98 protein-coding genes and 9 pseudogenes (1 of these 107 cut by a window edge) are annotated in these 112438 nt (G+C 70.5%); 44 read left to right on the plus strand and 63 right to left on the minus strand.

The genetic code is table 11. The features are described from left to right. Positions 1 to 169, plus strand: a 169-nt coding sequence (locus ACIQ7Q_RS17645) for a transposase family protein (protein WP_403863550.1), incomplete at its 5' end; no start/stop codon positions are given. 113 nt (positions 170 to 282) lie between these two features. On the opposite strand, the gene ACIQ7Q_RS17650 is transcribed toward ACIQ7Q_RS17645, so the two are convergent. Genes ACIQ7Q_RS17650 through ACIQ7Q_RS17660 form a run of 3 tightly spaced genes read right to left on the minus strand, consistent with a single transcriptional unit; the run spans position 283 to position 5516 of the window. After that, entirely contained in the window at positions 283 to 507 is a 225-nt protein-coding gene (locus tag ACIQ7Q_RS17650) for a DUF317 domain-containing protein (protein ID WP_403862202.1), read from the minus strand. Positions 508 to 510: 3 nt separating this feature from the next. After that, positions 511 to 2886 carry a SpoIIE family protein phosphatase gene (locus ACIQ7Q_RS17655; protein ID WP_403863553.1) on the minus strand — a complete coding sequence of 792 codons (2376 nt, stop codon included), beginning with the start codon at positions 2884 to 2886 and terminating at the stop codon, positions 511 to 513. Between the two features lie 50 nt (positions 2887 to 2936). Next, the gene (locus ACIQ7Q_RS17660; protein WP_403862205.1) at positions 2937 to 5516 is read right to left on the minus strand and encodes a SpoIIE family protein phosphatase; all 2580 of its coding nucleotides are present in this window, start codon (positions 5514 to 5516) and stop codon (positions 2937 to 2939) included. Between the two features lie 451 nt (positions 5517 to 5967). Between ACIQ7Q_RS17660 and ACIQ7Q_RS17665 the strand changes: the two genes are divergently transcribed. After that, positions 5968 to 6603 carry a TetR/AcrR family transcriptional regulator gene (locus ACIQ7Q_RS17665; RefSeq protein WP_403862208.1) on the plus strand — a complete coding sequence of 212 codons (636 nt, stop codon included), beginning with the start codon at positions 5968 to 5970 and terminating at the stop codon, positions 6601 to 6603. A gap of 464 nt (positions 6604 to 7067) precedes the next feature. Beyond that, a complete protein-coding gene (locus ACIQ7Q_RS17670) occupies positions 7068 to 9221 on the plus strand; it encodes a SpoIIE family protein phosphatase (RefSeq protein WP_403862211.1) in 2154 nt (717 codons plus the stop codon). A gap of 221 nt (positions 9222 to 9442) precedes the next feature. Here the strand turns inward: ACIQ7Q_RS17670 and ACIQ7Q_RS17675 are convergent, their stop codons facing one another. Further along, complete coding sequence (locus tag ACIQ7Q_RS17675) at positions 9443 to 9862, minus strand: hypothetical protein (protein WP_403862214.1); 420 nt, start codon at positions 9860 to 9862, stop codon at positions 9443 to 9445. Between the two features lie 552 nt (positions 9863 to 10414). Here ACIQ7Q_RS17675 and ACIQ7Q_RS17680 point away from each other — a divergent pair. The 4 genes from ACIQ7Q_RS17680 to ACIQ7Q_RS17695 are packed head-to-tail and all read left to right on the plus strand — an operon-like array spanning position 10415 to position 14370. Then, positions 10415 to 10633 carry a ferredoxin gene (locus ACIQ7Q_RS17680; protein WP_352218551.1) on the plus strand — a complete coding sequence of 73 codons (219 nt, stop codon included), beginning with the start codon at positions 10415 to 10417 and terminating at the stop codon, positions 10631 to 10633. After that, complete coding sequence (locus tag ACIQ7Q_RS17685) at positions 10630 to 12030, plus strand: NAD(P)/FAD-dependent oxidoreductase (protein WP_403862217.1); 1401 nt, start codon at positions 10630 to 10632, stop codon at positions 12028 to 12030. Before ACIQ7Q_RS17680 ends, ACIQ7Q_RS17685 begins: the two co-directional genes overlap by 4 nt. Positions 12031 to 12085: 55 nt before the next feature. Beyond that, complete coding sequence (locus tag ACIQ7Q_RS17690; protein WP_403862220.1) at positions 12086 to 13309, plus strand: cytochrome P450; 1224 nt, start codon at positions 12086 to 12088, stop codon at positions 13307 to 13309. Between the two features lie 23 nt (positions 13310 to 13332). Next, on the plus strand, positions 13333 to 14370 hold the full coding sequence (locus ACIQ7Q_RS17695; RefSeq protein ID WP_403862223.1) for an NAD(P)-dependent alcohol dehydrogenase: 1038 nt from the start codon (positions 13333 to 13335) through the stop codon (positions 14368 to 14370). 86 nt (positions 14371 to 14456) lie between these two features. On the opposite strand, the pseudogene ACIQ7Q_RS17700 reads toward ACIQ7Q_RS17695, so the two are convergent. The 4 genes and pseudogenes from ACIQ7Q_RS17700 to ACIQ7Q_RS17715 all read right to left on the minus strand — a co-directional run. Continuing rightward, positions 14457 to 14693 (minus strand): annotated as a pseudogene (locus ACIQ7Q_RS17700) (FAD-dependent oxidoreductase); the annotation flags it as partial. Further along, positions 14683 to 14890 (minus strand): annotated as a pseudogene (locus tag ACIQ7Q_RS17705) (ferredoxin). The pseudogenes ACIQ7Q_RS17705 and ACIQ7Q_RS17700, both read right to left, overlap by 11 nt. Positions 14891 to 15014: 124 nt before the next feature. Beyond that, the gene (locus tag ACIQ7Q_RS17710) at positions 15015 to 16838 is read right to left on the minus strand and encodes a glycoside hydrolase family 15 protein (RefSeq protein WP_403862226.1); all 1824 of its coding nucleotides are present in this window, start codon (positions 16836 to 16838) and stop codon (positions 15015 to 15017) included. A 58-nt stretch (positions 16839 to 16896) separates the two neighbouring features. After that, on the minus strand, positions 16897 to 17031 hold the full coding sequence (locus ACIQ7Q_RS17715; protein ID WP_403862229.1) for a hypothetical protein: 135 nt from the start codon (positions 17029 to 17031) through the stop codon (positions 16897 to 16899). 479 nt (positions 17032 to 17510) lie between these two features. On the opposite strand from ACIQ7Q_RS17715, the pseudogene ACIQ7Q_RS17720 reads away from it, so the two are divergent. Together ACIQ7Q_RS17720 and ACIQ7Q_RS17725 are read left to right on the plus strand one after the other, a co-directional pair. Continuing rightward, positions 17511 to 18287 (plus strand): annotated as a pseudogene (locus ACIQ7Q_RS17720) (ISKra4 family transposase); the annotation flags it as partial. A gap of 130 nt (positions 18288 to 18417) precedes the next feature. After that, entirely contained in the window at positions 18418 to 18777 is a 360-nt protein-coding gene (locus ACIQ7Q_RS17725) for a nuclear transport factor 2 family protein (RefSeq protein WP_403862232.1), read from the plus strand. Positions 18778 to 19241: 464 nt separating this feature from the next. Here the strand turns inward: ACIQ7Q_RS17725 and ACIQ7Q_RS17730 are convergent. Both ACIQ7Q_RS17730 and ACIQ7Q_RS17735 read right to left on the minus strand, forming a co-directional pair. Further along, positions 19242 to 19427 (minus strand): annotated as a pseudogene (locus ACIQ7Q_RS17730) (transposase); the annotation flags it as partial. A gap of 141 nt (positions 19428 to 19568) precedes the next feature. Further along, positions 19569 to 19820: pseudogene (locus ACIQ7Q_RS17735) on the minus strand (DUF4158 domain-containing protein); the annotation flags it as partial. Between ACIQ7Q_RS17735 and ACIQ7Q_RS17740 the strand changes: the two are divergent. From ACIQ7Q_RS17740 to ACIQ7Q_RS17755, 4 genes and pseudogenes are all read left to right on the plus strand, one after another. Continuing rightward, positions 19796 to 20053, plus strand: a pseudogene (locus tag ACIQ7Q_RS17740) (CbrC family protein); the annotation flags it as partial. The pseudogenes ACIQ7Q_RS17735 and ACIQ7Q_RS17740 sit on opposite strands and share 25 nt — an antisense overlap. A 461-nt stretch (positions 20054 to 20514) precedes the next feature. Further along, positions 20515 to 21045: a hypothetical protein gene (locus tag ACIQ7Q_RS17745; RefSeq protein ID WP_403862234.1), complete on the plus strand. Its 531-nt coding sequence runs from the start codon at positions 20515 to 20517 to the stop codon at positions 21043 to 21045. 379 nt (positions 21046 to 21424) lie between these two features. Further along, the gene (locus tag ACIQ7Q_RS17750) at positions 21425 to 21814 is read left to right on the plus strand and encodes an SsgA family sporulation/cell division regulator (protein ID WP_403862237.1); all 390 of its coding nucleotides are present in this window, start codon (positions 21425 to 21427) and stop codon (positions 21812 to 21814) included. Positions 21815 to 21960: 146 nt separating this feature from the next. Next, positions 21961 to 22290 carry an NIPSNAP family protein gene (locus ACIQ7Q_RS17755; protein WP_403862240.1) on the plus strand — a complete coding sequence of 110 codons (330 nt, stop codon included), beginning with the start codon at positions 21961 to 21963 and terminating at the stop codon, positions 22288 to 22290. Positions 22291 to 22423: 133 nt separating this feature from the next. Here the strand turns inward: ACIQ7Q_RS17755 and ACIQ7Q_RS17760 are convergent. Together ACIQ7Q_RS17760 and ACIQ7Q_RS17765 are read right to left on the minus strand one after the other, a co-directional pair. Next, positions 22424 to 22666: pseudogene (locus ACIQ7Q_RS17760) on the minus strand (FUSC family protein); the annotation flags it as partial. Between the two features lie 344 nt (positions 22667 to 23010). Beyond that, positions 23011 to 23634 (minus strand): TetR/AcrR family transcriptional regulator, encoded by a 624-nt coding sequence (locus ACIQ7Q_RS17765; protein WP_403862243.1) that lies wholly within the window; start codon positions 23632 to 23634, stop codon positions 23011 to 23013. Positions 23635 to 23884: 250 nt separating this feature from the next. Between ACIQ7Q_RS17765 and ACIQ7Q_RS17770 the strand changes: the two genes are divergently transcribed. Continuing rightward, entirely contained in the window at positions 23885 to 27121 is a 3237-nt protein-coding gene (locus ACIQ7Q_RS17770) for a cytochrome P450 (RefSeq protein WP_403862246.1), read from the plus strand. A gap of 136 nt (positions 27122 to 27257) precedes the next feature. Next, on the plus strand, positions 27258 to 28304 hold the full coding sequence (locus ACIQ7Q_RS17775) for a zinc-binding dehydrogenase (RefSeq protein WP_403862249.1): 1047 nt from the start codon (positions 27258 to 27260) through the stop codon (positions 28302 to 28304). 173 nt (positions 28305 to 28477) lie between these two features. Here the strand turns inward: ACIQ7Q_RS17775 and ACIQ7Q_RS17780 are convergent. Both ACIQ7Q_RS17780 and ACIQ7Q_RS17785 read right to left on the minus strand, forming a co-directional pair. Further along, positions 28478 to 29311, minus strand: a pseudogene (locus tag ACIQ7Q_RS17780) (helix-turn-helix transcriptional regulator); the annotation flags it as partial. Between the two features lie 47 nt (positions 29312 to 29358). Further along, the gene (locus ACIQ7Q_RS17785; protein ID WP_403862252.1) at positions 29359 to 29994 is read right to left on the minus strand and encodes a TetR/AcrR family transcriptional regulator; all 636 of its coding nucleotides are present in this window, start codon (positions 29992 to 29994) and stop codon (positions 29359 to 29361) included. A gap of 135 nt (positions 29995 to 30129) precedes the next feature. On the opposite strand from ACIQ7Q_RS17785, the gene ACIQ7Q_RS17790 reads away from it, so the two are divergent. The 6 genes from ACIQ7Q_RS17790 to ACIQ7Q_RS17815 all read left to right on the plus strand — a co-directional run bounded on the left by ACIQ7Q_RS17790 (position 30130) and on the right by ACIQ7Q_RS17815 (position 37729). After that, on the plus strand, positions 30130 to 31275 hold the full coding sequence (locus ACIQ7Q_RS17790) for a VOC family protein (protein WP_403862256.1): 1146 nt from the start codon (positions 30130 to 30132) through the stop codon (positions 31273 to 31275). After that, complete coding sequence (locus ACIQ7Q_RS17795; protein ID WP_403862259.1) at positions 31272 to 32249, plus strand: fumarylacetoacetate hydrolase family protein; 978 nt, start codon at positions 31272 to 31274, stop codon at positions 32247 to 32249. Before ACIQ7Q_RS17790 ends, ACIQ7Q_RS17795 begins: the two co-directional genes overlap by 4 nt. Beyond that, positions 32246 to 33856: a bifunctional 3-(3-hydroxy-phenyl)propionate/3-hydroxycinnamic acid hydroxylase gene (locus ACIQ7Q_RS17800; protein ID WP_403862262.1), complete on the plus strand. Its 1611-nt coding sequence runs from the start codon at positions 32246 to 32248 to the stop codon at positions 33854 to 33856. The genes ACIQ7Q_RS17795 and ACIQ7Q_RS17800 overlap by 4 nt, the downstream gene beginning before the upstream one ends. Positions 33857 to 33872: 16 nt before the next feature. Continuing rightward, positions 33873 to 35891, plus strand: a complete 2019-nt coding sequence (locus ACIQ7Q_RS17805) for an acetoacetate--CoA ligase (RefSeq protein WP_403862265.1) — start codon at positions 33873 to 33875, stop codon at positions 35889 to 35891. Between the two features lie 150 nt (positions 35892 to 36041). Then, positions 36042 to 36665, plus strand: a complete 624-nt coding sequence (locus ACIQ7Q_RS17810) for a malonic semialdehyde reductase (protein ID WP_403862268.1) — start codon at positions 36042 to 36044, stop codon at positions 36663 to 36665. A gap of 356 nt (positions 36666 to 37021) precedes the next feature. Beyond that, the gene (locus ACIQ7Q_RS17815; protein ID WP_403862271.1) at positions 37022 to 37729 is read left to right on the plus strand and encodes a hypothetical protein; all 708 of its coding nucleotides are present in this window, start codon (positions 37022 to 37024) and stop codon (positions 37727 to 37729) included. A 91-nt stretch (positions 37730 to 37820) separates the two neighbouring features. Here the strand turns inward: ACIQ7Q_RS17815 and ACIQ7Q_RS17820 are convergent, their stop codons facing one another. Together ACIQ7Q_RS17820 and ACIQ7Q_RS17825 are read right to left on the minus strand one after the other, a co-directional pair. Beyond that, a complete protein-coding gene (locus tag ACIQ7Q_RS17820; RefSeq protein ID WP_403862274.1) occupies positions 37821 to 38405 on the minus strand; it encodes a TetR/AcrR family transcriptional regulator C-terminal ligand-binding domain-containing protein in 585 nt (194 codons plus the stop codon). 409 nt (positions 38406 to 38814) lie between these two features. Then, positions 38815 to 38982, minus strand: a complete 168-nt coding sequence (locus tag ACIQ7Q_RS17825) for a hypothetical protein (protein WP_403862277.1) — start codon at positions 38980 to 38982, stop codon at positions 38815 to 38817. Between the two features lie 255 nt (positions 38983 to 39237). On the opposite strand from ACIQ7Q_RS17825, the gene ACIQ7Q_RS17830 reads away from it, so the two are divergent. Beyond that, positions 39238 to 39366, plus strand: coding sequence for a hypothetical protein (locus tag ACIQ7Q_RS17830; RefSeq protein ID WP_403862280.1), 129 nt, complete (start codon positions 39238 to 39240; stop codon positions 39364 to 39366). Between the two features lie 404 nt (positions 39367 to 39770). Here the strand turns inward: ACIQ7Q_RS17830 and ACIQ7Q_RS17835 are convergent, their stop codons facing one another. Further along, complete coding sequence (locus ACIQ7Q_RS17835) at positions 39771 to 40760, minus strand: TerC family protein (RefSeq protein WP_403862284.1); 990 nt, start codon at positions 40758 to 40760, stop codon at positions 39771 to 39773. A 183-nt stretch (positions 40761 to 40943) separates the two neighbouring features. On the opposite strand from ACIQ7Q_RS17835, the gene ACIQ7Q_RS17840 reads away from it, so the two are divergent. Next, positions 40944 to 41855 carry a slipin family protein gene (locus tag ACIQ7Q_RS17840; protein WP_403862287.1) on the plus strand — a complete coding sequence of 304 codons (912 nt, stop codon included), beginning with the start codon at positions 40944 to 40946 and terminating at the stop codon, positions 41853 to 41855. Between the two features lie 35 nt (positions 41856 to 41890). On the opposite strand, the pseudogene ACIQ7Q_RS17845 reads toward ACIQ7Q_RS17840, so the two are convergent. After that, positions 41891 to 42346 (minus strand): annotated as a pseudogene (locus ACIQ7Q_RS17845) (pyridoxamine 5'-phosphate oxidase family protein); the annotation flags it as partial. Positions 42347 to 42392: 46 nt separating this feature from the next. Beyond that, positions 42393 to 43187 (minus strand): SDR family oxidoreductase, encoded by a 795-nt coding sequence (locus ACIQ7Q_RS17850; protein WP_403862290.1) that lies wholly within the window; start codon positions 43185 to 43187, stop codon positions 42393 to 42395. 132 nt (positions 43188 to 43319) lie between these two features. Between ACIQ7Q_RS17850 and ACIQ7Q_RS17855 the strand changes: the two genes are divergently transcribed. The 5 genes from ACIQ7Q_RS17855 to ACIQ7Q_RS17875 all read left to right on the plus strand — a co-directional run bounded on the left by ACIQ7Q_RS17855 (position 43320) and on the right by ACIQ7Q_RS17875 (position 49031). After that, the gene (locus ACIQ7Q_RS17855; protein WP_403862293.1) at positions 43320 to 44951 is read left to right on the plus strand and encodes an alkaline phosphatase D family protein; all 1632 of its coding nucleotides are present in this window, start codon (positions 43320 to 43322) and stop codon (positions 44949 to 44951) included. 130 nt (positions 44952 to 45081) lie between these two features. After that, entirely contained in the window at positions 45082 to 46428 is a 1347-nt protein-coding gene (locus tag ACIQ7Q_RS17860; RefSeq protein WP_403862296.1) for a Bcr/CflA family multidrug efflux MFS transporter, read from the plus strand. Between the two features lie 35 nt (positions 46429 to 46463). After that, a complete protein-coding gene (locus tag ACIQ7Q_RS17865) occupies positions 46464 to 47459 on the plus strand; it encodes a small ribosomal subunit Rsm22 family protein (protein ID WP_403862299.1) in 996 nt (331 codons plus the stop codon). A gap of 68 nt (positions 47460 to 47527) precedes the next feature. Then, positions 47528 to 48145, plus strand: a complete 618-nt coding sequence (locus tag ACIQ7Q_RS17870; RefSeq protein ID WP_403862302.1) for a TetR/AcrR family transcriptional regulator — start codon at positions 47528 to 47530, stop codon at positions 48143 to 48145. A 127-nt stretch (positions 48146 to 48272) separates the two neighbouring features. Continuing rightward, positions 48273 to 49031, plus strand: a complete 759-nt coding sequence (locus ACIQ7Q_RS17875; RefSeq protein ID WP_403862305.1) for a bifunctional DNA primase/polymerase — start codon at positions 48273 to 48275, stop codon at positions 49029 to 49031. A 297-nt stretch (positions 49032 to 49328) separates the two neighbouring features. Here ACIQ7Q_RS17875 and ACIQ7Q_RS17880 read toward each other — a convergent pair whose 3' ends face one another. After that, entirely contained in the window at positions 49329 to 50324 is a 996-nt protein-coding gene (locus ACIQ7Q_RS17880) for a hypothetical protein (RefSeq protein ID WP_403862308.1), read from the minus strand. A 230-nt stretch (positions 50325 to 50554) separates the two neighbouring features. Between ACIQ7Q_RS17880 and ACIQ7Q_RS17885 the strand changes: the two genes are divergently transcribed. Continuing rightward, positions 50555 to 51334, plus strand: a complete 780-nt coding sequence (locus ACIQ7Q_RS17885) for a PhzF family phenazine biosynthesis protein (RefSeq protein WP_403862311.1) — start codon at positions 50555 to 50557, stop codon at positions 51332 to 51334. Here the strand turns inward: ACIQ7Q_RS17885 and ACIQ7Q_RS17890 are convergent. Both ACIQ7Q_RS17890 and map read right to left on the minus strand, forming a co-directional pair. Then, on the minus strand, positions 51324 to 51986 hold the full coding sequence (locus ACIQ7Q_RS17890) for a heme oxygenase (biliverdin-producing) (protein WP_403862314.1): 663 nt from the start codon (positions 51984 to 51986) through the stop codon (positions 51324 to 51326). The genes ACIQ7Q_RS17885 and ACIQ7Q_RS17890 overlap by 11 nt on opposite strands. Positions 51987 to 52116: 130 nt before the next feature. Continuing rightward, positions 52117 to 52974 (minus strand): type I methionyl aminopeptidase, encoded by an 858-nt coding sequence (map, locus tag ACIQ7Q_RS17895; RefSeq protein WP_403862317.1) that lies wholly within the window; start codon positions 52972 to 52974, stop codon positions 52117 to 52119. Positions 52975 to 53032: 58 nt separating this feature from the next. Here map and ACIQ7Q_RS17900 point away from each other — a divergent pair, with 58 nt between their 5' ends. Further along, the gene (locus ACIQ7Q_RS17900; protein WP_403862320.1) at positions 53033 to 53260 is read left to right on the plus strand and encodes a hypothetical protein; all 228 of its coding nucleotides are present in this window, start codon (positions 53033 to 53035) and stop codon (positions 53258 to 53260) included. Positions 53261 to 53582: 322 nt separating this feature from the next. Here the strand turns inward: ACIQ7Q_RS17900 and ACIQ7Q_RS17905 are convergent, their stop codons facing one another. Next, positions 53583 to 54854: an MFS transporter gene (locus tag ACIQ7Q_RS17905; protein ID WP_403862323.1), complete on the minus strand. Its 1272-nt coding sequence runs from the start codon at positions 54852 to 54854 to the stop codon at positions 53583 to 53585. A 43-nt stretch (positions 54855 to 54897) separates the two neighbouring features. After that, positions 54898 to 55518, minus strand: a complete 621-nt coding sequence (locus tag ACIQ7Q_RS17910) for a hypothetical protein (protein ID WP_403862326.1) — start codon at positions 55516 to 55518, stop codon at positions 54898 to 54900. A gap of 95 nt (positions 55519 to 55613) precedes the next feature. On the opposite strand from ACIQ7Q_RS17910, the gene npdG reads away from it, so the two are divergent. Both npdG and ACIQ7Q_RS17920 read left to right on the plus strand, forming a co-directional pair. Then, positions 55614 to 56333 carry an NADPH-dependent F420 reductase gene (gene npdG, locus ACIQ7Q_RS17915; RefSeq protein WP_403862329.1) on the plus strand — a complete coding sequence of 240 codons (720 nt, stop codon included), beginning with the start codon at positions 55614 to 55616 and terminating at the stop codon, positions 56331 to 56333. 73 nt (positions 56334 to 56406) lie between these two features. Next, a complete protein-coding gene (locus ACIQ7Q_RS17920; protein ID WP_403862332.1) occupies positions 56407 to 56592 on the plus strand; it encodes a hypothetical protein in 186 nt (61 codons plus the stop codon). Between the two features lie 32 nt (positions 56593 to 56624). Here ACIQ7Q_RS17920 and ACIQ7Q_RS17925 read toward each other — a convergent pair whose 3' ends face one another. The 3 genes from ACIQ7Q_RS17925 to panB all read right to left on the minus strand — a co-directional run bounded on the left by ACIQ7Q_RS17925 (position 56625) and on the right by panB (position 59080). Next, complete coding sequence (locus ACIQ7Q_RS17925; RefSeq protein WP_403862335.1) at positions 56625 to 57425, minus strand: site-2 protease family protein; 801 nt, start codon at positions 57423 to 57425, stop codon at positions 56625 to 56627. A gap of 305 nt (positions 57426 to 57730) precedes the next feature. Continuing rightward, positions 57731 to 58093: a cupin domain-containing protein gene (locus ACIQ7Q_RS17930; protein WP_403862338.1), complete on the minus strand. Its 363-nt coding sequence runs from the start codon at positions 58091 to 58093 to the stop codon at positions 57731 to 57733. A gap of 126 nt (positions 58094 to 58219) precedes the next feature. After that, on the minus strand, positions 58220 to 59080 hold the full coding sequence (panB, locus tag ACIQ7Q_RS17935; protein WP_403862341.1) for a 3-methyl-2-oxobutanoate hydroxymethyltransferase: 861 nt from the start codon (positions 59078 to 59080) through the stop codon (positions 58220 to 58222). 474 nt (positions 59081 to 59554) lie between these two features. Here panB and ACIQ7Q_RS17940 point away from each other — a divergent pair, with 474 nt between their 5' ends. Then, complete coding sequence (locus ACIQ7Q_RS17940) at positions 59555 to 60505, plus strand: endonuclease/exonuclease/phosphatase family protein (RefSeq protein ID WP_403863556.1); 951 nt, start codon at positions 59555 to 59557, stop codon at positions 60503 to 60505. 183 nt (positions 60506 to 60688) lie between these two features. After that, positions 60689 to 61924: an MFS transporter gene (locus ACIQ7Q_RS17945; RefSeq protein WP_403862344.1), complete on the plus strand. Its 1236-nt coding sequence runs from the start codon at positions 60689 to 60691 to the stop codon at positions 61922 to 61924. Here ACIQ7Q_RS17945 and ACIQ7Q_RS17950 read toward each other — a convergent pair. The 7 genes from ACIQ7Q_RS17950 to ACIQ7Q_RS17980 all read right to left on the minus strand — a co-directional run bounded on the left by ACIQ7Q_RS17950 (position 61893) and on the right by ACIQ7Q_RS17980 (position 68899). Further along, positions 61893 to 63650 (minus strand): NAD+ synthase, encoded by a 1758-nt coding sequence (locus ACIQ7Q_RS17950; protein ID WP_403862347.1) that lies wholly within the window; start codon positions 63648 to 63650, stop codon positions 61893 to 61895. The genes ACIQ7Q_RS17945 and ACIQ7Q_RS17950 overlap by 32 nt on opposite strands. 388 nt (positions 63651 to 64038) lie before the next feature. Next, a complete protein-coding gene (locus ACIQ7Q_RS17955; protein WP_403862350.1) occupies positions 64039 to 64725 on the minus strand; it encodes a DUF305 domain-containing protein in 687 nt (228 codons plus the stop codon). Positions 64726 to 64730: 5 nt separating this feature from the next. Further along, complete coding sequence (locus ACIQ7Q_RS17960) at positions 64731 to 65378, minus strand: DUF3105 domain-containing protein (RefSeq protein ID WP_403862353.1); 648 nt, start codon at positions 65376 to 65378, stop codon at positions 64731 to 64733. 67 nt (positions 65379 to 65445) lie between these two features. Then, positions 65446 to 65820, minus strand: a complete 375-nt coding sequence (locus ACIQ7Q_RS17965; protein WP_403862356.1) for a hypothetical protein — start codon at positions 65818 to 65820, stop codon at positions 65446 to 65448. Positions 65821 to 65928: 108 nt separating this feature from the next. Then, positions 65929 to 68055, minus strand: a complete 2127-nt coding sequence (locus ACIQ7Q_RS17970; RefSeq protein WP_403862358.1) for an MMPL family transporter — start codon at positions 68053 to 68055, stop codon at positions 65929 to 65931. A 200-nt stretch (positions 68056 to 68255) separates the two neighbouring features. Beyond that, entirely contained in the window at positions 68256 to 68510 is a 255-nt protein-coding gene (locus tag ACIQ7Q_RS17975; RefSeq protein WP_403862361.1) for a hypothetical protein, read from the minus strand. Then, the gene (locus ACIQ7Q_RS17980; RefSeq protein ID WP_403862364.1) at positions 68507 to 68899 is read right to left on the minus strand and encodes an ArsR/SmtB family transcription factor; all 393 of its coding nucleotides are present in this window, start codon (positions 68897 to 68899) and stop codon (positions 68507 to 68509) included. The genes ACIQ7Q_RS17975 and ACIQ7Q_RS17980 overlap by 4 nt, the downstream gene beginning before the upstream one ends. Before the next feature lie 225 nt (positions 68900 to 69124). Here ACIQ7Q_RS17980 and ACIQ7Q_RS17985 point away from each other — a divergent pair, with 225 nt between their 5' ends. Then, the gene (locus tag ACIQ7Q_RS17985) at positions 69125 to 70486 is read left to right on the plus strand and encodes a glutamine synthetase family protein (RefSeq protein WP_356633037.1); all 1362 of its coding nucleotides are present in this window, start codon (positions 69125 to 69127) and stop codon (positions 70484 to 70486) included. A gap of 313 nt (positions 70487 to 70799) precedes the next feature. Here the strand turns inward: ACIQ7Q_RS17985 and ACIQ7Q_RS17990 are convergent, their stop codons facing one another. Further along, positions 70800 to 71687, minus strand: a complete 888-nt coding sequence (locus ACIQ7Q_RS17990; protein ID WP_403862367.1) for a sigma-70 family RNA polymerase sigma factor — start codon at positions 71685 to 71687, stop codon at positions 70800 to 70802. Between the two features lie 230 nt (positions 71688 to 71917). Between ACIQ7Q_RS17990 and ACIQ7Q_RS17995 the strand changes: the two genes are divergently transcribed. Beyond that, entirely contained in the window at positions 71918 to 72145 is a 228-nt protein-coding gene (locus ACIQ7Q_RS17995; RefSeq protein ID WP_403862370.1) for an antitoxin, read from the plus strand. Positions 72146 to 72223: 78 nt separating this feature from the next. On the opposite strand, the gene ACIQ7Q_RS18000 is transcribed toward ACIQ7Q_RS17995, so the two are convergent. From ACIQ7Q_RS18000 to ACIQ7Q_RS18015, 4 genes are all read right to left on the minus strand, one after another. Next, positions 72224 to 72916: a class I SAM-dependent DNA methyltransferase gene (locus tag ACIQ7Q_RS18000; RefSeq protein WP_403862373.1), complete on the minus strand. Its 693-nt coding sequence runs from the start codon at positions 72914 to 72916 to the stop codon at positions 72224 to 72226. Between the two features lie 370 nt (positions 72917 to 73286). Continuing rightward, positions 73287 to 73718 (minus strand): VOC family protein, encoded by a 432-nt coding sequence (locus ACIQ7Q_RS18005; RefSeq protein WP_403862376.1) that lies wholly within the window; start codon positions 73716 to 73718, stop codon positions 73287 to 73289. Positions 73719 to 73760: 42 nt separating this feature from the next. Then, complete coding sequence (locus ACIQ7Q_RS18010; RefSeq protein WP_403862379.1) at positions 73761 to 74288, minus strand: pyridoxamine 5'-phosphate oxidase family protein; 528 nt, start codon at positions 74286 to 74288, stop codon at positions 73761 to 73763. 70 nt (positions 74289 to 74358) lie between these two features. Next, a complete protein-coding gene (locus tag ACIQ7Q_RS18015) occupies positions 74359 to 76497 on the minus strand; it encodes a PIG-L family deacetylase (RefSeq protein WP_403862382.1) in 2139 nt (712 codons plus the stop codon). Positions 76498 to 76829: 332 nt separating this feature from the next. Between ACIQ7Q_RS18015 and ACIQ7Q_RS18020 the strand changes: the two genes are divergently transcribed. Then, entirely contained in the window at positions 76830 to 79817 is a 2988-nt protein-coding gene (locus ACIQ7Q_RS18020) for a bifunctional [glutamine synthetase] adenylyltransferase/[glutamine synthetase]-adenylyl-L-tyrosine phosphorylase (RefSeq protein ID WP_403862385.1), read from the plus strand. Positions 79818 to 80003: 186 nt separating this feature from the next. Here ACIQ7Q_RS18020 and ACIQ7Q_RS18025 read toward each other — a convergent pair whose 3' ends face one another. From ACIQ7Q_RS18025 to ACIQ7Q_RS18065, 9 genes are all read right to left on the minus strand, one after another. Then, the gene (locus ACIQ7Q_RS18025; protein WP_403862387.1) at positions 80004 to 80903 is read right to left on the minus strand and encodes a phosphatase PAP2 family protein; all 900 of its coding nucleotides are present in this window, start codon (positions 80901 to 80903) and stop codon (positions 80004 to 80006) included. Positions 80904 to 81026: 123 nt separating this feature from the next. Next, positions 81027 to 82079, minus strand: a complete 1053-nt coding sequence (locus ACIQ7Q_RS18030; RefSeq protein WP_403862390.1) for a LacI family DNA-binding transcriptional regulator — start codon at positions 82077 to 82079, stop codon at positions 81027 to 81029. 17 nt (positions 82080 to 82096) lie between these two features. Then, the gene (locus ACIQ7Q_RS18035) at positions 82097 to 82666 is read right to left on the minus strand and encodes a GNAT family N-acetyltransferase (protein ID WP_403862393.1); all 570 of its coding nucleotides are present in this window, start codon (positions 82664 to 82666) and stop codon (positions 82097 to 82099) included. Positions 82667 to 82740: 74 nt separating this feature from the next. Further along, positions 82741 to 83463, minus strand: a complete 723-nt coding sequence (locus ACIQ7Q_RS18040) for a TetR/AcrR family transcriptional regulator (RefSeq protein WP_403862396.1) — start codon at positions 83461 to 83463, stop codon at positions 82741 to 82743. 51 nt (positions 83464 to 83514) lie between these two features. After that, on the minus strand, positions 83515 to 84594 hold the full coding sequence (locus ACIQ7Q_RS18045; protein WP_403862399.1) for a PDR/VanB family oxidoreductase: 1080 nt from the start codon (positions 84592 to 84594) through the stop codon (positions 83515 to 83517). 1 nt (position 84595) lies between these two features. Then, positions 84596 to 85480: a metal-dependent hydrolase gene (locus tag ACIQ7Q_RS18050; RefSeq protein ID WP_403862402.1), complete on the minus strand. Its 885-nt coding sequence runs from the start codon at positions 85478 to 85480 to the stop codon at positions 84596 to 84598. A gap of 91 nt (positions 85481 to 85571) precedes the next feature. Next, positions 85572 to 87581, minus strand: coding sequence for a hypothetical protein (locus ACIQ7Q_RS18055; protein WP_403862405.1), 2010 nt, complete (start codon positions 87579 to 87581; stop codon positions 85572 to 85574). A gap of 86 nt (positions 87582 to 87667) precedes the next feature. Then, a complete protein-coding gene (locus ACIQ7Q_RS18060) occupies positions 87668 to 88468 on the minus strand; it encodes a tyrosine-protein phosphatase (protein ID WP_403862408.1) in 801 nt (266 codons plus the stop codon). Between the two features lie 26 nt (positions 88469 to 88494). Further along, complete coding sequence (locus ACIQ7Q_RS18065) at positions 88495 to 91629, minus strand: alpha-N-acetylglucosaminidase (RefSeq protein ID WP_403862410.1); 3135 nt, start codon at positions 91627 to 91629, stop codon at positions 88495 to 88497. A gap of 103 nt (positions 91630 to 91732) precedes the next feature. Between ACIQ7Q_RS18065 and ACIQ7Q_RS18070 the strand changes: the two genes are divergently transcribed. Continuing rightward, complete coding sequence (locus ACIQ7Q_RS18070) at positions 91733 to 92269, plus strand: hypothetical protein (protein WP_403862413.1); 537 nt, start codon at positions 91733 to 91735, stop codon at positions 92267 to 92269. Positions 92270 to 92429: 160 nt separating this feature from the next. Here ACIQ7Q_RS18070 and ACIQ7Q_RS18075 read toward each other — a convergent pair whose 3' ends face one another. After that, a complete protein-coding gene (locus tag ACIQ7Q_RS18075; protein ID WP_403862416.1) occupies positions 92430 to 94013 on the minus strand; it encodes a DUF1996 domain-containing protein in 1584 nt (527 codons plus the stop codon). 383 nt (positions 94014 to 94396) lie between these two features. After that, complete coding sequence (locus ACIQ7Q_RS18080; protein WP_403862419.1) at positions 94397 to 95392, minus strand: NAD-dependent epimerase/dehydratase family protein; 996 nt, start codon at positions 95390 to 95392, stop codon at positions 94397 to 94399. 118 nt (positions 95393 to 95510) lie between these two features. On the opposite strand from ACIQ7Q_RS18080, the gene ACIQ7Q_RS18085 reads away from it, so the two are divergent. After that, entirely contained in the window at positions 95511 to 96113 is a 603-nt protein-coding gene (locus tag ACIQ7Q_RS18085; RefSeq protein ID WP_403862422.1) for a hypothetical protein, read from the plus strand. A gap of 47 nt (positions 96114 to 96160) precedes the next feature. Then, positions 96161 to 97603, plus strand: coding sequence for a PepSY-associated TM helix domain-containing protein (locus ACIQ7Q_RS18090; protein ID WP_403862425.1), 1443 nt, complete (start codon positions 96161 to 96163; stop codon positions 97601 to 97603). A 28-nt stretch (positions 97604 to 97631) separates the two neighbouring features. On the opposite strand, the gene ACIQ7Q_RS18095 is transcribed toward ACIQ7Q_RS18090, so the two are convergent. Then, positions 97632 to 98171 carry a winged helix-turn-helix domain-containing protein gene (locus ACIQ7Q_RS18095; protein ID WP_403862428.1) on the minus strand — a complete coding sequence of 180 codons (540 nt, stop codon included), beginning with the start codon at positions 98169 to 98171 and terminating at the stop codon, positions 97632 to 97634. 397 nt (positions 98172 to 98568) lie between these two features. After that, positions 98569 to 99600 carry a glutamine synthetase gene (gene glnII / locus ACIQ7Q_RS18100; RefSeq protein WP_403862431.1) on the minus strand — a complete coding sequence of 344 codons (1032 nt, stop codon included), beginning with the start codon at positions 99598 to 99600 and terminating at the stop codon, positions 98569 to 98571. Positions 99601 to 99844: 244 nt separating this feature from the next. Here glnII and ACIQ7Q_RS18105 point away from each other — a divergent pair, with 244 nt between their 5' ends. Then, the gene (locus ACIQ7Q_RS18105; RefSeq protein ID WP_403862434.1) at positions 99845 to 100768 is read left to right on the plus strand and encodes a Gfo/Idh/MocA family protein; all 924 of its coding nucleotides are present in this window, start codon (positions 99845 to 99847) and stop codon (positions 100766 to 100768) included. Between the two features lie 220 nt (positions 100769 to 100988). Here the strand turns inward: ACIQ7Q_RS18105 and ACIQ7Q_RS18110 are convergent, their stop codons facing one another. Continuing rightward, positions 100989 to 101690 carry a hypothetical protein gene (locus ACIQ7Q_RS18110; RefSeq protein ID WP_403862437.1) on the minus strand — a complete coding sequence of 234 codons (702 nt, stop codon included), beginning with the start codon at positions 101688 to 101690 and terminating at the stop codon, positions 100989 to 100991. A 444-nt stretch (positions 101691 to 102134) separates the two neighbouring features. Further along, positions 102135 to 102497 (minus strand): arsenate reductase family protein, encoded by a 363-nt coding sequence (locus tag ACIQ7Q_RS18115; RefSeq protein ID WP_403862440.1) that lies wholly within the window; start codon positions 102495 to 102497, stop codon positions 102135 to 102137. A 122-nt stretch (positions 102498 to 102619) separates the two neighbouring features. Here ACIQ7Q_RS18115 and ACIQ7Q_RS18120 point away from each other — a divergent pair, with 122 nt between their 5' ends. Continuing rightward, positions 102620 to 102886 (plus strand): hypothetical protein, encoded by a 267-nt coding sequence (locus ACIQ7Q_RS18120; protein WP_403862443.1) that lies wholly within the window; start codon positions 102620 to 102622, stop codon positions 102884 to 102886. A gap of 7 nt (positions 102887 to 102893) precedes the next feature. Here the strand turns inward: ACIQ7Q_RS18120 and ACIQ7Q_RS18125 are convergent, their stop codons facing one another. The 5 genes from ACIQ7Q_RS18125 to glnA form a co-directional block, all read right to left on the minus strand. Continuing rightward, on the minus strand, positions 102894 to 103757 hold the full coding sequence (locus tag ACIQ7Q_RS18125) for an MOSC domain-containing protein (protein WP_403862445.1): 864 nt from the start codon (positions 103755 to 103757) through the stop codon (positions 102894 to 102896). A 41-nt stretch (positions 103758 to 103798) separates the two neighbouring features. Further along, complete coding sequence (locus ACIQ7Q_RS18130) at positions 103799 to 104392, minus strand: GNAT family N-acetyltransferase (RefSeq protein ID WP_403862448.1); 594 nt, start codon at positions 104390 to 104392, stop codon at positions 103799 to 103801. A gap of 47 nt (positions 104393 to 104439) precedes the next feature. Beyond that, positions 104440 to 104544, minus strand: a complete 105-nt coding sequence (locus tag ACIQ7Q_RS18135) for a hypothetical protein (protein WP_403862450.1) — start codon at positions 104542 to 104544, stop codon at positions 104440 to 104442. Positions 104545 to 104610: 66 nt separating this feature from the next. After that, positions 104611 to 105264, minus strand: coding sequence for a hypothetical protein (locus tag ACIQ7Q_RS18140; RefSeq protein WP_403862453.1), 654 nt, complete (start codon positions 105262 to 105264; stop codon positions 104611 to 104613). A gap of 458 nt (positions 105265 to 105722) precedes the next feature. Further along, entirely contained in the window at positions 105723 to 107132 is a 1410-nt protein-coding gene (gene glnA, locus ACIQ7Q_RS18145; RefSeq protein ID WP_403862455.1) for a type I glutamate--ammonia ligase, read from the minus strand. A 207-nt stretch (positions 107133 to 107339) separates the two neighbouring features. On the opposite strand from glnA, the gene ACIQ7Q_RS18150 reads away from it, so the two are divergent. Then, entirely contained in the window at positions 107340 to 107807 is a 468-nt protein-coding gene (locus ACIQ7Q_RS18150; protein ID WP_403862458.1) for an RDD family protein, read from the plus strand. Between the two features lie 109 nt (positions 107808 to 107916). Here ACIQ7Q_RS18150 and ACIQ7Q_RS18155 read toward each other — a convergent pair whose 3' ends face one another. The 4 genes from ACIQ7Q_RS18155 to lipB all read right to left on the minus strand — a co-directional run bounded on the left by ACIQ7Q_RS18155 (position 107917) and on the right by lipB (position 111059). Then, positions 107917 to 108624, minus strand: a complete 708-nt coding sequence (locus ACIQ7Q_RS18155; RefSeq protein ID WP_403862461.1) for a DUF4191 domain-containing protein — start codon at positions 108622 to 108624, stop codon at positions 107917 to 107919. Positions 108625 to 108643: 19 nt separating this feature from the next. Continuing rightward, on the minus strand, positions 108644 to 108853 hold the full coding sequence (locus ACIQ7Q_RS18160) for a hypothetical protein (protein WP_403862464.1): 210 nt from the start codon (positions 108851 to 108853) through the stop codon (positions 108644 to 108646). A gap of 236 nt (positions 108854 to 109089) precedes the next feature. After that, on the minus strand, positions 109090 to 110064 hold the full coding sequence (gene lipA, locus ACIQ7Q_RS18165) for a lipoyl synthase (protein WP_403862466.1): 975 nt from the start codon (positions 110062 to 110064) through the stop codon (positions 109090 to 109092). Positions 110065 to 110186: 122 nt separating this feature from the next. Continuing rightward, positions 110187 to 111059, minus strand: coding sequence for a lipoyl(octanoyl) transferase LipB (gene lipB / locus ACIQ7Q_RS18170; RefSeq protein WP_403862469.1), 873 nt, complete (start codon positions 111057 to 111059; stop codon positions 110187 to 110189). Positions 111060 to 111300: 241 nt separating this feature from the next. Here lipB and ACIQ7Q_RS18175 point away from each other — a divergent pair, with 241 nt between their 5' ends. Next, positions 111301 to 112438: the 5' portion of a regulator gene (locus ACIQ7Q_RS18175; protein WP_403862472.1), read on the plus strand. The gene runs 314 nt beyond the window's last position; the window shows 1138 of its 1452 coding nt (coding positions 1-1138); the start codon lies at positions 111301 to 111303; the stop codon falls past the right edge of the window.

Consider the following 112438-nt stretch of genomic DNA (forward strand, 5'->3'; position numbering starts at 1 on the left):
GCGGTGGAAGCGCCGGCACAACAGCACCCACGCCAAGATCCGCTGTCTCGGCGAGCGGGCCATGGCCACTCTGAAGGGCTGGCGCCTCCTGCGGAAGCTCCGCTGCAGCACCAGCCGCATCACCGCGATCGTCCAAGCCGTCCTCGTCCTACATCACGCGGCAGCCTGAGGTTGGAAAAGGCTCAGTGTTGTTGCCATGAGCACGCAAGAGAGCGTCTTTGAATCCTGTGGCCCCGGATGGGCGGGTGCCCGTCGCGATCGTCTCGGCGGGAGGGGCAGGGTTCATGGACGTGATGGAAGAGCGGTGCGCGGGGATCGACTTGAGGAGAGGGCGGCCAGCAGCGAACTCGGGGTGTGCGGGGACGCGGTGAGGGTCCAAGTGGGGCGGTCGGGGCTTGGGCCGGCCCAGACGGTCCAGGTGGCGAGCGTCTGCTGCAGGTGCCGGGCTTCTGATGCGCCCACCTCGTCGTCGACTACGGCACGACACACCCGCAACGAGAAGGCCACCGGTCAGGGGGGACACTCGATGAGCTGTTCGGACCAGATCGTCTTGCGGTTCTGGCCATGACGGCAGCCCCAGCGCGCGCCGAGTTGAGCGACGAGGAACAGGCCGCGTCCTCCCTCGTCGGTAGTGCGGGCACGCCTCAGGCGGGGCTGGCTGCTGCTCGAGTCGGTGACCTCGCAGACCAGAACGTCGTGGCGAATCAGACGCAGTTCCGCCGGCGCACGACCGTAGCGCATGGCGTTCGTCACCAGTTCGCTGACGATGAGTTCGGTGGTGAAGTGGAGGTCGTCCAGTCCCCACTTGGTGAGTTGGCGGGTTGTCCATTCCCGGGCCTCGGAGACGGCGGCAGAATCGGCCGGGATCTCCCAGCGAGCGGTGTCCTCCGCCGGGACGGCGCGGGTGCGGGCCAGCAGCAGGGTTGCGTCGTCGCGCGGCGCCTGCTCTGCCAGGTCGGCGAGGACAGCCCGGCCGGTTTCGTCCAGAGCGCGGTCCGGACGGCAGGACGCGGCGAGTGCATCCGTCAGGCGCCGGAGTCCTTGGTCGATGTCGTGGTCGCGCCGTTCGACCACGCCGTCGGTGCAGAGTGCGAGGACGCTGCCCGGCTCGATGTCGATCGTGGTGGTCTCGTACGGCATGTCGCCGATGGAGAGTGGTGGCCCCGGGCAGATCCCGACGGCCTCGGCGGTCCCGTCGGGCCGGACCAGGACGGGCGGCGGGTGCCCGGCACTGGCTATGGTGCAGCGTCGGGTGACCGGGTCGTAGACCGCGTACAGGCATGTGGCACCGACCACGTCGTGGTGGTCGGGTGGGGCTTCGGCCATGAGGCGCTGGACCTGGTCCGCGATCCGGGTGAGCATTTCGTCCGGTTCGAGTTCGAGGTCGGCGAGGGTCTGGATGGCGGTGCGCAGGCGGCCCATGGTGGCGGTCGCGGACATGCCGTGGCCGATCACGTCTCCGGAGACAAGGGCCAGGCGGAGAGAGGGAAGAGCGATGGCGTCGTACCAGTCGCCGCGGATTTCCGCTCCGCCGCCTGCGGGCAGGTAGAGGGCGGCGGTCTCGGCTGCCGGGGTGTCGGTCGTGGACGGAGGAAGAAGACGTTGCTGCAGCGCCACTGCCGCCCGGTGCTCGCGGGTGTAACGGCGGGCGTTGTCGATGGCGAGCGCGCCCGTCCAGGCGATCTGCGTCATGAGATCCGCCTCGTCCTCGGTGAACGGGTCGGATCGGCCGGTGCGCCAGACCGATATGGCGCCGAGCGTGAGGCCGCGGGCGTACAGCGGTGCCACCATCACCGAATGGGCATCCTCCGGGACGAGATACTCGACCAGCTGCGGGTTGCCGATCAGCGCAACGACGTCGGCACGGTCATGGGTGACTGCCTCGCCGGTCTGCAAGTTGATGGGGTGGTCCACCACGTAGGGGACGGGGTCGCCGTGCCGGATGCCAGTCGGCCACACTGCCGTGGCCGGCGCATGGGCCGCGTTGCACAGACAAACACCTCCATCGCCCAGCTGCTTCGGGGGTTCGTCCCCGTCGAACACGCACTGCGAGAGGTCGACTGCGACGAGATCCCCGAAGGCGGGTACGAGTACGTCCGCCAGATCCTGCGCGGTGCGCACGACATCCAGGTATCCTCCTACCTGCTCCGCCACCTTGCCGGCGAGATCCAGATGACGGCGAGCGCGCATATGGTCGGTGTTGTCGATGTACAGGGCCACGACCCCCGTGGGGCGTCCTCGCGCGTTCTCCAGACGGAAGGCGGACAGCGACAGCGCGTGCTGCCGCGCCGGATCGTGCCGCCAGCTCACTTCTTGGTTCCTGCGGATCACCGGGACGCCCGTCTCGAGCACCTGGCGCAGTACGGCCTCGAGGCTCTCGGCGTCTTCGGCACACAGCACGTCGCACAGCCGAGTGCCGGGCCGTACTTGACGGCCGTCGAGAGTGCCCAGCACGGCGTTCGTCTGCACAGTGGCGAGATCCGTGTCGTGCAGAGCGATCGCGATCCCGTCCTGTGAGGACAGTGCGCGCAGGAGTGCTGCGCCCTGCTCGTGGTCGGAGACGTGGTGTGCGGGTGCCGCCAGGACAAGGAACTCCGCGCAGCCTTCCACCGCAGAGGTCCGGAAGGCGACATCGATGGAGTCGCCGGACCGATGCCGCAGCCGTACCTGGCCGGATTCCGGCATCTCCGTGGACCTGTGCAGTTCGTCCGTGGGGTCGGCCACCAGTTCCTGTACGGGACGGCCGCAGACATCCTCGGCCGTGAACCCCGTCAGGTCCTTCGCTGCCCCGGTCCACCGGAGCACCGTGCCTCGATGGTCGACCACGGCGGCTGCCACGCCATCGCAGGCGTGCGACCTGTCGGGACGAGCACCGGACCCGCGCATCATTGCTTGTGGATCACGTGCCGAGTCTGCGTGATCAAGATCGTTCATGCTCATTTGCCCACTTCCTTGTAGGAGGGCGAGGTGACGGGGGACGGGCGTCCGGTCCCGACCGGCTCACCTCTGGTTGCGCTGTGCCCTGCGTGCTGCAGTGGACTGCCGGCGCTGGGGCATCCCTGAGCAACGACTGCGGAGGGCAGGTCCTGTTCGGCCCAGACGATCTTGCCGTCCCCTGCGCAGCGGGAGCCCCACCTGCGGGACAGCTGAGCGACGAGGGAGAGGCCGCGGCCGCTCTCGTCGAGGGTGCGCGGATGCTGCGGGCGTGGGTGGCTGGTGCTGGTGTCGGAAACTTCGCAGGTCAAAACCTGGTGCTGAATGAGCCGTAGGCGGATCGGCCCGCAGCCGTGGCGGATGGCGTTGGTGACGAGTTCACTGACGGTCAGCTCTACGGTGGTCATGAGATGCCCCATCCCCCATTCGCTGAGCTGACGCGCGGCCAGGTGCCGGGCGGTGCGCACGGCGGTCGGCTCGTTCGGCAGGTCCCAGGACGCGACCCGGGACGGTTGGAGTGAGATGGTTCGCGCAAGGAGCAAGGTGACGTCGTCGGAGTGTGCCTGGGCCGGCACGGTCTCCATGACTTCCGAGCACAGGTCTTCCAGGGACCGATCGGATTGTGAAAGGGCGGCGCCCAGGCGGTGCAGGCCGACGTCGATGTCGTCGTCGCGGGACTCGACCAGGCCGTCGGTGTAGAACGCGAGCACACTTCCCTCGGGGAGTTCCAGTCCCACGGACTCGAAGGCGGACAGACCGAGGCCGAGGCCGAGTGGGGCTCCGGCGGGCAGGTCGGGGAAGGTGACCTGGCTCTGCGGGTCGATGATCGCGGGCGGGGGGTGCCCGGCCCGCGCCATCGTGCACTGCCGGGTGATCGGGTTATAGACGGCGTACAGACAGGTCGCGCTCACCACCGCGGGGTCCTCGTCGGAATCGTCGGCGTCTTCGTCGTTCATCCGCCGGACGGTGTCGTCGAGGTGCGTCAGCAGTTCGTCGGGAGGCAGTTCCAGGTTTGCGAGCGTGCGCACGGCGGTGCGCAGTCTGCCCATGGTCGCCGCGGCGTTGATGCCGTGTCCGACCACATCGCCGACGACGAGGCCCACCCGGGCGCCGGACAGCTCGATCACGTCGAACCAGTCACCCCCCACGCCGTGGTCCATGTCGGCCGGCACATAGCGCGAGGCCACCTCGACGGCGGCGCCGCCTCGCACACGGTGGGGAAGCAGGTCGCGTTGGAGCGTGAGGGCGGCGGTGCGTTCGCGCGCGTACCGCAGGGCGTTCTCCAGGCTGAGCGCGGCCCGGGTGACGAGCTCCTCGGCGAGGAGCAGGTCGTCCTCCTGGAACGGCGTCTGTTCCACGGACCGGCCGAACAGCGCAAGTCCCAGCACGCTGCGCCGCGCACGGATGGGTACGACCATCAGGGAGTGGATGCCGCTGTCACGGACCTTCTGCGCCCGCACCGGATCGTTCTCGACCCAGGGGCCGGCATGGGTGTCCAGCCCGGGTTCCAGGTAGGACCTGCCCGTGCGCAGTGCGGCGCTGAACGGCGAGTCCGGGTGGGCGCGGACCGCCTCTTCGCGCACCCACGGCAACTCGAGGACACCCAGGTCGACGGAGGCCAGACCGGCCCGGCGCATCAGCGGCGGGCGGCCGCTTGCCGTGCCGATCCGTGCCGAGGGTTCCACGCCGAACGGAACCGACTCCACCAGGTCGACGAGGGCGTGGTCGGCGAGCAGGGGCACGGTGAGGTCGGCCAGTTCCTGCGCGGTCCGCATGACGTCGAGGGTGCTGCCGATGCGCGTGCTGGCTTCGCTGAGGATGGCAAGGCGCTCACGCGCCCGCCGGTTGCCGGTGACATCCACGGTCATGGAGCACACGCCCAGTGGTGTGCCGTCCGCGCCCTGGAGGCAGAAGAACGAGGCCGAGAACGCATGCTCACGGCGCCGGTCCGACAGCGGCCACGCCCGGTACTCGTGCACCATGGTGCTGCCGCTCTCCAGCACTTGCAGCATCACCACCTCGAGCGCTTCGGCCTCGACGGCGGGCAGCCAGTCCTTCAGGCCGCGTCCGAAGCGTCGGCCACGAGGGACGCCGTCTTGGCGTTCCTTGGCGTCATTCACCCAGGTACAGCGCAGCTGAGGGTCATAAACGGCGATGCCGATCGGTGCGTGGGCGAGGAGCGACTCCCGTACCGGTCCGTTGACCGCCCCCGAGGACAGGGAACCAATGTCGGTCACGGACACCAGCCACCGGGTGTCGGCGTCCTGCCCCCACAGCAACGAGACCCGCAGCGTCATGGTGAGCGTGCGGCCGTCGCGGTGGCGGACCGTCATGGTGCCGGACCAGCCACCCTGGGCATGGCACTGCTCGGCGACTGCTCTAGCCCTCAGGGCGTCCTCGGAGGGCGGCAACACGTGTGCGGCGGAGCGGCCCACCACCTCCCCGGCCGAGTACCCGACAAGCTGCTGAGCGGCCTGTGTCCACCCGACCACCGTCCCCTCCGCATCGATCACGGCTATCGCCGCGTCGGGTGTCTCGCTGTGGTTCACCGGCTCAGCGAGTGCCGTTTCTTCGGTATTCATAGCGGTTCATCCCTTCCGGTGCGTAGGTGCGCGGAGTGTTGGCCTTGTGTGGTGCGCCGATCCGCAGGACGGCAGATGCAGCCTGGGCCCACGGCGGCCGACAGGATCGGGGTCTGGTGGTAGCCGTGGTGGCGAGCGCGGTGACGGACCAGGGCCCGAGGGGTGCTCTTTGCTAGGTCAGCCGTCCCGTGCGTCCTATGCAGCACCCGCTGCGTTCGGACTATTCCGTCAAACGTGATGAAAGCATCACCAAGCGGCCCGAAGAAGTCAAGTTCACCAATATTGATCGATTGATCAGAGCGATTCGCGCGAGTCCGGCGTCAGGGCTGGATCCAGCCCCAGCCCTCCCTGGTTGCGGGGCCTAGATGACGGCAGGTGCTGAACGAGTGGACAATTACGACATTTAGTGCGATGATTAAATTATCAGAACTGCTAGGATTGTTCATGGTGCATGCCGATGTCAGCCTCACTCAGGAATCGATACGAACGCCGTCGTGCCGAGACCCGGCAGGCACTCGTCCGCGCCGCGCGGCAGATCCTGGCCGAGTCCGGCGACACCGGCGCCAGCATCCACGCCATCGCCGAGCGCGCGGACGTGGGCTTCGGCTCCTTCTACAACCACTTCACGTCCAAGCCGGACCTGTTCGACGCGGCCGTGGACGATGCAATGGAGGAGTACGCACGAGCCATCGACGAACATCTGCGCGGCCTCGACGATCCCGCGGAGCGCGTCGCTGGGGGCGTGCGGCTCAGCGCACGCGTAGCCGAGTCGCACCCGGAGATCATGCGGATCCTGTGCCACAGCGAGCTCCGCCGCATATGCGCCGGCCGCGGACTGGCTCCGCGCGCGAAGCGCGACGTGGAGCAGGGCATCGCCTCGGGCCGCTTTTCCGTAGCCGACCCGGTCATCGCCCTGACCACGCTGAACGGCAGCCTGCTGGCGCTCCTGGAGCTGCGGTCGAACAAGCCCGAGGTCGACAGCAATCGAGCCGCAGGCGCAATGGCCGAGATGCTCCTGCACATGCTCGGCCTCTCCCCCGATGAGGCCCGCGATGTCGCCCGGCGTTCCCTTCCCGTTGCGGAGTGAAGAGAGAGCTGTGGCGCGGCGCGGGGCGGAGTCCGAGGCTGCATGGGATGGCGTGGATGGCGGATGCGCTGGACGGGCAGGTGGTGGGGCCGCGGAGCATGGCGTTCTGCCGGTGGGGGCGGGGGGTCTGGGACACGCGGCCGAGCAGCCGTGTTTCGGCTGGTTGCGGCCCGTGGCTCGCGGGCTGCGGCTTTGCTTTCGTCGTCCTGCTTTCAGGCCGGCCTTGCTCTTCAGGACTCCGCCGACCCAGAACTGCCACGCCGCCGGCTGGCCCACCGCCCTGCTCTCCGGCACGGTGGGCAGGCAGCAGTGGCGTGTCATGACCCCACCTGAGCGTCGCCCACGCCGAGGCGGGCATCTGCCGATCGTCGGCGGCTTCGCAGCGGGCCTGCGTGGCCCCGCCTATCCTGCAGAGAGGCGTACCGTGCAGAGAAGCGCACGACTCCGCGAAGCGAGCGCAGCAGATGGTCAATGGCGAGGACCTGCAACCCGCCGCCGTCCAGGAGCTGCTGGATCAGATAGTGGCCCGGACGGTGGCCGCTACGGGTGCGCACGCGGGAGCGATCTTCCTGCTCGAGCCCGGCGGCGAAGTCCTGGTCCTGGACGCGAGCCTCGGGATGCCCACGGGGTTCGTCAGCCTGCTGCGACGCATACGGGTGGCTGCCGTAACCGAGGGCCCGCTTGCGGAAGCGATACTCGAGCGGCATCTGGTGTGGGTCGGTTCCGGCGAAGAAGTCGCCGGCCGATATCCCCACCTGGCCCTGACCTTTCCCTTCCTGGGCGCCGTCGCGGCGACCCCGATCGTGGCAGGTTCCCGCGTGTGGGGCGCCATGCTGCTGCTGTTCTCTCAGAAATCGCCCGCCTCGGACGCGCGCGCACGGGGCCGGTTCACCACCGCGGCCCGCTGCATTGCCGTGCTCCTGCAGGACGCCGCCGAGGCCGGGCACCGCGTGCAGCCCGGACTCACGGCACGTCTGCTGCCGCCGACGCCCGCGCATCCCACGTCACCGGCGCCCCCTCAGGCCGCAGCGGACTTCATAGCCGCTCTTCCCGAAGGGGCGTGCCGGCTCGACGTGCGCGGACGGATCACCTTCGCCGACCACACGGCGGCCGACCTGCTGGGCGTGAGCATCCCGCACCTGCTGGGTGCCCGCGTGTGGAAAGCCGTACCGTGGCTGGCTCCCGCTCCTTACCGACTGCGGTACCAGGTCGCCCTCGCGAGCCAGCTCCCGACGTCCTACACGGTGAAGCAGCCCCGTACCGGCAGAGAACTGCTCCTTCAGCTCTACCCGGACCGCACCGGTGTGAGCCTGCGCATCTCCGTTCCTGCCGGCGCTGCCCACAGCCGGGACGAACTGCCCCTCGGTACCGGTGCGGCGCCCGGCCCCGCCGACCTGGGCGCCCACTACCACATCATGCAGCTCTCCGGCGGCCTGGCCGCGGCAGCGTCCGTCGACGAGGTCGTGGAGCAGGTGGCCGGTCACCTTCTGGTCGCCCTGCACGCGCACGGCTTCGCATTGCTGGTCGCGGAGGCCGGCCGGGTGCGGGTCGTCGGCCACCACGGCGTCAGCCCGGAACTGGTCGACCTTTTCGACCACGCCCCCCTCACCTCCGACCTCCCGCTCCCCGGGCTGACCACCAGCGCACCGTCCTGGGGGCTGACCCAGGGAGTGCCGTCCTTCTTCGCCGACCCGGACGAGCTGCGTGCGGCGTATCCCGAGAGCGCCTCCATCGACGACGGTATGAGCGCATGGGCATGGCTGCCCCTGATGGCCTCCGGACAGTACTTCGGAGTCTGCGTGGTCGGCTACCAACAGCCCCGCTCCTTCTCGTTGCAGGAGCGTGCCACCCTCACCGCCATCAGTGCCCTGATCTCCCAGGCACTGGACCGCGCCCGGCAGTACGACGCCAACCACCAGCTGGCGGAAGGCCTCCAGGCCGGCCTGCTGCCCCGTACGCTGCCCGCGATGCACGGCCTGGACGTGGCCGCCCGCTATCTTCCCGCCAGCCACGGCATCGAGGTGGGCGGCGACTTCTACGACCTTATCCGCCTGTCGGACACCGAGGCCGCCGCCGTCATCGCAGACGTGCAGGGCCACGGTGTCGGCGCCGCCTGCCTGATGGGCGAGTTGCGCACCGCGGTCCACGCCTACGCCGTCGCCGGCGCCACCTCAGGCGAAGTCCTCGCCCGTACCAACCACTTGTTCAACGAACTCGACCCCGGCCTGCTCGCCAGCTGCCTGTACGCGCACATCGATCCCGTCCACCACAGCGCCCAGCTGGCCACTGCGGGTCACTGCCCGTCCCTGCTGCGCCACCCCGACCTGCACACCGACATCCTGGCGGCACCGCCAGGACCTCTGCTTGGCGTCGACCCCGCCGCGCAGTACCCCACCGCCGACATCCCTCTGTCTCCCGGGACACTCCTGCTCCTCTACACCGACGGACTCATCGAAACCCCCGGCACCGATCACGAAACCGCCCTCACCGACCTCGCGGCCGTCCTCTCCAAAGCCACCGGGCCACTGGACGACATCGTCGACACACTCCTTGCCCACGCCCAGCCATCAGGCGACCGTGCCGACGACACCGCCCTCCTGCTGCTGAAGGTCTATTGAGGCGTGCGCCGTCGCTGCCGCGACGGCCAGAAGGAGCGCTATGTCGCGCGTTGGTGCTCCCTGAAGCACCAACGGCGAGAGCGGGGAGGCGGTCTCCGCCACGCGCCCCGACGCGTACACGCGCGGCGTGGAGCGCCGAGTGCCGATCGGCAGGGCGGACAGCGGACGGGCAGGCGGACATCGCCGGAGGGCGACAGCCGGACCCGTGCCTTTGCAGGGGATCAGGCGCGGTTGAGCCCGTGGTCGGGGCCGAGAACGGCGACTGCCTTCTTGAACTCTTCGCAGACATCGTCGAGACGATCCCCTTCTGCGGGGTCGACTGCTGCACCGATCGCCGCTATCGGACTGCCGTCGGATGCCAACAGAGGCGTGGCCACGGCAAACGCGTCCGCGAACGTGACTCCGCGGTTGAAGGCGAGTCGGCGGGAGCGGACTCGGGGAGCTCGGCGAAGGATTGCCGAACCTCTTCCGCCTGCTCCGCACCGGCCGGCTCCAGGAGCCGGTACATCCCCTCGTCCGGGACGTTGGCGAGCAGCCGCATGGTCGGTGTAGACGAAGGCGTCCTCGACGCACACCCCGAGCAGGACGGTGCAGCCGAGGATCTTGCTCAACTCGGCCAGGATCTGGTGATCGAGAGACAACGCGGTGGGCTTGTTCGCGCGCGCGGCGAGGATGAACGTCGGCAGACCAAGAAGGGTGCTGCCAGAGTGAGTTGGCGAGGCCGCTGCCGCTGTCGGAGAGCCCGCCGGTGGCATGCGGGCCGCCGTTTCCGTCGGCCTGCGCCATGGTCACTGCACCGGCACCGCGAACGCCGCCCGCTGTGGGCTGGAGTATTCCGCACGGCGCATATTTTCTTTGGCTGCGGGTTTGCGACCATGAAATATGGAGCGAATAATCCCTCTTGTGGGGGATTGTCTAGGTGCACCTTGATCTTGATGCCGACGCCATCGGATGTTGACCGCGACCTCCGGGGCGTGACGCCCACCGGCTGTAAGCGTCCTGCGAAAGAACCGCCGGGGCGAACAAGATCGGACACGCGGGCGCTCAGCCGGGTGGCTCGGCTGAGAAACGGGTGGGCCGTGCAGCCGGGTTTACCTGGCCGAAGGGGTCTGATGGGCCTGATGGCTGCGGTGGAGACGAATGACCGCGCCGATGGTCGCTGTGGGCCGGAGACAGGACGGAAGGAGTCCGCCATGCGGATCGTCGTGGACCTGAATCGATGCCAGGGATACGCACAGTGCGTGTTTCTGGCGCACGAGGTCTTCAGACTGAGTGGTGACGAGACGCTCACCTACGAGCCGAACCCGGATGACGAGCAGCGCCTGCAGGTTCAGCGGGCCGCTGCCGCCTGCCCGGTGCAAGCGATCGTGATCGACCGCCTGGAAGGCGCGGAGCGGAGCGTGACGCCATGACCGTGTCTGCAATCGTCGCGGAGGTGGTGCGCAACTTCAGGACCCACGGCCGGATCGCCATCGTCGGCGCCTCCCTGGCGGGACTGCGGGCCGCTGAAGCCTTGCGTGAGGAAGGCTTCAGCGGGCCTCTGACCATCATTGGGGACGAGCCGCATGAGCCCTACGACCGTCCCCCACTGTCCAAGCAGGTACTCAAAGGGTGGGTGCCGGCCGACCACACCAAGCTGCCCCGCTTGCGAGAAGTGGATGCGCAGTGGCGGCTGGGGGTGGCAGCTACCGGGCTGGACCGGGCAACCAAGCAGGTACGCCTGGAGGACGGCGAGCAGGTCCCGTACGACCGGGTGCTGATCGCCACGGGCACCCGCGCGCGCCAGTGGCCCAACCCGGCCGAAGCCGCCCTGGAGGGTGTGTACACGCTGCGCTCGTGTGATGATGCCGCGCGACTGCAACAGGCGCTGGCCGCGGGGCCGTCACGGGTCCTGATCATCGGTGGTGGGTTCATCGGCTCGGAGATGGCCTCTGTCTGCCGGGAACTCGATCTCCCGGTGACCGTCGCCGAGCGGGGCCCGGCGCCGCTGGTCGGCGCGCTCGGCGGGGTGATCGGGGAGATCGCGGCGGGGATGCAGCGCGACCATGGCGTGGACCTGCGTTGTGGGCTGGGCGTGTCGTCGCTGGAGGGTGACGCCGACGGGCACGTGCGGCGTGCCCGGTTCTCGGACGGGACCACCGTTGAGGCCGACGTGGTGGTGGCCTCGCTGGGGTCGATCCGCAATGTGGAGTGGCTGGAGGGCTCCGGGCTGGCGGCCGGTTTCTGGGGCGTCGGCTGCGACGCGGGCGGCCGGGCCTTCGATATCAACGGCGTGGTGACCGACAGTGTCTATGTGGCGGGGGATGTGGCGCGCTCACCCCACGTGCTGTACGAGTATCAGTTCCTCGCGATGGAGCACTGGGACAACGCCGTCCTCGGCGCCCAGGCCGCGGCGCACAACATGGTGAACGTCGAGCCCCTCTACCGCCCGCACTTGTTGCTGCCCGGCTTCTGGTCCGGCCAGTTCGGTGTCAATATCAAGTCCGTCGGCGTGCCGTCCTTCGGCGACGAGATCGTCTTCACGCAAGGATCGGTCGAGGAGCGCCGCTTCGCCGCCGCCTACGGCCGCCGGGGCCGCATCGTCGGCGCCGTCACCTTCGATCACGGCAAGTGGCTGGAGTACTACGGGCGGCTGATCGAGGAATCGGGTCCGTTCCCGCCCCCGCCACCGGGCTGGGACCGGCCCGACGACACCAAGCCGATACCCGCCCAGTTCCCGGAGCTGGGCGTCCCGACGGCGATACCCGAAGTCGTCCTGACCGGCCACGATCCGAGCGAGCGCAAAGCCCTGTTCCGGCCCCGACGCTGAAGCCCTCGCGACGAAGCGACCCACCGGACCCGCACCCAGGAAGAAGGGCACCATCATGGCCGAGGAAACGCCCTGGCAGCAGTCCCTCCGCTACGCCAACCGCGCCAACCCGTATCCCTTCTACGAAGAGCTGCGCAAGACCCCGGTGGCGCGTCAGCCGGACGGCTCGTATGTCGTCAGCACCTATCGGGAGGTCGTCCAGTTGCTGCACGACCTGCGCGTCACCTCGGATCCGAGGAAACGCCCCGAGCAGTACCAGCTCTTCAACCCCTTCGAGGGATCGATCATCAACGTGGACCCGCCCCAGCACGATGTGGACCGCCGCCGGATGATGCGGCACTTCGGCCCGCCCGAGTGCCCCCACATGATCGCTGACTTCGAGCCCGAGATCCGCCGCCTCACCGCCGAGCTGCTGGACCAGATGAAGGGCAAGGCCCGGATCGACCTCGTCGACGACTTCGCCTTCCCGCTGCCCGTGACCGTGATCTGCAAGGTCCTGGGCATACCGCTGGAAGCCATACCGCGTTTCCACGACTGGATCGAGACCGCCCTGGACGGGATCGATTTCGGCCCGGAGGCGAACGACCCGGAACAGCAGCGCCGGGCGCAGGGCGTCCCCGGTGCGGTTAAGGAGATCCGGCAGTTCCTGGCCGACCTGCTTCACCAGTACACCGAGCAGCCCGGCCCGGGCATGTACTCGGCGATGGTCAACGACGACAGCCCCGAGGGGCGCTTGCCCCAGGATGTGATCATCAGCGATGCCCTGCTGCTGCTCTTCGCCGGGCACGAGACCTCGGTCAACCTGATCGCCCACAGCGTTCTCACCATGCTGCGCCACCCCCACGTCTACGAGCAGCTGCGCCACCAGCCGGAGCTGCTCGTGCCCGGGATCGAGGAGTTCCTGCGCCTGGAGTCGTCGGTCCAGCTCTGGCACACCCGGGCAGCGCTCGAGGACATCGACATCGCCGGCACCACCATTCCGAAGGGCGCGCCCATCTTCATCGCCTACGGCTCGGCGAACCGCGACCCCGAACGATTCGAGAACCCCGACGAGCCACACATCGAACGCCCCGACAACCAGCACGTCGGCTTCAGCCAGAGCATCCACTACTGCTTCGGCGCGCCGCTCGCGCGGCTCGAGGTCGAGATCGCGCTCGGCGAGTTCCTCCGCCGTGTGGAGAACCCGCGGCTCGTCGAGGATCCGCCGCCGTATCGCCGCAGCCAGATCTTCCGCGGCCCACGCCACCTCCTGCTCGACATCGACGGAATCCGGGACTGACCAGCTCGCGCAAAGGAATCGCCATGAGAGCTTTTCAACTGGTCGAGTGGCAACAACCACCCGAGCTGCGCGAGGTGCCGGTGCCCGAGCCCGGGGCGGGGCAGGTCCTGGTGAAGGTCGCGGGCGCCGGTGCCTGCCACTCCGATCTGCACATCATGCAGGCACCCGCACCTGGAGACGACACGAGGCTGCCCTTCACGCTCGGCCATGAGAATGCGGGGTGGGTGGAGACGTTGGGACCGGGCGCCACCGGCTTTGCGCCCGGAGACCCGGTGATCGTCTACGGTCCCTGGGGCTGCGGACTGTGCGCCAACTGCCGGGAGGGCCGGGAGAACTACTGCCAGAAGACCGCCGGTCTGGGCGGGGGCCTGGCCGGCAACGACGGCGGAATGGCCGAGTACCTGCTGGTCCCGGCGTCGCGATTCCTGATCCCGCTGGGCAGCCTCGATCCCCGCGAGGCGGCCCCGCTCAGCGACGCGGGGCTGACCAGCTATCACGCCGTCAAGCGGTCGCTGCATCTGCTGGGGCCGGGCTCGACCGCAGTGGTGATCGGGGCGGGTGGTCTGGGCCAGATGGCCATCCAGATTCTGCGAGCGCTCAGTGCGGCGACCACCGTCGTCGCCGTGGACACCGACGCCGGCAAGCTGGAGACCGCCAAGCGCATTGGTGCTGACGAGGCGCTGCTTTCGGGCGATCAGGCGGTCACGCGCATCAAGGACATGACGGGGCAGCAGGGCGCTCAGCTCGTGCTGGACATGGTCGGCGTGGACCCGACTCTGCGGATGGCCGCTCAGGTGGCCCGGGTGCTCGGCCACCTGACCATCGTCGGTCTCGGCGGCGGGGCTCTCCCCGTCGACTTCTCGAGCCCCCAGCACGAATGCTCGGTCGCTTCCCCGTACTGGGGCTTCATCCCCGAACTCATCGAAGTGATCACCCTCGCCCAGCAGCAAAAGATCAAGATGCTGGTCGAGCACTTCCCCCTGGAACGCGCCGGCGAGGCCTACCAGCTCCTGCACGACGGCAAGATCCAAGGACGCGCCGTCATCACCCCCCACGCGTGAGTACCCAGAGAGGTTGCCCACGAGCACGATCAGTGCGTTGTTCCCAGCCGCCAGCCGCCAGCCGCCAGCCGCCAGCCGCCAGCCGCCAGCCGCCAGTCGGCGTCCGGGTCCTGGCGCATCGGCCGCTCTGTGAGTGTCCGCCGTCGCCTGGCCGAGCAGCACCTGCTTGGACAGCGGCGGCCGGTCATAGGGCGGTGGGGCTCGTCTTCGACCACGGTCAGTGAGCTGGTGAAGCACTCTTCACGCAGCGCCTCCGCGGCGCTCAACCCGGCCGGCGACGCGCCGACGACAACGATACGGCCGTCCTCGAGATCACCGGGCACCGCCGCTCACCTCCTCACCGAGGTGGACCGCCTGCACGGGGCACGCCGCCGCGGCCTGGGGCACGCGCTCCACCCGGTCGTCGGGGACGGTCGTGGCGTACAGCGACCCCTCCTCCCCGTGCAATCGGCACCTCCGGCGCGAGGAACACGAACTGGGCGTAGCCCTGGCAGCGAGTGAGGTCCACAAGGGCCCCCATCCCCACCACTCCCTCCGTTGTCTCACCCCCCTCATTTCCATCATGGGGGCAGACCTGGACGCCTGCGCGGCCACGGCTGCAAGGACGGAGGCCGGGTGCGGCTTCCTCCACGGGAGGGCGGCGGTCAGCCCAGGGCGCGGTCGAGGTTGAAGGCAGCGCTGATGAGGGCGAGGTGGGTGAACGCCTGCGGAAAATTGCCCAGTTGCTCGCCGGTGTGGCTGATCTCCTCGGCGTAGAGGCCGAGGTGGTTGGCGTAGGTGAGCATCTTCTCGAAGGCCAGGCGGGCTTCGTCCAGGCGTCCGGCGCGGGTGAGCGCCTCGACGTACCAGAAGGAGCAGATGGAGAAGGTGCCTTCGTCGCCTTCGAGGCCGTCCGGGCTGGCCGCTGGGTCGTAGCGCCAGACCAGGGAGTCGGAGACCAGTTCGTTGCCGAGGGCATCGAGGGTGGACAGCCACACGGGGTCGCGGGGTGCGATGAACCTGGTCAGCGGCATCATCAACACCGCCGCGTCCAGCACGTCGCCGCCCTCGTATTGGACGAAGGCCTGGCGGGCGGGCGACCAGCCCTTGTCCATGATCCGCCAATAGATCGTGTCCCGCACCGGGCCCCAGCGGGCGAGATTGGCGGGCAGGCCGCGGTGCACGGCGATGCGGGTGGCGCGGTCGATGGCCACCCAGCACATGAGCCGGGAGTAGAGGAACTTCTTGCGCCCGCCGCGGGTCTCCCACACGCCCTCGTCCGGCTGGTCCCAGTGCTCGCAGACCCAGTCCACCAGGACGCACACCTCGCGCCAGTGGCCGCTCGTCAGGGGCTGACACCACATGTCGTAGAGGTACACGGAGTCGATCAGGGCGCCGTAGATGTCGAGCTGCAGTTGGGTGGCGGCGTCGTTGCCGATCCGCACGGGCGCCGAGCCCCGGTAGCCCTCCAGGTGGGGCAGCTCGCATTCGGGCAGCTCGGAGCGTCCATCGATGCCGTACATGATCTGCAGCGGCCCGGACGCTCCGTTTTCACGCTGGTCGATGTGCTGGGTGAGGAAGTCCACGAAGGCCTCGGCCTCGTGGTAGAAGCCGAGCCTGAGCAGCGCGTAGAGGGCGAATGCGGAGTCGCGCACCCACACGTAGCGGTAGTCCCAGTTGCGGCCGCCGCCGATCTGCTCGGGCAGGCTGGTGGTGGGGGCTGCCACGATCGCGCCGGTGGGCACGTAGGTGAGCAGCTTGAGGGTGAGGGCGGAGCGGTGCACCATCTCCCGCCATCGGCCGCGGTAGCAGGACTGCTGCAGCCAGCGCCGCCAGAAGGCGACCGTGGAGGTGAACGCCAGGTCGGCCTCGGCGAGCGGGCAGATGCGCGGTGGAGTCTCGCCGCTGACCCGGTCGAGGGCGAAGACCGTCATCTGCCCCTGAGAGAGTTCGAACTCCGTCCACACGTCCTTCTCATCGCACTTCAGGGGCACCGTGGCGGTCAGTGTCAGTGACAGTGCCTCGGAGGCGAACAGGGCAGCATGCTCCAGCATGCGCACGGTGTGCGAGTGGGCGCCGTAGCCGAACCGGGGGGCCACCCGGGCCCGGAACGGGATCGTTCCGCGGACGCACACCACCCGCCGGATCAGCCTGTGGCGGTAGGCTTCGCCGGCGTCCTCCACAGGCATGAAGTCCTGGATCTCTCCCAGCCCGTCCTCGGTGAAGAACCGGGTGATCAGCACATTGGTGTCCGGGAAGTAGAACTGTTTGGTGTCGGCCGGCACGGTGGGGGACAACTCGAACGCCCCGCCCCGGGTGGCGTCCAGGATGGCCGCGAACACGCTTGGGGAGTCGAAGGAGGGGCAGCAGTACCAGTCGATGGTCCCGTTGGTACCCACCAGGGCCGCTGTGCGCAGATCCCCGATCAAGCCGTGCTCAGCGATCGGCAGGTACGGGGCTGACGTGTGCTGTGTATCTGCTCCGGACATCGCAGCAGCCTCCCTTTTGATCCTGCCTCTACTGTGGTCCTTCCCGATCGCAGGGGCATCAGGGCGGCCCGGCGGCGGCCTCGAGCAGCCGGACAAGCGGTGGTCTGCCCTCCGACGAGGTGCCGATGTGCCTGGGCAGGTGACTGACCAGGCACGTGGCGTCGCCGCACACCGCCGTTTTGAGGGCTTTCATCGCTGCACCAGCGCTTTACGGGTTTCTGCCACGACTTCCTCCTGAGGAAGCCTGAGCTGAGGGGATGACCGTCGTGTCGGGGCTCTCGGAGATCCGGCGGAGAGCCTGATGCCCAATCGCTCGGATGACCGGACAGACAGGGGAGTCGCGCAGGCATCGCGCGTCGGGGGCTTTAGCGTGATGGGGGGCTTCAGGGAGTTTTCCGGCCGGGAACTCGCGCTTCCGTAGGCGCGCGTCGGGCGGCGAAAGTCCTGACGGTCACCCGCGCAACACGTCGACGTTCCTGGCGACCGTTATGACGGCGCAACGCTGCTGCTTCACTCGTCCGCAAGCGGCGGATCCCCGCCGAGTCCGGCGACGCCAGCGCCAGCATTCGGACCATCGCGGACCTCGCCGACCTTGGCTTCGGCTGCTTCTACAGCCACTTTACCTGCAAGCCGGGCCCGTTCGACAGGCCAGGTCGGAGGCCGCGCCGATGGCCCTGCAGCCGCGAGATGCCGCTGGTGGTCCAGGTGGACGGCAAGGGCGTGGTCATGCGCCCGGAGGCTCTGCGCGAGGCCACCCGCCGGGCCGCCGCGAAAGCGGCCGGTGGTGGCCATCGCGGCCGGCTCGCGCCGGGCGAGAAACCGAACCGGAAGCGGATGGCGACCGTGGCCTGCGTCTTCGACACTCGTCCCGCCCCCAGGCGCCCGCACGATGTGATCCACCCGCCCGGCGGCCGAAGCGGCGAACGTCCCGCCCGCCCGGGGCCGAGGGCGGAGAACAAGTGGTGCACCGCCTCGATGGTCCGCCCGCCCGAGCAGGTCATCGCCGGCGCCTTCGACCAGGCCGAGGCGAAGCACCAGCGGCCGTGGGTCGTCCTGGTCGACGGTGCCCGTCACCAGCTCGACCTGATCGCAACCGAGGCTGGCCGACGTGGCGTCACGGTCCATGTCCTGCTGGACTTCGTGCACGTGGCCGAGTACGTCTGGGCCGCCGCCCACGCCTTCCACAAACCCGGTACCACCGAGGCCGAGGCATGGGCGGCCGACCATCTGACCGCGATCCTGGCAGGCCATGTCGCCCGGGTCGCCGCCGAGATGAGCGCCCAGGCGGAGCGGGAACACCTGTCGGCCGCCCGTCGCGAAGCCGTCGACGCCTGCGAGCGCTACCTGACCGGGCACCTCGACCAGCTCGACGTTTCCATACGTCGTATGTTACCAATGAGCGGCGCCTCCATGCGGTGTATGGAAAGGCTGATCGCCAACCTTCGAGACAGCCGAGATCGCCGCCGAATTGAGCTTCGACGCCTCCGCCGCTTGGTACGCGCCCGGGGAGGCTCACGCGTCCCCTCCGCCCCACCGAGTTCGACTTGTATCGAGAGCTCCCTCGCATAGGGTTTGAGCTATGTCTATCGACGCGGCAGCCGCAGCGGTGGCGAACTACGTCGCCGCTTGGGACGCGCCCAACGACGACGAGCGGCGGACGCTGCTCGAACGCGCGTGGACGGATGACGGTGTGTACTGCGACCCGACCGCGGTCGTCGAGGGCCGCGAGGCGCTCGTAGCCCACATCGGCGGTTTCCACGGCGTACGCGTCGTCACCACCAGCGGCGTCGACGCGTACGACGGCTATCTACGCTTCGCCTGGCAAATGCTTGACGCAGACGGCGCGGTCACGCTCGAGGGCATCGACTTCGGCGAGCTCGCCCCCGACGGGCGGCTGAAGCGCATCGTGGGGTTCTTCGGACCGCTTCCAGCGCCGTAATCACGCGTCGTCTTCGTCGGCGCCAGCGTCTGCGGCTCGTCCGTCGCATCGACGCCTCACTGCGACGGACGCGAGGTCACGGTGCTGGAGCGCGATCCGGTGCCGGTCCCGGATTCACCTGCCAACGTACGGCAGCGGTGGGACGGTTGACAACGAGGCTCGGAACCAGGTTGCCGGGTACAGCCAAGCGCCCTTCCTCGCGCCGATATGTGGGATCGACCAGGACCCGAGTAGGACGGTCGCGTCCCGTACCGTGGTGTAGGAGCTGACCGGACGGATCCGGGCCGCCAAGACGGTTCAGCACCCTGGCGCTCATGCTCGTCGGACCTTCGTACTCGCCTGAGGTCGGCCACGCGCGGCCGACTGACGGCGAGATGGCCGTCCTGGACGGCACCTGCTACCGGCTGCGCGTCGACGGAACCGCCTCGGTCGCCTCACCGGATGAGCCCACCCTGCGCCGCCGGCATCCCGACACCGAGGCGGGCGGCGTGCTCGACGAGGTGCTGGCGGTAGCCGCCGTCTACCCAGACTTTACGGATCGAGGGGTGGGCAGCCGCGACCTGGTCGATCAGGTGGGTGCCGGCGACGGAGTCCTGCACGCTCGCGGCTGTGACCAGCACCGCGAGCAGCAGGCCGAGGGTGTCGGTGACTCCGCTTGCGGCCAGCGTCGTGCCGTCGCTCTCGCGCTCCTCCAGCAGCCGCAGCAGACCCGCCCGCTCCGGCGCGCTCATCCGCTCGTGGATACCCGCGCAGATCGAGGCGTTCACGTCCTTACGGACGGTCGAGGCCACCGCGTCGAAGGTGGAGAACGCCGGCAGCTCCAGCCCGGCCTCCACCACCTTCTCCAGCGCGATGTTGATCAGGTCCGCCGGCCTGTTCTTCGACGCGGCCTCCTTGCGGATCGACGCCTCGGCGATCCGCCGGGCCCTGCCCTGGTCGTAGGCCACGCCAACCCGCTGCCGTACCAGGCCCCGGTGGTTCTTCATGGTCTTCGCCGCCCGGTACCCGCCGCACCCCCGGCTTCCACGCCTGGCAGGATCCACACTGGCTCGTCCACTGCAACGACGCTGCCGCCTTCATCGGCGAGGCCGGATACACCGACCTGGCCGCCCACCCCGAGGCGCTCGACCAGCTTCGAGCAGAGCTTCGGCTGAGCGGCTGGCACGACGCATCCCAGCTCGAGAACTTCCTGACCCACCTCGGGCACGGCGCAAGCGCCATGCTCTTCCGCTGCACCAGCTGCGGCACCCACCTCGCCTACGCCGACGCCTCATAGCCGCGGCCCAGCCCGGCACGCGCCTTTCCCTTCAAAGGATCCGCACCCAACTCTCATGGACGGCCCCCCATTTGCTCGCCGGTGTGGCTGATCTTCTCCATGGGGAGCCCGAGATGACCGGCGTGCGTGAGTATCTCCTCGAAGTGCAGGCCTACTTCGTCCGGGTGTCCGGCTTGAAGACCGACCAGTGGAGGTCTCGCTGTGTCCGGCGGCAGGGTGCTTGGTGATGCTGTGGCTGTTCTCGGCGAGGGCGGCGGCGGGCGGTTCAGCGGAAGCACGTCGACGAAGCGCCGGCGCGGACCCCTGACGAGGTGCCCTCGACTTTTCCGTACGACGTATGGTACTACTGACAAGGCGATTCCATACAGCGTATGGAAAAGCTTGTCCGACAACGCCGGGCGCATCACATCGCCTGTGCAAGCAGCCGTTGGTGCAGATCGCACCAACCGGAAGGAAAGATCATGCAGAAGCTCACGAAGCGCATCGCTATCGCTGCTTCCTCCGTGGTGGTCGCTGGTGTCGCCGTTCTCGGTGCCGGGGGCACGGCTTCGGCCGCGACTCCTGCGTCCGCGCACGACCAGCGCCCGGTCGTCAGCGTCAAGGCCGGTGACTACCGCTGGGACCACGGTGTCGGCTACCTGCTCGAGCAGGGTTACTGCTGGGACGCAGTCCGTGGCTGGCACCAGGACGACCGCGCCACCGAATCGGCCCTGCGCGACCGCGACGGTCGCTGCTACCGCTCGGACGGCGAAGGACGTGGCTGGACGTCCGACAGCTCGTACCGACACGACTGGGACCGCTACGAGCACGACGGCCAGAACTGGCACCACCACGACCGGGACCGCTACGAGCACGACGGTCAGAACCGGCACCACCACGACCGGGACCGCTACGAGCACGACGGCCAGAACCGGCACCACCACGACCGGGACCGCTACGAGCACGACGGCCAGAACCGGCACCACCACGACCAGGACCACGCCGGCCTGTGAGACAGACACCGCTTGTGCCCGTCCGCCCAGACCGTGCGCCACGCCTCGCCGTGATACCTGCCGACGGCGGTCGGCGACCGCTGGTCCAGGCATCAACGGTCGCTGACCGCCACCCAGGCGGTCGGCTGAGTGGAGGGCCTGTCCCCTCACACATGCCTGCGGACACCGCCATGGGTGGCAGGCTCGCGTCGCTCCACTGCCGCGACGCCACGAATCGAGCAGTCCGCCGATGCCGTCCGGCGCCCGGCCCTTCTGTAACGCCTCTCCCCTCGTTGCCTCTTCGCCACCGGCCCAGGGCGGTCCGGTGGCGGAGCGCAGCTGGGACAGCGGCGCCTTGGAGTGAAAGTCGATGGAATCTTTGAGAGTCGTGGTGCAGGGGGTGGCCGTGCAGCTTGTCGTCTCGCGGGACTACTCCCTGCCCATGTATGTGCGACTGCGGTACGAGCCCACTGATCCCTATGTCGTCCGTGCCTGCTTTTTCACCGACAGTGACGAGCCGGTGGAATGGGTCCTGGGACGCGATCTTCTGGTTGATGGCCTGAGTCGTTCCGCTGGCAACGGGGACATCCGGATCTGGCGGGCCGCCGGCCGTGGTGACCGCGCGATGTACATCGCCCTCGGGTCTTCCGGGGGCACCGCCTTGCTCGAGGTTTCCGCGCAGGACGTCAAGACCTTCCTGGAGAACACGCAGGCTCTGGTGCCACAGGGCACCGAGTCCGGACACATCGACTGGGGCGCCGAAATGGCGAACCTGTTTGCGGACAGCTGAGAGAAGCCGCCCAGCTGTCCTGCGGGACGGACCCGTTGCACCCACACCTTCGTCCGCTTTCGCCGGACGGAGGGTCCGGAAACGGCCTCCACCACGTCACGCCCCGACCACTGACATCCATACCCAGAGGAAAGGAACGAGTTTTCATGTCCCAGTACCAGCTTCGTGTCTACACACTGTCCAGCCCTGAGGCGCTCGTCGCCTACGAGAACATCTGGTCCCAGCACATTCCCGGTATGGCCAAGCACCGGATCACCACACACGGCGTCTGGACGGTGCCCGCGGCCCCCGGGAGTGAGGCACCCCAGCTGTACGCCCTCGTTTCCTACAGGGACGCCGACGACGTGCAGGAGCGGCTGGAGGCGTACCTGTCCAGCCCCGAATTCCGCGCCGACATGGAGGGCTTCGGCATCGGCCAGATCGTCGACGTCGCCGAGACCGTGCTGACACCCACCGCCGACTCACCCTTGCGGTGACAGGTACCGTGCCGCTCGACGTGAGACTGCTCGACGTGAGAATGAAGAGCAATCTTCCATGCCCGACTGGCAGCTTCGGGCGGGCAGCCGGAACGAACTGAGGCATCAGCAAAGACTTCTGGACGATGCAGACCTGGCCGAGCCAGTAGCCGCGGCTGATCGCCGCCGCGGTGGCGACCTGGAAGAACAGGACAGCCAGTACGAGGGCGAGTGATCCGGTGCGGGTGACCGGCAGCCGAGCGGCGAGCAGTGTGAGGCCGACGAAGTTGCCGAAGACTCGATTGACAGTGCGTCGCCAGGTGAGCGCCAGGTCAGACTGGAAGATCGAGGCGGCGGCGACCACGGCCCGGTACGGGCGGCCGACGCCCAATGCCATGGAGGCTCAGCCGGCCAGGGTGCAGCCGGCCGTGACCCGAGCGCTGAGGAGCAGCAGGCGGGAACAACCGGGTCGTAGGACGCTCAGCAGGCGGACGTGACACCCATTCATAATCCAACCGCCAGACGCTGCGGTCCTGGCGGTTATCTCGAGCACGACACCGGTCCGCTGCCTTGGGCCACAGCTCGGTCGCCCGGCCCAGCCGCAGCACACCACGCAGCTGCGGCGGCAGCGCCGAGACGGTCTTTCCGGCGTGATGGGTACTTCCTCATGCGCCGCGGCCCCGGCTCGCCCGACCGCGGGCCTGCTTCAGGCCGCGGCCGCAACGCCGTGGGACCAGGGACTCAATGACCGGCGCCCTGGCCGTCACGGCCCGCGGGGTGCCGGCCTTCCAGGCCCGTGATGAGCGTGTCCAGCACCAGGCGGAAGACGTGGTCCTCATCGGGGCCGTTCCTGTGCCCGTCTTCGTCGGCGGTGGGCACGGTGGGGGGCTTGAGGTTCGCCCACTGGTGGAGCGCGCCGCTGAGTTCGGCATTGAGGACACCGGTGATGACGGCGCAGATGATCGCGGCGGTCTCCGGGATCTCCAGGAGCGGCACTCCCGCGGCGCCCAGCGTCGCGGTGAGCCCTGTCAGGAACGGGTCCTCACGCTGGATGAAGTCCGACTGGTGGCTGAACGAGTAGGTCATGAGCTTGGGGTGGCGGTGCGCCAGTGTCCGGAAATCCGTGGCGAGCAGGCGGATGCGCTCCTGCCAGGGGGCGTTCTCGAGTGTCACGGTGCGGAACTGGGCGCCGACCATTCTCGCCACGCCCCGCAGCACGGCCTCTTTGTTCGGTACGTGGTGGTACAGCGACATCGGGTTCGCGTCCAGTGCGGTCGCGAGTTTGCGCATGGTGAGCGCGTCGACGCCGTCCGCGTCGATGAGCCGCAGGGCGGCGGCGTAGATGCCGGCCTCGGTCAGAGGCACGTCTCTCTTCCTGGTTCCCCGCGGGGGACGTCTCAGCTTTTCCATACCCAGTATGGTAGCAGTTCCGTACGCTGTACGGAAATGACGTCGAGCACGGCGGTCACGCGCGACCCGGGTTGCGTGGACTTTCCATACGACGTATGTTACTACTACTTCCATACGACGTATGTTTCTGCGGAACAGTGCAGCACATGCGCCGCGGTATCACCGGCGCCCTGCCCGCCACCTTCTACTCGAAGGAGTAAGCCCCATGACCACACACCCCGAGACCGACCCCCGCATCGTCCGGTCCGCGAACGGGATCCCGCTCCTGGAGCCCACGCCGCCGATCCCCGACACCAACCCGGTCGCGTTCTTCAGCGAGCTGTCCAAGCAGTTCCCCGAGGGCATCTTCAGCCTGGACCTCGGTGGTCAGAAGAACGTCTTCGTCTACGACCCGGACCTGGTCACCGAGGTATGCGACGAGACCCGTTTCGGCAAGCCGATCCTGGCGCCGCTGTCCCATGTCCGGGACTACACCGGCACCGGCCTGTTCACGGCCCATGAGGAGGATGACGGCGAGCTGTGGGGCATGGCGCACCGGATCCTGATGCCGGCGTTCAGTCAGCGGGCGATGAAGGGCTACTTCGGGCAGATGCTGGAGGTGGCCGAGAACCTGGTGGGCAAGTGGGAGCGCAGCGAGGGCCGGCCGGTCAATATCACCGATGACTACACCCGGCTGACCCTGGACACCATCGCCCTGTCGGGGTTCGGTTACCGGTTCGACTCGTTCGCCAAGGAGGAGTTGCACCCCTTCCTGAACGCGCTGCTGGAGGCGCTGACGGAGTCGATGCGGCGTACGGGTGAGCTGCCGGAGATGACCGCGGCGCGCGCGGACGACGACCGGAGGTACCGCGCGAACATCCAGGTGATGCGCGACCTGGTCGAGAGTGTGATCAAGGAGCGCCGTCAGGGCAGGAAGAGTGACGGCGACCTTCTGGGTCTGATGCTCGAGGCCACCGACCCGGAGACGGGTAAGCCGCTGGACGACGACAACGTCCGTGACCAGGTGGTGACGTTCCTGATCGCCGGTCACGAGACGACCAGTGGTCTGCTGTCGTTCGCGACGTACTCGCTGATGCGTAACCCGCACGTGCTGGCGCAGGCGTACGCGGAGATCGACCGGGTGATGCCGGGCGACACGGTGCCGGATTACGACACGATCATGAAGCTGGACGTGATCCCGCGGATCCTGGAGGAGACCCTGCGCCTGTGGGCCCCGATCCCGCAGATCATGAAGGCGCCGCTTGAGGACGCCGTCATCGGCGGTAAGTACGTGCTGGAGCGGGGCACGCAGACGAACCTGCTGATGGGCCCGCTGCACAGCCACCCCAAGGCGTGGGACCGGCCGGAGGAGTTCGACATCGACCGGTGGCTGCCGGAGAACCGCGCCCAGCACCACCAGCACGCCTACAAGCCGTTCGGCAACGGCCGGCGTGCCTGCATCGGACGGCAGTTCGCGCTCACCGAGGCCAAGCTGGCCCTGGCGATGGTGCTGCAGAAGTTCAAGTTCGCCGACACCACCGACTACAAGATGGACGTCAAGGAGGCGCTGACGCGCAAGCCCGGCGACTTCAAGCTGAACGTGCGAACCCGGCAGGAGCACGAGCGGACCGTCTTCAGCGTCGCGGACCTGCAGACGGATGACACGCAGCAGGCCGCCGCGGTCAGCGGTGTGGGCGTGAACCTCACCGTCGCCTACGGCTCCAGCCTGGGCTCGTGCGAGGACCTGGCCCGCACCATCGCCGACCGCAGTGAGCGCTCCGGCTTCGGCACCACGCTGATGAGCCTGGACGAGCTGGGCGAGAACCTGCCCACCGAGAACCTGCCCACCGAGGGCCTGCTCGTCGTCGTGGCCGCCAGCTACAACGGCAAGGCGCCCGACAACGCCCAGCGCTTCGACGAGCTGCTCGCCGCCGGACTGCCCGAAGGCTCCCTGAAGAACGTGCGGTTCGCGCTGCTGGGCGCGGGCAACACCCAGTGGGTGGCCACCTACCAGGCCTTCCCCAAGCGGATCGAGGAAGGCCTGCTGGCCGCCGGCGCCACGCCGGTCGTCGAGCGCGGTATCGCGGATGCCGCGGGTGACTTCGACGGCATGGCCAGTCGCTGGCTGGGCACCCTGTGGGCCACCCTGGCCGAGGAGTACGCCGCCGACACCTCCGAGGCGAGCGGCCCGCGCTACCAGGTTCAGCTGCTCACCGAGGCCGACGTGCGTCCCGCGATCGTCTCCGAGCAGGCATACCCCCTGACGGTGGTGGCCAACGAGGAGCTCGTGGCCGACGCGACCGGCCTGTGGGACTTCCAGATCGAGCCGCCGCGCCCGTCCGCGAAGTCCATCACCGTCGAACTCCCGGAGGGTGTCACCTACGACACCGGCAACCACCTGGCCGTCTTCGCCAAGAACGAGGCGCAGCTGGTTGACCGCGCACTCGCCCGCCTGGACGTGGAGCGTGACCAGGTACTGCGACTGGACCTGCCCGCGGGCGGCCGCAGCCATCTGCCGGTCGGTGTGGCCGTCACCGCCGGCCTCCTGCTCACGGAGTTCGTGGAGCTGCAGGACGTGGCCACCCGTTCCCAGATCCAGACCCTGTCCGAGCACACCGAGTGCCCGTGGACCCGGCCGCAGCTGCAGGCGTACACGGCCGAGACGGACGAGGCCGAGGAGCGCTACCAGAGCGAGATCCTGGGCAAGCGGGTCTCGGTGCTGGGCCTGTTGGAGCGCTTCCCCGCGGTCGAGCTGCCGCTGGCGGTGTTCCTGGAGATGACGGGCCCGATCCGTCCCCGCTTCTACTCCATCTCCTCCGCCCCGCTGGCCAACCCGCGTCACGTGCGCCTGACCGTCGGCCTGCTGGAAGGCCCGGCCCTGTCCGGCGACGGCCAGTACCGCGGCACCTGCTCCTCCTACATCGCCGGTCTCGAGCCCGGCGACGTGTTCTTCGGCTACGTGCGGGTGCCCTCCCCGACCTTCGCCCCGCCCGCGGACCCCGCCACGCCGCTGATCCTCGTCGGCCCCGGCACCGGCATCGCGCCGCTGCGCGGCTTCCTGGAGGAGCGCGCCTGGCAGCACGCAGGCGGCACCCAGGTCGGCCTGTCGCAGGTGTTCGTCGGCTGCCGCCACCCCGAGCACGACTACTTCTACCGCCAGGAGATGCAGGACTGGGAGCAGGCTGGCATCGCCCAGGTCCACACCGCCTACTCCGCGGTGACCGGCCACCCGGCCCGGTTCGTGCAGAACACCCTTGCCAACACCGCCGACACGGTGTGGCAGGCCATCGAAGACGGCGCGTACATCTACGTCTGCGGTGACGGCCGCCGCATGGCACCCGCCGTGCGCGAAGCCCTCGCCGCGATCTACCGCGAGAAGACCGGCGCGGACGACGAGACCGCCCATCAGTGGCTCGCCCAGCTGGAAGCCGACGAGCGCTACCAGCAGGACGTCTTCGCCTGACCCCCCGAACGCCGGGAGGCGTGCGGCGCCACCTGCCGCCCCGCGCGCCTCCCGGCCCCAAGCCCCACTTCCACGGCATCACACGGCACCCATCGCCCGAACGGCGAGGCGTGCCGCTCAAAGAAAGAAGCTCACCATGGACACGATGCTTGCCGGACGCTTCCACGTGGACAGCAAGAAGTTCCTCGTGGAGGAGGTGCCCGTCCCCGTGCCCGGCCCGGGCGAGGTCCTCATCGAGGTCAAGGCCGCCGGTGTCTGCCTGTCCGACGTCCACCTGATCGACGGAACCCTTCCCCCTCTTTTCCTCGAGTCCGACGTGGTGACCGTCGGCCACGAGGTCTCCGGTGTGATCCACACCCTGGGCCCCGGCCTCAAGCGGGACCTGGCCGTCGGCACCCGCGTGGCCCTGGAGGCCGGCAAAGCGTGCGGTCACTGCGACGGCTGCGTGCGCCACCGCCCCTGCACCCAGGTGCGCACCGCCGGCATCGACTACAACGGCGGCTGGGCCCAGTACATGGTCACCCCCGAGGAGACCGTTGTCCCCATCCCTGACAGCCTGCCCTTCGACCAGGCCGCGATCATCCCCGACGCGGTCTCCACCCCCTACGCCGCCGTCGTGGCCACCGCGGGTGTCCGTCCCGCCCAGTCCGTGGGTGTGTGGGGTGTGGGCGGAGTGGGCGCACACAACGTGCGCGTCGCCCGCCTGGTCGGTGCCGCGCCGATCATCGCCATCGACCCGCTGCCCAGCGCCCGCGAGCGCGCCCTGAGCTTCGGGGCCGACCTCGCTCTTGACCCGGCCGCCCCCGACTTCGCCGACCAGGTACGCGCGGCCACCGCCGGACGCGGCCTGGACTTCGCCTTCGACTGCGCCGGCGTTCCCGCCGTCCGCGAGCAGGCCGCCGCGGCGCTCGGCCTGGGCGGCAGCCTCATCCTGGTCGGCATCACGCCCAGGCCGCTCACTATCACCGAGGGCCTGACCTTCAACTACATGCAGAAGCAGGTGCGCGGTCACTACGGCGGCACCCCCGAGGGTGTCTACGAGCTGGTGCAGCTGGCCGCCCGCGGCCGCCTCGACCTGGCCCCCTCCATCACCGACCACATCCCGCTGGCCGGCGCGGCCGACGCGGTCCACCGCCTGGAGAACAAGATCGGCGACCCGATCCGTCTCATCCTCGTCCCCTGACATCCGTTCAGTAGGACATCAAAGCCACCTCGGGCAGGGGTGAGTGGGCGCCGGTGCTTGAGGGAGCACCGGCGCCCACGGTCGTTCGCCCCCGCCTCGGCGAAGCCGGGCCCGGCACCCGGCGGTCCGCTCGGCTCACAGCCAGCCGCGGCGGACCGCCTGCGCGCCGCCTGGAATCGGCTCGTTGCCCCGAGGCAGGTGGTCAGGTCGGTGATCCTGCGGCGCAGGGTGCGTTCGCTGAGGCCGAGCTGGCGGGCTATGGTCTCGTCCTTCAGCCCGGTGTGGAGCAGGTGGAGCAGAGCACGGTCGGCCTCGCTGAGGTCGGGATGGTCCTCCGTCTCCCGGGCCTCGCTGCCGAAAACGGGAGTGGCCTGCTGCCAGATCGCCTCGAAGAGGTCGACGAGGGCGTCGCACAGTGGTGACCGGTGCACGAGGGCGGCAGTACTGCGCAGGCCGTCGGCGCCGGCGGTGAGCGGAACAAGGGCATCTCGGCGGTCGAAGACCAGCAGCTTCAGCGGCACATGGGGCAGCACCCGGGCCTGTTCCCCGAGGTGTTGGAGCAGTTCCGCGCGCTCGGGGATGGCCAGTACCTGGCTGGAGTAGATCGCCCGTGCCCGCACGCCACGGGCCAGCAGCTCCTCTTCGGACTGCAACGCGCCGGCGTCAGGCGTGAGGTAGGGCGGGGTGTCGAAGCACAGGACCTCGTGTTCGGCGCCCGCCATCAGCTCGGTCAGCCAGGCGGTGATCGCGGCCGGTCCCTCGACGATCTCGACCAGTCGGTTCGGATCGGCGCCCAGCTTGCGTTCGTTGAACTCGGCACCGTAGGCGTCCAGTGAGGCCGCCGCGCGCTCCAGCTCCAGACGACGCGCGCGGATCAGGGCGGCCAGGCCGATGCGAGGGTCCACGGGGGGCATAGCGGGTGGGCCGTCCCGCCGAGGGGTGTCGACGCGGCCCTGGCGGCCATGAAGCAGCCGACAGCGGGAAGCACGCGGGGGCCCGGAGTCCATGGCCGTCTGGCCGTTCGGACGCCGGGCCCCTGTATGCCGTGCAGTGGTCAGTCGAGATCGGGCAGTGGGCGCCGGGTGACCTCGTGGGCCTCGTCCGGGGGGACGCCGAGCATGCGCAGGACCATTTCGGCGAGGTCGGAGGCGGCCTCGTCGCCGTCGAGGTCGGTCGGGGCCAGCCGCAGCGCCACGAGGGAGATCAGGGCGCCTCCCACGGCGGACAGGGCGGTGGTCGCGTTGGGGCAGCTGAAGCGGCCCGAGGCGATACCGATCTCGAGGTCGCGCAGGGCGCGCGGGGACAGGCCGCGGTCGGAGTGGACGTGGGCCAGACCGCGGTCGCGCAGGATCCGCATGAGCTCGGGGTGGGAGTCGACCATCCGGGCGGTGAGCCGGAAGCCCGCGGCGACGAGCTCGGCGGGGTCCTCGATGCCCTGTACGCGCTCGTCGATGACCTGGCCGAACTCCTCCAGCGCGTCCGTCACCGCCGCGTCGAACAGTTCCGTCTTGGACTCGAAGTGATTGTAGAAGGAGCCGAAACCGACATCCGCGCGCTCGGCGATGGCCTGGATGCTGGCGCTGGTGTCCCCGGTCTCCGCGAGGATCTGCCGGGCCGCACGGATGAGTGCCTGACGGGTTTCGGCGCGGCGCCGCTCGAAGCGGTTCTTGGGCGGGGCTGGCGTCGGCATACGCCGAGTGTACAGCTTCCCGATGATCACCGCATTACTGATGATTCTCTCAACTTTATGGCCTCCTTCTATTGACGATGGGTATCTGCAAAGCTGATAATTTCCTCATTACGGCAATGTTGCTTGGAGGACACCATGTCCCGCACCCCCGTTAACACGGCCGACCTGGCGACGCCCCACCAGGATCTCCACAGCGAGCTGGGCGCCCTGCGGGGCGAGCACCCCGGACGCGCGCGCAACCCCGTCATCAAGGCGGCCGACCTGGCATGGCTGGAATTCGAGAAGCCCGACCTGGACCGGGCCGAGGTGTTCGCACGTGACTTCGGATTCGCGGTCGCCGCCCGCACCGAGGGCGAACTGTGGCTGCGCGGTACGTTCGCGGGCTCACCGTGCATGGTCATCCGGCGTGGCCAGGCGTCCCGCTTCATCGGGCCTGCGTTCCGCGCGGCCGAACGGGCCGATCTCGACCGGCTCGCCCGCGCCACCGGCAGTTCTGTCCGGGACATCGACGTGCCCGGCGGCGGACAGTCGGTCACCCTGCTCGACCCCTCCGGCTTCCCCGTCCGGGTCGTGCACTGCGCCGAGCAGCTGCCCCCGCTGCCCGACCAGCAGCCGCTGCTCCTCAACACCGGCGGCGAACACCGCCGTACGAACGCCACCCAGCGAGCGCCCCGCGAGCCGTCACGTATCCAGCGGCTCGGGCACGTGGTGCTGGAGACCCGCGTGTTCCAGCGGACCCTGAACTGGTACCTGGACACCCTCGGCATGATCGTCAGCGACTTCCTGTTCCTGGACGGGCAGCGCGGGCGCGGGCCGACCATGGCGTTCATCCGCTGCGACCAGGGCGGCGCGGCCGTGGACCACCACACTCTCGCCCTGCATCTGGGGCCCGGAACCGGCTACGTCCACTCCGCCTACCAGGTCACCGACCTCGACGCGATCGCCGCCGGCGGCGAGTACCTCGCCGAGCGCGGCTACCGGCGCAGCTGGGGGATCGGCCGGCACGTCCAGGGCAGCCAGCTGTTCGACTACTGGCGCGACCCCGACCATTTCATGCTGGAGCACTTCGCCGACGGCGACCTGTTCTCCTGCGACCTCGAACCCGGATGGGCGCCGATGTCGGCGAGCGGCCTGTCGCAGTGGGGCCCGCCGGTCACCCGCGACTTCCTGGGCGCCAACCCGTCCCCCGCCAAGCTCCGCGAGGTCATGACGGCCCTGCGCGGCGACAACGAACTCGACCCCGCACGCCTGCTGGGCCTGATGAAAGCGATGAGCTCATGAGCACGAATGTTCTGCGCACCACCGAGGGCTGGTGGGTCGTCCTTCCCCAAGCTCTCGACTCCGCTCGAGCAGGGGAGACCCCAACCGAGCGCGCCGTCCGTATCGACACCAAGGCGGTCACCACCGCCGAGCTGCTCGCCGACCGTGCTGCGGTCCACGCGGCCGCCGCCTCCGACGAGAGCGGCACGCCCGTCGCCGACCTGGTGGCTCTGCCTCCGGTCACCGCCCCCTGCCGGGTGGTCGCCCAGATGGTCAACTACCGAAGCCACGCCCGTGACTCGGGCTTCCGTGGCGAGATCCCGCCCACCTTCTTCCGCAAGGCGTCCGGCTCGGTCAGCGGCCCGCACGACACGATCGTCCGCCCCGCGCACGTGAAGTTCCTCGACTACGAGGTGGAACTCGGCCTTGTCATAGGTGCCCCCTTGCCGGTGGGCACCGTCGTCGAGGAGCGCGACCTGTCGCGTTACGTCGCCGGGCTGGTCCTCACCAACGACGTCAGCGCGCGCGACGTCCAGCTGACCAAGACCCAGTTCTACGAGAGCAAGTCCTACCCGACCTTCACGCCGACGGGGCCCTACCTGGCCCTGCTGGACCCCGAGGACTTCGACCACCTGACCGACCTGCGGCTCAAGCTGTCGGTCGACGGCGCACCGCGCCAGGACCGCACGCTGGCCGACATGATCGTACGGCCCGCGCAGGCGCTGACCCTGCTCGCCCGTTTCCAGACCCTCGCCCCGGGGGACCTGCTGCTGACCGGCACTCCGGGGGGCACCGCCCTGAAGGCCCCGTCCAAGGTGGTCGAGAAGATCGGCGCGCTGCTGCCGCCCGCGACCAAGTGGAAGGCGTTCTTCAAGCGCCAGGCCAAGAATCCGCTCTACCTGCGCGACGGTGAGGTCATCACCGCCACCATCGCCACCCCCGACGGGCGGATCGACCTCGGCGAGCAGCGCACCCCCGTGACGGACGCCAAGTGAACACCTCACGCAGGACACCGGTGGTGATCATCGGCGCGGGACCGGTGGGGGTCACGGCCGCCCTGCTGCTCGCCCGGCAGGGCGTGCGCACCCTCGTCCTCGAACGCCACCAGGACCTTTACCCCCTGCCGCGCGCCGTCGTCGTGGACGACGAGGTCCGCCGGATCCTGCAGAGCGTCGGTGTCCACGAGGAGTTCGCCGCCCTCGCCCGCCCGGCGCGCGGGCTGCGGCTGCTGGACGCCCGGCGCCGCATGATCGCCGAGTTCGCGCGGTCCCTGCACGGACACCACGGCTTCCCGCAGACCAGCATGTTCGACCAGCCCGAGCTGGAACGCCTGCTGCGCGAGGCCCTGGCGCGCCGCCCGGAGTGCGAGCTGCGGGGCGGGGTGGAGGTCGTGTCCGTCACCCAGGACACCGACAGACCACATGGTTCGACGGCTCCGGTCCAGGTCACCTTCCGCCGCGACGGCAGCGAGGAGGAGGAACACGTGTGGGCCGATGCCGTCCTCGGCTGCGACGGCGCGGGCGGCATGACCCGCGACGCCATCGGCGCCGCATGGGAGGACCTGCACTTTGAGGAGAGCTGGCGAGTCATCGACGTGCGCACCAGCCGCCGGGTGCGTACCTGGGAGGGCGCCGAGCAGATCTGCTGTCCCACCCGGCCGGCCACCTTCATGCGGGTCGGCGAGGACCGCTACCGCTGGGAGTTCCGGGTCCCCGAGAGCGAGCAACTGGACGGGCCGGAGGGGCGGGAGCGCCTGCGTGAACTGGTCGCCCCCTGGGTGGACCTGCCGTCCGACGCCCCGTGGGACGACTTCGAGGTGCTCCGGCAGGCGCAGTACACCTTCCGTGCCCGCCTCGCCGACCGATGGCGCCGGGGACGCGTCTTCCTGCTGGGAGACGCCGCCCACCTCACCCCGCCCTTCGTCGGGCAGGGGCTGTGCGCGGGCCTGCGTGACGCCTACAACCTCACCTGGAAACTCGCCCGCGTCCTCCAGGAGGGCAGGGATGAACGGTTGCTGGACACCTACGAGCAGGAACGCAAGCCGCACGCACGCCGTGTGATCCGCGTCGCGGTCGCCGTCGGCTGGGCCATGACCGGCGGACAGGACGGGGCCGCGGCGCTCCGCCGGGCCGTCGTGGGCGCGGCCTGCCGTGTCCCGGGCGTGACCGCGGCGGTGAGCCGAGACCTCAGCCCCGCCCTGGCCACCGGTCCTCTGGTGCGCCGCCGCCGCGGGCTGACCGGCCGCCTGCTGGCCGGCACCTTCTGCCCGCAGCCCTGGGTGCATCACGACGGCGATCGGACGCGACTCGACGACGTCCTCGGGGACTCGTTCGCCGTCCTGACGGCTGTGCCGCCCACCGCGCGGATGACGGCCGTGGCCACGGCCCTGGGCGCGTCCACGGTTCACCTCGACGACCTGGGCGACGACGGCACCCTGGCCGCCTGGCTGGCACGCGGCCGGGCGGACGCCGTCCTGCTGCGCCCCGACCGCGTCGTGATGGACACGGTCCGCGCCGGCACCGGCGACTTCACCGAGACCGCCGCCTGGGCACCGCTGCTGCACACGGCCCGCCGCCCCGCCGATGCCCGGCCCGTCCTCTGACGAGGAGCACCACACCATGACCACCCCGCACCCCACGCCGTATCCGAAACCGTTCCTCCCGCCCGACCCGAAGGCGGCCGCCGCCAGCCGCATCGCGGACTTCGCCCGATGGGCCGCTGAGCACCGGGGCGCCGAAGGCATCAAGGACCCCACCGACTACGACGCCCTGCACCGCTGGTCGGTCACCGACCTGGAGGGGTTCTGGGCCGCGGTGTGGGAGTACTTCGACATCGATGCGACCACTCCGTACGAGCGGGTACTGGCCGAGGAGACCATGCCCGGCACCCGCTGGTTCCCCGGCGCCACCCTCAACTACGCCCACCACGCGCTGCGCAACCTGCACCCGGACGCTCCCGCGATCACCGCACTGAACGAGACCGGAGCCGACTACGAGATCACGGGCCGGCAGCTGCGCGCCCAGGTCGCCTCCGTCGCAGCCACCCTGCGCGACCTGGGCGTAGGACAGGGCGACCGGGTGGTGGGCTACCTGCCCAACACCCCCCACGCCATCATCGCCTTCCTCGCCACCGCCAGCCTGGGCGCGGTGTGGTCGGTGTGCGGCCAGGACTACGCACCCAAGGCCGCCGCCGACCGCTTCGCCCAGCTCGAACCCACGATTCTGATCACCGCGGACGGCTACCTTTTCAACGGCGCCACGCACGACCGCCGGGCCGCCTCGCTCGACCTGGCCCGCGCCCTGCCCACGCTGGAGGCCACGGTTCTCGTGGACCATGTGGGCCTCGCCTGGCCCGAGGGCTGGCACGCGGGGCTGAGGATTCCCTGGGAGGACGCGGCCACCCGCGTCGAGTCCCTCACCATCACACCGGTGCCGTTCGACCACCCGCTGTGGGTCGTGTTCTCCTCCGGCACCACCGGCGTGCCCAAGGGCATTGTCCACGGACACGGTGGCGTCCTGCTGGAGCACCTGAAGATCCTGGGCCTGCACTGTGACCTGGGCGTCGGGGACCGCCTGCTCTGGTACACCACCTCTCACTGGATGATGTGGAACCTGGTCGTCTCCACCCTGCTGACCGGCGCCACCACGTGCACTTATGACGGCAGCCCCGCGCCGCATGCGCGCCCGGACGTCCTGTGGGAGCTGGCGGCCCGCCACAAGGTCACCTTCTTCGGCACCAGCCCCCAGTACCTGCTGGCCATGGACAAGCTGGGCATCGAACCCTCCGTGCACGACCTGTCGGCCATCCGCGTCGTCGGCTGCACCGGCTCCGCCCTGCCCGCCTCCGCCTACCCCTGGGTTCGCGACCATGTGGGGCCCGGCGTCCAGCTGGCCTCCACCAGCGGTGGCACGGACGTCGTCTCCGGCTTCGCCGGCAGCGCCCCCACAACCCCGGTGTGGGCGGGGGAGCTGTCCGCCCCCAACCTCGGCGTGGCGCTGGCTGCCTACGACGCGGAGGGCCGCCCGGTCCGCGACCAGGTTGGCGAACTCGTCGTCACCCGGCCCATGCCCTCGATGCCGCTCTACTTCTGGAACGACCCCGACGGCGCCCGCTACCGCGACTCCTACTTCGGCGCCTACCCGGGCGTGTGGCGGCACGGCGACTGGATCACGCTCACCTCGCACGGCTCGGTGATCGTCCACGGCCGCTCCGACGCCACCCTCAACCGCAACGGCGTGCGCCTGGGCAGTGCCGACATCCACGATGTCGTCGAGCGCCTCCCCGAGATCACCGAGGCCCTCGTCATCGGCGCGGAGGAACCCGGCGGCGGCTACTGGATGCCGCTCTTCGTGGTCCTCGCCGATGGGGTCGGCCTGCACGATTCCCTGCGCGAGAAGATCCGCGACGCGATCCGCGCCGGCGCCTCACCCCGCCACGTCCCCGACGAGATCATCGCCGTACCGGCCATCCCGCACACGAAAACCGGCAAGAAGCTCGAGGTTCCCGTCAAGCGCCTGCTCCAGGGTGCTCCCGCCGAGCAGGTCCTCACCCCCGCGGCCGTCGACAACCCCGACCTGATCGCCTACTTCGCCCGCCTGGGCGCGGAGCGGAACAAGCGGTCAGCAGACCACACATGACGTCGGCCAGGGGCCACAGGCCCACGTGACAGCACCGGGTCCTTGTGCCCCGCCCGGCTCCGCAAACCCCGTCCCCACCCCGTGGTGCCGGGGCGGAGGCCCCGCCCCGGCACCACACCATCCGCACAACCGAAGCAAGAGAGAGAAACCATGAGCACGACCGACCGCGAACCGCAGACCCTCGACGTCCTTGACGACGCCGGGCGAAAGGTGCTGTTCACCGAGGCCCGCACCGCGAACACCTTCGCCGCAACGACCGTTGACGACGACGAACTCGCCATGATCTGGGAACTCGCCCGCTGGTCGCCGAGCGCCGCCAACGGTCAGCCTCTGCGTGTGCTCTTCGTGCGCACCCGCGAGGGCAAGGAGCGACTGGTCCGCCATCTCGACGAGGGCAACAGGGCCAAGACGCTCAGTGCGCCCGCCGTGGCGATCCTGGCGTACGACGTCGACTTCCACGAGCAGATGCCGACCGTCTTCCCGGCCCGCGGCGACATGCTGCGAGCGGCGTTCGCCGACCAGACCGAGACGCGCGAGAGCCTCGCGGCCTACAACTCGGCACTGCAGACCGGGGTCTTCCTGCTCGCGGTGCGCGCAGCAGGGCTCGCGGCCGGCCCCATGGCGGGCTTCGACAGGGCCGGCGTGGACGAGGAGTTCTTCGCCGGTACCAGCTGGCGCTCGCATCTGGTGGTCAACCTCGGTCACCCCGGCGCCGACCCGTGGTTCCCGCGGCTGCCCCGCGTGCCCGTCGAGGACGCCGTCGCCTGGGCCTGACGGCACCGCCGTCGCCTGGTCGCGCAGGGTCCCAAGCCGGATCACCCGAGACTCGGCGTAGAAGTGAGAGGTGCCATGCGTGGGCGCCGGTGCTCTCCTGAGTACCGGCGCTCATTTCCAGAGATCGCCGACATACGTATATGGCCCGCCGACTCACGACGTTCCTCCAGGCAACAGAGGCGGTGGTGCCCAGAGGTGCCGAGCCGGTCACACCGATGTGGATGAACTTGCCGGCGCACTTCCTTGCCGAAGGATGAAGGCGGCCCAGCCGCTGCTCGCCGCGAGGCAGGTCGCCCCATGCCTCGCGTCACCGAGTCCTGTTAGCGCGCCCACACTGAGGGTGGCACACTGAAGCTATGGCTCCGCTTATGGTCGCCGCGGATCAGAATGCGATCTCATCATTTACAGGCGCCAGCGTTGTGTCGGTGTGCGCATTGCTCTTCACCGTCGCGTCCTTCTGGTGGCTGAATGCCAGACAAGGGTGCCTGAAGTCGTGGGAGCCTCAATCCTTTGCAGCGATTGCCCACGGTTCCATGGCACGCCTGCGGCTTCCGCTCGTACTTCACAACACCGGTCCAAAGCCGATAGTCGTGCAGGACCTCATACTGACGTTCCCTGATGAGTCGGCCTCTCATCTGCCACTCCTGTGGGTTTCCACACCGTCTCGTCTTCAGTCGGGGTCGGACGATGAAGCGAAACTGCCGGCGGGATTCGTTGTGCCCGGCAGAGAAGCGCGACAACTCTTCATCGAGTTCGAAGCACCGTTTTCCGGGCTCCTCCTCCCGGAGGCCCGTGATTACCGCGTCCAGATACAAGTGAGGCTTGGCCACCGCAAGGGATGGCGCCCCCTACTGACGTTCACCTTGAGGGCCGCCAACATCATTGATCCCGATCGGTACACCGTATACAACAACGCACCTGTCGAACTGACGAAGGAAGACCAGAAAAGGGCAGACGCTGCGCTCCTGGAGCTGTTGGACGAACAAGGGGACGCTTCGGCTCCGGGCGAGAGGAACCAGCGGGACTCTTCGAACGACGATGGCAGCACCGGCACGAATCGCTAGAGGATCCGGCTCCGTGTCGTCCTCGTCGGCACCGGCGCTTCCGCACTACGCTCACTGGTAACGTATGAGCCATCCTGTCTCGCCTGCTCCGTCACGCGTACGGCATCCATGAGGCGAGCGCGTTGTCCACGCTGCGCACCACGAATTCCTCGTCCAGGGCCTGGCCGAGCAGGTAGCGCCGGAAGAACAGCGGCCCCATGATCCGGGTGAGGAGGAGCGCTGCGTGGTCGTCAGCGCCGGCGCGCAGTTCGCCGCGCTTCGCGCCGGTCCGCAACGCCGCGCGGAGCTGCTCGACGGCAGTTCCGTAGAGGAGCTGCCGCATCTCCCGCGTGCGCGGATCTCGCTCGGCCTGGTCGATCAGCGCGGCGGTGACCGAGGCCGAGAGGGACTGGTTGAACCAGTCAAGGCGTTCTGCCAGTTGGCGCACCAGCTGGTCGCGCACGGCACCTTCGCCCACGCTCAGCAGCGGCTCGGTGGAGTCGGCCAAGGCGTCCAGCAGGAGGTGCTGCTGTTGCGGCCAGTGGCGGTAGACCGTGGCCCGGCCGACACCGGAGCGTTCGGCAACCGCGGCGTGGGTGACCGCCCCGGGCCCGCCCTCCCCTAGAAGCTCGGCCGCGGCCGCCAGGGCTGCCGCGCGGGTTCGCTGCGCGCGGGGGTCCACCTTCGACGGGCTCATCCGAGACCTGTTTCCTCGCTTCTCTGCGGCGGCCGGGGGTCGACGGCGACGTCACTCGATATCTATGAGACGGCTTGCCTCACAAGGTGCTCCTGATACATACTGTCTCACAGATCAGGGGGAAAGTTCAGCGCCGGGGGCTCACCCTTTTCCCGTACGGCTACGAGGCGGCGCCGCCCTCCGCGATGGCCGTGCTGGAGCGCTGCTGTGACTGCGTGGAGCGGATCACGGGCCACTCCACGGAACACGTCCGGGGAGCCGTGTACTTCGAGGTCATCGAACAGCTCCTGAACGCCGACGGCCTCGTCGAGGCCGCCTGGCCGTACATGAAGGAGCGGACGCGGGCACGCACCCTCAGGATGCTGGACTTCTACGGCGTCCTCTGCCCGGCATCAACCAGCGGCAGGACTCACAGCCGCACGAACACCAGCGCCGTCTCGTCCGTCGCGCCGCCGGGCGACAGCAGTTCCAACGGGACCGCGTCGGCGAGGGACTCGGGGTCCGCCGCTTCGCCCGCTGCCGTCGACGCGGCACGAGCGGCAAGCCATGCGGCCGCCGCTGCGTACCTCCATCCCAAGGCAAGCGCTCATCAGTTGAAACACATTCTCGGTGTGGCAGCGCATGCGGCGCGAGCAGAAGAGTTGGCATCCGGAGAAGACCAGCGTGTCACTGCGGGGATCCTTGAATGGGCGTGTCATCACGCACCACCAGCGGTCACCGCGGAGCTCGGCCGTCTGCCCGCCGCACCTCCCGGAGGCGGGCGGGTGGGCGAGTTCATTCGCGATCTCGACGCCGCTCTCCGCGCCTGAGGGCGATCAGATACAGGCTCGGCATGCGTGAGGGTGCGCAACGCGTCCGGGAGATGACGGAGAGCGGGCTCGACTTCGACGGCGTGTTCTGCGTGACCGACTCCCTGGCCATGGGGGTGCTGCGGGGCTTGCGGGGGCGTCTCCTTACGTAGCCATCAAGGTAGCCACGGAAGCGCCCTCTCCGCATGTTTGTGCAGGTCATAGCGCTGCGGTGATTCTCCCCGGCGTACAGCCCGACTCGTCTGCCGCCTCCGCCCCGGCCCTGGCCACCCCGGCCCCGGTCGTTGCCGTGTTCAGTCGGCCTCCTGGTGCGGGTGCTGGTGCTCCGGCTTCTGCGATTGCGGCTCCGAGGTGTGCGCGGGGCAGCGGGGATTCCCGCACGGATCCGGGATCCAGACGGGAACGAAAACCCCGAGGGACTTGTGCTTCTTGATCGTCGCCGTAACGGGCTGCTTGCAGACGGGACATTTGTGTGACGCCTGCGTACCGCCCTGACGCATCACTTTGACCATTTCTTTACGATAAGTCCTTACTGGCGAGTCGGGCAGTGGTCTCTTCATTCTTCTTTGCCCTCGGGCGGTTCACCGTGGGCGGGCGTGGCTTTGCGTTCGGACCTGGCGGGTCGTCGCAGGCTCATCCCTATGGAGACGGTCAGGACCACGACGATCACCCCGAGGCTGATCGGCGACGGGATTTCGGGAATGCCGGTGCTGATCAACTTGTGCGACGCCTGAAGGATGAGTTTCACGCCGATGAAGGACAGGATGACCGCAAGGCCGTTGTTCAGGTAGCGGAACCTGTCGAGCAGCCCCGCGAGCAGGAAATACAGTGCCCGCAGGCCGAGAATGGCGAACGCGTTGCTGGTGTAGACGATGAAGGCGTCGTCGCTGACCGCGAGTACGGCCGGCACGCTGTCCACGGCGAAGATCAGGTCGGCCGCCTCGATGGCGGCGACGACCGCGAGGAGCGGTGTGGCCACGCGTTTGCCGGCCTCCTTGACGAAGAACTTCGTGCCCGCGTACTCCTCCCGCACCGGCATGGCCTTGCGCAGCAGGCGTACGGCGAAACTCCGTCCCGGATCGAATTTCTCGTCCTCCTCCTTGAGGATCTTGTAGCTGCTGTAGAAGAGGACGGCCGCGAAGGCGAACAGCACGGCGGTGAAGCGACTGACCACCGCCACCCCGAGGGTCAGGAAGATTCCGCGGAAGAGCAGCGCGCCGATGACGCCGAGGAACAGCACGCGGTGCTGATACTCCCGTGGCACTTTGAAGTACGCGAAGATCAGCGCGAAGACGAAGAGGTTGTCGACCGACAGGCTTTTCTCGAGAAGCCATGCGGTGGTGTATTCCGTTCCCGCAGTCGGGCCGAGGACAAAAAACACGACGACGGCGAAGACGAGCGCGAGACTGATCCACAGCCCGCTCCAGAGCGCCGCTTCCCTGAATCCGATGACATGGGCGCCGCGGTGGGCCAGCAGGTCCAACGCCAGCGACAGCACCACGGTCGCGGCGAAAGTTCCCCAGAGCCAGAACGGCACATCGAGCACGCTGCATCCTCACCGTGGTTCCGCGGGCTGCCTCGGGCCTTATACAGGAGTGTGCGGCATCTCGCCCCGTGGCGCGCCGGGACCGGAGTGTCGGCGGCAGAGACCCGCCTCCCGGAGGGTCAAGAGATGGCAAAAGTGGGCATACGGTCTACGGGGCGTCCATTCCAGGGGAAGGCGGCCGTCATGGTCCAGGAACTGCTGGCAACGCTGGCCCTGGCGGGCTCAGCCGCAGCCATGTACGTGATCAGCGCCGCGCGAGTGGTCAAGCAGTACGAGCGAGGGGTGGTCCTGCGCTTCGGCCGGCTGCACGGTCAGATACGCAACCCCGGCTTCACCATGGTGATCCCGGGCGTCGACCGCATGCACAAAGTGAACATGCAGATCGTGACCATGCCGGTGCCCGCGCAGGACGGCATCACCCGGGACAACGTCACGGTCCGCGTGGACGCCGTCATCTACTTCAAGGTCGTCGATCCGGCCGACGCGATCATCCGCGTCGAGGACTACCGCTTCGCCGTCTCCCAGATGGCGCAGACCTCGCTGCGCTCGATTCTCGGCAAGAGCGAGCTGGACGATCTGCTCTCCAACCGCGAGAAGCTCAACGAGGGCCTCGAGCTGATGATGGACAGTCCCGCCGTCGAGTGGGGCGTCACCATCGACCGCGTCGAGATCAAGGACGTCTCCCTGCCGGAGACGATGAAGCGGTCGATGGCCCGGCAGGCCGAGGCGGACCGTGAGCGGCGGGCCCGCGTCATCAACGCCGACGCGGAGCTGCAGGCGTCCAGGAAACTGGCGGAGGCGGCCGGTGTGATGGCCGATCAGCCCGCGGCGCTGCAACTGCGGCTGCTGCAGACCGTGGTGGCCGTCGCCGCCGAGAAGAACTCGACCCTGGTCCTGCCCTTCCCCGTCGAGTTGCTGCGCTTCCTTGAGAAGGCCACCCCGCCCCAGGTCGCACAAGCGGCACAGGCCGCACAGGAAGTCGTCCAGGCCGCCGCCCCGAAGCAGGAGAGCCCCGTGACCGCCTTCGAGGAGCCCGCACCCGAGGCCCAGGGCCCCGAGACCGTGCCTGACAAGGAGCGCCTCGCCCCTGCCTGAGGAGTTCTCCGAGAGGGTGCGGGGCGCCGGTCCCAGCCCTCGATGTCGACCGCCGTCCCGTAGAGCCGCTGCACCTTGAGGCGGATGACCACGCGGCGTTCCGCGACCTGCTGGGCCAGGAACGCCGCCGGGTCCTGCGGCCTCGCGGCCTCCGGGAGCATCGAGAGCAGTTCGCGGCCCACAGCGTCTCCCGGCTCGGCCGTGATGTCGGATGCCTCCGCCTCGCCCTCCGCGACGGCGAACGACCACACGTCGGGGCCCTGCACATGAACGGCGGCCCGGGTGTCGCGGCTCAGGTGCTTGGGCTTGACCCGGTCGGCGGTGGTGGAGAACCGCACGACGCGGGTGGCGGGGTCCCAGTGGTGGAGCATCGTCGCCAGGTGCCGGTGGCCGCTGCGTCTGTTCGTGGCGAGTGTGCCGGACTGCTGCTCGCCCAGCAGGGCGGAGAGCGCTTCGTCGGAGAGCGGGCGGGGTGCGGGCCCTAGGGCCATGATCGCCTCAACTCCCTTGGCCCCCACGGCATTCCCGCCCGCCCGCTCAGCCCCGCCCGATGAACGGCATGTTCGTCGCCAGCACCGTCGCGAACTGCACGTTCGCCTCCAGTGGCAGCTCCGCCATGTGGCGCACGGTCCGCGCCACGTCACCCGCGTCCATCACCGGCTCCTGCGCCATTTCGCCGTTCGCCTGGAGGACGCCGGCCTGCATGGCCTGCGTCATGTCCGTGGCCGCGTTGCCGATGTCGATCTGCCCGCAGGCGATCGAGTACGGCCGGCCGTCCAGCGACAGCGACTTCGTCAGGCCCGTCAGCGCGTGCTTGGTCGCGGTGTACGGCGCCGAGTCGGGGCGCGGGGTGTGGGCCGAGATCGAGCCGTTGTTGATGATCCGGCCGCCCTGCGGGGTCTGGTCCTTCATCTGGCGGAACGCCGCCTGCGCGCACAGGAAAGCGCCTGTCAGGTTGGTGTCGACCACCTTGCGCCACGCCGAGTACGGCAGGTCCTCGAAGGGGATGCCGCCGGGGCCGAACGTGCCCGCGTTGTTGAAGAGCAGATCCGCGCGGCCGTAGTGCTCGCGGACCGCCGCGAAGAGCGCGGTCACCGCTTCCGGGTCCGTCACGTCCGTCGGCACGCACAGCACGTCGGCGTCCTGACCGGTGAGCGCCGCGGTCTCCTCGAGCGTCTCACTGCGGCGTCCGGCGAGTACCACTGCCCATTTCGGGCCAACGCGCGAACCGGTGACGGTGTCCTGCCCGCTTCGCGTCAGTTCCAGTGCCACGCTCCGGCCGATGCCGGAGCCGGCACCCGTCACCACGGCAATCCTTCGTGCAGCGTTCATGGCCCGCAGCGTACGCGGAGGTGACCTCCACGGAACTCATCCGACCGCCATGCGGATGTCGTGTTCGTGACAACGCGGGTTCGTCGGCTCCGGCTCCAATGCGACTGACAACAGCCGTAAGGGGAGGGCCATATGACACCCGCGCACCGCACCCACTCGCCCGAACTCAGAGCCGCGGCGGCCCGGCGCCTCGGCCGCCGCGGCTTCTTCACCGTCACGTCCGCCGCCGCCGCGCTCGCCTTCACGGTGAACATGCCCGGCACCGCGCACGCCGCCACCGTCAACGGGCGCAAGATCACCGAGGAGCCCTTCACCCTGGGCGTCGCCTCCGGCGACCCGCAGCCCGATTCCGTCGTGCTGTGGACGCGCCTCGCGCCGAAACCGTACGAACCGGGCAGCGGCCTGCCGCAGGCCAGGGTCCAGGTCCAGTGGGAGGTCGCCCACGACGCCGCCTTCACCCGGATCGCCAAGCGCGGCGCCGTCACCGCCTTCCCCGAGTTCAACCACAGCGTCCACGTCGAGGCGGTCGGTCTCGAGGCGGACCGCGTCTACTACTACCGTTTTCGCACCGGCACGTGGATCAGTCCCACCGGCCGCACCCGCACAGCGCCCGCCCCCGGCGCCGTCCTCAGTGAGCTGAAGCTTGCCGCCGTGTCCTGTCAGGCGTATCACGACGGCTATTTCACCGCCTACAAGCACCTGGCGGGCGAGGACCTCGACGTCGTGCTCCACCTCGGCGACTACCTCTACGAGTACGCCGTGAACTCCGCCGGCGGCGCACGCAACTACAGCGACCGCGTCCTGCCCGCCCACTTCAACCGCGAGACGGTCACGCTCGAGGACTACCGGCTGCGCTACGGCCTCTACAAGTCGGACCCCGACCTGCAGGCCGCCCACGCCGCGCACCCCTTCGTCCTCACCTGGGACGACCACGAGACCGAGAACAACTACGCCGACGGGACCCCGGAGAACGGCGTACCGCCCGAGGAGTTCCTGTTGCGCAGGGCCTCCGCCTACCGCGCGTACTGGGAGAACCAACCGCTGCGCGCCCCGCAGCAGCCCAGCGGTCCGGACATGCAGCTGTACCGCCGGTTGCACTTCGGCCAGCTCGCCCAGTTCGACGTGCTCGACACCCGCCAGTACCGCTCCGACCAGGCGTACGGCGACAGGGCCCACATTCCCGGCCCCGAGTCCGAGGACCCGTCACGCACGATGACCGGCGCGCAGCAGGAACGCTGGCTGATAGACGGCTGGCGTGCCTCCACGGCCGTGTGGAACGTCGTACCGCAGCAGGTCAACTTCTCCCAGCGCAAGCTCGACCTCAACGAGGTCGCCGTGGTCAGCATGGACGCCTGGGACGGCTACCCGGCCTCCCGTGACCGGATACTGGACGGCGCCGAGTCGGCGGGCGTCCGCAATCTGATGGTCCTCACCGGGGACGTGCACGTCGCGTACGCCTACGACATCAAGCGCGACTACGAGACGCCCGGCGCCAAGGTCGTGGGCACCGAGATCGTCGCCACCTCCATCACCAGTGGCAAGGACGGCGCCGACAGGCCGGCCACCTGGGACACCTACACCCGGGCCAACCCGCACATGAAGTTCTACAACGGCCGCCGCGGTTATGTGACGATCACCCTCGGCGAGCAGCAGGCGCGCGCCGACTTCCGCACGGTCGCGGCCGTCACGACACCGGGCGCGCCCGTCTCCACGACGGCCTCGTTCGTGACCGAGGCGGGCAACCCCGGTCTCGAACAGGTGTGACCAGCGGACAGCTGTGACTCCCGCCCGGGTGGCGGTCGCCCGCCCCTCTTCACGCGTTCGCGCCGGAAAGGAGTCGATCAATTCGGAGGAGCTGAGAGCATTGGTGTGACAAGAGGATGAGGAGCTGTTGATGCCGGAGAGCGGCCAGACCACACAAGGACACATATCCGACGCCGGACCGGTATCCGACCCCTCGCCCCCTGCTGCGCCTCCTGCCCCTCCTGAGCCGTCGGCTCCGGTGGGCCCGGTGGCGGTGGGCGTCGCCGCCGCCCGCCGTGCCGGACTCGTCGTCACCCTGGTCCTCGGTGGCCTCACCGCGCTGCCGCCGCTGTCCATGGACATGTACCTCCCGGCGCTGCCCGCCGTCACCGACTCGCTGCACGCACCCGCCGCGACCGTCCAGCTCACCCTCACCGCATGCCTTGCCGGCATGGCCCTCGGACAGCTTGTCGTCGGCCCGATGAGCGACAAGTGGGGACGCCGCAGGCCGCTGCTCGTCGGCATGCTCGTGTACGTGGTCGCCACCGCGATCTGCGCCTTCGCCCCGACCGTCGACATGCTCATCGCCTTCCGCCTGCTGCAGGGCCTCGCCGGAGCGGCCGGCATCGTCATCGCCCGCGCCATGGTGCGCGACCTCTACGACGGCGTGGAGATGGCCAGGTTCTTCTCCACCCTGATGCTGATCTCCGGCGTCGCGCCCATCATCGCCCCGCTCATCGGCGGCCAAGTGCTGCGGATCACCGACTGGCGCGGCATCTTCGTCGTGCTCACCGGCGTCGGCGTGCTGCTCACGCTCGTGGTGGTGAAGTGGCTCGGCGAGACCCTGCCCGTGGAGAAACGACACAGCGGTGGAGTCGTCGAGGCGCTGCGCACCATGCGCGGACTGCTGGCGGACCGGGTCTTCACCGGCTACGTGCTCACCGGCGGGCTCGCCTTCGCCGCGCTGTTCGCGTACATCTCGGCGTCGCCCTTTGTGGTGCAGGAGATCTACGGAGCCTCGCCGCAGACCTTCAGCCTGCTCTTCGGACTGAACTCGGTCGGCCTGATCGCCGTCGGCCAGATCAACGGCAAACTGCTCGTCGGGCGGGTCAGCCTCGACAAGGCGCTCGGCCTCGGCCTGGCGGTGATCGCCCTCGCGGCGACGGCGCTGCTGCTGCTGACGTCCGGAGTCTTCGGCGAGGTGGGACTGGTCCCGGTCGCGGCGGGTCTGTTCGTACTGATGTCGGCGATGGGCCTTGCCATGCCCAACACGAACGCCCTGGCCCTGATGCGTACGCCGCACGCCGCGGGGTCGGCGTCGGCACTGATCGGCACGTCGTCGTTCCTCATCGGCGCGATCGCGTCGCCGCTCGTGGGGATCGCGGGCGAAGGGACGGCGGTGCCGATGGCCGTGGTCCAGATGGCGTGTGCGACGGGGGCGGTGGCGTGCTTCGTGCTGCTGTGCAGGCCGTGGCGCGGGAGGCCGGAGGCGGTCTGAGGCTGTGGGGGAGTGGCCCCGCGTAGACTCTCCCGGTGAACGCCGTCGCCGCCCCCGCCGCCGAAACCCTGCGCAGCGCCCTCGCCGGGCTGCTGGACGGGCTGCCGCCCACCCAGGCCGCACAGGCCGTCGAGCGGCTGATCGCCAACTACCGGGGCACCACCCCCACCGACGCCCCCGTTCTGCGGGACCGGTCGGACGTCGCCGCATACGCCGCGTACCGGATGCCGGCGACGTTCGAGGCGGTGCGGGCAGCCCTCGCGGAGCTGCGGGCCGCCGCACCGGACTGGACACCCGGCACGCACACCGACATCGGCGGCGGCACGGGCGCGGCGAGCTGGGCGGTCGCCGACGCGTGGGACGAAGAGGCGCCGAGCACGACCGTGCTGGACTGGGCCGAGCCCGCGCTCGCGCTCGGCCGGGAACTGGCCGTCGCCTCCCGCGTGCCCTCCCTCCGCGCCGCCACCTGGCAGCGTTCACGGATCAGTGCGGCGCTCCGAATCGAGAGCACCGATCTCGTGACCGTCTCCTACGTCCTCAAGGAGCTCACCCCCGGCGACCGCGCCGCGGTCGTCGCCGAGGCCGCCCGCGCCGCCCAGGCCGTTGTCGTCGTCGAGCCCGGCACCCCGGACGGTTACGAGCGCATCATCGAGGCCCGTGACGCTCTGATCGCCGCCGGACTGCGCGTCGCCGCCCCCTGCCCGCACAGCGCCGCATGCCCGATCGAGCCCGGATCCGACTGGTGCCACTTCGCCGCCCGCGTCTCCCGTTCCTCCCTGCACCGGCAGATCAAGGGCGGCTCGCTGCCGTACGAGGACGAGAAGTTCAGTTACGTCGCCGCGACCCGCTTCCCGGTGGAACCGGCCGGCGCCCGCGTGACCCGCAAGCCCCAGATCCGCAAGGGCCTGGTGCTGCTCGACCTCTGCACCGAGGGGGAAGGGCTGCGCCGGGACACGGTGACCAAGCGGCACGGGGCGCTCTACAAGGAGGCCCGCGACGCTGCGTGGGGCGACGCCTGGCCGACTGGCTGACGGACTCTCGGATCTGCCGTCGAACGGCAGGCGAGACGACGCGTCTCGTCGGGTGGTAGATTGCCGTCATGTCCGAGACGAAGGCTCCCGACTCTTCCCGGCGCAGCGAACGATCCCGCCGCGCGATCTACGACGCCGCCCTCGGCCTCGTCGGCGAGATCGGCTACGCGAAGACGACCATCGAGGGCATCGCCGCCCGCGCCGGAGTGGGCAAGCAGACCATCTACCGCTGGTGGCCCTCCAAGGGCGCCGTGCTGCTGGAGGCCTTCCTCGACATGGCGGAACAGGCGGCCGAGGCCGCCGGCCCCGACGGGTACGTGCTCCCCGACACCGGCGACCTCGAAGCCGACCTCCGCGTCGTGCTGCGCGCCACCGTCGACGAGATGAACACCCCCGTCTACGACGCCCCCGCGCGCGCGCTCGCCGCCGAGGGCGTGGTCAACGCCGAAGCCGGCGCCCAGTTCGTCGAAAGGCTTCTCGAGCCACAGCTCCAGCTGTACGTCACGCGGTTGCGCGCCGCCCAGGAGGCCGGGCAGGTGCGCGCCGGGATCGACCTGCGCATCGCCCTGGAGCTGTTCACCGGACCGCTCGCGCACCGCTGGCTGCTGCGCACTCTGCCGCTCACCCATGAGTACGCCGACAAGGTCGTGGACTACGCCGTGAACGGCCTCGCCCCGCGCGGCTGAGCCTTGCCCCCGGGCCGCCGGGAAGGCGCCGGGAGCCACCCCGGTTGGAGACTGTGGCCACCCGGGGAGCAGGATGGTGGGACCATGGGGTGTCCGCGTGGGGCGAGCGTGAGGTGTGAGGGGATAGATGGGCGACGGTATCGGCCGCTTCCGCGGCACGGAGGGCAGGCCTTCCAAGGAGCGCAGGCTGGCGCAGTGGCTGCGTCGCCGCCCCCGGGACACCGACGCGGACGACTCGCAGCGCGAGACCCTGCTCCTGGCCGCCGCCGACGCGGGACTGCCGCTCGCGCCCGCCGCCCATCCGATCGGCTACCGCTGCTCCTGTGAGCGCATCGGATGTCCGACGCCGGCCACCCACCCGATCTCCTTCGCCTGGCAGACGCAGTCCACCACGGACATGGCGCAGATCCAGCGCTGGGCGCAGGGCCAGCCGGAGGCGAACTTCATCACCGCCACGGGCATGGTCCACGACGTGCTCGACGTGCCCCTGGACGCCGGCCGCAAGGCGCTCGCCCGGCTGCTCGAGCGGGGCATCGACGTCGGCCCGGTGGCCGAGTCCGGCGAGGACCGGATGCTCTTCTTCACCGCCACCCGCGGCACGCCCGAGGACGAGGACGAGTGGTGGCCCTGCGAACTGGACTGCCACCCGGAGACGATGGACGAGCACCCCGGCCTGCGCTGGCACTGCCGCGGCAGCTATGTCCTGGTGCCCCCGGCCCGTCTCCCCGGTGACGGCGACCTGAACGTCGCCTGGCTCCGCGGCCTCGAGCATCCACTGCCGGACCCGCTGACGCTGCTGGAGACGCTGACGGACGCGTGCGCGCGGTACGCGGGCGAGAACGAGCACGTGGACCACCACGCCGCGGCCTGGCCCCTCGGCCGCTGACGCACCGCCGGGGCCGGTTACGAGCCCCGGGCCGTTGCGACCCCGGGGCTCTTACGGCCGGGGCGTTCATGTCCCCGGGGCGTTCATGTCCCCGGGACGTTCACGACGCCCGAGCGGTCATGACCCGGAGTTCACGGCCCTCGGGCTGTCGGGACCCGGGGCGTTCACGACCTCTGAGCGGTCATGCCCCGGGGCGGCCCTTGGGCTGTCGGGACCCCGGGCACGCCCCCGGAGCATTGCCACCCCCGGGCGCCTGCCGCCCCTGGGCCACTCCCCGGCGCCTGCCGCCCCGGGCGGTTACGACCCCTTCGCCGCGGTCAGCCCCGTGAGGCGGCCCAGGACCTCCACCACCGGGCCGGGCTCGCCGCCGTTGCCCCGGGGGACGATCACCGCCTGGTTGGAGACCCGCTCCTTGGTGATCGTGGACTTCACCTCGCCTGTCAGCAGCGCCTTGACGTCCGGTACGACCTTCAGCCGGACACCCTTCGCGGCCGTCTGGCGCTCGAAGTTGCGCATCGAGAAGAAGACAAGTGACCCGCCGTCCTTCGTGGCCAGGCCCAGCGGCGCGTAGTCGCCCGTGTCCAGGGGCTGGTCGATGTACTGGGTCGTCATGCCGAGCACGTTCGCGCTCTTCTTGCGGTTGTCGCGCCACACGGAGGTGTGCGGACCGGCCTTGAAGTGCTCCGGCTTGCCGTTCTGCAGGTACGAGGTGTATTCCTCGCTCAGGTTCCGCGGGGCGACCGCCGGCGCCGCGCTGTCCAGGGCGACCGGCTCCGCGTATCCGTCCTTGTCCGTCTTGAAGGCCGGTATCTGCCGGGGGGTCAGGATGTTCAGATACGCGGCCCGCCACCCCTCCTTGGCGCCGTTGCGCACGAAGACGAGCACCCACCGGTTGTCGCCCGCGCCACCGTCCCGGTCGCGGTTGGAGTCGGTGTCCGCCACGAACCAGCGCGGCCAGCCCGCCTTCTTGGGGATCGTGAACTTCGGGTCCGTCAGTTCCAGCGGCACATGGTTGGGGTTGCCGTCCGGGAAGTTGACCTGCCGGGCCTTGAGGCCGGCCTGGTTGATCGCCCCCAGGGCGCCGGTGACATGAGCCGCGTCGAGCGCGGGATCGTAGGCCTTGTCGGCCTTGTTGTAGGCGTCCGTGAACGCCGCGAGTGCTTTCGCGGCCTCGTCCTGCGTCGCCGCCGGGACGACTTCCCGCTCCCCGTGCACCGTCACGCACGCGCTCGCCGTCAGGGACAGTACCGCCGTCGCCGCGAGCCCCGTCGCCGCCCGACCCAGCCTTCTCATCGGTTGCCTTCTGCTCCTCGACCCCCATGGACCGTCCGAACCCTACCGGGGCCCGCAACAGGCCGAGCGCGGGGACCGGATACAACGCCCACACCGTGATCTCGCGGTGGCGCGGAACGGGGGTTCGTGAAGGTCGTTTCGGGCAGGCGGGCGGCGTTCCGGTGCGGCCGTCCTCGCGGTCCGCCGCCGGGAAACCGCCCGTTCCCGAGCCGGGATGCTTGAATGCCTGCGTGAACGAACTCGACGCGCTCGGCGTACACGGCGTACTCGACGTCCTGAACGTCTTCTGTGGCGGAGACGGGCGGCACGGCAACGCCCTCGGGGTCGTACGCGACCCCCGTCGCTACCCGGACCGGGAGTCCCGGCAGGCGCTCGCCGCCGAACTCGGCTACAGCGAGACGGTGTTCGTCGACGACCCGGAACGCGGCGTCGTCGAGATCTACACCCCCTCGGTGCGACTGCCCTTCGCCGGACACCCGCTCGTCGGCACTGCCTGGCTGCTGGACCTCGAGGCGGTCAATCCGCCCGCCGGGGAGGTGTGGGCGCGCCACGACGGCGAGTTCACCTGGATCACCGCCCGCGCCGAATGGGCGCCGCCGCGGCGGCTCGAGCAGTACGCGTCACCCGGGGAGGTCGACGCGCTGCCCGCGCCGCCGCCCGGGGAGGGCCTGCTGTACGCGTGGGCGTGGCAGGACGAGGCGGCGGGCCGGGTGCGGGCCAGGGCCTTCCCGCGGCGCGGCGACGGCATCGTCGAGGACGAGGCGACAGGCGCGGCGGCGCTGCTGCTGACCGACCGGCTGGGCCGCGCCCTGAACATCACCCAGGGCCAGGGGTCGCAGATTCTGACCGCCCCCGGCCCTGACGGCATCGTCGAGATCGGCGGTCGCGTACGGCTCGCGACGCCCGCTCCCGCGCTCACGGCCGCGCCCCCGGCCCCGCGGATGACTCTCCCGCGCGGCGAGCGGACCCGTCTGCCCCACGCCGTGACCGCGCCCGGCCTCACGCGCTGAGGGGGAACTCCCGCTCCAGCGCCCGCAGGATGGCGACGTTGTAGTCGAAGGCGAGCCGGCACTCCTCGACCATGCGCTGCTTCTCCAGATCGTCGGCCTCCACATGGTCCAGAAGCTCGCGGTAAGTCCGCTTGAACGCGGCCGGGTTGGGGATCTGCTCGAAGACGTAGAACCGGACGCCGTCGCCCTTGCGGTCGAAGCCCCACGTCTTCTCCGCCATGTCGCGCAGCACCTGGCCGCCGGACAGGTCGCCGAGATAACGCGTGTAGTGGTGTGCCACATACCCGGCGGGCCAGGTCCGCGCGCACTCCTTGATCCGGGCGGCATACGCGGCCGTGGCCGGCAGCGGCACACGATCCTCCGGCCGGCTGTCCGCGCCCCGAAGGTGCACGAGGTCGCGCTCCAGCTCCGCGGTGCGCATCAGCTCGGGCCTGATGAACGGACCGGCGACCGGATCGTCGCCCAGCGACCCGGCCGCGTCCTCCAGCGCCCGGTACACGAACCACAGCTCCTCGCTGTAGCGGGCGTACGCCTCGACGCCCAGCCGGCCGCCGAGCAGATGGTCCATGAAGGGCGACATCTGCACCGTGGTGTGCCGCTCGTGCGAGGCGAGACGGATCAGTGTCGAGAAGGGCGTACCGGTTGCATCCAAGGCGGGCCTCCAGAGACCGGAGAGGACGGGAGCGCTCGGTGCTGTTGCCACCACCGATCCTGCTGCTCAGGCTTGCCCAAGTCAACGCGTTCCCGACGACCTGTCGGTAAAACGGTACCCACCCGGGGGCTCAGGGCAACGTGAGAATTTCGGTCCCCGTCGCGGTCACCGCCAGTGTGTGCTCGAACTGCGCCGTGCGCTTGCCGTCCTTCGTCACGACCGTCCAGCCGTCGTCCCACATGTCGTACTCGTACGTCCCGAGCGTGAGCATCGGCTCGATGGTGAAGGTCATCCCCGGCTGGATGACGGTGGTGGCGTGCGCGGCGTCGTAATGCGGGATGATCAGTCCGGAATGGAACGACGAATTGATGCCGTGCCCGGTGAAGTCGCGGACGACCCCATAACCGAAGCGCTTGGCGTACGACTCGATGACCCGGCCGATGACGTTGACCTGGCGACCCGGCTTGACCGCCTTGATCGCACGGTTCAGCGCCTCCCGGGTGCGCTCGACCAGCAGCCGGGACTCCTCGTCGACGTCACCGCAGAAGTAGGTGGCGTTGTTGTCGCCGTGCACGCCGTTGATGTACGCGGTGACGTCCAGGTTCACGATGTCGCCGTCCCGCAGGACGGTGGAGTCGGGGATTCCATGGCAGATCACCTCGTTGATCGAGGCGCACAAGGACTTGGGGAACCCGCGGTAGCCGAGCGTCGACGGGTAGGCGCCGTGGTCGCACATGAACTCGTGCGCGACACGGTCCAGTTCGTCCGTCGTGACACCCGGGGCGATGTGTTTGGCGGCCTCCTCCATCGCCTGCGCGGCGATGCGCCCCGCGATGCGCATCCGCTCGATGGTCTCCGAGTCCTGGACCTCGGGCCCTGAGTACGGGGTCGGCGCTGGTTTCCCGACATACTCGGGGCGCCGGATATTGCCGGGAACGGAGCGGGTGGGAGAGAGCTCCCCTGGTACGAGCAGCGACTGGCCAGACATGGCAGCGAGTCTAACCAGGCCTGCTGGGGCAGCATGGCCTGAGAGGAAGGAGCCGACCATGGCCCTGTTCAAGAAGCGCACGGCGGGCAAGCCGGGCGAGTGGTACTACTGCCTGCAGCACAAGAAGGTCGAGGAGGGGCCGGAGTGCCCGGCCAAGGACCGCTTCGGGCCTTACGCGTCCCGCGAGGAGGCGACGCGGGCGATGGAGACGGCGCAGGAGCGGAATCTGGAGTGGGAGACGGACCCCCGTTGGCACGACGGGGCGCCCCGCCCCACTGACGACTAGCGCCCGGGGCCGGGGCTCTGCCCTCGCGCCGCCGGCGGGCGTGGGAGCGGCGCCGGCACCCGCCCCGCCCGGTCGGGGCGCGGCCCCGGGCCTCTGCGCCTCAAGCGCCGGCGGGGCTGATTTCGCGGAGCGTCATCCAGCCCGTCCGGGGTACCTCCCACGGCCGCCAGGCCGTAGAAGGAGTTCGAGCACACCGCGCGGAGCGCGGTACGGGTCCGGGGCTTGCCCGCCACACGGCGGAGCCGCACATCGGTGCAGAAGGAAGGGGCGGGGTGGGGGAACCAGCCCCGCGCAGCGGCCACCGGCGCTGCCCGCCCTCGCGTCACGCCGCCTCCCGCGCGGCCCGCCGCGCCACCGCGTCCTCGTCCGTTGCCGCGTCGTACGTCACCAGCTTCGGCAGCACCGCCGCCAGCACCCCCACCGACAGCACGCACGCCACACCTCCGCCCCATATCGCCGGGCGCGTCCCCGTCCAGCCCGCCATCGCGCCCGCGCGGACCTGGCCCAGTTGCGGGCCGACGCTGTACGAGAGGACCTCGATGCCCGCCAGGCGGCCCCGGAGGCCCTCGGGGATCGTCTGGTTCCAGATCGTCGAGCGGCCGAGGCCGCTCAGCATGTCTCCCGCGCCCGCGACGGCCAGGCACAGCAGCACCAGCCACACATGCGTGAACCAGCCCGCCGCCGCGACGGCCAGCCCCCAGCCCGCCGCGCCGAACACGACGAACAGGCCGTGTCGCCGTACCCGTGACGTCCAGCCGCTCGTCAGGCTCAGCAGCACCGAGCCGGCCGAACCCGCCGCGTACATCAGGCCCAGGGACCACTCGGCGTCCAGGTCGTCCGCCAGGAACGGGAAGATCGTGTTGGGGAAGGCGAACAGCATCGCGGCCAGGTCGATCGCGTACGTCCCCAGCAGCACCGGCCGTGACCACGCGTAGCGCGCGCCTTCCACGATGCCCCGCAGGGACGGCTTGTCGGCGTCGTGGGCCGGTGGCGCCGGGTCGAGGCGCAGGCACAGGAGGGCGGAGACGGCAAAACCGACGACGGTGAGCCCGTACGCGGCAGCGTGCCCGGTGTACGCGACGACGACGCCCGCCACCGCCGGGCCGGCGATCGCTCCGAGCTGCCAGCGGATGGCGTTCAGCGCGGCCGCGGCGGTGAGCTGGTCGTGCGGCACGATGCGGGCCAGCAGGGAGTCGAGGGCGGGCCGCTGGAGGCCCGCGCAGGCGGAGACGCCCGCGGCCACGCCGTACAGCGGCCACAGCATCGGCTCCGGCAGCGCCGCGTTCACCAGCAGGATCGTCGCCAGCAGACCGAGGCCCACCTCGGTGCCGAGGATCAGCCTGCGGCGGTCGACGGCGTCGGCGAGCACGCCTCCGTAGAGGCCGAAGACGACCAGCGGGACCAGTTCCACCGCGCCCATCGCGCCCACCGCGAGCGGGGAGCCGGTCAGGTCCTTGATCTGGAGCGGCAGGGCGATCATCGCCATCGAGCTCGCGAAGTAGGTGACCAGCCCCTGGACCCACAGGAGCCGGAAGCCGCGCGACGACCGCCACGGTGAGAGGTCCGGCAGGACGGCGGAGAGCTTGGAGGTCACGGAAGCCCATGCTCGAGCGGCCCCGGAGCCTCGGGCAACCGAATTACCAGCGTGCCGGTGGCGGGGACGTCAGCTGGTCCGCCAGCCGCGACAGCCGGTCCCGCAGCCGCGAGCGTCCGCGCGGTGTGGGCACGCTGTTCTCGCCCGCCGCCGCGCTCACCAGGTGCTGCACGGTGTCGATGTCGATCTCCGAGGCCCTCTCGGCATGGTCTTGACCCGGTACGGTCAGCGCCTCGTGGGCCAGCCCGTGCACCTCGGGGTCCCCGCCGTCCAGCGACAGCACCGTCGCACCCGCCCGCCGGGCGTCGTGCAGCCGCTCGAGCAGGGCCTCGCCCGGCGACTCGGGCGCCACGACCAGCAGCGTCTCCCCGCGTCCTGCCGCCTCGAGTCTGCCGAGTCCGACGGCCAGATGCGCCGGGTCGGCGGTGCGCACCCGGTGCCGTACGAGGGTCGGCGCCAGCTCGGGCTGGCCGGACCAGGTGGCCTCGTCGACGAGATGCGCGGCCAGGTGCCACGGCTCGTACGCCTCGGTCCCCACCAGCAGCAGCCCGCCGCCCCGCGGCACCACGGAAGAGCGCAGCACGCCGGCGAACCTCCGGGTCGCCGCGGGCCACTGGGTCCCGGCGAGGACTTCGCGCAGCAGCGCGACGCGTACGGCATCCATGGCGCAGCATCCTGCACCCGAGCCCGCCGGCGTGGGGCCCGGTCGGTCCCGGCTCACCCGATCGGGAGGCCCGGGTCCCGAAGTAGGGTCGCCTCATGACTACTACTGGTACTGACAGTTCAGGGAACGCGCCCAAGGCCCCGGCCAAGGACCCCTGGGAACTTCCGGACGTCTCCGGGCTGGTCGTCGGCGTTCTCGGCGGCACCGGGGACCAGGGGCGCGGCCTCGCCTACCGGCTGGCCAGGGCCGGCCAGAAGGTGATCATCGGTTCCCGTTCCGTGGAGCGCGCCGAAGCCGCGGCCGAGGAACTGGGCCTCGGCATCGAGGGCGCCGACAACGCCGAGTGCGCGCGGCGCAGCGACATCGTGATCGTGGCGGTGCCGTGGGACGGGCACGCCAAGACGCTGGAGACGCTGCAGAAGGAGCTCGTCGGCAAGCTGGTCGTCGACTGCGTCAATCCGCTGGGCTTCGACAAGAAGGGCGCGTACGCGCTCAAGCCGGAGGAGGGCAGCGCCGCGGAGCAGGCCGCCGCCCTGCTGCCCGACTCGCGGGTGACGGCGGCGTTCCACCATCTGTCGGCCGTGCTGCTCCAGGACGAGTCGATCGAGGAGATCGACACCGACGTGATGGTGCTGGGCGAGGCCCGCGCGGACACCGACATCGTGCAGGCCCTGGCCGCCCGGATCCCCGGTATGCGCGGAGTGTTCTCCGGCCGGCTGCGCAACGCGCACCAGGTGGAGTCACTGGTCGCCAACCTGATCTCGGTCAACCGCCGCTACAAGGCACACGCCGGGCTGCGCGTCACCGACGTGTAGGACGCGCCGGGGCATGAGGGACACTGGACGGGTCAGAAAGCCCCCCGGCAGGACCCGACAGGAGCCGTAACCCATGCCCCGCCTCGCTCTCTACTCCCTCGCCGTCTGCGTCCTCGCCGTGGTCGCGGCGGTGCTCTCCTTCGTGCAGGGCATGTGGTTCGGGATCGTGTGGGTGCTGCTCGGCGGGCTGTCGTCGAACATGGCCTGGTACTACCGGCGCCGGGCGAAGGCGGAGCGGGCCGCCGCCGGATCAGCCTGACGCGGGCGACGGCGGAGCGGGCCGCCGCCGGATCAGCCCGACGCGGCGCAGATGTCGGTCTGTCCGTTCCAGAACTCGAACAGGTCACGTCCGCAGAAGATGCCGAGCTCGTCCACCCCGAGCGCCCCCATGATCCCGTAGATCGCGTCGAAGAAGACGGCGTTGACCTCGGGGATGAAGAGGATCACGAAGACGATGATCAGTCCGAACGGTGCGATCGGCTCCACCTGGCGTCGCACCTTGTACGACAGCCAGGGCTCGATCACGCCGTAGCCGTCCAGGCCGGGGACCGGCAGGAAGTTCAGGATCGCGGCCGTGACCTGGAGCATCGCGAGGAACGCGAGCGCGAAACGGAAAGCGGTCGGCACGCCGTCCAGCGCGCCCAGCCAGAACGGGGCGGTGCACACGGCGGCGAACAGCACGTTCGTCAGCGGGCCCGCCGCCGAGATCATGCTGTGCTTCCAGCGGCCCGAGATGCGGTTGCGCTCGATGAAGACCGCGCCGCCCGGCAGGCCGATTCCGCCCAGGATCACGAAGACGACCGGCAGCACGATGCTCAGCAGCGCGTGCGTGTACTTCAGCGGATTCAGCGTCAAGTAGCCCTTGGCGCCGATGGAGATGTCACCGCCGTGCAGCGCGGTGCGGGCGTGCGCGTACTCGTGCAGGCAGAGCGACACGATCCACCCGGAGACGACGAAGAGGAAGACGGCGAGACCGGGGCTGGCCGCGAAGCCCGTCCACACCGCCCAGCCCGTCACCGCCATCACCGCGGCGATCCCGAGGAAGACGGGACTGATGGCGCGGTCGCTGTGGCGCCTGGCAGCGGTGGTCATGGACGCGGCTCCTGACGTGCGGCGGGGGACGTGCGGCGGGACGTGCGGGGGGTGCGGAGTAGACCGTACCGGTGACACGCGGGGAACGTCCTGGGGCCGTTCCCGGTTCCTGCTCCTGCCCCGCCCGAGCGGCGCCGACACGGGCGCCGGGGCATGAGCCGCACTGGCTGCCGTACGAGGAAGGCGGCGTGGACGCGCCTGCCGACCCCCGTCCTCAACTGGCCGCGCTGCAATACGAGTTGATCGATTCGAACCGTCGGCAACGGGCCGCCGAGGCCGAGTCGGCGGCCCGTTGTGCCGACAGGTCAGGACTTCGCGTAGTCGCCGAATCCGTACCAGTCGAGCATCACGCACGGCTGGTCGCCGACCACGTACGCGTCGTGGCCCGGCGCGATGCTGATGAACTGACCCTGTTCCACGTCGACCGTCTCGCCGTCGTCCATGGCGATGGTCATCCGGCCGCTGACGACATAACCGACATGTGCCGCCATGCAGCTGTCCGTCCCCGCGATGGGCTTGACGTGCGTCGACCATCGCCAGCCCGGTTCGAACACGGCCCGGCCGACCGGCCCCTGCTCCGTGTTCAGGAGATCGAGCTTCCCCTTCCCGTCCTTGAACGCACGGGTTTCATCAGCCGAGTCGAAGGTCCTGCTCACGATTCCGGCCATGACTTTCCGCCTCCTGGCGGTCCACTGCTGTGTTCCCGAGGCCATTTCTCACACTACGCCGCCCGCCACGCCGACAGCCCGCCGACGGGGGAAGATCGGCGGGCTGTCGTTGGTGCCGGAAGTGGCTCAGTGGAAGCTGTGCTCCTCGGCGGGGAACGCCCCGCCCGCGACGTCGTCGGCGAATGCCTTCGCCGCGTCCGTGAGGGTCTGCCGGAGGTTGGCGTACTGCTTGGTGAAGCGCGGCACCTTGCCGCCCGTCAGGCCCGCCATATCGGTCCACACGAGGACCTGCGCGTCGGTGTCGGGGCCCGCGCCGATGCCGATGGTCGGGATGTGCAGGGACCGGGTGACCTCGGCGGCGAGCTCCGCGGGCACCAGCTCCAGCACGACCGCGAAGGCGCCCGCGTCCTGGGCGGCCTTGGCGTCGCGGATCAGCCGGTGGGCGGCCTCGTCGCTGCGGCCCTGCACCCGGTAGCCCATGGTGTTCACGGACTGCGGGGTCAGGCCCAGATGCGACATCACCGGGATGCCGGCCTGTACGAGCAGCTCGGTCTGGCCGAGTGAACGCTCGCCGCCCTCCAGCTTGACCGCGCCGACGCCCGCTTCCTTGACCAGTCGGGTGGCGTTGCGCAGGGCCTGGACCGGGCCCTCCTGGTAGGCACCGAAGGGGAGGTCGCCGACGACGAGGGCGCGCTTGGTGCCTCGTACGACAGCGGCGGACAGCAGCGTCATCTCGTCCATGGTGACGGGCACGGTGGTCTCGTAGCCGAGGTGACAGTTGCCCATGGAGTCGCCCACCAGCACGACGGGGATGCCTGCCTCGTCGAAGACGGACGCGGTCATCGCGTCGTAGGCGGTGAGCATGGGCCACTTCTCGCCGCGCTCCTTGGCGGCGGCGATGTCGTGCACGGTGATACGGCGCGTCTGCTTGCCGCCGTACAGCGCCTTGCTGCTGTCGGAGGTCTTCTGGGCAGGCTGAAGCGTCATGAGTAGTCGGCTCCTTCGTCATCTCGTGGCGCCCTGACGGCGTCCCCGGATCGCCTCCATGGTGGCACTTCATGCCGCCCGGGCGAAAGAGGACCCCGTCACAACCTCCGGCCCGGCCGGGCACCGGCGCGCGGGCGTGCGTCCGCCCGGTTGCAACACGCCGGTGGTGGCGGTCCGCGGCCGAGGAACCGGCCGGTCCGCGGCGCGCCGAGTGTGCCCGTTCTGTCACAGCGTCCTCACCTGGCCCGACAGTCGGAACCCGGTGCGCCGCCCCGTCGTCATCGAGGCAGTACGGCCGTCTCAGGACGGCGGAGCTACCACCGGTCATCGCCTAGTGTCCTAAGGACGGCGGCGAGGCCGGTGTGACAGCAAGGCAGTGAGGACAGCTTTATGGCGCAGGCGTACACGGCGGAAACGGGGAACGACGCAGCGCGGACGCGGCACACCGGGTCCGGAGCCGGGAGGGCGGGGGGCCTGCTCGAGCGCCTGCGCGGTGACCGCGGCATCTGGCGGCGCGGCGTCCTCCTCGCGATCTTCGCCGTACTCATCGCCCTGCTGATGATCCTGCACGCACAGATCCCCAACCGGCTGGGCAACCTCGGCAGCCTGACAGAGACGTTCCTGCCGTGGTTCGGCGTCTTCGTCCCGATCATCGCCGTGGCGGCGGTGCTGCGGCGCTCCGCCACGGCGATGATCGCCGTACTGCTGCCGCTGATCGTCTGGCTCAACCTCTTCGGCGGGCTGCTGACCGGCAAGGCCGCGGCGGCGGACGGCGAGCTGACGGTCGCCACGCACAACGTGAACGCGGACAATCCGGACCCGGTGGGCACCGCGAAGGAGGTCGCCGCGTCCGGAGCGGACGTCCTGGCGCTGCAGGAACTGCCGGGCGGGCAGGTCGCGACATACGAGCAGGCGCTGGCCGGTACGTACCGGTACCACGCAGTCGAGGGCACGGTCGGGCTGTGGAGCAAGTACCCGTTGACCGACACCGCTCCCGTGGACATCAAGATGGGCTGGACCCGGGCCATGCGTGCCACGGTCGAGACGCCGGACGGGAGCGTCGCGGTGCACGTGGCGCACCTGCCGTCCGTGCGTGTGAAGCTCGAAGCGGGTTTCACGGCCAACCAGCGCGACGACAGTGCCGACGCCCTGGGGGAGGCGATCGCCCGGGAGCGCACCGACCGGGTCGTGCTGCTCGGCGACCTCAACGGCACGATGAACGACCGCTCGCTCAACGCGATCACGTCCCAGATGCGCTCGACGCAGGGGGCGGCGGGGGACGGTTTCGGCTTCAGCTGGCCGGCGTCGTTCCCGATGGCGCGGATCGACCAGATCCTGGTGCGGGGCGTCGAGCCGGTCTCGTCGTGGACGCTGCCGCGGACGGACAGCGATCACCTGCCGATCGCGGCGCGCGTCAAGCTGTGACGTTCCCCACCCCGTCCCTTCCCGAACCGGGGCAAGTCCCGCACCCCGTACCGCGCTTCGCGCGGTCGTCGGGGGAAGGGGCGGGGTGGGGAACCTCGGCGCAACTCGTCGTTCATCGGCGGGAACAAAACGTCTGAGAGCATTTGTTCCGAGAACGAACTTACTCGGAAAGGCTCACCCCACATGCCCTTGGCGCTACTCGCCCTCGCCGTGTCCGCCTTCGGCATCGGAACCACCGAATTCGTCATGATGGGCCTCCTGCCCAACGTCGCCGACGACCTCGGCACCTCCGTCCCGACCGCGGGCCACCTCGTCTCCGCCTACGCGATCGGCGTCGTCATCGGCGCCCCCCTGCTCACCGCCCTGGGCTCCCGTGTCCCGCGCAAGCGGATGCTGCTGCTCCTGATGGCGCTGTTCACCGTCGGCAACCTCGCCTCCGCCCTCGCTCCGGGCTTCGCGACGCTCGTTGCGGGACGGGTGCTCGCCGGGCTGCCGCACGGCGCGTTCTTCGGCGTCGGCGCCGTCGTCGCGGCGCGTCTCGTACGGGAGGACCGCCAGGCCCGCGCGGTCGCCACCATGTTCCTCGGCCTCACCGTCGCCAACATCGTCGGCGTCCCCGCAGCGACCGCGCTCGGGCAGCACCTCGGCTGGCGCGCGACGTTCCTGGTGGTCACCGGCATCGGGCTCGTCGCGATGGCCGCCCTCGCCCGACTCGTCCCCGACACCCCGCTCGACGCCCACCAGAGCGTCGGTCGCGAACTGCGGGCGCTGGGGAACAAGCAGGTGCTGCTGGGCCTGCTGACCGCCGTCTTCGGCTTCGCCGGCGTGTTCGCCGTGTACTCCTACCTCGCGTCGATGACGACCGAGGCGATCGGCCTCGGCGAGTCGTCCGTCACCCTGGTTCTCGCCCTGTTCGGCATCGGCATGACGCTCGGCGCGCTGGCCGCCGGCCCCCTCACGGACCGGGCCCTGCGGCCCACGCTCTACGGCTCGCTCGCAGCGCTCGCGCTCGTCCTGGTGGCCTTCCCGTTCACGGTCCACATCCCGTGGCTGGCCCTGACCACCGTCGCCGTCCTCGGCGCGGTCGGCTTCATGACCACCACGCCGCTGCAGATGCTGGTGATGCGCAAGGCCCAGGACGCGCCGACCCTCGCTTCCGCCTCCAACCACTCGGCCTTCAACCTCGCCAACGCCGGCGGCGCCTGGCTCGGCGGCATTGCCATCGCGGCGGGCTGGGGCTGGACGTCCCCGGCGTTCGTGGGCGCGGTCCTCGCCGTGGTGGGTCTGGCCGTCGCGGCGACGGCCGGACTGCTGGACCGGGACCGTACGGCGAAGGGGGCGGCCTCCCGCGTCGTCGCCGCGGGAAGCCCCCGTACTCCGGAGCGGGTCAGGCCGTCGTCTCGCGCCAGTGGTTCGTGATCGGCAGCCGCCGGTCCTTGCCGAACCCCTTCGCGGAGATCTTGGTGCCCGGCGGGTACTGGCGCCGCTTGTACTCCGCCGTGTCCACCATCCGCAGCGTCTTCATCACCAGCGCCTCGTCGAAGCCTGCCGCGACGATCGCGTCCTTGCCCTGGTCGCGGTCGACGTACAACTCCAGGATCCGGTCCAGCACGTCGTAGTCCGGCAGCGAGTCGGTGTCCACCTGGCCGGGCCGCAGCTCGGCGCTCGGCGGTTTGGTGATCGACGCCTCCGGGATCGGCGGAGTCTGACCGCGCTCCTCCGCGGCGCGGTTGCGCCACTGGGCGAGCCTGAAAACCGTCGTCTTGTAGACGTCCTTGATCGGACCGTACGCGCCGACCGAGTCGCCGTACAGGGTCGAATAGCCCACAGCCAGCTCGGACTTGTTGCCCGGCGCGAGCACGATGTGGCCCTCCTGGTTGGAGAGCGCCATCAGCATCGTGCCGCGCAGCCGCGACTGGAGGTTCTCCTCGGCGAGCCCGGTGAGTCCCAGCGAGCCCATGTACGCGTCGAACATCGGCTCGATCGACACGGTGCGGAAGTTGAGCCCCGTCCGGCGGGCCAGCTCGGCGGCGTCGCCCTTGGAGTGCTCTGAGCTGTACTTGGACGGCATGGAGACGCCGTACACGTTCTGCGCGCCGAGGGCGTCGCAGGCGATGGCGGCGACGAGGGCGGAGTCGATGCCGCCGGACAGGCCGATGAGGACGGACCGGAAACCGTTCTTGGCGGCGTACGCGCGCAGGCCGACGACCAGAGCCGAGTACACCTCCTCGTCGTCGTCGAGCCGGTCCGCGTAACCGCCGGTGAGCTCCGCCTCGTACTCGGGCAGCGGCTCCTTTGACAGCACCACCCGGTCGATGCGCAGCCCGTCGTCGACGACGCCGGTGGGCGCGTCGGCCGCGGCCGCGGGCAGATCCAGGTCGAGCACGACGCTGCCCTCCGCGAACTGCGGTGCACGGGCGATGACTTCGCCGTCCGCGCCGACGACGATCGAGTCGCCGTCGAAGACGAGGTCGTCCTGCCCGCCGATCATCGCGAGATACGCCGTGGTGCAGCCCGCCTCCTGGGCGCGTTTGCGCACCAGCTCGAGGCGGGTGTCGTCCTTCTCCCGCTCGTACGGGGAGGCGTTGACCGAGATCAGCAGCCCGGCCTTCGCGCTGCGGGCGGCCGGGACGCGACCGCCGTCCTGCCAGAGGTCCTCGCAGATCGCGAGCGCGACGTCGATGCCGTGGACCCGGATCACGGGCATGCTGTCGCCCGGCACGAAGTAACGGAACTCGTCGAAGACGCCGTAGTTCGGGAGGTGGTGCTTGGCGAAGGTCAGCACCACATCACCCCGGTGCAGCACGGCGGCGGCGTTGCGCGGGGCGCCGGCGGGCTGGCCGTACTTCGGCTGAGCGGTCTCCGAGCGGTCCAGATAACCGACGATCACCGGCAGTTCTCCGAACCCCTCGGTCTCGAGCCGCCCGGCGAGCGCGCGCAGCGCGGAGCGGGACGCTTCGACGAAGGACGACCGTAGGGCGAGGTCCTCCACGGGGTATCCGGTCAGCACCATCTCGGGAAACGCGACAAGGTGCGCCCCCTGCTCAGCGGCGTGCCGGGTCCAGTGCACGATCGCCTCGGCGTTGCCGGTGAGGTCGCCGACGGTCGAGTCGATCTGATTCAGAGCGAGGCGTAGTTGAGGCACGGGGTCAGTGTAATCGTCTTTCTGACGCGATGTCCTGCTGGGGGTTCGCTCTTCCCCACCCCGCCCCTTCCCGCCGTATCGATATGCGGCTCCGCCGCGTGGCGGGCAAGCCCCCGACCCCGTACCGCGCTCCGCGCGGGGCTCTCGAACTCCCCTACGGCCTGGCGGCCGTGGGAGGTGCCCCCAAACGGGCTGACTTTCGCTCCGCGAAATCCGGCCCCGCCGGCGTTTGAGGCGCGGGGCCCGGGGCGGAGCCCCGAACACCGCGCCGGAGCGCGATACGGGTACGGGCCGAGCCCGGTAGCGGGACGTGGGGCTCCCCCCACGGCCGCCGGGCCGTAGGGGGAGGGTGGGGGAAATGCCCCGCCGGGCCACGCCCCGTCGCGCGTCACGCGCGGGGCTCGGCGCCCCGTTTGTGCAGCAGGTCGACCATCAGCTCCACCTCCGACGCCTGCGCGTCGACCATGCCCTGCGCGAGGTCGCGCTCCACACCGACCGCGCACTGCTCGACGCAGCCCTTGGCCATGGCGATGCCGCCGTTGTGGTGGATGATCATCAGTTGCAGGTAGAGGATCTCGGCCTGCTTGCCGCTCAGCGTGCCCAGCCTCTTCAGGTCTGACTTGGTCGCCATGCCGGGCATCAGCGCCCCGTCGTCGGCGCCGTCGTCGGCGGCGTGCCCGGCGGAGTGTCCACCGTGCCCGGACGCACCGTCCTTGGGCCCCGCGGTCATCCACTCCATCGGCTCGGCGTCCGCGGAGATCTTCGGCAGACCCCACAGGTCCAGCCACCCCAGCATCATGCCGCGCTGGTTGGCCTGGGTATTGGCGATGTCGTACGCGAGCCTGCGCACCTCTTCGTCCTGCGTGCGGTCGCGGACGATGAACGACATCTCCACCGCCTGCTGGTGGTGGACCGACATGTCACGGGCGAAGCCGGCGTCCGCGGACGCCGTCGTCGGCGTACCGCCACCGGACCCGGGCCCCGACCCGCCCCCCGCGGAGGCCACCGTGGCGGCCCCCGCGAACAGAAGCGCGAGCACGACCGCCGTGACGGCGGCCCAGTGCGTTCGCGTCATACCCATCACTTGCCGCTCAGCCCGCCCGTGCACGCCGCACCCGGCTCGGGAGTCTGCGCGCCCTGCACATACTTGGTGAAGAACTGGCTGACCCGCGGGTCGTCGGCCGAGTCGACGGTGACCTGCTTGCCCCAGGCGCTCAGCGTGATCGGGCCCTGCTGGTCCTTGTACGGACTCATCAGCGAGTAGGGCGTCGCCTTGACCTTCTTCGCGAGCTTGTCCACGTCGGCCTTGGCGGCCTTGTCGGTGTACGTCACCCACACCGCGCCGTGCTCAAGGGAGTGGACGGCGTTGACGTCCGGGACCGGCTCGTTGTAGACGTCGCCGTTGCAGTTCATCCACACCTGGCTGTGGTCGCCGCCCACCGGCGGCTTCATCTCGTAGCTGACGGCCGTCTCGACGTGGTTGCGGCCCAGCTTCTTCGCGTCCCAGGACTTCTCTTCCTTGACCGGGGCCTTGGCCTCGGAGACGCGCTGCTCCTTCTCCTCGGACTCCTTGTTGAGCACGAAGACTCCGAAGCCGACGAGGCCGGCGACGACGAGGCCGCTGATGCCGATGGTGAGGATGCGGTTGCGGCGCTCGCGGGACTGCTCGGCGCGGCGCATCTGCTCTATCCGGGCCCGGCGGTCGTTGGTGGTGTTACGGGAAGCCATGGTGGCGTCGTCCTTCGTGAGGTCTGCGGAATGGGGTTCAGCGATGCGTGCAAGGCGTGCGGCTGTGTCACGTCCGCAGCACTTGAAGGACGTGCAGGTCCGGGGCGCGTGCGAGCACCCCGGAACGGTCCGGCCGGCCGGCGTTCGCCGGCTGATCCCCGTACGGGGGCTGGGTGCCCGCTGCCACCGGGGCGTCCAGCGGCGGCGCGGTGAGCACCGCCGGGCTCAGCACCGGCAGCATTCCGCAGCCGCCGTCGTCGTACGGGCAGCTGTAGACGGAGGCCGAGAGGGGCTGGTGCGTCGAGAAGGCCGTCTCGCCGCCGTGGTGCTGACCCGCCGGGCCGAGGCAGATGAAGAGCGCGCCGAGGAGCGTCGCCACGGCGCTCAGCAGAGCCGTGGGACGCGCGGTGCGCGAGAGGCGGTCGGTCCGCGAACCCCCCATGGCCGCAGATCGTAGTAGGCGCGTGCCCCTGTTACCGCAAACGGCCGACAAAGAGCGGCAGCGCGGGGCCCCGCCGCGACGTGGCGGGGCCCCGCGGGATCGGTTGCCTCAGACGTGCTCGGGCGCGCGGCCTGCCTGCGACGGGGGGTTCACCGCGTGTGCGGCGGGCCGCGAAGGACCTGTCCGGAACAGCCGCCCCGGCCACCAGAACCAGCGGCCCAGGTCGAGGGCGAGCGCCGGCACCAGCACCGTGCGGACCAGGAAGGTGTCGAGCAGTACGCCGATGCCGACGATGACGCCCATCTGCGCCATGGTCACCAGCGGCAGCCCCGCGAAGACCGCGAACGTCGCGGCGAGCACGACGCCCGCGCTCGTGATGACGCCGCCGGTGGTCGTCAGCCCCTCCAGCACACCGCGTACGTGGCCGAGCCGCTCCGACTCCTCCCGGACCCGGTGCATCAGGAAGATGTTGTAGTCGATGCCGAGGGCGACCAGGAAGACGAAGCCCATCAGCGGGATCGACCAGTCGACGCCGGCGAAGCCGAGGACGTGCTCGAAGAGAAGGTTCGAGGCGCCGAGCGCCGCGAAGTACGAGAGGACGACCGTGGCGAGCAGCAGGACCGGCGCGACGATGGCCCGCAGCAGCCACACCAGGACGAGCAGCACCACCAGCAGCACGACCGGCACGACGGTCCGCAGGTCGCGGTCGGCCGCCCGCTGGGTGTCCAGCGTCTGCGCGGTCGTACCGCCGACCAGGGCGTCGGCCCCCTCGACCCGGTCCACCGCGGAGCGCAGCGCGTCGACGGTGTCCTTCGCGGCGTCGCTGTCCGGGGCGTCCTCCAGGACGACGGACAGGGTCGCCAGCCGGCCGTCGGGGGTGCGCTCGCCGTCGTCGACCCGGGCGACACCGTGCACCCGGGAGACGGCGGCCTCGACGGCGTCGGTGTGCCCGGCGTTCACGACGACCGTCGCCGGGTCGGAGGCGCCCGACGGGTAGTGCGCGGAGATCCGCTCCTGGGCGACGACCGACTCGGGCTTGTCCTGGAACATCTCGGACTGGGTGAGGCCCATGTTGATGCCGAAGGCGCTGAGCGCGAGCACACCCGTGACGGCGACGGACATCAGCCACGACCAGCGGGGCCGGCGGGCGACCATCGCACCGATACGCGACCAGACGGTGACGGACCTGCGCGCCGGGGTGCCGTGCCGGGGCACGAACGGCCAGAACACCCAGCGGCCGGCGATCACCAGCAGCGCCGGCAGCACCGTGACCATCGCCAGGAAGCCGCACACCACGCCGAGCGCGCCGACCATCCCCAGGGACCGCGAGGAGTTGATGTCGGCGAGGGACAGACAGGCGAGGCCGACCGCGATGGTGCCCGCGGAGGCGAGGATCGCCGGGCCCGAGCGGTGCAGCGCGAGCTGCATCGCCGTGTGCCGGTCCTCGTGGCGGTGCAGCTCCTCGCGGTAGCGCGCGATGAGCAGCAGGGCGTAGTCGGTGCCCACACCGAAGACGAGCACCATCAGGATGCCGGCGCTCTGCGGATCGACCGGCAGGCCCGCGTACTTGGCCAGCAGGTAGGTGCTGACCTGGGTGAGGACGGCGGCGAAGCCGACGGACAGCAGCGGGAACAGCCACAGGACCGGGCTGCGGTAGGTGATCAGCAGCAGGAAGGCCACCACCAGACCGGTGGCGATCATCAACGTGGCGTCGAGCGTGTCGAAGACCGCGACCTGGTCCATCAGCGAACCGGCCGGCCCGCCGACCTCCACGTCGAGCCCGGGCGGCGCGTTGGCGCCGGCGATCCTGCGGATCTCCTCGACCTTGTCGCCGAGTCCGTCCTCCGAAGAGAGCGGTACGACGACCATCAGGGCCCTGCCGTCCTCGGACGCCAGCACGGGCGGGACCTGTTCGCCCTTGGCGGCGAACGCGGAGATGGCCGCCCGGTCCGCCTCCGCCTTGGCGCGGGCCGGCGCGCCGACCGTCCGCTCACCGCTGTAGACCGTGACGACCGGCATCAGCGCGTCCGTACGGAACTTCTCCAACTCCGTGTTGACCTGCGCGGATTCGGCGCCGTTGGGGAGGAAGGCGTTCGGTCCGGACTCCTCGACCTCGCCGAGCTTGCCGGCGAGCGGGCCGAGTGTGACGGCGAGGATCACCCAGCCGACGAGGACGAGCCACTTGGTGCGACTGCCGCCCGGCGCACCGGCCAGGCGCTTGAGCAGCGCTCTCATGAGTAATCTCCTGTGTGTGGAGTTCTGGGCGCACGAGACCCGCACCGCGGCGTGAGGCTTCGCAGACCTGTCGCGGAGTGGGTGGAAGTGCGCGGGTTGTGTGCTCCATGGATACGGCCGGGAGTTGCAGCTCCCGGCCGTATCGACCGGGCCGGTACGGGCCCTGTTCGTCCGGCCGTGTCAACCGGCCGGTACGGCCCCTATTCGATCTCGCGCATCATCTTCTCCATCGAGGCGAGCGAGATGCGGGTCTGCGTCAGCTCCTCGAGGTTGCGCCGGTGCAGCTCTGTGCTGTCCTCCAGCAACTGCGCGTATTTGACGGCGAGTTCGCGGTACGCCGCGTCACGGGCGGCCAGTGAGCGGGCCCGCCAGGTCGCGGCGATCTGCCAGACGATGACGATGCAGAGGAGGAAGAAGCCGGCGGATCCGACCGCTCCGACCGTGTTCGCGTTCACTTCGTCGTCTCCTTCGTGTTCATCGGGTCCTTCTTCTCCTTCTCCGCGTCCTTCTCCTCGTCGGGCAGAGTCCTCGCCGCCGCGGCCACGACGTCGGGCGTCAGCGTCAGACAGAAGGGCGTCAGCTCGAAGTACTTCATCGCCTTGCCGCCGTCGGACAGCTCCAGCTCTCCCACCACCAGCCCGGCGGCCTCCAGGCGCTGCAGATGCATGTGCAGCAGAGGCCGTCCGATGCCGAGTTCCCGCGCCAGCCGGCTCACGTAGTTCCGCCCGTCGAGGAGGGCTGCCACGATCCGCATCCGGTGCGGGTTGCCGAGTGCGGAGAGGATCTTGAGCAGTTGGTCGCCGGTGGGCCCGGGACCTTCCCGCGGGGCCGGGTTCTCGCTCATCGCCGTCCCCCTCGTCCGTACCTGTCGGTTCAGACTGACGCACCCTGGAGGGGGGTGTCAAAGAAAGCTGACACATGTCCGGGGGGAGTGAGGGGGGCCTCAGGGTCGTCTCGGGGTGAGCCCTGACCCACAATGGGCACAGCCGCGTGCGCAACGTCCCCGAAACCCGCGGATGGGATGCTCGACACAGCAGGTACGCGCCGTGACCGGCAAGGATGGGTGGAAATGGACAAGCAGCAGGAATTCGTGCTCCGTACGCTCGAGGAGCGCGACATTCGCTTCGTACGCCTGTGGTTCACCGATGTGCTCGGCTTCCTCAAGTCGGTCGCCGTGGCACCCGCCGAGCTGGAACAGGCTTTCGACGAGGGCATCGGCTTCGACGGGTCGGCCATCGAGGGCTTCGCCCGCGTCTACGAGTCCGACATGATCGCCAAGCCGGACCCCGGGACCTTCCAGATCCTGCCCTGGCGCGCGGAGGCCCCCGGCACGGCCCGGATGTTCTGCGACATCCTCATGCCGGACGGATCCCCGTCCTTCGCGGACCCGCGCTTCGTGCTGAAGCGCATCCTCGCCAAGACCTCGGACCTGGGCTTCACCTTCTACACCCACCCCGAGATCGAGTTCTTCCTGCTCAAGGACAAGCCCGTCGACGGCAGCCGGCCCACTCCCGCCGACAGCTCCGGCTACTTCGACCACACCCCGCAGAACGTGGGCATGGACTTCCGCCGGCAGGCCATCACGATGCTCGAGTCCATGGGCATCTCGGTCGAGTTCAGCCACCACGAGGGGGCGCCCGGCCAGCAGGAGATCGACCTGCGGTACGCGGACGCGCTCTCCACCGCCGACAACATCATGACGTTCCGCCTGGTCATGAAGCAGGTCGCGCTGGAGCAGGGCGTGCAGGCCACGTTCATGCCGAAGCCGTTCTCGGAGTACCCCGGCTCCGGCATGCACACCCACCTCTCCCTCTTCGAGGGCGACCGCAACGCCTTCTACGAGTCCGGCGCCGAGTACCAGCTCTCCAAGGTGGGCCGCTCCTTCATCGCCGGTCTGCTGGTGCACGCCGCCGAGATCTCGGCCGTCACCAACCAGTGGGTCAACTCCTACAAGCGCATTTGGGGCGGCTCGGCCCGCAGCGCCGGAGCGGGCGGCGAGGCCCCCTCGTACATCTGCTGGGGCCACAACAACCGCTCGGCCCTGATCCGCGTCCCGATGTACAAGCCCGGCAAGACCGGCTCCGCCCGCATCGAGGTCCGCTCCCTGGACTCCGGCTGCAACCCGTACCTGGCCTACGCGGTCCTGCTGGCGGCCGGCCTCAAGGGCATCGAGGAGGGCTACGAACTCCCCGCGGGCGCGGACGACGACGTCTGGGCGCTCTCCGACGCGGAACGCCGCGCGATGGGCATCGCCCCCCTGCCGCAGAACCTGGGCGAGGCGATCGACCTGATGGAACGCAGCGAGCTGGTCGCCGAGACGCTGGGCGAGCACGTCTTCGACTTCTTCCTGCGCAACAAGAAGCAGGAGTGGGAGGAGTACCGCTCCGAGGTCACGGCGTTCGAGCTGCGCAAGTCGCTGCCGGTGCTGTAGGCGCGGATCAGGCGTCGAGGGGCCCGTACAGGCCCCTCGATCGGACCTGGAGGGGGCCGGCTCGCCCTGCCCCATGGCGCGCAGGGGTGCGTGCGGTGCACCATCTGCGGGTGGCTTGAACCGCCGAAGAGGCGGTCGTGCGGCGCGCGTCGTCGCCGCCCCACCCGGAGACCCCGATGTTGACCACCATGTCGGTGAGCCGGCTCGGATGCACCGGACCCGCTCGTGCCGGTGCTCGTCGGATCACCGCGCCGCCGTGCGAGCCCTGCCGCCCGTTCTCCGGGGCAGCGGGGCTCGCGGCGGGCGTCCGTCGTCAGTTGTCGAGCACCGCGAGATCGAGGTCGCGGAGGCGGTCCGCGTCCGCGATCACGTCGATCTCGGTGATCCTGCCGTCGGCGAAGGAGAAGGCGAGCGCCAGGAACAGCCGGCCGCGCGGCGCCATCACCAGCCCGACCGCTCCGTTCACCAGCGCCGGCTGGGAGAACCTGGCCCGCTGTGCGGCGGCGCCCGCGCCCTTGGCCACCTTGTCGGAGCCCCGGACGACAAGAGGTTCGGGGGTGGGTCCCGCCGCCCGGTCGGCCCGGAGCACCACGTCCGGGTGGAGCAGGGCGACCAGCGCGTCGAAGTCCCCGCCGCGCGAGGCGGCGAGGAACGCGTCGACGACTCGGCGCTGACGGGTCAGATCGGACTCGGGAACCGCTGCGCCTCCCTTGACCCGTCGGCGGGCGCGGCTCGCGAGCTGCCTGGCCGCGGTCGGCGAGCGCTCGATCATCGGGCCGATCTCGTCGAACGGGACGGCGAACATGTCGTGCAGCACGAAGGCGAGACGCTCCGCCGGAGTGAGCGTGTCCAGTACCACCAGCAGAGCCAGCCCCACCGAGTCGGCCAGCACGGCCTCCTGCTCGGGGTCGGGCGCGTCCTCGAGGCCGGTCACATGATCGGCGGGGCGCACGTCGAGGGGCTCCTCGCGGCGGGAGCGGCGTGCGCGCAGCATGTTCAGACATACGCGGGCCACCACCGTGGTCAACCACCCGGCGGGGTTCTCGACACTGCCCGCGTCGGCCCGGTCGATGCGCAGCCAGGCTTCCTGGAGAGCGTCCTCGGCCTCGGTCGCCGAGCCCAGCATCCGGTACGCCACCGCGCGCAGCCGCGGCCGGTCCTCCTCGAATCGCCGGGTCACCCATGCCTGCTCGTCGCTCACGTCGCATTCCTCACGTCATGTGCCCCCGTTGCGGAGTCTCGTAGAAGTAGACCCCCCGCGCCCCGCTGATGTGACAGGAACGGCGGTGAGGACGGTGTGGCCGGTGAGGCGGCGCGACCGGGTACATCGAGGACAGAAACCGTCCTAGATATCCCCCGCTGGGATGCGAACCCCACCGGGTGCCCCGACCCTGGAGTGACGGGGGACCCTGCGTCGAGGAGGAAAACCCCATGTCCATGATGGACAAGCTCAAGAACATGCTCAAAGGCCACCCTGAGCAGACGGACCAGGGCATCGACAAGGCCGGCGACTACGTGGACGGCAGGACCCAGGGCAAGTACAGCCGTCACGTGGACACGGGCCAGGAAAAGATGCGGGATCAGTTCGGTGGAGGCGGTACCGGTGCCGCGGGCGGTACTCCTGGTCAGGAGCGCCGCGACGAGCCGCCGGCCCCGTAACAGCAGTCGACCCGCACGCGTGTGAAACGGCCGGTCCGGGCCGGCGGGCGCGCCCGCCGACCCGGACTGCCGTTGCGTCTACACCCGGGCCCGCTTGCGGGCCAGCAGGTACGCCTGCGGCGTCTTCTCGTCCGGCTCCGCCTCGCGCACCAGACGCGCCCGCACCTCGAACCCGGCCTCGCCGAGCTGGGCTTCCACCGTGTCCGGCTGCATCCGGTGGAAGTCCAGCGAAATGGAACGGCCGAATCCCTCGGTGTGCCGGGAGATGTCCGACCCGGCCTGGAAGGCGAGCGCCAGGTGCCCGCCCGGCCCGAGCAGCCGGTGGAACTCCGCCAACACGGCCGGAACCCTCGCCGGTGGCAGGTGGATCAGCGAGTACCAGCCGACGATCCCGCGCAACGAGCCGTCCGCGAAGCCGCCGAGTTCCGTCATCGAGCCCTCGTCGAAGCGCAGTTGAGGGTACGTCTGCCGGGCCAGCGTGACCATGACGGGGGACAGATCTACTCCTCTGACGTCCATCCCGACACTGTCGAGATACGCCGTCACCCGCCCCGGCCCCGAACCGAACTCGACCACGGGGCCTCCGCCGTCGGCCGCGACGGTTTCCGCGAACGCCGTGAGCACGGCACGGGCAAGGGGTTTGGCCTCCGGCTCGGCCTTGAAGAGCTCCGCGTACCCCTCGGCGATGGCGTCGTACGAGGAACGGGTGTCGGTGAGGAAGGCATCCTCCGACGGGCGTTCCGTCATGGCGGGCGAGTGATGGGATTCCATGCGGCAGGGATACCAGCCGCCTCTGACACTCCGTCCGACAGCGAGAGAGCGTGGTGGTTCTCAGCCCGCGTCGTCGAGCCGGGTGACGCGCGGGAGTTGGACGCGCCAGTCGCTGCGGGCCGCGTCCGGATGGGTGTGGATACGGCTGCGGAGACAGGGCCTCGAAGCGGTCCGCCGGCGCGTCCGGTCCGTTCGGCGTGCCCGAGAAGGGGCTGAGCGAGGCCGGAGGGAAGGGCCGAAAGCAGCCGTGAAGGTGGCCGCCGCCTGCCGCGCGTACGCGTGAGGTCGCCGTCCGCCGAGAACCGTTACCGCTTCACCGGCCGACGGGGCCGGGCACCTCCTGGGGCCCGGCTCCGGCGCGGCGCGGGCCTCAGCGCTCCGACAGCGGTGACGGCGCCTCCTGGACGCACCAGCTGTTGCCGTCGGGGTCCTTGAAGAACATGAACGAGTTCCACTCCTCGCCCGGGCCGTCCTCCCAGCCGGTCGCGCCCACGTGCTGGATCGGTGTCACCGGGACACCGCGCGACATGAACTCGGAGTGGGCCGTCGCGAGGTCCGTGACGCACAGCTGGAGGCCGTGGAGGGTGCCGGGGTCCATCATGGGCTGCTCCGGGTGCGCCGGCATGCCGCTCATCAGCGCGATCGAGCAGCGTGAACCGGGCGGGGTCAGCTGGACGATCCGCATGCCGGGGGCGACCTCCGAATCGAGGTCCACCTTGAAACCGCACGCTTCCGCGTAGAAGGTCTTCGAGCGGTCCACGTCCGCGACCGGGACGGTGACGACCTCGAGGGTCAGTTCCACAATGGTTCCTTTCGTCGGGTTCGACGCGCCTACCTGGCCGCGTCAGTGGTCGAAACGCCAGCGGGTCTGGCCGTACGGATCGCCCTTCGCGAAGCCGAAGGCCGTTCGCGGCGCCACCCGGAACACCACGGCCTCGCCGCCGTCGCCGACGAACACCCCGTCACCGACCTCGAACGTCCAATCGGGACCGTACTTCTCCACGTAACGCCCCGCCAGGGCGCGCAGGCTCGGCTCGTCGGTCACCTGGACCGCCTCGCCCTCGACGACCACGTCCACGCCCTCGGTCAGCGAGGGGAGCCCGGTCGTGAGGACGACTTCCCGGTTGTGGCGGAGGTTCCTCGCCTTGCGCTCCTCGGCGCCCGTGCAGAAGTGCAGGGCGCCGTCGTGCCAGACGGCGATCAGCGGCGTGACATGCGGGCGGCCGTCGGGCCGTACCGTCGTCAGCCAGAAGACCTCGGCTTCGCGCAGCTGGGCGAGCGCCTCGGACCACTCGGCCGGCGACGCCTTCGGATCGCTGTAGCGGGCGTCCAGTTCCGGCTGGGGCGCCGACAGGGGCTCGGTCGCGGACATGGCGCGTCCTCTCGATTCGCGTGACGGGTCAGCGAATGTGTAGACCGGTCCGGCGCCCCGTACTCATCGCTCAGCCGACCGGCCCCCACCGGCCGTCCGCCGAGAACCAGTACAGGCGGCCGTCCTGGCCGACGGCACCGACCCCCGCGTCCGCTCCCGCCGGCGCGCCCACGAACTGCGGCCCGGCCGACTGCCAGGGCGCCCGGTCGGCAGGCTGCCACGGCGCCCCACCCGCGGACCGGCCCGCCGTGCCCGTACCCGGCTTCGGCAGCGAGGTCCCCGGCACACCGGTTCCCGAGCGGACGGCGAGCACCGCGCTGTCCGGGCCCGAGGCACTCACCGGGCCGAAGCCCGCGGGTCCGCCGAGTTCGACGACGGGGGAGGCCAGGGGGCCGGAGAACCGGGCCGTGCGGACGTCGCCGGAGACGGGCCTGCGGAACCAGAGCCGTACGCCGTCGCCGTCCGGCTTCACGCTCAGCGCCAGGGTCGTCGGCGGCAGCCGGGTCGCCGCCGGGCCGCTGAGCGGGGCGCCGGGCGCCGCCTGCGTCCAGGACAGGACCGTCTGCGGCGTGGCGACGAACACATGCTGACGGCCGCTCGCGTCCGAGGCCACGGCCGGGTCGCCGTGCAGGTCGCGGCCGCCGCGTTCCTGCCACGCCGGGGCCCAAGAGCCGTCCGTCCGCTGGGCGCGGGAGCTGAGTGAGTGGTGGCCGTCGCGGAGGTAGACCGTGATACGGCCGGCCTTGTCGACGGTGGCCGCCGGGGCGCTGATGTCGGACACGCCGGAGGCGTCGTCGCGTTCCGGGGTGCCCAGCGACTGCCACGGGCCGAACCCGCCGTCGGGCGTGCGCTGTACGGCGGTGACGACGTCCCTGCGGTAGTCGGCCGGGCCCGCGCCCGGCGTCGTACGGGTGGCGAAGACCGCGATCCGGCCGTCGGCAAGACGGACGGACGTGACGCCGCTGTCGAGCCCCGTGCCGGCCAGCAGCCGGGGCCCCTCCCAGACGCCGCGCGCCGACCGGTGCCACACCGCGAGGCGGGTGTCGAGCACCGAGAACGCCCACGTACCACCGTCCGCGCCCGGCTGCACCCATGACGTGGACTCGCCGCGGGTGTAGCGGACGGACTCGGTCCACCCGTGGCCGCCGGGGCGTGCGGCCACCTTGCGGTCGCCGCACCCGGCCTGCTCGTCGCCGCAGTAGTTCGTGTCGTCCATCCACGCGTACGTCCGCATGGTGCGCAGCTTCGCCGCGGCCGTCTCGGGGTCGAGAGTGCGCGGCAGGCCGCTGGTGAGGTAGCCCAGATAGTTCTGCACGGAGAAGGCGGCGTGGCCGGGCACCGCCGCGTACTGCGCGAGTGCCGCCTGGGCGAAACGCGCGCCGAACATGTGGTCCTGATGGTCGGAGTGGCGGCCCGTCGCCGCGATCAGACCGGGCGTCGGGTCCTGCATCCGCACATGCGTCGGCTCGAACCGCTCCAGCAGCCCCGCCACCGTGTCGACGACCTGCCGCTTGCTGTACGCGAAGTCCCGCACGACCGGGCTGCCGGAGGCGAGCTGCGACCTCAGCCGGTCCACCCGGCCGTCCCACAGGCCGTGCAGGCTGCTGGGCCGGTCCCCGTGTATCGACCCCGCCTCGCGCAGCTGCACCCACACCAGGCTGATCCGGGGGCGGGCCACCAGGACGTCGAGCTCGGCCGTGCCGCCGCCGGCGGTGGGTATCGCGGTGCGCCGCCAGGGGCTGGTGCGGTCGCCGGTGGCCATTTCCGCGTACGCCGCACGGATGCCGTTCTGCCGGGCCTCCGCGTAGCGCTCCTTGTCGGCGGCGGGCGGGGCGACGGGCGCCATCGGGCCGGTGCGGGCGGCGTTGACACCGTCGGACTCGCCGGCCGTGAGATAGACGGAGGTGAGGGGGTTCCCGGACACGACGGACTGGCGGGTGTCCGGGTTCATGAAGAACAGGTCGTCGTCCGGGTGCGCCACGATCTGCATCACCGACGCGGCCCCCGGCCGGGCCGCCGTGGCCGGCCGCTTCCCGTGCCCGCCCGGCTCCGCCGAGGGGCGGGCCCCGGGGGCCGTCCGGGGTACGTCGGAGGCGGCGAGGTCGGCGCCGAAGAACCAGCCCATGCCGACGAGCGGGGCGATGACGAGGGCCGCCGGGGCACGGCGGGACAGCAGGGCGAAGCGGCGGCGAAGCCCGGACGAGCGCATTCGGTGGTGCTTTCGGTGTTCAGGTCGGTCAAGGTTCTGACCGGCGAGAACATGGATCACCGCTGGTCGGCCGTGAAGACGGAGATACCGAGGATGCGGTTCACGAGGGCCGAAAAGTGCGGAACATGGTGTATCTCACGTGCCGCCTACGTCACTTGTGGAGTGCGTCACCGGCCACCGGCCACCGGCCACCGGCCACCGGTCGGCACGGCCCGCGCACCGGGACGCGGCTCCGCGCGGCCCTCCGGGGCCGGTCCGCCGCCCTGCGGCTACGCTCGGGCGCACAGGGCGGCATGGGCGACATGGGCGACACGGCAGGACGGGAGACCGGGATGACGGTTCCGGGGCGCAGGAGCAGCACCTTCACCCGGCTGCTGAGGCACGGTTTCACCGATGCCTCCGCCGCCGGACGGCTCCTCGAGCTCCCCGACATGTCGTCAGTGCGCAGCGATCCCGTCCTGCTCGACGCCCTCGGCGCCACGGCCGACCCCGACCTCGCCCTGCGCGCGCTCGTACGCCTCGTCGAAGCGCACGAACAAGACGAAAAGCGTCGATTCCTGGACAATCTCGTCACGGCGAAGCCGCTGCGCGACCGGCTGCTCGGCGTCCTCGGCGCATCCGAGGCACTCGGCGACCATCTGGCCCGCCACCCTCGCGACTGGCACGCCCTCGCCACCTATGAGTCCGCCGATCTGCACCCGGGCATCGCCGAATTCGAACGCTGCCTCGCCGACGCCACGGACCCGGTCTCCCTGCGCGTCTCCTACCGCCGCTGCCTGCTGGCCATCGCGGCCCGTGACGTGTGCGGCACCACCGACGTCGCCGAGGCCGCCGCCGAACTCGCCGACCTGGCCACCGCCACCCTGCGCGCGGCCCTCCGCATGGCCTGCGCCGCCGCGCCCGACGACGCCGCCGCCTGCCGGCTCTCCGTCGTCGCCATGGGCAAGTGCGGCGGCCACGAGCTCAACTACGTCTCCGACGTCGACGTCATCTTCGTCGCCGAACCCACGAACGGCACCGAGGAGGCCAAGGCCCTCCAGGCCGCCACCCGGCTCGCGTCCCACCTGATGCGCATCTGCTCGGAGACGACCGTCGAGGGCACCATCTGGCCCGTCGACGCCAACCTGCGGCCCGAGGGACGCAACGGGCCGCTGGTGCGCACGCTCTCCAGCCACCTCGCCTACTACCAGCGCTGGGCCAAGACCTGGGAGTTCCAGGCCCTCCTCAAGGCCCGGCCCGTCGCCGGGGACGCCGCCCTCGGCGAGGCGTACATCGAAGCCGTCGCCCCGCTCGTCTGGCAGGCCGCCGAGCGCGAGAACTTCGTCGCCGACGTCCAGAAGATGCGCCGCCGCGTCGTCGACAACATCCCCGCCGCCGAGATCGAACGCGAACTCAAACTGGGCCCCGGCGGTCTGCGCGACGTCGAGTTCGCCGTCCAGTTGCTGCAACTCGTGCACGGCCGCAGCGACGCCACCCTGCACAGCGGCACCACCCTCGAAGCCCTCCAGGCCCTGGCCGCCGGCGGGTACGTCGGACGCGCCGACGCCGCCCAGCTCGACGAGGCGTACCGCTTCCTGCGCGCCATGGAACACCGCATCCAGCTCCACAAACTGCGGCGCACCCACCTCGTGCCCGAACAGGAGGCCGACCTGCGCCGCCTCGGGCGCTCCCTCGGTCTGCGCACCGATCCCGTCGCCGCACTCAACCGGGAGTGGAAGCGGCACGCCTCCGTCGTACGCCGGCTGCACGAGAAGATTTTCTACCGGCCGCTGCTCGACGCCGTCGCCCAGCTCACCCCCGGCGAGACCCGGCTCAGCCCCAAGGCGGCCGGCCAGCGCCTCGAGGCACTCGGATACGCCGACCCGACCGCCGCCCTGCGCCATCTCGAAGCCCTCGCCTCGGGGGTGAGCCGCAAGGCCGCCATCCAGCGCACCCTGCTGCCCGTCCTGCTCGGCTGGTTCGCCGACTCCGCCGACCCCGACGCCGGCCTCCTCGGCTTCCGCAAGGTGTCCGACGCGCTCGGCAAGACGCCCTGGTACCTGCGGCTCCTGCGCGACGAGGGCGCGGCCGCGGAGAACCTGGCGCGCGTGCTGTCCGCCGGACGGCTCGCGCCCGACCTGCTGCTGCGCGCCCCCGAGGCCGTCGCCATCCTCGGCGACCCCGGCGGACTGCGTCCCCGCGGCCGCGACCACCTCGAGCAGGAGATCCTCGCCGCCGTCGGCCGGGCCGACACCGCGGAGGCGGCGGTCGCCGCCACCCGAGGAGTACGCCGCCGGGAGCTGTTCCGTACCGCCGCGGCCGACCTCATCGGGTCCTACGGCACCGAGGACAACCCCGCCGAAGGCGACCCCGGCACGCTGGTCGACCGCGTCGGCGACGCCGTCACAGAACTCACCGCCGCCACCATCGCCGGCGCGCTGCGCGCCGTCGTACGCGACAAGTGGGGCGACACCCTGCCCACCCGCTTCGCCGTCATCGGCATGGGTCGCTTCGGTGGCCACGAACTCGGCTACGGATCCGACGCGGACGTCCTCTTGGTGCACGAACCGCGCGACGGCGACGACGAGCAGGAAGCGGCACGGGCGGCCGCCGCGGTCGTCGCCGAGATGCGCCGGCTGCTGCAGCTGCCCACCGCGGACCCGCCGCTGCTCATCGACGCCGACCTGCGGCCCGAAGGGCGCAACGGGCCGCTCGTGCGCACGCTCGCCTCCTACCGGGCGTACTACCACCGCTGGTCACTGGTCTGGGAGAGCCAGGCGCTGCTGCGCGCCCTGCCCATGGCGGGCGACCTGCCCCTCGCGGAGGCGTTCATCGAACTGATCGACCCGCTGCGCTACCCGCGCGAGGGACTCGGCGACGAAGCCGTGCGGGAGATCCGCCGGCTCAAGGCGCGCATGGAGTCCGAACGCCTGCCGCGCGGCGCCGATCCGACCCTGCACACCAAGCTCGGCAGGGGCGGCCTCAGCGACGTCGAATGGACGGTCCAACTGCTCCAGATGCGCCATGGCGCGACGGAGCCGGGCCTGCGCACGACCCGCACCCGCGAGGCCCTGGCGGCGGCCCGCACCGCGGGCCTCATCTCGGCCGACGACGCCCAGACCCTGGACGAGGCCTGGGTCCTGGCGACCCGCGTCCGCAACGGCGTGATGCTGGTCCGCGGCCGCGCCGGCGACACGTTCCCCTCGGAGGCGAGGGAACTCGCGGCGGTGGGGCGGTATCTGGGCTACGGCCCGGGACACGTGGGAGACATGCTGGACGACTACCGCCGGGTGACGCGACGGGCGCGGGCCGTGATGGAGTCGATCTTCTACGACGCGTAGCGGAACGTCGAGCCTCGCCGGGGTGCCTCCCACGGCCGCCGGGCCAAAGGGGGCGGTGGCGCGAGGTTCGGGGCGGAGCCCCGACGGCCGGATCCAGCCTCGTCGGGGTGCCTCCCACGGCCGCCGGGCCAAAGGGGGCGGTCGCGCTGGGTTCGGGGCGGAGCCCCGACAGGACCGGCACGATCGTCAGGTGCGGGCAGCCGGCAGGAAGCGGCGGGGATCGGCCGACGGCGCCTCGTCCACAATCCGCGGCAGCCGATGCGGCCACGCCCGGTACCACACGTACGAGACCCCGAAGCCGAACGAGAGGCAGACCATGCCGCCCACCGCGTCCAGCCAGAAGTGGTTCGCCGTGGCCACGATGACGACCAGCGTCAGTGTCGGGTAGAGCAGGCCGAGGATCTTCGCCCACGGCGCCGTCGCCACCGCGAACATGATGAGGCCGCACCACAGTGACCAGCCGATGTGCATGGAGGGCATCGCGGCGTACTGGTTCGACATGTTCTTGAAATTGCCGGAGGCCATCGAGCCCCAGGTGCCGTGGACCAGGACGGTGTCGACGAAGTTCTGTCCGGTCATCAACCGAGGCGGTGCGAGGGGGTACAGGTAGTAACCGACCAGAGCCACACCAGTAGTGGCGAAAAGGATGAGTCGGGCGGCCGCGTAGCGGCCGGGATGCGCGCGGTAGAGCCACACGAGCACACTGATCGTCACGATGAAGTGCAGCGTCGCGTAGTAGTAATTCATCGACACGATGAGCCATGTCACCGAGTTGATGGCGTGGTTGACGGAGTCCTCCACCGCTATGCCGAGTGTCTTCTCCGCCTGCCAGATCCAGTCCGCGTTGCGCAGGGCCTGGTACTTCTGCTCGGGCACGGCGTTGCGGATCAGCGAGTACGTCCAGTAACTCACGGCGATGAGCAGGATTTCGAACCAGATGCGGGGGCGGCCGGGGGTCCTCGGGGCGCGCCAACCGCGCGGCGTCTGCCCGGGGGCATGTGGAGGAGCGGCCACGACCTCGTCCTCCACCATGGGTGACGGGGTCGCCGTCCGGCCTTCCACGGTCTTCACGGTCGCTTCACCCATGGGAGAGGAGTCTGCCAGATGAATGGCACTCTCCGATCATCCCCCCGTCGGGTTCGTACCGCATGGTCTCCCCCTTACGGAGGAGGGGTTTCCCCCGGCGCGGCCAAAGGGCGGAGGGGGCGGTCAACGGGCCGCGGAGGCCGTTGAACCCCGAACCACCAGCTCCGGCAGGAAGACGAACTCGCCGTGCACGGGCGCCCTCGGGCGGTTCGGCGCGGACGCCGAGTGGCTGTCGCCTATCTCCTCCAGGAGCGCGCGTACGGTCGCCTGCCCCATGGCTGTCACCGGCTTGCGCACGGTGGTCAGCGGCGGGTCCGTGAACGCGATCAGAGGTGAGTCGTCGAAGCCCACGACGGAGATGTCGTCCGGCACTTCGAGGCCCCGGTGCCTGGCCGCCCGTATCGCGCCCAACGCCATCATGTCGCTCGCGCACACAACGGCCGTGCAGCCGCGGTCCATCAGGGTGGAGGTCGCGGCCTGGCCGCCCTCCAGGGTGTAGAGCGAGTGCTGGATCAGCTCCTGCGCGGCCTGCGGCCCGATGTCGAGCTGTTCCTGCAGGGCGAGGTGGAAGCCCTCGATCTTGCGCAGCACCGGGACGAACCGCCTGGGGCCGACGGCGAGGCCGATCCGGGTGTGCCCGAGCGAGACGAGGTGGGTGACGGCGAGGCGCACCGCGCTGCGGTCGTCCGCGGAGATGAACGGCGCGTGCACGCCGGGCGCGAAGCCGTCGACGAGGACGAAGGGGACGCCCTTGGCGCGGAGCCGGTCGTAGCGCTGCATGTCGGCCGTGGTGTCGGCGTGCAGCCCGGAGACGAAGATGATGCCGGAGACGCCCCGGTCCACCAGCATTTCTGTGAGTTCGTCCTCCGTGGACCCGCCGGGGGTCTGGGTGGCGAGCACCGGGGTGTAACCCTGCCGGGTCAGCGCCTGGCCGATGACCTGGGCGAGGGCGGGGAAGATCGGGTTGTCCAGCTCGGGTGTGATCAGCCCGACCAGCCCCGCGCTGCGCAGTCGCAGCCGTACGGGCCGTTCGTAACCGAGTACGTCCAGGGCGGCGAGCACCGTCTGGCGGGTGGTCGCGGCGACTCCGGGCTTCCCGTTGAGGACGCGGCTCACCGTCGCTTCGCTGACCCCCGCCTGGGTCGCGATGTCGGCCAGGCGTGCGGGTGCGGTCACGGATCGGACTGTACCGGTCACAAAGGCGGCTGCCCACCAGGCCGCGCTGGGGCGGCGGTTGGGGCGAGGGCCGGACGGTCGAGTGGCTTCTCCAGGAGCAGCACGCCGTAACGGCTGCCGTCGGCCGCCTCCTTGGCGGGCTCCTCGCCGACCACCCGGTAGCCGGCCGCCTCGTAGTAGGCGCGCAGCCGCGGATTGCTGCTCAGGCAGTCCAGCCGCGCCAACTGCCGCCCGTCGGCCGCGATCCGCCGCTCGCCATGGGCGAGCATCGCCCGCCCCGCGCCCGTCGGCGCGTACGCGTGAGCGGTCATGAGGCGGTGCACATAACCCGCGACCGGAGGCTGAACTCCCCACGCGGGGATGTCGTCCCACCACAGCTCGTACGCCCCGACGGCCCGCCCGCCGGCCTCCAGCAGCCATACCTCGCCCTCGGCGATCCGGCGTTCGAAGTGGCCGGCGTCCTTGTCGCCGGGCTTCCACTGGTCGATGCCGTTGCGCAGCATCCAGTGGGCGGCGCCGTTGTAGAGGGCGACCAGGGTGTCCACGTCGGCGCCGGTGGCCGGCCGGAAGTCGGAGTCGGTGATCATGGGGGCCATGATGGCGGTGGAGCGCCGGCCGCCGCACCGCCGGCCCGCTCGAAGGGGAGGCGGCCCCGGGCGTCCTACCGCAGGCGCTGCGCGGGCACCTTCGCGATCGCGGGCGCCAGAGCCATCAGTCGGCCCAGGAGATCACCGAACGGGCCCTCGACCGGCTCGTCGGCGAGGACGCGCACCAGAAGCGCGGCCATCTCCTCGTCGTAGGCGGCGCTCACCGCCGTGAGGGCCGCGAAGTCGTGCACCAGCTGCAACTCCAGCTCGGCGCGCGGAATGCGCCGTCCGTCGAGCCAGAGCAGCGCCGTCGACTCGGCGAGCGACACCCAGGAACGGACGACCAGTTCCAGGCGCGAGGACGGGCTGTCGATCTCCAGGTGCTTGAGGATCTGCTCGTAGGCCGCCTGCCGCACCTCGTCGATCATCGCGTTGGTGGTGGACGAGCCGACGGCGGGCCCGCCCCGCATCAACGCGGAGAAGCCGGGGCCGTGTTCCTCGACGAAGTCGAAGAACCGGCCCATCACCCGCAGCAGCCGGGCCCCCAGCGGCCCCTCGGGCGGCTCCTGGAAGCGCCCCGCGAGTTCGTCGGCCGCCCGCCGCAACGCCGCTTCGTACAGACTCTGCTTGCCGGGGAAGTAGTGGTACACGAGCGGGCGGGAGATCCCCGCGGCGGCCGCGATCTCGTCGATCGAGACGTCGTCGGGGGAGCGGCGGCTGAACAGTTCCAGCGCCACACCGATCAGCTGCTGCCTGCGCTCCTCGACGCCCATTCTGCGCCGCACCCCGGTCGTCATGCGTCCACCCTACCGACCGACCGGAACGCCGAGCCTTCGCGGACCTCTTGCCTAGAGGTCCAGGATCAGTCGCTCGCCCCGGCTGCGGGAGACGCAGATCAGCATCGAGTCGGCTCGTTCGGCGTCCGTCAGCACCTCGTCGCGGCGTTCGATGTCGCCCGCCAGGACACGCTGTTGGCAGGTGCCGCAGAACCCCTGCTCGCAGGAGTACGCGACGTTCGGCAGCTCCTCGCGCACAGCGGCCAGGACCGACCGGTCCACGGGGACCCGGACCACCCGGCCCGTGCGGCGGAGTTCGACCTCGAAGGAGCCGCCCGGTGAAGCGGCGCCCAGGGAAGCGGTGCCCGGCGTGAACCGTTCCGTGTGGAGGGTGCAGGAATCGGGGCGGAGCGCGGCGACCGCGTCCATCAGTGGACCGGGGCCGCAGCAGTACACCGCCGTGCCCGGCGCGGTGCCCTCCAAGTGAGCCGCCAGGTCCGGCGGGCCCGACTCGTCGTCGGCCACGACGCTCACCCTGCCGCCCTCCGCGCCCAGTTTCTCCAGCTCGTCCACGTACGGCATGGAGGCCCGCGTCCGGCCGCCGTACAGCAGACGCCAGTCAGCTCCGCGTGCGGCCAGTTCGCGAAGCATCGGCAGGATCGGTGTGATGCCGATGCCGCCGGCGACGAAGACGTACGCCTCGGCGTCGACCAGCGGGAAACGGTTGCGTGGGCCGCGGATCTCGACGCCGGCGCCGGTGCGCAGCCGCTCGTGGACCTCGCGCGAGCCGCCCCGGCCGTCCTCGACAAGCCGCGTGGCGATGGTGTACGTCCCCGTTTCCGTCGGATCGCCGCACAGGGAGTACTGGCGGACCAGACCGGACGGAAGGATGACGTCCACATGCGCGCCCGGTCGCCAGGCGGGCAGTTCGGCCGCTTCGAGGCGGAGTTGGACCACGTTCCACGCGGGCTGCGTCCGCTCGGTGACCACGGCGTGGAAGGACCGGGTGCGGGGCCGCCCGGACATCGGAGTCTCCAGCGCCGGAAGGGGCCACAGCGGGGCCCGCTCGATCCGGCGGCGTACGGCACGCCTGGCGAGCAGCGCCGCACCGGTGACGAGGACGAGCGTGCGGGCGGTGCGCACGAGCGGCATGTCAGCGGGCTCCGTTCGCGGCGGGCGAGGACGCCAGGTAGGCGAGCGCCCTCGCCGTGTCGCCCTCCTGGGAGGGGTGGTAGGAGCGGCTGAGGTATCGGGGAATCGAACGCAGCAACTCCTCCGTCGACGGGAGGGTGCCCTGCCGGCCCGCCCGGTAGAACGTGCCGAAGCCGGCCCGCCCCTTCAGCGGCGAGGGGTCGTTCTCCATGAAGAAGCGGACCCCGCGCTGCCACAGGAAGACCAGGGCTGAGAAGGCGATCGCCCAGGTGCGCACCCGGCGGCGGTAGCCGCCGTCGACATGCATGAAGAGCTCGAAGGCCACCGAGCGGTGCTCCACCTCCTCCGCGCCGTGCCAGCGCAGCAGATCGAGCATGACCGGGTCGGCGCCGCGCCGGTCGAGCTCGTCCGCGCCCAGCACCCAGTCGCCCAGGACCGCCGTGTAGTGCTCGATCGCCGCGATCATGGCGACCCGTTCCATCAGCCACCACCTGCGCGCCCTGCCGGGCGGCAGCGTCCGGTCGCCGAGCAGCTTCTCGAACAGCCAGTCCACCTGCGCCGTGTACGGCGTCGGGTCCAGGCCGAGTTCCTTGAGGTGGGGCAGCACCTCGTCGTGTGCCTGGGAGTGCGTCGCCTCCTGCCCGATGAAGCCGATGACGTCCTTGCGCAGCCGCTCGTCGCGGATGTACGGCAGTACCTGCTTGTAGACGTGGACGAACCACCGTTCGCCGGCCGGGAGCAGCAGGTGGAGCACGTTGATGGTGTGCGTGGTGAACGGGTCGCCCGGGACCCAGTGCAGGGGGGTGTCCGACCACTCGAAGGCGACCTTGCGGGCCTTGAGCGGTGTCCACTCGGACTCGACCGCGCGTGGCTGCGTATTAGACATGGCGTCAATGTACTGATGGGTACGCCGCGACGACAGAGGGCGGACAGTTCTTGCGAGAGCGGTGGTGGGGCGAGGTCCCGGCGCCGCCGGCTCAGCGCAAAGAGCTCACCCGAGTGCCGTCCGCCAGACGGCCGTTGAGCTCGGGACGGGAGCCCGCACGGGCTCGGACCGCCACCACATGGCCCGCAGCCTCCCCCTCGACCCCGCTGCCGGAGACGGTGACGGAGGTGAGCTGCCGACTGCCCGCCGCCAGCACGTACCACTGCCCGGCCTGCGACTTCCACAGCACACCCGCGAGCACCCGCGGCCGGCGCACCCCGCACGACGGCGAGTCCTGCGCCCTCGCCGCGACCGCGCCGGGCTCGCCCGGCCGTACGGCGGGTGCGTGGAACTGGGCCATCACCCTGCTTCCCGTGCCCCGCCAGGTCTCGGCGCGCGTACACACCCAGGCGGCCGTGCCGTTCGCCTCCGGCAGCCGCTGCCATGCGTACTGCCAGGAGTTGACGCTGCGTACCCCGTGTGCCCGTACGCCCGGCAGCAGGCACGCCGTACGCGCCCAGGACTCTCGCGCGGCGGTGCCCGTGACGTTCTTCGGGGCGTCGGGCGGTCCGTGGGTGAGGTGCGCGGGAATCAGTTCGCCGAGATCCGTCACCAGCCGGACCGCGCTGCCGTCGTCCAGCTCCAGCGCCTGCCATGTCCGGCACCCCTCTTCGTGCGCGGGGGTCGGCAACCGGTCGGTGAGGCCGCTCGCGTCCCGGCGCAGCGGTTGCGGCCGCCCCGCCGGGTCGAGCAGGTCCGAGGCCGCGACTCCGCGCACCCAAGGGGCGGTCAGATAGCGGACGTTGTCCGGCCGGCGCGCCGCCACGAGCGCGCCGGAGACGGCGGCGTCCGCACCGTCCGCGCGCGCGAAGTCGAGCGCCGCACCGCCCGGCGCGTCCCGCGCCCCGATCGCCTCGGCGTAACGGACCACGCGCAGCCCGTCGTACAGCAGGACGACACGCGCCCGGTCCACCGTGCCGGCGAACAGCAGGTGCGGCGGCCCCATGGGCGGCCCGGACGGTGTGCCGGGAGTCGAGGAGACCCGTACCGCGTCTCCGGGCGCGGCCCAGGCGGCGAGCGCCCGGCCCAGCAGAGCGCGGTCCCGGGCGAGCGGCCCGCGGGCCGGCCACACCGAGAAGTCCCTGCGGGTGGAGTGCTTCCACGCAGTGGGGGAGACGCGCACCAGCCTGCCCGGGTCCAGCGCCGCCTCGACAGCGGCATGACCGGCGTACGGCCCGCTTCCGGCGTTCGCACCACCGTCGCCGGGCAGCAGGAGCAGCGTCCCGCACACCGCGAGGGCCGCGGCCGCCACCAGGGCCGCCCTGGCGTGCCGGCGGCGGCGCAGCAGATCGGTGGGCCGCACCTGGAGCGAGCACGCGTCGAACTCGGGCGAGCCCAGCAGTTCCGCCGCGCGCCCCCCGTCCTTGTCCCGGGCCTCGCCGGCTTCCGCCGTCGCCGCCTCCGGGTCCGCGACCCCGGCCCTGGTCAGTGCCTCGTGCACCTGGCGTTCGGGCGTCTGCTCGAGGCCGCTCAGCACATAGGCGGCTCTGCCCGGACCGGAGAGCGCGGCCAGCCGCTGGTCCAGGGCGAGTGCGTCGGCGCCGCCGGACCGGGGGAAGACCCGCAGGCCCCACACATGCGGCAGCAGCGGCGGCAACTGGGCGCGCCGCGGCCAGGCACGGCGCCGCAGCGGCAGGGCCGCCTCCAGGGCCTGGCGCAGCACCCGGTCGCGCACGTAGGCGTAGCCGGGGTCGCAGGCGCCCTGTGGGCGGCGGGCACGGGGCACGGCCGGCGCCGGGGCAACGGCGGCCTGCTCGCCCCGGGGGAGCGAACGCTGCACGACGGCGTGCGCGGTCAGCACACGGCGCCCCTGGCCCAGCGCGGACGGCAGCACCAGATAGGCGATCCGTACGAGGTGGGGGTAGTGCTCGAGGAGCGCCGCCTGTGCCTGCCCGACCTCGACATCGACCGCTGCCGCGGTTTCGGTTCCCGGCCCGGCGGGGTCGGAGGCGGGGGAGCCTGCGGACGGGTTGGCAGGCGGGACGAGGTCGTGTGGGCGCACGTTCAGCAGAACGAGCGAATCGTCCTATGGTCACCAGGCATTGCGGCGCAGAGTGGTGGTCGTGGGACGCCGGCGGCAGGGTGTGTTCAGGCCGGTACGACGAGCCGTTCACGGATGCGCGCGAGCGCCTCGGCCGTGACACCGAGGCCCTCACGCACGTATTTCTCCATCGAGCCGTAGCGGGCGTCGACCTCGTCCAGCGCCGCCCCCAGGTAGTCCGGAAGCACCCCGATGATCGCCAGTGCCGTCTCCGGTTGTCCTCCCTGCACGGTGTATCCCTCGACGAGCGGCGCGAACGCCTCGCGCACCGCCGCGTTGACGGACATGTACTCGGCCTCGACCGTCTCGGGCGTCGCTCCGAGCAGGGTGAGCACGATCGTCGCCGCCCATCCCGTCCGGTCCTTGCCCGCAGTGCAGTGGAACAGCAGCGGGCCGAAGTCCGGGTCCGCTACCTCGTTCAGGAAGGCCCGGTAGGACGCGCGTGCCGAGTTCGTCGTCACGAACGCCCGGTAGACGGCGCCGAACATCTCCGGTCCCCGGCCGCCGCCGAGTTCCTGCTCGGCGACGGCCGGATCGGCCAGCAGCTGACGCAGCCGGGCCGCCGCCGGCATCCGGCCGGAGGCCACCAGGTCGGCCAGGACGTCCGCGAGCAGCAGCCGCCCGTCCTCGGGAACCCGGTCGGGGCGGGCCTCGCGTTCCTGACGCGTACGGAAGTCGACGACGGTACGGATGCCGAGGGCGGCGACGGCCGGGTCCGAGGCGGCGTCCATCCGGTCCAGCTGCCCGGAACGGAACAGCAGACCGCTGCGCACCGAACGGCCGCCGGGCAGTGGCGTGCCGCCGAGATCGCGGAGGTTCGCGACGGTGGTGGAAGGGATCGCGTTCATGATGCGGAATCTAGGCCGCAGCGGACTCAGTCGGCCTCTGCGACACCGCCCGTCACGGACCAGCCGCTGAACCGCACCGTGCCGCGGGCCCCGCTGCCGCCGTTCGTGGCGCTCATGAAGAGCCCGGCGTCCTGCGTCGTCGCCGCCCCCGGCACGGACACCGTGGCGACCGTCCGCCAGGTGGGGCCGCCGTCGGTGGAGCACGCGCCGGTGAACGACGCCCCCGCGCCCCGGGTGAGCCGCAGCAGTACCGGAGCCTTGAGGCTCGTGACGCGCCGGTAGGTGTCGAGGGTGCCGTCGCCGTTGGTGTCGTACGACATCACGACACCCTGACCAGGGGTGACGGCCAGATTGAGGAAGCCCGCGTCGCCGGTGGTCGCGAGCGAGTTGCGCACGACGATGCCCGCCCTCGCCCAACTGCCGGTGTTGTCCTGTGCGTCCACCCGCAGCAGTACGCTTCCGCCTTCGACGAGCGCGCCCTCGCGGTAAGCCGTGCCGAACTGCGCGGTGCCTCTCCACAGGTCGTTGCCGGCGCCGTTGATCGCCAGCCGGTCGCCGATCTGCCCGAAGACGGCCGCGTTGGACGTGAACGTACGCCACTCGGGGTCGAGGGGAGCGGCCAGGTGCACGCTGCCGCGTTGGGTGACCGCCACCCGTTCCTCCCCCCTCGGCCCGTACTGCGTGCGCAGCACGTACGGCATCGGCACGAGCGGCTCCGTCAGCGGCTCGGAGGGGGCGGTCACCCGCCACGACACCGTGCCGCTGCCGCCCGCCCGCACGCTTTCGAGGAACGGCTCGCCCTGCGGCTCGGCATCGAGGCCGGTCAGCCCGAAGTCGACCCGGCCGGTGGCCCGCAACCCGTTGACGTTGCGGAACGAGGCCCTGACCGTGCCGGTGCTGCCGGGCGTGAACGCCGCCGGCTCCACGTTCACCGTGACGAAGCCCTGGTAAGGGGCCCGGGCCAAAGTGTCGTACACGCGCCGGGCCGTTCGGTACGCGTCACCCGTCGGCCGGACCGGGTAGGCGCGGCGGTCCTTCGTCCACGCCTCCTCCGTGGGATACCAGTCGAACGACCTCGGTGGCCTGCCCTCCGCCATCGCGTCGGCCTGCTCGGTCAGGTACGCCTCCCACTGCGGGACGTGGACATCGCCCACCAGCCCCTGCCAGTCCCGGTTGGCGTAGTTGCTGAGCTGGTCGGCCGCGCCGCGGTCCGCCCACGTGGTGATCAGCGCGCGGGCGGTGCGCTCCAGTTCGACCGCCTCCGCGGGGCTGGTCGCCAGCCGCTTGGCGTCCTCGAGCCAAGGGCCCAGCAGGAACGAGCGGTGGCAGCCGGCCATCGTGTCGCTCAGCCGCATCAGCTTCAGCCACAGCGCCGTGATCGCACGGAACGTGTCCACGTCCTTGTCGAGGTGGGCGGCACGCAGTGGCAGCTGGAGCGTACGGGAGCGATTGGCCAGAGCCTGCCTGGCCAGGTCCGTCAGATCGAGGCGGTACGCGTCCGAGTCCCGCAGCGACGGCCGTACGCCCAGCAGCGCGGCGAACGCGCCGTCGAAGCCCGCCGGGTCGAAGGCCGTGGCCATCGACGCGGTCAGCGACGGGCGGCGGCAGAACAGCGAGTCGTAGGGGCGGCCGTCGGTACTGGTGAGCCGGTAGGCGGTGGCCGCCAGCGCGGCGAACGCGTCCCGTGCCGAACGGTCCTCGGCCCCGTAGCGCACGTCCGCGTACTCGGCGAACCACGCGTCCCTGTCGATCTTCTCCTCGCGCCAGGCCAGTTCGCTGAACAGCTCCAGGGCCGCCGGATCGCGCTCCGCGGCCTCCGGCATGTAGGCGGTGCCCACCAGTGCGCTGCCCGGCTTGTCTCGCCAGGCGGTGAACTTCTCCGTCCAGCGGTCGGTGTTCGCGCCGATCGTCGTACGGCCGCCGAAGTTCGGGATGGTGCCGAACGCGTACGGCGCCCCGCCCCACTCCTTCTCCCGGTCGGTGACGGTGTCCAGGTCGGACAGCCCGTCGACGATCAGCACCTTGTCCGTGTCGATGGCCTCGAGCAGCGCCGGGCGCGGGTTGGCCTGCCAGCCGAGGATCACCCAGGTCGCCGTGGGGCGCGCGGTCCGCAAGGACCTCTCCACCGCGCGGGCTGCCTCCGGCACCGGCACATCACCGGCCGTGCCGCCCTCGTGCAGCAGATCCATTTTGAAGTGGTCGACCTCGCCGAACAGTTCCCGCTGGTGCCGGTAGAACGCGGCGGCCACGTCGGCGAACGACCGCGTCCGCGGGTCCAGCCAGTCGGGGCGCCGCAGGCCGTTCCAGGTGCCCTGCCCGATGACCCGGGCGTCGCCCGGGTTGCGGGCGACGAAACCGTCGGGGACGGTGCCGAAGTAACCGGGCAGGACGGGGTGCATGCCCAACTCGCGCAGCCGGTCGGTGATCCGCCGGCCCAGGTCGGTGCGGCGCTCGATCAGGGCGGGCGAGAGCGGGCCGCCGTACTCGCTCATGTTCTGCAGCAGCCACCAGGGCTGATGGGAGGGCGCGGGCAGCCAGGTGCGGGCCTCCGTGTCCGAGTACCCGAAGTCCGTCAGCAGCCGGTGGTAGACGGCTTCCTGGCCCGGCGTCACCAGCACCTCGTTGCAGCCGTGCAGGGCGAGCACGTCGATCAGCCGCTCCCAGCGTGGCCAGTCGGCGTACGGGGCGGTGTAGCCGTCGTGCGTGTCGTTGTACGCGAACCGGTGCGGGACGGTCGCGCTGCGCTCGAGCGCGCGGCGGGTCCCGGGCAGCCGGCTGGGCAGATCCAGCTGGGAGCCGGACCACGAGATGTGGGCCAGGCAGACGTACTTGAGGTACCAGTGCACCCCGGTCAGACGCACCGCCGGGCTGGTGCCGGCGACCTCGATGCGGCCGGTGGTGCCGGTGACACGGAAACGCTCCGGGCCGGCCAGCGCCGTGAGCCGGAACTGGTCGGCGTGGTCGGGGAGCAGACGGCGCAGCGCCGCGAGGGCGGGATCGGAGGCGGGTGCGGTGTCGGGCTCCGCAGCCGGCTCGGTGGCGGGTTCGGCAGGCACCGCGGGGGCGGGCACCGCGGCCGCGGCGGTGGGTCCGGCGAGCACGGCGCCGGCTCCGACCGCTCCGGCGGCTCCCAGCAGCGTACGTCTCGACAGCTCGTTCATCGGCAGCTCCTCTGTGTTGCTGGGGCGACAACAGATGCGTGCGGAGCGCAGGTTACCCGTGGTTCGGCTACCCGAAGAGGGCGCGGAAGGGCACCATGGCCGGATGCGGACGAGTACGAATTCGAGCACATGGCGGGCGGCGCGGACGGGACTGGCAGTTGTGGTCCTCGCGCTGGCGGCGGCCTGCGGGTCAGGCGGCGACGACGACGGGCGTGTCGCGGCCGATGAGGACGCGAAGGCGCCGAAGACGGCGACCGGCACTCTGGAGGAGCTCGCGCGCCGGGCGGACTGCCGGCCGAACATCCAGACGGACGCGGACGAACTGCGCCAGGCCAACTGCAGAACGGGCGACGGCAAGTACGTCCTGGCGACCTTCGCCACCGACCGCGGTCAGCGGGAGTGGATCAATGAGGCCAACGACTACGGCGGCACTTACCTGGTCGGCCGCAAGTGGGTCGCGGTAGGCGACGAGAAGGTCGTCGCGGCCCTGCGCGACCGCCTCGGCGGCACGGTGGAGACCGGGGCGCAGCACGGCTCGGGCGGCAGTGGCGACGGCCACGGGGAGCACGACCAGGGCCACGCAGGCGACACCGGCGGCGGCACGAGCGACGAGGACCACGCAGGACACCACGAGGGCTGACACGCCCAGCAGTTACACACAGAACGTCGGGCCCGGCCGGGCCGGTCCGGAGCACCGGACCGGCCCGGAGCGGCCCTGCGCCATCGACGTCCGCAGACGACAAGGCCGGGCCTGCCTGGAAATCTCCAGGCAGGCCCGGCCTCTGCCGTTCAGGGACGGGTCACTGGCAACGACGGCCGTCGTTGATGCAGTCCACCATCTCGTCCATCAGGTTCTCGTCGAAGACGTTGATGAAGTCCCCATGGTCGGTGATCGGCTTGTGCAGCTGCTCGGGGAACGAGTCGACTGCGAAGACCGAGGGGTTCTGCCCGTCGAAAACCGGCGGCGGCACGTCGTAGACGATCCGCTGCACCAGCTGAGGGATGGCCTGGAAGCCGTTCGGGCAGCTGCCGTTCGCCTGGGCGAAAGCGACATGGGTGCGGTGGTTCGCGCTGTCGGTGTTCTGGCCGTCCCAGCAGCTCTGGAACTTGAAGCTGCGCACGACCTGGCTGCCTTCGGGGCAGATCGGGTACTTGTCCTTCAGCTGGCGGTCCTCGAATCCGGTGCAGCTCCAGGAGGCGTTGGCATTCGCGTCGCCGTTGGTGAAGGACTTCGCGTCACCGGTGATGATGCGGAGGAACTTCGGCATGGCGGTGACCTTGCTCCCCGGATTTCCGACGAACGTCAGCGTGACCTGCGCAGGTGTCTGGATCTCGCCGACGTTCTGGTCGTTGCCGCCGCCGTCGACACCGGCGTCGAACTCGTTCTGACCGTTCTGCACGCGCAGCACGGGCCAGTAGTAGGTCGACTTGTCGCCCTGGTTGTTGCAGGTGGTGTCTCCGTTCGCGAAATCGTCGTCACTGGCGAATGCGTCATTGGCCTGGTTGCCGACGTAGTCGTGCATGTGGTGCGCACCGTTGCTCACACCGGGGGCGGCGATGACATTGTCGGAATTGAACTTGCCGTTCTCGTTCACGCCGCAATTGGTGACGAAGGTGCCCCGGGAGGCGCCGCGGCGCTTTCGCGGGTTCTGGACGTTCGGCTGGACGGTCTGGATGTCGACGAAGTCGCCGGCCGCGGGGCCGTTGCCCGCTTGGCCGCCGTTGCCGTTGTTCCCGCCGTTGTCGTTGCCCTGGTCGCCGCCGTCCTGGCCGCCGTCCTGGCCCTGGTCCTGACCCTGGTCCTGACCCTGGTCCTGGCCGCCGTCGCCGTTCTGGCCGTCGTTCTGACCGTCGTTCTGGTCCCCGTTCTGGCCGTCGTTCTGGCCCTGGTCCTGACCGTCGTTCCCGCCGTTGTCGTCACCGCGCAGCGTGCACGGCGCAGTCGCCTCGAGACCCTGGGGCCGTTCGGCCGAGCGGTCGATCATGGCGACGATGCGCTGGATGATCACCAGCCGTTCGTTCTTCAGCGGTGTGAGGATCTCGTTCTGCGCATAGTTGCGGTCGCTCTGGACCCGCTCCCTGTTGTCGGCGAACCGCTGGTAGTACGTGGTGATCTGGTTGTCCAGCGTGGCGAGTTCGCGGTCGACTGCGAAACGCTGGTCGTCGGGTACTTCCTCGATGGAATTGACGACCTCCGGGCAGTCGATGGTGGAGACCGGCTGCCCGACACTCTGGGTCCGGTTGTGGCTTCGCTGGCCCCAGCCTTCGCCGGCGGATGCGTAGACATTGGCTGCGACCAGCCCACCCCCGCCCAGAATGAGGGCAGCCGAAGCAGCGATCGCCCGGTTTGCCAGCGTTGAGCGTTTTCTCGATGTGCGTCCCATGGAACTCCAATCCCGGGGGAGGGAAGTAGCGCGTCGTTCCATACGGACACCGTCGACCGGGCGTTCAGCGGTGTGCAGAAATCGTAGAAGTCTCCAGCCTCAAACCGTTTGGACCACGACGAAAACGGGCACTACCCGGCAGACTTCCGCGGCTTGCCGTCGGCGGTCCTCGGCCCTTCCTCCGCCCTTCCCCGGGGGCTCAGCCCTGCGCCGTGAGGCGGAGGTCGAGGGCGCTCCTGGGCTCCCGCAACCGGCCCACCCCGAAGCACCCCGTCCCGAAGTCCCCGACCCCCCGGCCGGTCCGGGTCCCCTGACGGATGCCACCACGCCCCCGGCTGCCACCCCGCCTCGGGGCCCCCGGGGCGGGGCGGCACCGGCGGGACTCACCCCCCGAGCAGCTTCACCTCCACCTCCGGCGCCAGCCCCACCGGCGGCCGGTCCGGGCGCTGGGGCGCCGTGCCGCCGATCGACGTGAGCCACGCCCACGTGTCCTTGACCGTGTCCATCGCCGGGCGGCACCGCAGGCCCGCCGCCAGCGCACGCCCCACCCCCGCGCGGTGCAGCGCACCATGGGCCGGGTCGCTCTGCGGGATCCAGATCGGCAGGTCCGACCACGGCGCGACGCCCGCGGCCAGGATCGCCTCCGCCGGTGTCCATGTGAGCCGCCCCGCCGAGCCCGTCACCGCCACGCACGCCTCGAGCAGTTCGCCCATGGTCGTGTGCCCCGGCTCACTGGTGAGGTTGTACGGCCCGCTGAGCCCCGCCTCCGCCGCGTCGAGCGTCCAGTCGGCGAGGTCGCGTACGTCGACGAACTGCAGAGGCGTCTCCCGAGGGCCGGGCGCCAGCACCTCGCCGCCACGCGCGATCCGCCCGAGCCACCACGGCAGCCGGCCGATGTTCTCCCACGGGCCGAGGATCAGCCCCGAGCGCACCAGCAGCGAACGGTCCTCACCGATGGCGTCCAGTACCGCCAGTTCGCCGCCGCGCTTGGCCTCGGCGTACGGCACGTCGCCCGCGCCCGGGGAGCCCTCCACGACCGGGGCGCTCTCGTCGTAGCCGGCCGCCGGCGGCCAGACGTACACCGAGCAACTCGACACGTAGACATAGCGGCCTACCCGCTGCTCGAGCAGTTGCGCCGTGTCCCGGACGGCGGACGGCGCGCCCGACCAGGTGTCGACGACGAGGTCCCATACGCCGTCCGCGAGCGTGGCCAGGCCGCCGCCGTCCTCGGCGGTGCGGTCGCCGATCCGTGTGGTGACACCGTCCGGCGCCGCGTGCCGTCCGCGGTGGAAGACCGTCACGTCCCATCCGCGGGCGAGCGCCGACTCGGCCACCGCCCGTCCCGCGAACTCCGTACCGCCCAGAATCAGTAGCTTCATGATCCCGACTCTGCCCCGCGGCCGACTGCCGGGGAAAGCGGTTCTGCTGCCGGGAGAACAACCCGTACCCGCAGTCACTCTCCCGGACCGGGACGCGGGATGGCAGCATGTGCGGACGATGACGGATGCCCGGTCGCCCCTGCGCGCCCTTCGGGCCGCGCTTTTCGCGGCGGTGGCCGTCGTCCTCGCCGCGATGGGGCATTCGTCCCTGTCTGCGTACCCTCTGCCGCCCTCCGTGCTGCTCATCGCGCTCTGCGTGACCTGGGCCGGTGGCTGGCTCGCGGCCGGCCGCCGTCGCGGTGTCCGCTCCATCGGCGCGGGGCTGCTCGCCGTGCAGGGGGCGCTGCACCTGATCTTCTCCGGCGGGCAGCCGTCCGCCGCGCACCACCACGGGCACCAGCGCGTGGACGTGTCCACCGACCTCGCCGCCGACAGCGGCATGCTCGCCGTGCACCTCGTCGCCGCCGTCGGCTGCGCGTTGTGGCTGGCCCATGGCGAAGCCGCGCTCTTCCGCCTCGCGCGCACTGCGTTCGCGGCCGCCTTCACCCCGCTGAGACCGCTGCTCACCGCCGTACGGCTGCCCGAGCCGCCCGAGTCGGCGCCCCTCCCGGCCGCCCGGCCGAGCAGCCTCCACGGTGTCGTCCTCGCGCACGTCGTCATCCGCCGCGGCCCGCCCGCGCCCGCCGTCCCCCGCGCCACGGCCTCCGGAGCCGCCATCTGACCCGGGGGCCGCCCTCCCCATGTCAGAAACGACTCCCGAGGACCGTTATGTCCATTGACGCCCCCGATCAGGGCACCGTACCGAAGGCCGAACCCGGCCCGGCCGAACCGAAGTCCACTTGGGGCGCGCTGCGCCCGCTCGTTCTCCGGCTGCACTTCTACGCAGGTCTGCTGATCGCGCCGCTGCTCCTCCTCGCCGCCGTCAGCGGCCTGCTCTACTCGCTGTCCTTCCAGGCGGAGAAGTTCGTCTACCGCCACGAACTCACCGCTCCGGTCACCGGCCCGTCCCTCCCGCTCGAGTCCCAGGTCGACGCGGCACGCAGGGCCAATCCGGACGGCACCGTCACCACCGTGTGGCCGCCGTACGAGGACGGGGCGACGACCCGCGTCCTGATGACCGACCCCGGCGTGGAGGAGGGCAAGTCCCTCGCCGTCTTCGTCGATCCGTACACCGCGGAGATACGGGGTGAGCTCCCCTCGTACGGCAGCTCCGGCGCGCTCCCGCTGCGGGCATGGCTCGACGAACTCCACCGTGACCTGCATCTGGGCGACTTCGGCCGCAACTACAGCGAGCTCGCCGCCAGCTGGCTGTGGGTCGTCGCACTGGGCGGGCTCCTGCTGTGGTTCGGACGCCGACGCCGCACCAAGCGGGCGCTGATCCTGCCCGAGCGCGGTACGACCGGGCGCCGCAGGACGCTGTCGTGGCACGGTTCTGTCGGACTGTGGGCCGTCGCCGGCCTGGTCGTGCTCTCCGCCACCGGCCTGACCTGGTCCCGATACGCGGGCGAGAACATCGGCGCGGTCCAGGACCAGTTGGGCGGCGCCACCCCCACCGTCTCCGCCGCGCTCGAGGCGGGCGCCGACGGCGGGGACGGGCACGAGGGCCATGGCGGCACCGGCCACGGAGCGGAGCACAAGGGCGCGGACGTCGGCATCGACAACGCCGTGGCCGCCGCCCGGGGCGTCGGCGTCGACGGCAGGATCGCCGTGACACTGCCGGCCGACGGCAGCGGCTACGTCGTCAAGGAGACCGACACCCAGTACCCGGTCCACCTCGACTCCGTGGCCGTCGACCCTGCCGACGGCCGCGTCATCGACGAACTGCGCTTCGACGACTACCCGTTGCTCGCCAAGCTGACCCGCTACGGCATCGACGGCCACATGGGGGTTCTCTTCGGCCTGGTCAACCAACTCGCCCTGGCCGCCCTCATGGTCGCCCTGATCCTCCTCATCGTCTGGGGCTACCGCATGTGGTGGCTGCGCAGGCCGACGAAGGAACGCAGGCTGAGCGCCGGCCGGCCCATGCCGCGCGGCGCCTGGCGCAAGGTGCCGGTCACTGCGCTGCTGCCGCTTGCCGCCGCGACGGCCCTCGTCGGCTGGTTCGTGCCGATGCTCGGCATCAGCCTGCTGATGTTCCTCGCCGTCGACATCACACTCGGAGCTGTCGCGAAGGCACGGGCCACGTCCGTTCCCCAGGGGACGGATTCCTGACGGTCTCTGACGGATTCCTGACGGATTCCTACGGGACGTACTTGTAGCCGACCCGCCGCACCGTCTTGATCGTGCGGCGGTGCTCGGCCCCCAGCTTGCGCCGCAGTCGCGCCACATGCACGTCGACGGTACGGCCGTCGCCGACGTGGCCGTAGCCCCACACCGTGGTGACGAGCTGGTCGCGGGTGTGCACCCGGTGGGGGTGCGCCACCAGATGCGCGAGCAGCTCGAACTCCAGGTACGTCAGGTCCAGTGTCCGCCCGTCGACCTCGGCGGTGCGCTGCGCCGCGTCGATCAGCACGGGGCCCTCTGCGGTGCCGGAATCCTTGACCGGCGTGAGCGGCGGCTGCCGGTCGGCCGGCACGAGCACGAGGTAGCCGACCATCGGTGGCTGCCCCGGCAGCGTGGGCAGGGTGTGCTGCGGAGCGGGCAGCCAAGTCGCCCCGGGGGGAAGGAGATCGGCGACGTCGACGGCCTCGTCACGATCCACGGCACGAAGACGGTGGCGGCCGGCGGGGGCCTGCAGGGTCGCGGTGGGGACAGTGGAGACGGATCGGGTGTTCGCCATGACAGATCAGCTCTTTCGCGCGGAAGGGAGACGGACGCAGTACGTCGTGCGCGCGGGCCGAAGACCGGGATGAGCGGCGTTAAAGGGCCGGCGCGTTCACCGCGCGGCAACACACCCGGTCGAAGTCATGGTGCTGTCGGGAAGGCCAGAACGGCTCGAGGTCGGTGCGACCCGTCGCGACGCTCCTCTGATTCCTGACCATGCCCCTATTCAAGCAGACACAACGCGCCCGCAGCAGACTCCTCTCACACGTTGATACGTGATCCGGCCAACGTTCCCGGCTCCTGGCCGCGCGTGGGCGATCCCGCCGAAGTCCCCGGCTGCTGGCCGTGCGTGGGCAGCAGGAAGGGGGCGTCCGCCTCGTCGGCGGACGCCCCCTTCACGGAGCTTCAGGCGCTCAGACCTGGCCGGCCTTCTCCAGCGCCGAGCAGCAGGTCTCCACCAGCAGGCGGGTCACCAGGTACGGGTCGACGTTGGCGTTCGGGCGGCGGTCCTCGATGTAGCCCTTGCCGTCCTTCTCGACCTGCCACGGGATGCGGACCGAGGCGCCGCGGTCGGAGACGCCGTAGCTGTATTCGTTCCACGGGGCGGTCTCGTGCAGGCCGGTCAGACGGTCGTCGATTCCCGCGCCGTAGTTCTTGACGTGGTCGAGCGGCTTCGAGCCCTCACCGAGCGACTCGCAGGCGGTGATGATCGCGTCGTAGCCCTCGCGCATCGCCTTCGTGGAGAAGTTGGTGTGCGCGCCCGCGCCGTTCCAGTCGCCCTTCACCGGCTTCGGGTCCAGCGTCGCGGAGACCTCGAAGTCCTCCGCGGTGCGGTACAGCAGCCAGCGCGCCACCCACAGCTGGTCCGCGACCTCGAGCGGGGCGAGCGGGCCGACCTGGAACTCCCACTGGCCGGGCATGACCTCGGCGTTGATGCCGGAGATGCCCAGTCCGGCCTGGAGGCAGTTCTCCAGGTGGGCCTCGACGACGTCACGCCCGAAGATCTCGTCGGCGCCGACGCCGCAGTAGTAGCCGCCCTGCGCGGCCGGGAAGCCGCCCTCGGGGAACCCCAGGGGGCGGGAGCCCTTGAAGAAGGTGTATTCCTGCTCGATGCCGAAGATCGGCTCCTGCGTGGCGAACTGCCCGTAGACCTCGGCCAGCGCGGCACGGGTGTTGGACTCGTGCGGCGTCATGTCCGTGTTGAGGACCTCGCACAGCACGAGGATGTCGTCGCCGCCGCGGATCGGGTCCGGGCAGGTGAAGACCGGATTGAGCACGCGGTCCGACGCGTGGCCCTTCGCCTGGTTGGTGCTGGACCCGTCGAAGCCCCAGATGGGCAGCTCGTCGAGGCCGGCGGCGGAGCCCGTCATGATCTTCGTCTTCGAGCGAAGTTTGGCGGTCGGCTCAGTGCCGTCGATCCAGATGTACTCAGCCTTGAAGGTCACGGGGTCTCATCCTTTGCGGGTGCAGCGGTATGCCGCGCAGCTTGGCAATACGCGATTTCCCGGCCGTTGCCCGTTTGTGAACCCCACGTTACGCAGAGAAAGGCGTGCGTCGGGAGCGGCGTGTCGGGCGTGCTTCCCGCACCGTCCCGTGCTTGTGCGGCAGCACCCGTGCTCCGCCTCGAAGAGCCGGAACGTCCCAGATGCGCGAGACCTGCCTGTTCCGCCGCCGTGCACACTGGTGCGCATGACGAAGCAGACGCAGCAGCTGCGTATCGGGCTCCTCGGTGCCGGGCCGTGGGCGGAGAGCACGCAGGCCCCGGCGCTGGCCGGTCACCCGGATGTCGTGTTCAGCGGAGTGTGGGGGCGGCGGCCCGACGCGGCCGCGACGCTCGCCGACGCCCACGGCACGGCGGCGTTCACCGGTGACGACGGCATCGATGCCCTCTTCGCCGTCAGCGACGCCGTCGCCCTCGCGCTGCCGCCGGACGTCCAGGCCCCGCTCGCGGCCCGGGCCGCGGCGGCGGGCTGTCACCTGCTGCTGGACAAGCCGGTCGCCACGGACGTGGCCGCGGCGCGGGCGGTGGCAACGGCGGCCGAGGACGCGCGCGTCGCGTCGGTGGTGTTCTGCACGCTGCGGTTCGCCGCGGACACGGCGCCATGGGTGGCCGAACAGGCCGCTGAGGACGGATGGTTCACGGCGCACGCGCAGTGGCTCGGCTCGCTGTACGCGGACGAGGGCTCGGACAGCCCGTTCGCGGCGTCGCCGTGGCGTCGGGAGAAGGGCGGCCTGTGGGACGTGGGCCCGCATGCGCTCTCGGCGCTGACCCCGGTGCTGGGCGATGTGACAACGCTGTCGGCCGGCCGCGGCCCCGCCGACACGGTGCATTTGGTGCTGCGGCACGCCTCGGGGGCGTCGAGCACCGTGACTCTGGGCCTCAGCGCGCCGGGGAAGGCGGCCGGCACGAGCCTGGTGCTGCTGGGCGAGCGGGGGAGGGCGGAGCTCCCCGACGGGTGGGGCGACCCGGTGGACTCGTTCCGCACGGCCGTGGACGCGCTGCTCGAGGCGGTACGGACGGGCAAGGCGCACGACTGCGACATCCGCTTCGGGGTCCGGCTCACGGAGATCCTGGCGGAGGCGGAGGCGCAGCTGGCCGGGGAGGTGCCGTAGGGCCGACGGGGGCCGAGACGGAGCCGGGGAGGTGCCGTAGCCGCAGGTCCGGCGGGGGGCGTTACCGGGGCCTGCGGCTACGACGGCTGGGCGGCCGCGCGGTCAGGACGGTCGTCCGCAGGCCGCCGCCGGGTGTGCGGCCCGGCGGCAGCTCCTCCTGGGACAGTGGATGGGGAGGCCTACTGCGGTACGCGTCCTTGGGTCCGGCGGCCGGATCGGATCAGCCGACGCGCTCGATGCGCGCGTTGCGGATCAGGAACTTGCCCGCCTCGCGGACCTGTTCGAAGGCGGCGTTGTTCAGCAGGGCGCAGCTGCCGGATACCGAGGTGACCTCGACCGTCGTGGACTTGTCGTTGTCGAGGTTGGTCACCTTGAGCTGGGTGCCGACGGGGAACTCGCTGCTGGACGCTGCCGGTGCGCCGCCCTCGCCGGAGAGGGTGACGGTCGAGCCGGCGCAGACGACCTCGCCGGCCGCGCCACCGCCCGCGTTGCCGGCCTCCTCGCCACCGGCTTCCTCGCCCCCGCCCTGCTCGCCTCCTGCCTGGTCCTCGCCCTGGCCGCCGCCCTGCTCTGCGCCCTCCTCTGCGGGCGGCGCCTCGGCCGGCGGCTGTTCGGCGGCCGGGGGAGCCGCCGCCTGGCCGCCGTCTCCGCCGGCCTCACAGCCGGCCGCCTCCTGCTGGACCTTGATCTGCGCGATCACCGCCTCTCGGTTGGCGATGCGTGCCGCCGACTGGGCGTCGGGATTGGCCCGTTGCCCGGCAATGAAGGTCTCGTTGTTGCGGATCGCCTGAGCGAGCCCGTCACAGGCCACCGAGGCCTGACTTGTCCCGGTCATGACAATCGCAGTACCGCCGACCATGGCCGCGGCGCCGACGAGCAGGGCGATCTTCTTCTTGCCGCTGAGGGTCTTCTTGCGTGACACGTAAGGGCTCCTGTCCCCGGCCGCGGGGGCGGCCGGATGGTTCCTTGTGCCGTTACGTACGAGTAGCCGTCGCCGCCTGCTCACCGGACGCACGGGCCACTTCCTTAACTTTCCTTAAGGTGCCGGCAGTTCACCTCGGAGGCGGCTCACCTCTGCGGCGGCCCGCTCCAGCGGCAGGTCACTCCGGCGGCAGCGCCCGGCACAGCGCGTCGAGCGCGTCCGCGGACACATGCTCGGGTGGTGTCGCGTACCCGGCGACCAGCCCGTCCCGCCCGTGCGGTGCCTCCCGTCCACCCTGTCTCCGCGTCCCGCCCGCGCAGGATGCAGGTAGGCGGCCAGTCCCTCGACCGCGAGCCCCTGTCATGCCGCGGCCTTGACAACGGCCCGCTCGTCCCCGGCGGCCGTTCGAGCACGGTATGCAGGGTTCCGCCGGAGAGCCTCCCGTCAGCCGCGCCCCATCGCGTCCCGTACCGCCTCCGCCGTACGCCCCACCACCGCGGAACCGTCGTCCGCCGTGATGATCGGACGCTGGATGAGCTTCGGGTGCCCGGCGAGAGCCGCGATCCATTTGTCGCGCGAACCGGCCTCCCGGGGCCAGTCCTTGAGTCCGAGCTCCTTCGCCACGGCCTCGCCGGTGCGGGTGATGTCCCACGGTTCGAGGCCGAGCCGTTCGAGGACGGCGCGGATCTCGTCCTCCGTCGGCACGTCCTCGAGGTAGCGGCGCACGGTGTACTCGGCGCCCTCGGCGTCGAGCAGTTCGACGGCGCTGCGGCACTTGGAACAGGCGGGGTTGATCCAGATCTCCATACGCTCCACGGTACCGCCCATGAAGCGGTCAAACGCCGTCTGGCCAGGGCCGATTGTCAGTGGCCGCCAGTAGAATGAACAGTAGTTCGGGATGGTCCCGCCACCGCGCCAGGAGGTTGCCGATGGCCGTTGCCACACTCACGACGAAGCCCCAGACCCCGCTCCAGAAGAAGCCGCTCCCGGCCGGACAGCCACGCGAGTGGTACGTGTCCCACAACCGCCGGCTGAAGGCCATGCGCCTTGCGATCGCCCTGCTCGACTCCGGCGTCTACCACCCGGCGACGGCGGACAACCGCCGGATACGGGCGACGGCGGAGCGGATCGGTGCCCACGCGCCGTCCGACACGACATGCCGGATGGTGAGGGCGCTGATCCGCTACGGCCGTTGACCGATGCTCAGGAGACGGGGCGCCGGGGGTCCGGCGCCCCGTTCTCGTACCACCGCGCCTGCACCGTGTCGCCGACCGCCAGCGTGCCGTCGCGCACCACGGCGGTCTTCGCCCCGAAGCTGACCTTGTTGTCGTATGCGGGCTCCCGCCGGTAGGTGGCGAGCGTCCGCACCGGCTCGGGACCGGCACGGCGCCCCGTGCGCTGGTCCACCAGCGGCACCGCGCACCGCATCGCCCGTACGGAGTGGGCGAGTTGCACACCGCCGAGCTCCAACCGCCGCATCCGGTCCTCGTCGTGGGGCTCGGCGCAGCCGTCCAGGACGATGTTGGCGCGGAAGCGGTCCATCGGCACCGGTTCTCTTCCCGCGGCCTCGATCCGGGCGTTCAGTCGGTCCAGCGAGGCCTGCGAGACCACGAGCACGGCATGTGCGTCCGCGTACGCGACCTTCCCCGGCGTCTCGCCCCAGCCGTCCCGGTCGAAGCCGTCCGGCACCCGCACCAGCCGCAGCTTCTCACCGAGTGCGTCGGACAGCCACTCGGCCGCGGTGTCCCCCTGGTCCACCGCGTGGCCGACCGGCTTGTCGAACAGGCTCACCGGCCGCCGTTCGCCGTCCGGGTCGACGGATACAAGAAGGCTCTCCGACCCCTCCGCGCTCAGCCGCAGGGACCGCCCGCCGTCGACGATCTCGGGCCGGACCGCGGCCATGCCCGGCAGCACGCGCTGACTGCGGAAGGTGCCGTCGACGGCGTCGACGACCATGAACGTCCTGTCGTGCTCCAGCCCCATGACGCCGACCCGCGCCGCCCGCACATCGGTACCGGCGCAGCCCTTGACCGGGTAGTACGTCAGCGTCTGCACAGTGATCCCCATGCCGCCCGAGCGTACCGGCCTGCGCGGTCCCGGCCCGGCGGTCACAGCCGGGCCTCGAGCCGCGCCCTGGTGGAAGGCCACTCGTCGGCGAGGATCGAGAAGTACACGCTGTCCCGCCACGTCCCGTCCGGCCGCAGCCGGTGCCGGCGCAGCACGCCCTCGCGCCGGGCACCGAGGCGCGCTATCGCTGCCTGCGAGCGTTGGTTCATGTGGTCGGTCTTCAGCTGGACGCGCCCCATGCCCAGGTCTTCGAAGGCGTGCGTGAGCAGCATCAGCTTCGCCTCGGTGTTCACCGCGGTCCGCCAGTACGCGCGCCCGTACCAGGTCCACCCGATCTCCAGGCGCTCGTCGTGCACGCTGACGTCCAGAAACGTGGTCCATCCCACCGCGCGCCCGGACTCGCGGTGGATGACGGCGAACGGCACGTACCTGCCCTGTCCGGCCTCTGCCAGCAGCTCGCGGAGCTTGTCGCCCAGCTCCTCCTCGGTCTGCGGCGTGGGCCCACCCTGCCAGCGCCACACGTCGTCGTCCTTCCCGCCCGCGGCGAAGAGGTCGGGAAGGTGCCCTTCGGTGAGCGGCTCGAGCCGCACATGGCGGCCGGTCAGAGTCACGGGGGAGGGGGTCTTGGCAGGCATGGCCTCAACCTAGCCGGACTCTGCACTAGCCGCAATCAAATTATGTACTAGTGCATAACGGGGCAGGCGTCCGGAGTCGTCCCGAGTTCGGTCCGGAAGACGCGGGAGAGCTGCCGCTCCCCGAGGTGAGCGGCCTCGGCGAGATCCGCCACGGTGATCGGCTGTCTCGGGTTCTCGTTGACGTAACCGGATCTCCTCGATCCGGCGGGTGGTGGAGATCAGTGGGCGTGGAGCATGTAGGTGTTCTCCAACTCGTCCTGCACGACGGTGGCCTTCTTGTCGACCGTCCGCACGTGCAGGTCCTGATCGGGGGTGTGGGTGCGGAACCGCCAGCCCTTCGGGAGCTGCAGCCGGTCGCCGAGGGAGGCAAGGGCCTCCATGGTCTGGCTGTCGTCCACGGTGTGCGAGTACGCCTGCAGGACATACGTCCGGCCTTCGGCGTCGGTCAGCGCGTACGTGGGCCTGCCGGCCTTCAGGACGTACTCCGTGTCCCGGTCCACCGTGGTGGCCACGTAGTGCTTCCTGCCCTGCCCCGCGGTGACGTCGACGTCCGGCGGGATGCGGACCTCGGCCGCCCAGCGGGCCTCAAGGCCGTCGAACTTCTCGACATCGCCCCAGGCGTACGTGGTGACCTCGTCGATGGTCCAGAACCGTGGCCCGTTCAGGAACACGGCAGGGACGCCGAACTCCGCCGCCAGGGCGCCCGCATCAAGCGCGTTCCACTTGTCGAGGGGGCAGTCATTGAGGCCGTAGGTAGTGTAGACGGCCGCCTTGAGACCGCCGCGCTCATCCGGCGAGATGAGCAGGACCTCGCCGTAGCGCTCGTCGCGCATACCGCTCTGGTGCCGGGACGGCTTCGCCGGGTCGGACATGGCTCCTCCTTGTCACGGCCCCTCGCCCAGGGCTGCGGGAGCCGGGGCTGCGGGCCGGCGCCCGCCTACAGGCGGGCCCGGGGCGTGACGTGCGTCGACTTGCATCCAGGTCAGCACACCCGGGGCGTTGCCGCACGCCGTGGCCGATCTCGAACCACACCGTCTTCCCGATGCCGCCCTGCTGCGGGTACGCCCTCCATGCGTCCGCGAGCGCCGCGACGAGCGAGGTATCGGATGCCTGTGTCCTTCTGCAGATTGCTCGACAGCCTGGATCTTCGCGTCGAGCTCCGGTGTTTCAAGCCGCCCGGTTCTGATGGCTCGGTGGGTCGCGACGCGGTGCCGGCCGAGGCCTGGGCACCACTGGCGCAAACGGCCGTCGACCGCGCCCTTCCAGCGAAGGAAGAGCGCGGCCGACGGCCCACAGACGGTCCAGGTCAGCTCTCTGACCTGTGGCGTTCTTAAATGTCGAAGTAGAGCTCGAACTCGTGCGGGTGCGGACGCAGCTGGATCGGCGCGATCTCGTTCGTGCGCTTGTAGTCGATCCACGTCTCGATCAGGTCGGACGTGAAGACGCCGCCGGCCTGCAGGTACTCGTTGTCCGCCTCGAGGGCGTCGAGGACCGCCGGGAGGGAGGTCGGGACCTGCGGGACGCCCGCGTGCTCCTCGGGGGCCAGCTCGTAGAGGTCCTTGTCGATCGGCTCGGCCGGCTCGATCTTGTTCTTGACACCGTCAAGGCCCGCGAGCAGCAGCGCCGAGAAGGCGAGGTACGGGTTGGACGACGGGTCCGGGGCGCGGAACTCGACGCGCTTGGCCTTCGGGTTCGAGCCCGTGATCGGGATACGCATCGCAGCGGAGCGGTTGCGCTGCGAGTAGACCAGGTTGACCGGGGCCTCGAAGCCGGGGACCAGGCGGTGGTACGAGTTCACCGTCGGGTTGGTGAAGGCCAGCAGCGACGGAGCGTGCTTGAGGATGCCGCCGATGTAGTAGCGGGCGGTGTCCGAGAGGCCCGCGTAGCCCTGCTCGTCGTAGAAGAGGGGGGAGCCGCCCTGCCACAGGGACTGGTGGACGTGCATGCCGGAGCCGTTGTCTCCGAAGATCGGCTTCGGCATGAAGGTCGCGGTCTTGCCGTTGCGCCAGGCGACGTTCTTCACGATGTACTTGAAGAGCATCAGGTCGTCGGCCGCGGCGAGCAGCGTGTTGAACTTGTAGTTGATCTCGGCCTGGCCGGCGGTGCCGACCTCGTGGTGCTGGCGCTCGACCTGGAGGCCGTTCTTGTCCAGCTCCAGGGAGATCTCCGCGCGGAGGTCGGCGAAGTGGTCCACCGGCGGGGCCGGGAAGTAACCGCCCTTGTAGCGGACCTTGTAGCCGCGGTTGTTCTCCAGCGCGCCGGTGTTCCAGGCGCCCGCCTCGGAGTCGATGTGGTAGAACGACTCGTTCGCCGAGGTCTGGAAGCGCACGTTGTCGAAGACGTAGAACTCGGCCTCGGGACCGAAGTAGGCGGTGTCGGCGATGCCGGTGGACGCGAGGTACGCCTCGGCCTTCTTGGCCACGTTCCGCGGGTCACGGCTGTACTGCTCGCCGGTGATCGGGTCGTGGATGAAGAAGTTGATGTTGACCGTCTTGTCGCGGCGGAAGGGGTCCACACGCGCGGTGGACAGGTCCGCACGGAGCGCCATGTCGGATTCGTGGATGGCCTGGAAGCCGCGGATCGACGAGCCGTCGAAGGCAAGCTCCTCCGTCGGGTCGAACGCCGCAGCCGGGATCGTGAAGTGCTGCATCACGCCCGGGAGGTCGCAGAACCGGACATCGATGAACTTGACGTCCTCGTCCGCGATGAACTTCTTCGCGTCGTCGGCGTTCTGGAACATCCAACTCCTCCTACTCCCACCCGGGAGGGGCGGGGTTGCAGCTCGTCCGTGAGGCCAGTGCGGTGGCACACGCTGGTCTCGACCGTAGGCGGACGGGATTTCTCCAGCATGACCCATTTGTTTCGTCGAAGTTAACCGGACGGAAGTCACGGAGCCGGATCGGCCCCGGGCGCAGGAGGGTGAAACCGGGCACAGTACCGTGGACGGGTGGACAACAGGCAAGCAATCGGATCGTGGCTCTCCGGGCCCCGCGCGGCGGCCGAGGGCATGGGCGTCGACTTCGGATACCGGGGTCAGCGGCTCGGACTGCCGGAGACGGGACCGGGCTCCGTCGCCCCTCTCGGGCGGCGCTTCGTGGCGCTCTTCATCGACTGGGGACTGTGTTTCCTGATCGCATACGGACTGTTCGCGGGTGGTGACCGGCAGGCGGCCGGCAATTGGGCCCTCGGCATCTTCTTCGTGCTCAGCATGCTGACCGTGGGGACGGTCGGGTTCACCCCCGGCAAGCGCCTCCTCGGCCTGCGGGTCATCTCCGAGAACGGCGGACGCCTCGGCACCGGCTGGGTCGTCGTACGCAGCGTGCTGCTGTGCCTCGCGATCCCGGCGCTCATCTGGGACCGCGACGGCCGTGGCTTGCACGACCGCCTCGCCCGCGCCGTGCAGGTGCGGATCTGAGCGTGGGTGAGGATCTGAGCGACGGGCACTGCCCGGGACCAAGCGCATGAACGAGGCAGGCGGCCGGGACATCGTCCCGGCCGCCTGCCTCGTTCGGTCGTTCGTCGCGTCAGCGCATCTTTCCGCCGCGCGGCATCCGCATGCCCTTCGGCATCGGACCCTTCGGCAGCGGCATGTTGCTCATCAGGTCGCCCATGGCGCGCAGTCGGTCGTTGGTCGACGTCACCTGGGGGCCGGTGAGTACCCGGGGGAGCTTGAGCATCGTGGTGCGCACCTTCTTCAGCGGCACCTGGCCCTCGTCGTTGCCGACCACGATGTCGTGCACGGGGACGTCCACGACGATGCGGTTCATCTTCTTCTTCTCTGCCGCGAGCAGGGCCTTCAGCCTGTTCGGGTTGCCCTCCGCCACCAGCACGATGCCGGCCTTGCCGACCGCGCGGTGCACCACGTCCTGGTTGCGGTTCATCGCCACCGCCGGGGTCGTGGTCCAGCCGCGTCCCACGTTCTGCAGGACCGCGGCCGCCGCGCCCGGCTGGCCTTCCATCTGCCCGAAGGCCGCCCGCTCCGCGCGCCGTCCGAAGATGATCGCCATGGCCAGAAAGGCCAGCACGAACCCGAGGATGCCCAGGTATACGGGATGGCCGATCAGGAAGCCGATCCCGAGGAAGACACCGAAGGTGACGATGCCCACACCCGCGACGACAAGACCGACCTTCGGGTCGGCCTTCCGGGTCATCTTGTACGTCAGAGCGATCTGCTTCAGTCGCCCCGGGTTCGCAGCTGCGTCAGCGCTGTCTGAGTTTGCCTTCCTCGCCATACGTGGAAGTTTACGTGGCCTAAGAAGTGCGGGCAGCCACGGCCTCCAGTACGTGCTGGGCCTCGACCCGGTCCTTGGCCCTGCGGCGGTCCTCCAGGACCGCGGTCCACGCGTTGCGGCGGGCGGTGCGCTGGCCACCGGAGAGCAGGAGGGACTCGACGGCGCGCAGCGCGCCGGTGACGGACGGGATCGGGTGGGCACTGACGTGACGTACCGGCGCGGCCTGCATGGTGAAGGTTCCCCCTCGGGGTGAGCGGCGATGAGTGGGAGCTGTGCGTGAGTTCAGCGTCACTGATTGGTGTTACCAGGGCGTGACCGGGTGGTCAAACGCTGATGAAGGACAAAATCGCGGGTCGCGTACAGCCGGAAAACGCCGACGCGGCCCGTACCTCGCCCCCGACCTGCGGGGAGGGTGCGGACCGCGTCCAACTGGCCGTTACCGGCCGGTAGTTGCTGTGCTTGACTTCACACAGCCTTGGCGACCGGGGCTGCGGCGCCGGCTCCACGGGCCTCCATCGCCTGCTGGAAGAGACGGCCGGCCCGGTACGACGAACGGACCAGCGGCCCCGACATCACACCGGAGAAGCCGATCTCGTCGGCCTCCTCCTTCAGCTCCACGAACTCGTGGGGCTTCACCCAGCGCTCCACCGGGTGGTGGCGCACCGACGGGCGCAGGTACTGCGTGATGGTGATCAGTTCGCAGCCCGCGTCGTGGAGGTGCTGCAGCGCCTCGCTGACCTCCTCGCGGGTCTCGCCCATGCCGAGGATCAGGTTCGACTTCGTCACCAGCCCCGCCTCACGGGCGCGCGTGATGACCTCGAGGGAGCGCTCGTAACGGAAACCGGGACGGATCCGCTTGAAGATCCGCGGCACGGTCTCGACGTTGTGCGCGAGCACCTCGGGGCGGGAGGAGAAGACTTCGGCCAGCTGCTCGGGCACCGCGTTGAAGTCGGGGATCAGCAGCTCGACCTTGGTGTGGCCGCTCTCGCGGTCCGCCGTCATCGCGTGGATCTGGCGCACCGTCTCCGCGTACAGCCAGGCGCCGCCGTCCTCCAGGTCGTCGCGGGCGACGCCGGTGATCGTGGCGTAGTTCAGGTCCATCGTGACGACCGACTCGCCGACCCGGCGGGGCTCGTCACGGTCGAGGGCCTGCGGCTTGCCGGTGTCGATCTGGCAGAAGTCGCAGCGCCGGGTGCACTGGTCGCCGCCGATGAGGAAGGTCGCCTCGCGGTCCTCCCAGCACTCGAAGATGTTGGGACAGCCCGCCTCCTGGCAGACCGTGTGCAGACCCTCGCTCTTGACCAGTTTCTGCAGCTGGTTGTACTCGGGACCCATCTTCGCCCGGGTCTTGATCCACTCGGGCTTGCGCTCGATGGGGGTCTGGCTGTTGCGGACCTCCAGACGCAGCATCTTGCGTCCGTCGGGTGCGACTGCGGACACGACCGGCTCCCTACAGCTTCGATTCTTCGGCGAACACCAGAGTACGCCCGTTAAAAGTGCGGCATTACGTCTGGCCAACCCATGGCCAGAGGGACGCATTCCCCCGGTGCCCTCGGCAGGCGTCAGACGGAGGCTTTCTCGGCCTCCTGCGGCACGGCCTCCTGCTGCACGACCTCCTGCTGTCCGGCCTCCTGCTTCTCGGCTTCCGGCCTCTCGATCTCGCGGGGCCGCGGCTCGGCGCTCTCCAGCACCTCGCGCAGATGCCTCTCCAGAACCGGGAGCACCTCCTCGATCGTGATGTCGCGACCCAGCTCGTTCGCCAGCGAGGCGACGCCCGCGTCGCGGATGCCGCAGGGCACGATCCGGTCGAACCAGGTGTTGTCCGGGTTCACGTTCAGCGCGAAGCCGTGCATCGAGACGCCCTTGGCGATACGGATGCCGATCGCGGCCAGCTTGCGGTCCTCCCGGCGCTGGCCGGCGTTGGAGGGCGCGTACTCCGGCCCGCTCAGCCGCGGGTCGAACTCGTCGTCCTGAAGGCGGGGATCGAAGTCCAGCGACAGCCCGCCGATCGCGGGCCGCTGCTCCAGCGGATCGCCGAGGACCCACACACCGCTGCGGCCCTCCACCCGGCTGGTCTCCACGCCGAACTCGGCGCAGGTCGCGATCAGCGCGTCCTCGAGACGCCGTACGTGCGCGATGACGTCCACCGGCCGGGGCAGCTTCAGGATCGGATAGCCCACCAGCTGGCCCGGACCGTGCCAGGTGATCTTCCCGCCGCGGTCCACGTCGACGACCGGCGTGCCGTCCAGGGGGCGCTCACTGTCCTCCGTGCGCCGGCCGGCCGTGTAGACGGGCGGGTGCTCCAGCAGCAGACAGGTGTCCGGGATCTCGTCGGCGAAGCGGGCGGCGTGGACCTCGCGCTGCTTCTGCCATGCCTCCCGGTACTCGACTGCCTTGTCGCCGAACCCCAGTCGGACGAACCGCAGCTCACTCACGGCTGTGCCTCCCTAGAACCTCCGCCCGGCGGTGAACCGGGCCCCAGTCACTGTACGGCGGGTGGAAACAAGGCGGCCGGGCAGGTCGACGCCGTCAGCCCCATGGTCAGCACCGGCATCAATCCTCACACGATCGGATGAATGTGGGGCGAAGGTGGCGGAATGGCCTTGGAAGGCCGCTAAATTCGCGCCGTTCCAAGAGGGCTGCTCCCGGCCCGGAAGGCAGGAGACCCCACAACCGATGACGGAACGGACCACACAGCGCACCCCCAACCGGCAGCTCGCGGCACTCATCGCGGAGGCCGGTTTCTCGCATGCCGGCCTCGCCCGCCGAGTGGACCAGCTGGGGGTGGAGCACGGCCTCGACCTCCGCTACGACAAGACCTCCGTCACCCGCTGGCTGCGAGGGCAGCAGCCGCGCGGCACCACCCCCGCGCTGATCGCCGAGGTGTTCACCCGCAGACTCGGCCGGCGGCTGACCGCCCAGGACCTGGGACTCGACGCCTGCGCGCCCGTGTACGCGGGGCTGGAGTTCGCCGCCACCCCCGAGGAAGCCGTGGACATCGTCAGCGGCCTGTGGCGCAAGGACTCCGGGAGCCACGCCGAACTGCGCAAGATCGCGTTCACCCCGGCCGGCCTGGTGGTGCCCAGCAGGGACTGGCTGATCGGGCGGGCCGACGAGCACGTGGGCAGGGGCGACGCCGCGCACACCGGCTCGGGGCGGGTCCCCATGCAGGGCCCCCGGTCGGTGGTGCCCCGGCAGCGGGGCACCACCGACCGGGGGCCCTGCCAGCGGGTCTCCGGCGGTGACATCGCGGCGCTGCGTTCGGTCGGTGAGCTGTTCCGTGCCCTCGACCACGCGTACGGCGGCGGGCACGCGCGGCAGGCCCTGGTGCGCTACCTCGAGCACGAGGCCGAGCCCATGCTGCGCGGCACGTACGGCGAGACCACGGGCAGGCGGCTGTTCGGGGCGGCCGCGGAGCTGACCAGACTGGCCGGCTGGACCTCGTACGACATCGCGGCGCACGGTCTCGCCCAGCGGTACTACGTCCAGGCGCTGCGACTCTCCCAGGCGGCGGGCGACCGGGCGTACGGCTCCTATGTGCTGGTCACCATGAGCCGCCAGGCCGTCTACCTCGGCCACGGCAGGGAGGCCGTGCAGCTGACCAGGGTCGCGCAGCAGGGCGTCGGACCGTCGGCCCCGTCGCTCGTGCAGGCGCTGCTGCACTCGGTGGAGGCCCGTGGGCACGGAGTGCTGGGCGAGGCACGGGCGTGCACGGCGGCGCTCGTACGGGCCGAGCGGGCACTGGAGACGGCCAGGCCCGGGGACGACGTGCCGCACTGGGCGCGTGGCTTCGACGAGGCGCAACTGGCGCACG

Origin of the sequence: Streptomyces sp. NPDC096176, from assembly GCF_044763255.1 — a bacterium.
Lineage (GTDB): Bacteria > Actinomycetota > Actinomycetes > Streptomycetales > Streptomycetaceae > Streptomyces.

Excerpts from the sequence above, each read along its gene's own strand:
- ACIQ7Q_RS17655 (WP_403863553.1), bottom strand. The coding sequence starts at position 2,886 with ATGCGCGGGTCCGGTGCTCGTCCCGACAGGTCGCACGCCTGCGATGGC.
- ACIQ7Q_RS17660 (WP_403862205.1), bottom strand. The coding sequence starts at position 5,516 with ATGAATACCGAAGAAACGGCACTCGCTGAGCCGGTGAACCACAGCGAG.
- ACIQ7Q_RS17665 (WP_403862208.1), top strand. The coding sequence starts at position 5,968 with ATGCCGATGTCAGCCTCACTCAGGAATCGATACGAACGCCGTCGTGCC.
- ACIQ7Q_RS17670 (WP_403862211.1), top strand. The coding sequence starts at position 7,068 with ATGGTCAATGGCGAGGACCTGCAACCCGCCGCCGTCCAGGAGCTGCTG.
- ACIQ7Q_RS17680 (WP_352218551.1), top strand. The coding sequence starts at position 10,415 with ATGCGGATCGTCGTGGACCTGAATCGATGCCAGGGATACGCACAGTGC.
- ACIQ7Q_RS17685 (WP_403862217.1), top strand. The coding sequence starts at position 10,630 with ATGACCGTGTCTGCAATCGTCGCGGAGGTGGTGCGCAACTTCAGGACC.
- ACIQ7Q_RS17690 (WP_403862220.1), top strand. The coding sequence starts at position 12,086 with ATGGCCGAGGAAACGCCCTGGCAGCAGTCCCTCCGCTACGCCAACCGC.
- ACIQ7Q_RS17695 (WP_403862223.1), top strand. The coding sequence starts at position 13,333 with ATGAGAGCTTTTCAACTGGTCGAGTGGCAACAACCACCCGAGCTGCGC.
- ACIQ7Q_RS17710 (WP_403862226.1), bottom strand. The coding sequence starts at position 16,838 with ATGTCCGGAGCAGATACACAGCACACGTCAGCCCCGTACCTGCCGATC.
- ACIQ7Q_RS17715 (WP_403862229.1), bottom strand. The coding sequence starts at position 17,031 with ATGAAAGCCCTCAAAACGGCGGTGTGCGGCGACGCCACGTGCCTGGTC.
- ACIQ7Q_RS17725 (WP_403862232.1), top strand. The coding sequence starts at position 18,418 with ATGTCTATCGACGCGGCAGCCGCAGCGGTGGCGAACTACGTCGCCGCT.
- ACIQ7Q_RS17745 (WP_403862234.1), top strand. The coding sequence starts at position 20,515 with ATGCAGAAGCTCACGAAGCGCATCGCTATCGCTGCTTCCTCCGTGGTG.
- ACIQ7Q_RS17755 (WP_403862240.1), top strand. The coding sequence starts at position 21,961 with ATGTCCCAGTACCAGCTTCGTGTCTACACACTGTCCAGCCCTGAGGCG.
- ACIQ7Q_RS17770 (WP_403862246.1), top strand. The coding sequence starts at position 23,885 with ATGACCACACACCCCGAGACCGACCCCCGCATCGTCCGGTCCGCGAAC.
- ACIQ7Q_RS17775 (WP_403862249.1), top strand. The coding sequence starts at position 27,258 with ATGGACACGATGCTTGCCGGACGCTTCCACGTGGACAGCAAGAAGTTC.
- ACIQ7Q_RS17785 (WP_403862252.1), bottom strand. The coding sequence starts at position 29,994 with ATGCCGACGCCAGCCCCGCCCAAGAACCGCTTCGAGCGGCGCCGCGCC.
- ACIQ7Q_RS17790 (WP_403862256.1), top strand. The coding sequence starts at position 30,130 with ATGTCCCGCACCCCCGTTAACACGGCCGACCTGGCGACGCCCCACCAG.
- ACIQ7Q_RS17795 (WP_403862259.1), top strand. The coding sequence starts at position 31,272 with ATGAGCACGAATGTTCTGCGCACCACCGAGGGCTGGTGGGTCGTCCTT.
- ACIQ7Q_RS17805 (WP_403862265.1), top strand. The coding sequence starts at position 33,873 with ATGACCACCCCGCACCCCACGCCGTATCCGAAACCGTTCCTCCCGCCC.
- ACIQ7Q_RS17810 (WP_403862268.1), top strand. The coding sequence starts at position 36,042 with ATGAGCACGACCGACCGCGAACCGCAGACCCTCGACGTCCTTGACGAC.
- ACIQ7Q_RS17815 (WP_403862271.1), top strand. The coding sequence starts at position 37,022 with ATGGCTCCGCTTATGGTCGCCGCGGATCAGAATGCGATCTCATCATTT.
- ACIQ7Q_RS17820 (WP_403862274.1), bottom strand. The coding sequence starts at position 38,405 with ATGAGCCCGTCGAAGGTGGACCCCCGCGCGCAGCGAACCCGCGCGGCA.
- ACIQ7Q_RS17830 (WP_403862280.1), top strand. The coding sequence starts at position 39,238 with ATGCGTGAGGGTGCGCAACGCGTCCGGGAGATGACGGAGAGCGGGCTC.
- ACIQ7Q_RS17840 (WP_403862287.1), top strand. The coding sequence starts at position 40,944 with ATGGTCCAGGAACTGCTGGCAACGCTGGCCCTGGCGGGCTCAGCCGCA.
- ACIQ7Q_RS17850 (WP_403862290.1), bottom strand. The coding sequence starts at position 43,187 with ATGAACGCTGCACGAAGGATTGCCGTGGTGACGGGTGCCGGCTCCGGC.
- ACIQ7Q_RS17855 (WP_403862293.1), top strand. The coding sequence starts at position 43,320 with ATGACACCCGCGCACCGCACCCACTCGCCCGAACTCAGAGCCGCGGCG.
- ACIQ7Q_RS17860 (WP_403862296.1), top strand. The coding sequence starts at position 45,082 with ATGCCGGAGAGCGGCCAGACCACACAAGGACACATATCCGACGCCGGA.
- ACIQ7Q_RS17870 (WP_403862302.1), top strand. The coding sequence starts at position 47,528 with ATGTCCGAGACGAAGGCTCCCGACTCTTCCCGGCGCAGCGAACGATCC.
- ACIQ7Q_RS17875 (WP_403862305.1), top strand. The coding sequence starts at position 48,273 with ATGGGCGACGGTATCGGCCGCTTCCGCGGCACGGAGGGCAGGCCTTCC.
- ACIQ7Q_RS17880 (WP_403862308.1), bottom strand. The coding sequence starts at position 50,324 with ATGAGAAGGCTGGGTCGGGCGGCGACGGGGCTCGCGGCGACGGCGGTA.
- map (WP_403862317.1), bottom strand. The coding sequence starts at position 52,974 with ATGTCTGGCCAGTCGCTGCTCGTACCAGGGGAGCTCTCTCCCACCCGC.
- ACIQ7Q_RS17900 (WP_403862320.1), top strand. The coding sequence starts at position 53,033 with ATGGCCCTGTTCAAGAAGCGCACGGCGGGCAAGCCGGGCGAGTGGTAC.
- ACIQ7Q_RS17910 (WP_403862326.1), bottom strand. The coding sequence starts at position 55,518 with ATGGATGCCGTACGCGTCGCGCTGCTGCGCGAAGTCCTCGCCGGGACC.
- npdG (WP_403862329.1), top strand. The coding sequence starts at position 55,614 with ATGACTACTACTGGTACTGACAGTTCAGGGAACGCGCCCAAGGCCCCG.
- ACIQ7Q_RS17920 (WP_403862332.1), top strand. The coding sequence starts at position 56,407 with ATGCCCCGCCTCGCTCTCTACTCCCTCGCCGTCTGCGTCCTCGCCGTG.
- ACIQ7Q_RS17925 (WP_403862335.1), bottom strand. The coding sequence starts at position 57,425 with ATGACCACCGCTGCCAGGCGCCACAGCGACCGCGCCATCAGTCCCGTC.
- ACIQ7Q_RS17930 (WP_403862338.1), bottom strand. The coding sequence starts at position 58,093 with ATGGCCGGAATCGTGAGCAGGACCTTCGACTCGGCTGATGAAACCCGT.
- panB (WP_403862341.1), bottom strand. The coding sequence starts at position 59,080 with ATGACGCTTCAGCCTGCCCAGAAGACCTCCGACAGCAGCAAGGCGCTG.
- ACIQ7Q_RS17945 (WP_403862344.1), top strand. The coding sequence starts at position 60,689 with ATGCCCTTGGCGCTACTCGCCCTCGCCGTGTCCGCCTTCGGCATCGGA.
- ACIQ7Q_RS17955 (WP_403862350.1), bottom strand. The coding sequence starts at position 64,725 with ATGACGCGAACGCACTGGGCCGCCGTCACGGCGGTCGTGCTCGCGCTT.
- ACIQ7Q_RS17960 (WP_403862353.1), bottom strand. The coding sequence starts at position 65,378 with ATGGCTTCCCGTAACACCACCAACGACCGCCGGGCCCGGATAGAGCAG.
- ACIQ7Q_RS17965 (WP_403862356.1), bottom strand. The coding sequence starts at position 65,820 with ATGGGGGGTTCGCGGACCGACCGCCTCTCGCGCACCGCGCGTCCCACG.
- ACIQ7Q_RS17970 (WP_403862358.1), bottom strand. The coding sequence starts at position 68,055 with ATGAGAGCGCTGCTCAAGCGCCTGGCCGGTGCGCCGGGCGGCAGTCGC.
- ACIQ7Q_RS17980 (WP_403862364.1), bottom strand. The coding sequence starts at position 68,899 with ATGAGCGAGAACCCGGCCCCGCGGGAAGGTCCCGGGCCCACCGGCGAC.
- ACIQ7Q_RS17985 (WP_356633037.1), top strand. The coding sequence starts at position 69,125 with ATGGACAAGCAGCAGGAATTCGTGCTCCGTACGCTCGAGGAGCGCGAC.
- ACIQ7Q_RS17995 (WP_403862370.1), top strand. The coding sequence starts at position 71,918 with ATGTCCATGATGGACAAGCTCAAGAACATGCTCAAAGGCCACCCTGAG.
- ACIQ7Q_RS18000 (WP_403862373.1), bottom strand. The coding sequence starts at position 72,916 with ATGGAATCCCATCACTCGCCCGCCATGACGGAACGCCCGTCGGAGGAT.
- ACIQ7Q_RS18010 (WP_403862379.1), bottom strand. The coding sequence starts at position 74,288 with ATGTCCGCGACCGAGCCCCTGTCGGCGCCCCAGCCGGAACTGGACGCC.
- ACIQ7Q_RS18015 (WP_403862382.1), bottom strand. The coding sequence starts at position 76,497 with ATGCGCTCGTCCGGGCTTCGCCGCCGCTTCGCCCTGCTGTCCCGCCGT.
- ACIQ7Q_RS18020 (WP_403862385.1), top strand. The coding sequence starts at position 76,830 with ATGACGGTTCCGGGGCGCAGGAGCAGCACCTTCACCCGGCTGCTGAGG.
- ACIQ7Q_RS18025 (WP_403862387.1), bottom strand. The coding sequence starts at position 80,903 with ATGGGTGAAGCGACCGTGAAGACCGTGGAAGGCCGGACGGCGACCCCG.
- ACIQ7Q_RS18035 (WP_403862393.1), bottom strand. The coding sequence starts at position 82,666 with ATGATCACCGACTCCGACTTCCGGCCGGCCACCGGCGCCGACGTGGAC.
- ACIQ7Q_RS18040 (WP_403862396.1), bottom strand. The coding sequence starts at position 83,463 with ATGACGACCGGGGTGCGGCGCAGAATGGGCGTCGAGGAGCGCAGGCAG.
- ACIQ7Q_RS18045 (WP_403862399.1), bottom strand. The coding sequence starts at position 84,594 with ATGCCGCTCGTGCGCACCGCCCGCACGCTCGTCCTCGTCACCGGTGCG.
- ACIQ7Q_RS18050 (WP_403862402.1), bottom strand. The coding sequence starts at position 85,480 with ATGTCTAATACGCAGCCACGCGCGGTCGAGTCCGAGTGGACACCGCTC.
- ACIQ7Q_RS18060 (WP_403862408.1), bottom strand. The coding sequence starts at position 88,468 with ATGAACGCGATCCCTTCCACCACCGTCGCGAACCTCCGCGATCTCGGC.
- ACIQ7Q_RS18065 (WP_403862410.1), bottom strand. The coding sequence starts at position 91,629 with ATGAACGAGCTGTCGAGACGTACGCTGCTGGGAGCCGCCGGAGCGGTC.
- ACIQ7Q_RS18070 (WP_403862413.1), top strand. The coding sequence starts at position 91,733 with ATGCGGACGAGTACGAATTCGAGCACATGGCGGGCGGCGCGGACGGGA.
- ACIQ7Q_RS18075 (WP_403862416.1), bottom strand. The coding sequence starts at position 94,013 with ATGGGACGCACATCGAGAAAACGCTCAACGCTGGCAAACCGGGCGATC.
- ACIQ7Q_RS18080 (WP_403862419.1), bottom strand. The coding sequence starts at position 95,392 with ATGAAGCTACTGATTCTGGGCGGTACGGAGTTCGCGGGACGGGCGGTG.
- ACIQ7Q_RS18085 (WP_403862422.1), top strand. The coding sequence starts at position 95,511 with ATGACGGATGCCCGGTCGCCCCTGCGCGCCCTTCGGGCCGCGCTTTTC.
- ACIQ7Q_RS18090 (WP_403862425.1), top strand. The coding sequence starts at position 96,161 with ATGTCCATTGACGCCCCCGATCAGGGCACCGTACCGAAGGCCGAACCC.
- ACIQ7Q_RS18095 (WP_403862428.1), bottom strand. The coding sequence starts at position 98,171 with ATGGCGAACACCCGATCCGTCTCCACTGTCCCCACCGCGACCCTGCAG.
- ACIQ7Q_RS18105 (WP_403862434.1), top strand. The coding sequence starts at position 99,845 with ATGACGAAGCAGACGCAGCAGCTGCGTATCGGGCTCCTCGGTGCCGGG.
- ACIQ7Q_RS18115 (WP_403862440.1), bottom strand. The coding sequence starts at position 102,497 with ATGGAGATCTGGATCAACCCCGCCTGTTCCAAGTGCCGCAGCGCCGTC.
- ACIQ7Q_RS18120 (WP_403862443.1), top strand. The coding sequence starts at position 102,620 with ATGGCCGTTGCCACACTCACGACGAAGCCCCAGACCCCGCTCCAGAAG.
- ACIQ7Q_RS18125 (WP_403862445.1), bottom strand. The coding sequence starts at position 103,757 with ATGGGGATCACTGTGCAGACGCTGACGTACTACCCGGTCAAGGGCTGC.
- ACIQ7Q_RS18130 (WP_403862448.1), bottom strand. The coding sequence starts at position 104,392 with ATGCCTGCCAAGACCCCCTCCCCCGTGACTCTGACCGGCCGCCATGTG.
- ACIQ7Q_RS18140 (WP_403862453.1), bottom strand. The coding sequence starts at position 105,264 with ATGTCCGACCCGGCGAAGCCGTCCCGGCACCAGAGCGGTATGCGCGAC.
- glnA (WP_403862455.1), bottom strand. The coding sequence starts at position 107,132 with ATGTTCCAGAACGCCGACGACGCGAAGAAGTTCATCGCGGACGAGGAC.
- ACIQ7Q_RS18155 (WP_403862461.1), bottom strand. The coding sequence starts at position 108,624 with ATGGCGAGGAAGGCAAACTCAGACAGCGCTGACGCAGCTGCGAACCCG.
- ACIQ7Q_RS18160 (WP_403862464.1), bottom strand. The coding sequence starts at position 108,853 with ATGCAGGCCGCGCCGGTACGTCACGTCAGTGCCCACCCGATCCCGTCC.